The sequence below is a fragment of the Chryseomicrobium aureum genome (assembly GCF_043182735.1).
Classification (GTDB): domain Bacteria; phylum Bacillota; class Bacilli; order Bacillales_A; family Planococcaceae; genus Chryseomicrobium; species Chryseomicrobium aureum.
Genome location: NZ_CP171117.1, coordinates 2351162 through 2463276, shown reverse-complemented (window position 1 = coordinate 2463276; position 112115 = coordinate 2351162). Strand labels below are relative to the sequence as shown.

General features: G+C 42.8%; 129 protein-coding genes, 1 pseudogene and 2 riboswitches (2 of these 132 running past the window's edge). Of the genes and pseudogenes, 76 read left to right on the top strand and 54 right to left on the bottom strand.

Annotated elements, in window-relative coordinates; translation table 11 throughout:
* On the bottom strand, positions 1–493 hold the 5' portion of the coding sequence (locus tag ACF3OH_RS12925; protein WP_392455026.1) for a YkoF family thiamine/hydroxymethylpyrimidine-binding protein. Its footprint begins 101 nt before the window's first position; only the first 493 of its 594 coding nucleotides appear in the window; it begins with the start codon at positions 491–493; the stop codon falls past the left edge of the window.
* An 84-nt stretch (positions 494–577) separates the two neighbouring features.
* Positions 578–683: riboswitch (TPP riboswitch) on the bottom strand.
* Positions 684–910: 227 nt separating this feature from the next.
* On the opposite strand from ACF3OH_RS12925, the gene ACF3OH_RS12920 reads away from it, so the two are divergent.
* A complete protein-coding gene (locus ACF3OH_RS12920; protein ID WP_204589933.1) occupies positions 911–1957 on the top strand; it encodes a bifunctional glycosyltransferase family 2/GtrA family protein in 1047 nt (348 codons plus the stop codon).
* 38 nt (positions 1958–1995) lie between these two features.
* Here ACF3OH_RS12920 and ACF3OH_RS12915 read toward each other — a convergent pair whose 3' ends face one another.
* The gene (locus tag ACF3OH_RS12915) at positions 1996–2325 is read right to left on the bottom strand and encodes a hypothetical protein (RefSeq protein WP_204589934.1); all 330 of its coding nucleotides are present in this window, start codon (positions 2323–2325) and stop codon (positions 1996–1998) included.
* An 8-nt stretch (positions 2326–2333) separates the two neighbouring features.
* On the bottom strand, positions 2334–2603 hold the full coding sequence (gene rpsN, locus ACF3OH_RS12910; RefSeq protein WP_204589935.1) for a 30S ribosomal protein S14: 270 nt from the start codon (positions 2601–2603) through the stop codon (positions 2334–2336).
* A 137-nt stretch (positions 2604–2740) separates the two neighbouring features.
* Between rpsN and ACF3OH_RS12905 the strand changes: the two genes are divergently transcribed.
* Positions 2741–3667, top strand: coding sequence for a GTP-binding protein (locus ACF3OH_RS12905; RefSeq protein WP_204589936.1), 927 nt, complete (start codon positions 2741–2743; stop codon positions 3665–3667).
* Between the two features lie 18 nt (positions 3668–3685).
* On the opposite strand, the gene ACF3OH_RS12900 is transcribed toward ACF3OH_RS12905, so the two are convergent.
* Together ACF3OH_RS12900 and ACF3OH_RS12895 are read right to left on the bottom strand one after the other, a co-directional pair.
* Complete coding sequence (locus tag ACF3OH_RS12900) at positions 3686–4975, bottom strand: ABC transporter permease (protein ID WP_392455025.1); 1290 nt, start codon at positions 4973–4975, stop codon at positions 3686–3688.
* Positions 4965–5660 (bottom strand): ABC transporter ATP-binding protein, encoded by a 696-nt coding sequence (locus tag ACF3OH_RS12895; protein ID WP_392455024.1) that lies wholly within the window; start codon positions 5658–5660, stop codon positions 4965–4967. Before ACF3OH_RS12895 ends, ACF3OH_RS12900 begins: the two co-directional genes overlap by 11 nt.
* Before the next feature lie 258 nt (positions 5661–5918).
* Here ACF3OH_RS12895 and ACF3OH_RS12890 point away from each other — a divergent pair.
* From ACF3OH_RS12890 to arsC, 10 genes and pseudogenes are all read left to right on the top strand, one after another.
* Positions 5919–7214, top strand: a pseudogene (locus ACF3OH_RS12890) (DASH family cryptochrome).
* A gap of 135 nt (positions 7215–7349) precedes the next feature.
* The gene (locus tag ACF3OH_RS12885; protein WP_204589941.1) at positions 7350–8000 is read left to right on the top strand and encodes a class I SAM-dependent methyltransferase; all 651 of its coding nucleotides are present in this window, start codon (positions 7350–7352) and stop codon (positions 7998–8000) included.
* Positions 7997–8473, top strand: coding sequence for an S-ribosylhomocysteine lyase (locus ACF3OH_RS12880; protein ID WP_392455021.1), 477 nt, complete (start codon positions 7997–7999; stop codon positions 8471–8473). The genes ACF3OH_RS12885 and ACF3OH_RS12880 overlap by 4 nt, the downstream gene beginning before the upstream one ends.
* On the top strand, positions 8470–9408 hold the full coding sequence (locus ACF3OH_RS12875; RefSeq protein WP_392455020.1) for a PLP-dependent cysteine synthase family protein: 939 nt from the start codon (positions 8470–8472) through the stop codon (positions 9406–9408). The genes ACF3OH_RS12880 and ACF3OH_RS12875 overlap by 4 nt, the downstream gene beginning before the upstream one ends.
* Complete coding sequence (locus ACF3OH_RS12870; RefSeq protein ID WP_392455019.1) at positions 9401–10537, top strand: bifunctional cystathionine gamma-lyase/homocysteine desulfhydrase; 1137 nt, start codon at positions 9401–9403, stop codon at positions 10535–10537. The genes ACF3OH_RS12875 and ACF3OH_RS12870 overlap by 8 nt, the downstream gene beginning before the upstream one ends.
* Before the next feature lie 253 nt (positions 10538–10790).
* Positions 10791–11135 (top strand): zinc ribbon domain-containing protein YjdM, encoded by a 345-nt coding sequence (locus ACF3OH_RS12865; protein ID WP_392455017.1) that lies wholly within the window; start codon positions 10791–10793, stop codon positions 11133–11135.
* An 18-nt stretch (positions 11136–11153) separates the two neighbouring features.
* Positions 11154–12119 carry a Gfo/Idh/MocA family protein gene (locus ACF3OH_RS12860; RefSeq protein WP_392455016.1) on the top strand — a complete coding sequence of 322 codons (966 nt, stop codon included), beginning with the start codon at positions 11154–11156 and terminating at the stop codon, positions 12117–12119.
* A gap of 215 nt (positions 12120–12334) precedes the next feature.
* Positions 12335–12685, top strand: coding sequence for an ArsR/SmtB family transcription factor (locus tag ACF3OH_RS12855; RefSeq protein ID WP_392455014.1), 351 nt, complete (start codon positions 12335–12337; stop codon positions 12683–12685).
* A 14-nt stretch (positions 12686–12699) separates the two neighbouring features.
* Entirely contained in the window at positions 12700–13998 is a 1299-nt protein-coding gene (locus ACF3OH_RS12850) for an arsenic transporter (protein WP_392455012.1), read from the top strand.
* Positions 13999–14012: 14 nt separating this feature from the next.
* Positions 14013–14435 carry an arsenate reductase (thioredoxin) gene (arsC, locus tag ACF3OH_RS12845; RefSeq protein ID WP_392455011.1) on the top strand — a complete coding sequence of 141 codons (423 nt, stop codon included), beginning with the start codon at positions 14013–14015 and terminating at the stop codon, positions 14433–14435.
* A gap of 95 nt (positions 14436–14530) precedes the next feature.
* Here the strand turns inward: arsC and ACF3OH_RS12840 are convergent, their stop codons facing one another.
* Positions 14531–15073 (bottom strand): recombinase family protein, encoded by a 543-nt coding sequence (locus ACF3OH_RS12840; RefSeq protein ID WP_392455010.1) that lies wholly within the window; start codon positions 15071–15073, stop codon positions 14531–14533.
* A 107-nt stretch (positions 15074–15180) separates the two neighbouring features.
* On the opposite strand from ACF3OH_RS12840, the gene ACF3OH_RS12835 reads away from it, so the two are divergent.
* From ACF3OH_RS12835 to ACF3OH_RS12805, 7 genes are all read left to right on the top strand, one after another.
* Positions 15181–16644 (top strand): SulP family inorganic anion transporter, encoded by a 1464-nt coding sequence (locus ACF3OH_RS12835; RefSeq protein WP_392455009.1) that lies wholly within the window; start codon positions 15181–15183, stop codon positions 16642–16644.
* 18 nt (positions 16645–16662) lie between these two features.
* Positions 16663–17079, top strand: coding sequence for a universal stress protein (locus ACF3OH_RS12830; RefSeq protein ID WP_392455008.1), 417 nt, complete (start codon positions 16663–16665; stop codon positions 17077–17079).
* Between the two features lie 113 nt (positions 17080–17192).
* On the top strand, positions 17193–17516 hold the full coding sequence (locus ACF3OH_RS12825; RefSeq protein ID WP_392455006.1) for a PadR family transcriptional regulator: 324 nt from the start codon (positions 17193–17195) through the stop codon (positions 17514–17516).
* A 179-nt stretch (positions 17517–17695) separates the two neighbouring features.
* Positions 17696–18709 carry a S66 peptidase family protein gene (locus ACF3OH_RS12820; RefSeq protein WP_392455004.1) on the top strand — a complete coding sequence of 338 codons (1014 nt, stop codon included), beginning with the start codon at positions 17696–17698 and terminating at the stop codon, positions 18707–18709.
* Between the two features lie 170 nt (positions 18710–18879).
* The gene (locus ACF3OH_RS12815) at positions 18880–19917 is read left to right on the top strand and encodes a helix-turn-helix transcriptional regulator (RefSeq protein WP_204589956.1); all 1038 of its coding nucleotides are present in this window, start codon (positions 18880–18882) and stop codon (positions 19915–19917) included.
* A complete protein-coding gene (locus tag ACF3OH_RS12810) occupies positions 19914–21131 on the top strand; it encodes an MFS transporter (RefSeq protein ID WP_392455001.1) in 1218 nt (405 codons plus the stop codon). The genes ACF3OH_RS12815 and ACF3OH_RS12810 overlap by 4 nt, the downstream gene beginning before the upstream one ends.
* Positions 21132–21163: 32 nt before the next feature.
* Positions 21164–21298, top strand: a complete 135-nt coding sequence (locus ACF3OH_RS12805) for a hypothetical protein (protein ID WP_392454999.1) — start codon at positions 21164–21166, stop codon at positions 21296–21298.
* A gap of 270 nt (positions 21299–21568) precedes the next feature.
* Here ACF3OH_RS12805 and ACF3OH_RS12800 read toward each other — a convergent pair whose 3' ends face one another.
* The 3 genes from ACF3OH_RS12800 to ACF3OH_RS12790 are packed head-to-tail and all read right to left on the bottom strand — an operon-like array spanning position 21569 to position 22757.
* Positions 21569–22042, bottom strand: coding sequence for a DinB family protein (locus tag ACF3OH_RS12800; RefSeq protein WP_392454998.1), 474 nt, complete (start codon positions 22040–22042; stop codon positions 21569–21571).
* A complete protein-coding gene (locus ACF3OH_RS12795) occupies positions 22023–22256 on the bottom strand; it encodes a helix-turn-helix domain-containing protein (protein WP_392454997.1) in 234 nt (77 codons plus the stop codon). Before ACF3OH_RS12795 ends, ACF3OH_RS12800 begins: the two co-directional genes overlap by 20 nt.
* A gap of 9 nt (positions 22257–22265) precedes the next feature.
* Positions 22266–22757, bottom strand: coding sequence for a DUF2975 domain-containing protein (locus tag ACF3OH_RS12790; protein WP_392454995.1), 492 nt, complete (start codon positions 22755–22757; stop codon positions 22266–22268).
* A gap of 172 nt (positions 22758–22929) precedes the next feature.
* On the opposite strand from ACF3OH_RS12790, the gene ACF3OH_RS12785 reads away from it, so the two are divergent.
* Positions 22930–23877 carry a sensor domain-containing diguanylate cyclase gene (locus tag ACF3OH_RS12785; protein WP_392454994.1) on the top strand — a complete coding sequence of 316 codons (948 nt, stop codon included), beginning with the start codon at positions 22930–22932 and terminating at the stop codon, positions 23875–23877.
* A gap of 32 nt (positions 23878–23909) precedes the next feature.
* Here the strand turns inward: ACF3OH_RS12785 and ACF3OH_RS12780 are convergent, their stop codons facing one another.
* Entirely contained in the window at positions 23910–25478 is a 1569-nt protein-coding gene (locus ACF3OH_RS12780) for a diguanylate cyclase (protein ID WP_392454993.1), read from the bottom strand.
* 218 nt (positions 25479–25696) lie between these two features.
* On the opposite strand from ACF3OH_RS12780, the gene ACF3OH_RS12775 reads away from it, so the two are divergent.
* From ACF3OH_RS12775 to ACF3OH_RS12760, 4 genes are all read left to right on the top strand, one after another.
* Positions 25697–26005: a hypothetical protein gene (locus ACF3OH_RS12775; protein WP_392454991.1), complete on the top strand. Its 309-nt coding sequence runs from the start codon at positions 25697–25699 to the stop codon at positions 26003–26005.
* Between the two features lie 221 nt (positions 26006–26226).
* Positions 26227–26982: a GTP cyclohydrolase II gene (locus ACF3OH_RS12770; RefSeq protein WP_392454990.1), complete on the top strand. Its 756-nt coding sequence runs from the start codon at positions 26227–26229 to the stop codon at positions 26980–26982.
* A complete protein-coding gene (gene ribD, locus ACF3OH_RS12765) occupies positions 26975–28069 on the top strand; it encodes a bifunctional diaminohydroxyphosphoribosylaminopyrimidine deaminase/5-amino-6-(5-phosphoribosylamino)uracil reductase RibD (protein ID WP_392454989.1) in 1095 nt (364 codons plus the stop codon). Before ACF3OH_RS12770 ends, ribD begins: the two co-directional genes overlap by 8 nt.
* Before the next feature lie 12 nt (positions 28070–28081).
* Positions 28082–28657 carry an HAD family acid phosphatase gene (locus ACF3OH_RS12760; protein WP_392454987.1) on the top strand — a complete coding sequence of 192 codons (576 nt, stop codon included), beginning with the start codon at positions 28082–28084 and terminating at the stop codon, positions 28655–28657.
* A 54-nt stretch (positions 28658–28711) separates the two neighbouring features.
* Here ACF3OH_RS12760 and ACF3OH_RS12755 read toward each other — a convergent pair whose 3' ends face one another.
* Complete coding sequence (locus tag ACF3OH_RS12755) at positions 28712–29269, bottom strand: GNAT family N-acetyltransferase (protein WP_392454985.1); 558 nt, start codon at positions 29267–29269, stop codon at positions 28712–28714.
* A gap of 292 nt (positions 29270–29561) precedes the next feature.
* On the opposite strand from ACF3OH_RS12755, the gene ACF3OH_RS12750 reads away from it, so the two are divergent.
* Positions 29562–29774: a helix-turn-helix transcriptional regulator gene (locus ACF3OH_RS12750; protein WP_392454984.1), complete on the top strand. Its 213-nt coding sequence runs from the start codon at positions 29562–29564 to the stop codon at positions 29772–29774.
* A complete protein-coding gene (locus ACF3OH_RS12745) occupies positions 29771–30154 on the top strand; it encodes a hypothetical protein (RefSeq protein ID WP_392454982.1) in 384 nt (127 codons plus the stop codon). Before ACF3OH_RS12750 ends, ACF3OH_RS12745 begins: the two co-directional genes overlap by 4 nt.
* An 892-nt stretch (positions 30155–31046) precedes the next feature.
* On the opposite strand, the gene ACF3OH_RS12740 is transcribed toward ACF3OH_RS12745, so the two are convergent.
* The 3 genes from ACF3OH_RS12740 to ACF3OH_RS12730 are packed head-to-tail and all read right to left on the bottom strand — an operon-like array spanning position 31047 to position 32232.
* Positions 31047–31502, bottom strand: a complete 456-nt coding sequence (locus tag ACF3OH_RS12740; protein ID WP_392454981.1) for a cell division protein — start codon at positions 31500–31502, stop codon at positions 31047–31049.
* Between the two features lie 53 nt (positions 31503–31555).
* Complete coding sequence (locus ACF3OH_RS12735; protein ID WP_392454980.1) at positions 31556–31828, bottom strand: hypothetical protein; 273 nt, start codon at positions 31826–31828, stop codon at positions 31556–31558.
* A complete protein-coding gene (locus ACF3OH_RS12730) occupies positions 31825–32232 on the bottom strand; it encodes a hypothetical protein (RefSeq protein ID WP_392454979.1) in 408 nt (135 codons plus the stop codon). The genes ACF3OH_RS12735 and ACF3OH_RS12730 overlap by 4 nt, the downstream gene beginning before the upstream one ends.
* Positions 32233–32344: 112 nt before the next feature.
* Here ACF3OH_RS12730 and ACF3OH_RS12725 point away from each other — a divergent pair, with 112 nt between their 5' ends.
* The 3 genes from ACF3OH_RS12725 (at position 32345) to ACF3OH_RS12715 (ending at position 33297) form a co-directional block, all read left to right on the top strand.
* Positions 32345–32530 carry a hypothetical protein gene (locus ACF3OH_RS12725; protein WP_392454978.1) on the top strand — a complete coding sequence of 62 codons (186 nt, stop codon included), beginning with the start codon at positions 32345–32347 and terminating at the stop codon, positions 32528–32530.
* A 76-nt stretch (positions 32531–32606) separates the two neighbouring features.
* Positions 32607–33017, top strand: a complete 411-nt coding sequence (locus ACF3OH_RS12720; RefSeq protein ID WP_392454976.1) for a nucleoside 2-deoxyribosyltransferase — start codon at positions 32607–32609, stop codon at positions 33015–33017.
* A complete protein-coding gene (locus tag ACF3OH_RS12715) occupies positions 32992–33297 on the top strand; it encodes a hypothetical protein (protein ID WP_392454974.1) in 306 nt (101 codons plus the stop codon). Before ACF3OH_RS12720 ends, ACF3OH_RS12715 begins: the two co-directional genes overlap by 26 nt.
* Positions 33298–33349: 52 nt before the next feature.
* On the opposite strand, the gene ACF3OH_RS12710 is transcribed toward ACF3OH_RS12715, so the two are convergent.
* From ACF3OH_RS12710 to ACF3OH_RS12695, 4 genes are all read right to left on the bottom strand, one after another.
* Positions 33350–33535, bottom strand: a complete 186-nt coding sequence (locus tag ACF3OH_RS12710; protein WP_392454973.1) for a hypothetical protein — start codon at positions 33533–33535, stop codon at positions 33350–33352.
* Between the two features lie 716 nt (positions 33536–34251).
* A complete protein-coding gene (locus ACF3OH_RS12705; protein WP_392454972.1) occupies positions 34252–34626 on the bottom strand; it encodes a hypothetical protein in 375 nt (124 codons plus the stop codon).
* A gap of 22 nt (positions 34627–34648) precedes the next feature.
* Positions 34649–35182 (bottom strand): GrpB family protein, encoded by a 534-nt coding sequence (locus ACF3OH_RS12700; protein ID WP_392454971.1) that lies wholly within the window; start codon positions 35180–35182, stop codon positions 34649–34651.
* A 20-nt stretch (positions 35183–35202) separates the two neighbouring features.
* The gene (locus tag ACF3OH_RS12695) at positions 35203–35502 is read right to left on the bottom strand and encodes a hypothetical protein (protein WP_392454970.1); all 300 of its coding nucleotides are present in this window, start codon (positions 35500–35502) and stop codon (positions 35203–35205) included.
* Positions 35503–35698: 196 nt separating this feature from the next.
* Here ACF3OH_RS12695 and ACF3OH_RS12690 point away from each other — a divergent pair, with 196 nt between their 5' ends.
* On the top strand, positions 35699–36487 hold the full coding sequence (locus ACF3OH_RS12690) for a BglII/BstYI family type II restriction endonuclease (protein WP_392454969.1): 789 nt from the start codon (positions 35699–35701) through the stop codon (positions 36485–36487).
* Between the two features lie 16 nt (positions 36488–36503).
* Here the strand turns inward: ACF3OH_RS12690 and ACF3OH_RS12685 are convergent, their stop codons facing one another.
* The 3 genes from ACF3OH_RS12685 to dcm all read right to left on the bottom strand — a co-directional run bounded on the left by ACF3OH_RS12685 (position 36504) and on the right by dcm (position 39982).
* On the bottom strand, positions 36504–37874 hold the full coding sequence (locus ACF3OH_RS12685; protein WP_392454968.1) for a Sau3AI family type II restriction endonuclease: 1371 nt from the start codon (positions 37872–37874) through the stop codon (positions 36504–36506).
* A gap of 49 nt (positions 37875–37923) precedes the next feature.
* Positions 37924–38622: a BglII/BstYI family type II restriction endonuclease gene (locus tag ACF3OH_RS12680; protein WP_392454967.1), complete on the bottom strand. Its 699-nt coding sequence runs from the start codon at positions 38620–38622 to the stop codon at positions 37924–37926.
* Between the two features lie 73 nt (positions 38623–38695).
* The gene (dcm, locus tag ACF3OH_RS12675) at positions 38696–39982 is read right to left on the bottom strand and encodes a DNA (cytosine-5-)-methyltransferase (RefSeq protein WP_392454965.1); all 1287 of its coding nucleotides are present in this window, start codon (positions 39980–39982) and stop codon (positions 38696–38698) included.
* Between the two features lie 128 nt (positions 39983–40110).
* Between dcm and ACF3OH_RS12670 the strand changes: the two genes are divergently transcribed.
* From ACF3OH_RS12670 to ACF3OH_RS12650, 5 genes are all read left to right on the top strand, one after another.
* The gene (locus ACF3OH_RS12670) at positions 40111–40557 is read left to right on the top strand and encodes a very short patch repair endonuclease (protein WP_392454964.1); all 447 of its coding nucleotides are present in this window, start codon (positions 40111–40113) and stop codon (positions 40555–40557) included.
* 146 nt (positions 40558–40703) lie between these two features.
* On the top strand, positions 40704–43136 hold the full coding sequence (gene lexA / locus ACF3OH_RS12665; protein ID WP_392454962.1) for a transcriptional repressor LexA: 2433 nt from the start codon (positions 40704–40706) through the stop codon (positions 43134–43136).
* A gap of 59 nt (positions 43137–43195) precedes the next feature.
* Entirely contained in the window at positions 43196–43603 is a 408-nt protein-coding gene (locus ACF3OH_RS12660; RefSeq protein ID WP_392454961.1) for a DUF3139 domain-containing protein, read from the top strand.
* A gap of 70 nt (positions 43604–43673) precedes the next feature.
* Positions 43674–43913 carry a hypothetical protein gene (locus tag ACF3OH_RS12655; protein WP_392454960.1) on the top strand — a complete coding sequence of 80 codons (240 nt, stop codon included), beginning with the start codon at positions 43674–43676 and terminating at the stop codon, positions 43911–43913.
* On the top strand, positions 43913–44131 hold the full coding sequence (locus ACF3OH_RS12650) for a hypothetical protein (RefSeq protein ID WP_392454959.1): 219 nt from the start codon (positions 43913–43915) through the stop codon (positions 44129–44131). Before ACF3OH_RS12655 ends, ACF3OH_RS12650 begins: the two co-directional genes overlap by 1 nt.
* 35 nt (positions 44132–44166) lie before the next feature.
* On the opposite strand, the gene ACF3OH_RS12645 is transcribed toward ACF3OH_RS12650, so the two are convergent.
* Positions 44167–44358 (bottom strand): hypothetical protein, encoded by a 192-nt coding sequence (locus ACF3OH_RS12645; RefSeq protein ID WP_392454957.1) that lies wholly within the window; start codon positions 44356–44358, stop codon positions 44167–44169.
* A gap of 243 nt (positions 44359–44601) precedes the next feature.
* Here ACF3OH_RS12645 and ACF3OH_RS12640 point away from each other — a divergent pair, with 243 nt between their 5' ends.
* From ACF3OH_RS12640 to ACF3OH_RS12615, 6 genes are read left to right on the top strand one after another with little or no spacing between them, the layout of a single operon-like run.
* Positions 44602–45162, top strand: a complete 561-nt coding sequence (locus tag ACF3OH_RS12640) for a DNA-3-methyladenine glycosylase I (RefSeq protein WP_392454956.1) — start codon at positions 44602–44604, stop codon at positions 45160–45162.
* 10 nt (positions 45163–45172) lie between these two features.
* Positions 45173–45844 carry a hypothetical protein gene (locus ACF3OH_RS12635; RefSeq protein ID WP_392454955.1) on the top strand — a complete coding sequence of 224 codons (672 nt, stop codon included), beginning with the start codon at positions 45173–45175 and terminating at the stop codon, positions 45842–45844.
* Positions 45845–45887: 43 nt separating this feature from the next.
* The gene (locus ACF3OH_RS12630) at positions 45888–46232 is read left to right on the top strand and encodes a DUF3221 domain-containing protein (protein WP_392454954.1); all 345 of its coding nucleotides are present in this window, start codon (positions 45888–45890) and stop codon (positions 46230–46232) included.
* Positions 46233–46247: 15 nt separating this feature from the next.
* Complete coding sequence (locus ACF3OH_RS12625) at positions 46248–47051, top strand: SAM-dependent methyltransferase (protein ID WP_392454952.1); 804 nt, start codon at positions 46248–46250, stop codon at positions 47049–47051.
* Positions 47052–47076: 25 nt separating this feature from the next.
* The gene (locus ACF3OH_RS12620; protein ID WP_392454951.1) at positions 47077–47424 is read left to right on the top strand and encodes a DUF3221 domain-containing protein; all 348 of its coding nucleotides are present in this window, start codon (positions 47077–47079) and stop codon (positions 47422–47424) included.
* Between the two features lie 29 nt (positions 47425–47453).
* The gene (locus tag ACF3OH_RS12615; RefSeq protein ID WP_392454950.1) at positions 47454–47729 is read left to right on the top strand and encodes a hypothetical protein; all 276 of its coding nucleotides are present in this window, start codon (positions 47454–47456) and stop codon (positions 47727–47729) included.
* 9 nt (positions 47730–47738) lie between these two features.
* On the opposite strand, the gene ACF3OH_RS12610 is transcribed toward ACF3OH_RS12615, so the two are convergent.
* On the bottom strand, positions 47739–48527 hold the full coding sequence (locus tag ACF3OH_RS12610; protein WP_392454948.1) for a DUF817 domain-containing protein: 789 nt from the start codon (positions 48525–48527) through the stop codon (positions 47739–47741).
* A gap of 262 nt (positions 48528–48789) precedes the next feature.
* Here ACF3OH_RS12610 and ACF3OH_RS12605 point away from each other — a divergent pair, with 262 nt between their 5' ends.
* Positions 48790–49317 (top strand): hypothetical protein, encoded by a 528-nt coding sequence (locus ACF3OH_RS12605; protein WP_392454947.1) that lies wholly within the window; start codon positions 48790–48792, stop codon positions 49315–49317.
* Positions 49318–49347: 30 nt separating this feature from the next.
* The gene (locus tag ACF3OH_RS12600; RefSeq protein WP_392454946.1) at positions 49348–50562 is read left to right on the top strand and encodes an RtcB family protein; all 1215 of its coding nucleotides are present in this window, start codon (positions 49348–49350) and stop codon (positions 50560–50562) included.
* Positions 50563–50621: 59 nt separating this feature from the next.
* Here ACF3OH_RS12600 and ACF3OH_RS12595 read toward each other — a convergent pair whose 3' ends face one another.
* The gene (locus ACF3OH_RS12595) at positions 50622–51404 is read right to left on the bottom strand and encodes an SMI1/KNR4 family protein (protein WP_392454944.1); all 783 of its coding nucleotides are present in this window, start codon (positions 51402–51404) and stop codon (positions 50622–50624) included.
* 160 nt (positions 51405–51564) lie between these two features.
* On the opposite strand from ACF3OH_RS12595, the gene ACF3OH_RS12590 reads away from it, so the two are divergent.
* Entirely contained in the window at positions 51565–52047 is a 483-nt protein-coding gene (locus ACF3OH_RS12590; RefSeq protein WP_392454942.1) for a DUF4306 domain-containing protein, read from the top strand.
* 183 nt (positions 52048–52230) lie between these two features.
* Here the strand turns inward: ACF3OH_RS12590 and ACF3OH_RS12585 are convergent, their stop codons facing one another.
* On the bottom strand, positions 52231–52884 hold the full coding sequence (locus ACF3OH_RS12585; protein ID WP_392454940.1) for an alpha/beta hydrolase: 654 nt from the start codon (positions 52882–52884) through the stop codon (positions 52231–52233).
* A gap of 375 nt (positions 52885–53259) precedes the next feature.
* Between ACF3OH_RS12585 and ACF3OH_RS12580 the strand changes: the two genes are divergently transcribed.
* Positions 53260–53553, top strand: a complete 294-nt coding sequence (locus tag ACF3OH_RS12580) for a hypothetical protein (protein ID WP_392454938.1) — start codon at positions 53260–53262, stop codon at positions 53551–53553.
* Between the two features lie 73 nt (positions 53554–53626).
* Here ACF3OH_RS12580 and ACF3OH_RS12575 read toward each other — a convergent pair whose 3' ends face one another.
* The 5 genes from ACF3OH_RS12575 to ACF3OH_RS12555 form a co-directional block, all read right to left on the bottom strand.
* Positions 53627–53785, bottom strand: a complete 159-nt coding sequence (locus ACF3OH_RS12575; RefSeq protein WP_392454937.1) for a hypothetical protein — start codon at positions 53783–53785, stop codon at positions 53627–53629.
* Positions 53786–53823: 38 nt separating this feature from the next.
* Entirely contained in the window at positions 53824–54249 is a 426-nt protein-coding gene (locus ACF3OH_RS12570) for a hypothetical protein (protein WP_392454936.1), read from the bottom strand.
* 117 nt (positions 54250–54366) lie between these two features.
* Positions 54367–55194, bottom strand: coding sequence for a MetQ/NlpA family ABC transporter substrate-binding protein (locus ACF3OH_RS12565; protein WP_392454935.1), 828 nt, complete (start codon positions 55192–55194; stop codon positions 54367–54369).
* A 22-nt stretch (positions 55195–55216) separates the two neighbouring features.
* Positions 55217–55879 carry a methionine ABC transporter permease gene (locus ACF3OH_RS12560; RefSeq protein ID WP_342527715.1) on the bottom strand — a complete coding sequence of 221 codons (663 nt, stop codon included), beginning with the start codon at positions 55877–55879 and terminating at the stop codon, positions 55217–55219.
* A complete protein-coding gene (locus ACF3OH_RS12555) occupies positions 55872–56615 on the bottom strand; it encodes a methionine ABC transporter ATP-binding protein (protein WP_392454934.1) in 744 nt (247 codons plus the stop codon). The genes ACF3OH_RS12560 and ACF3OH_RS12555 overlap by 8 nt, the downstream gene beginning before the upstream one ends.
* A 284-nt stretch (positions 56616–56899) precedes the next feature.
* On the opposite strand from ACF3OH_RS12555, the gene ACF3OH_RS12550 reads away from it, so the two are divergent.
* The 3 genes from ACF3OH_RS12550 to ACF3OH_RS12540 all read left to right on the top strand — a co-directional run bounded on the left by ACF3OH_RS12550 (position 56900) and on the right by ACF3OH_RS12540 (position 61847).
* Positions 56900–58519: an FAD-dependent monooxygenase gene (locus tag ACF3OH_RS12550; protein WP_392454933.1), complete on the top strand. Its 1620-nt coding sequence runs from the start codon at positions 56900–56902 to the stop codon at positions 58517–58519.
* 169 nt (positions 58520–58688) lie between these two features.
* Positions 58689–60584 carry a SpoIIE family protein phosphatase gene (locus tag ACF3OH_RS12545; protein ID WP_392454932.1) on the top strand — a complete coding sequence of 632 codons (1896 nt, stop codon included), beginning with the start codon at positions 58689–58691 and terminating at the stop codon, positions 60582–60584.
* A 9-nt stretch (positions 60585–60593) separates the two neighbouring features.
* A complete protein-coding gene (locus ACF3OH_RS12540; protein ID WP_392454930.1) occupies positions 60594–61847 on the top strand; it encodes an ATP-binding protein in 1254 nt (417 codons plus the stop codon).
* Positions 61848–61895: 48 nt separating this feature from the next.
* Here the strand turns inward: ACF3OH_RS12540 and katG are convergent, their stop codons facing one another.
* Positions 61896–64124, bottom strand: a complete 2229-nt coding sequence (katG, locus tag ACF3OH_RS12535) for a catalase/peroxidase HPI (protein WP_392454929.1) — start codon at positions 64122–64124, stop codon at positions 61896–61898.
* Positions 64125–64337: 213 nt separating this feature from the next.
* Between katG and ACF3OH_RS12530 the strand changes: the two genes are divergently transcribed.
* Positions 64338–64829, top strand: coding sequence for a GNAT family N-acetyltransferase (locus ACF3OH_RS12530; RefSeq protein ID WP_392456780.1), 492 nt, complete (start codon positions 64338–64340; stop codon positions 64827–64829).
* 45 nt (positions 64830–64874) lie between these two features.
* Here the strand turns inward: ACF3OH_RS12530 and ACF3OH_RS12525 are convergent, their stop codons facing one another.
* The 4 genes from ACF3OH_RS12525 to ACF3OH_RS12510 form a co-directional block, all read right to left on the bottom strand.
* On the bottom strand, positions 64875–66986 hold the full coding sequence (locus ACF3OH_RS12525; RefSeq protein ID WP_392454927.1) for a heavy metal translocating P-type ATPase: 2112 nt from the start codon (positions 66984–66986) through the stop codon (positions 64875–64877).
* Between the two features lie 133 nt (positions 66987–67119).
* Entirely contained in the window at positions 67120–67485 is a 366-nt protein-coding gene (locus ACF3OH_RS12520) for a metalloregulator ArsR/SmtB family transcription factor (RefSeq protein WP_204589426.1), read from the bottom strand.
* Between the two features lie 340 nt (positions 67486–67825).
* Positions 67826–69160: a hemolysin family protein gene (locus ACF3OH_RS12515; protein ID WP_392454925.1), complete on the bottom strand. Its 1335-nt coding sequence runs from the start codon at positions 69158–69160 to the stop codon at positions 67826–67828.
* 42 nt (positions 69161–69202) lie between these two features.
* On the bottom strand, positions 69203–70531 hold the full coding sequence (locus tag ACF3OH_RS12510) for a hemolysin family protein (protein ID WP_392454924.1): 1329 nt from the start codon (positions 70529–70531) through the stop codon (positions 69203–69205).
* A 506-nt stretch (positions 70532–71037) separates the two neighbouring features.
* Between ACF3OH_RS12510 and ACF3OH_RS12505 the strand changes: the two genes are divergently transcribed.
* Positions 71038–71325, top strand: coding sequence for a hypothetical protein (locus ACF3OH_RS12505; protein WP_204589428.1), 288 nt, complete (start codon positions 71038–71040; stop codon positions 71323–71325).
* 113 nt (positions 71326–71438) lie between these two features.
* Complete coding sequence (gene mscL, locus ACF3OH_RS12500) at positions 71439–71825, top strand: large conductance mechanosensitive channel protein MscL (protein ID WP_392454922.1); 387 nt, start codon at positions 71439–71441, stop codon at positions 71823–71825.
* 91 nt (positions 71826–71916) lie between these two features.
* On the opposite strand, the gene ACF3OH_RS12495 is transcribed toward mscL, so the two are convergent.
* Positions 71917–72318, bottom strand: coding sequence for a hypothetical protein (locus tag ACF3OH_RS12495; protein WP_392454921.1), 402 nt, complete (start codon positions 72316–72318; stop codon positions 71917–71919).
* A 90-nt stretch (positions 72319–72408) separates the two neighbouring features.
* A complete protein-coding gene (locus tag ACF3OH_RS12490) occupies positions 72409–73866 on the bottom strand; it encodes an MFS transporter (protein WP_392454919.1) in 1458 nt (485 codons plus the stop codon).
* Positions 73867–74074: 208 nt separating this feature from the next.
* Here ACF3OH_RS12490 and ACF3OH_RS12485 point away from each other — a divergent pair, with 208 nt between their 5' ends.
* The 7 genes from ACF3OH_RS12485 to ACF3OH_RS12455 all read left to right on the top strand — a co-directional run bounded on the left by ACF3OH_RS12485 (position 74075) and on the right by ACF3OH_RS12455 (position 78487).
* Positions 74075–74686 carry a trimeric intracellular cation channel family protein gene (locus ACF3OH_RS12485; RefSeq protein ID WP_204589433.1) on the top strand — a complete coding sequence of 204 codons (612 nt, stop codon included), beginning with the start codon at positions 74075–74077 and terminating at the stop codon, positions 74684–74686.
* 72 nt (positions 74687–74758) lie between these two features.
* Positions 74759–75232, top strand: coding sequence for a hypothetical protein (locus ACF3OH_RS12480; protein WP_392454918.1), 474 nt, complete (start codon positions 74759–74761; stop codon positions 75230–75232).
* Between the two features lie 99 nt (positions 75233–75331).
* The gene (locus tag ACF3OH_RS12475; RefSeq protein ID WP_392454916.1) at positions 75332–75997 is read left to right on the top strand and encodes a potassium channel family protein; all 666 of its coding nucleotides are present in this window, start codon (positions 75332–75334) and stop codon (positions 75995–75997) included.
* Positions 75998–76019: 22 nt separating this feature from the next.
* Positions 76020–76541 carry a hypothetical protein gene (locus ACF3OH_RS12470; protein ID WP_392454915.1) on the top strand — a complete coding sequence of 174 codons (522 nt, stop codon included), beginning with the start codon at positions 76020–76022 and terminating at the stop codon, positions 76539–76541.
* 208 nt (positions 76542–76749) lie between these two features.
* Positions 76750–77088, top strand: a complete 339-nt coding sequence (locus ACF3OH_RS12465) for a PadR family transcriptional regulator (RefSeq protein ID WP_392454914.1) — start codon at positions 76750–76752, stop codon at positions 77086–77088.
* Entirely contained in the window at positions 77085–78074 is a 990-nt protein-coding gene (locus ACF3OH_RS12460) for an HAAS signaling domain-containing protein (protein ID WP_392454912.1), read from the top strand. The genes ACF3OH_RS12465 and ACF3OH_RS12460 overlap by 4 nt, the downstream gene beginning before the upstream one ends.
* A 62-nt stretch (positions 78075–78136) precedes the next feature.
* The gene (locus ACF3OH_RS12455; protein WP_392454911.1) at positions 78137–78487 is read left to right on the top strand and encodes a YolD-like family protein; all 351 of its coding nucleotides are present in this window, start codon (positions 78137–78139) and stop codon (positions 78485–78487) included.
* 47 nt (positions 78488–78534) lie between these two features.
* Here the strand turns inward: ACF3OH_RS12455 and ACF3OH_RS12450 are convergent, their stop codons facing one another.
* The 7 genes from ACF3OH_RS12450 to ACF3OH_RS12420 are packed head-to-tail and all read right to left on the bottom strand — an operon-like array spanning position 78535 to position 84278.
* On the bottom strand, positions 78535–78885 hold the full coding sequence (locus ACF3OH_RS12450; protein ID WP_392456777.1) for a Na+/H+ antiporter subunit G: 351 nt from the start codon (positions 78883–78885) through the stop codon (positions 78535–78537).
* On the bottom strand, positions 78878–79159 hold the full coding sequence (locus tag ACF3OH_RS12445; RefSeq protein WP_392454909.1) for a Na(+)/H(+) antiporter subunit F1: 282 nt from the start codon (positions 79157–79159) through the stop codon (positions 78878–78880). The genes ACF3OH_RS12450 and ACF3OH_RS12445 overlap by 8 nt, the downstream gene beginning before the upstream one ends.
* A complete protein-coding gene (locus ACF3OH_RS12440) occupies positions 79156–79641 on the bottom strand; it encodes a Na+/H+ antiporter subunit E (RefSeq protein WP_204589445.1) in 486 nt (161 codons plus the stop codon). The genes ACF3OH_RS12445 and ACF3OH_RS12440 overlap by 4 nt, the downstream gene beginning before the upstream one ends.
* 22 nt (positions 79642–79663) lie before the next feature.
* Complete coding sequence (locus ACF3OH_RS12435; RefSeq protein ID WP_392454908.1) at positions 79664–81142, bottom strand: Na+/H+ antiporter subunit D; 1479 nt, start codon at positions 81140–81142, stop codon at positions 79664–79666.
* Positions 81132–81473, bottom strand: coding sequence for a Na(+)/H(+) antiporter subunit C (locus tag ACF3OH_RS12430; RefSeq protein ID WP_392454907.1), 342 nt, complete (start codon positions 81471–81473; stop codon positions 81132–81134). Before ACF3OH_RS12430 ends, ACF3OH_RS12435 begins: the two co-directional genes overlap by 11 nt.
* A complete protein-coding gene (locus ACF3OH_RS12425; RefSeq protein WP_392454906.1) occupies positions 81461–81898 on the bottom strand; it encodes a Na(+)/H(+) antiporter subunit B in 438 nt (145 codons plus the stop codon). The genes ACF3OH_RS12430 and ACF3OH_RS12425 overlap by 13 nt, the downstream gene beginning before the upstream one ends.
* Positions 81885–84278, bottom strand: coding sequence for a Na+/H+ antiporter subunit A (locus ACF3OH_RS12420; protein ID WP_392454905.1), 2394 nt, complete (start codon positions 84276–84278; stop codon positions 81885–81887). The genes ACF3OH_RS12425 and ACF3OH_RS12420 overlap by 14 nt, the downstream gene beginning before the upstream one ends.
* Positions 84279–84440: 162 nt before the next feature.
* Between ACF3OH_RS12420 and ACF3OH_RS12415 the strand changes: the two genes are divergently transcribed.
* Positions 84441–85115 carry a universal stress protein gene (locus tag ACF3OH_RS12415; protein WP_204589450.1) on the top strand — a complete coding sequence of 225 codons (675 nt, stop codon included), beginning with the start codon at positions 84441–84443 and terminating at the stop codon, positions 85113–85115.
* Between the two features lie 44 nt (positions 85116–85159).
* On the opposite strand, the gene ACF3OH_RS12410 is transcribed toward ACF3OH_RS12415, so the two are convergent.
* Positions 85160–85714, bottom strand: coding sequence for a GNAT family N-acetyltransferase (locus ACF3OH_RS12410; protein ID WP_392454904.1), 555 nt, complete (start codon positions 85712–85714; stop codon positions 85160–85162).
* A gap of 265 nt (positions 85715–85979) precedes the next feature.
* Here ACF3OH_RS12410 and ACF3OH_RS12405 point away from each other — a divergent pair, with 265 nt between their 5' ends.
* Positions 85980–87179, top strand: a complete 1200-nt coding sequence (locus tag ACF3OH_RS12405) for an iron-containing alcohol dehydrogenase (RefSeq protein WP_392454903.1) — start codon at positions 85980–85982, stop codon at positions 87177–87179.
* 87 nt (positions 87180–87266) lie between these two features.
* Positions 87267–87776 (top strand): SRPBCC domain-containing protein, encoded by a 510-nt coding sequence (locus ACF3OH_RS12400; protein ID WP_392454901.1) that lies wholly within the window; start codon positions 87267–87269, stop codon positions 87774–87776.
* 22 nt (positions 87777–87798) lie between these two features.
* Here ACF3OH_RS12400 and ACF3OH_RS12395 read toward each other — a convergent pair whose 3' ends face one another.
* The gene (locus tag ACF3OH_RS12395) at positions 87799–87981 is read right to left on the bottom strand and encodes a hypothetical protein (RefSeq protein WP_392454900.1); all 183 of its coding nucleotides are present in this window, start codon (positions 87979–87981) and stop codon (positions 87799–87801) included.
* Positions 87982–88125: 144 nt separating this feature from the next.
* Here ACF3OH_RS12395 and ACF3OH_RS12390 point away from each other — a divergent pair, with 144 nt between their 5' ends.
* Positions 88126–89187: an LLM class flavin-dependent oxidoreductase gene (locus tag ACF3OH_RS12390; protein ID WP_204589455.1), complete on the top strand. Its 1062-nt coding sequence runs from the start codon at positions 88126–88128 to the stop codon at positions 89185–89187.
* Positions 89188–89238: 51 nt separating this feature from the next.
* Here ACF3OH_RS12390 and ACF3OH_RS12385 read toward each other — a convergent pair whose 3' ends face one another.
* The 3 genes from ACF3OH_RS12385 to ACF3OH_RS12375 form a co-directional block, all read right to left on the bottom strand.
* A complete protein-coding gene (locus ACF3OH_RS12385) occupies positions 89239–90435 on the bottom strand; it encodes an acyl-CoA dehydrogenase family protein (protein WP_392454899.1) in 1197 nt (398 codons plus the stop codon).
* Between the two features lie 14 nt (positions 90436–90449).
* Positions 90450–91571, bottom strand: coding sequence for a CaiB/BaiF CoA transferase family protein (locus tag ACF3OH_RS12380; protein ID WP_392454898.1), 1122 nt, complete (start codon positions 91569–91571; stop codon positions 90450–90452).
* A gap of 224 nt (positions 91572–91795) precedes the next feature.
* The gene (locus tag ACF3OH_RS12375; protein WP_392454896.1) at positions 91796–92116 is read right to left on the bottom strand and encodes a DUF3870 domain-containing protein; all 321 of its coding nucleotides are present in this window, start codon (positions 92114–92116) and stop codon (positions 91796–91798) included.
* A gap of 132 nt (positions 92117–92248) precedes the next feature.
* Between ACF3OH_RS12375 and ACF3OH_RS12370 the strand changes: the two genes are divergently transcribed.
* The 7 genes from ACF3OH_RS12370 to ACF3OH_RS12340 all read left to right on the top strand — a co-directional run bounded on the left by ACF3OH_RS12370 (position 92249) and on the right by ACF3OH_RS12340 (position 98448).
* Entirely contained in the window at positions 92249–92887 is a 639-nt protein-coding gene (locus tag ACF3OH_RS12370; protein WP_204589459.1) for an FMN-dependent NADH-azoreductase, read from the top strand.
* Positions 92888–93020: 133 nt separating this feature from the next.
* The gene (speD, locus tag ACF3OH_RS12365; protein WP_204589460.1) at positions 93021–93833 is read left to right on the top strand and encodes an adenosylmethionine decarboxylase; all 813 of its coding nucleotides are present in this window, start codon (positions 93021–93023) and stop codon (positions 93831–93833) included.
* Between the two features lie 109 nt (positions 93834–93942).
* Positions 93943–94899 carry a 2-hydroxyacid dehydrogenase gene (locus ACF3OH_RS12360; protein ID WP_392454894.1) on the top strand — a complete coding sequence of 319 codons (957 nt, stop codon included), beginning with the start codon at positions 93943–93945 and terminating at the stop codon, positions 94897–94899.
* A gap of 72 nt (positions 94900–94971) precedes the next feature.
* Positions 94972–96129: a M20 family metallopeptidase gene (locus ACF3OH_RS12355; protein WP_392454892.1), complete on the top strand. Its 1158-nt coding sequence runs from the start codon at positions 94972–94974 to the stop codon at positions 96127–96129.
* A gap of 157 nt (positions 96130–96286) precedes the next feature.
* On the top strand, positions 96287–97060 hold the full coding sequence (locus ACF3OH_RS12350) for a transporter substrate-binding domain-containing protein (RefSeq protein WP_392454891.1): 774 nt from the start codon (positions 96287–96289) through the stop codon (positions 97058–97060).
* Positions 97061–97076: 16 nt separating this feature from the next.
* A complete protein-coding gene (locus tag ACF3OH_RS12345) occupies positions 97077–97736 on the top strand; it encodes an amino acid ABC transporter permease (RefSeq protein ID WP_204589464.1) in 660 nt (219 codons plus the stop codon).
* Entirely contained in the window at positions 97729–98448 is a 720-nt protein-coding gene (locus tag ACF3OH_RS12340) for an amino acid ABC transporter ATP-binding protein (RefSeq protein WP_392454889.1), read from the top strand. Before ACF3OH_RS12345 ends, ACF3OH_RS12340 begins: the two co-directional genes overlap by 8 nt.
* 74 nt (positions 98449–98522) lie before the next feature.
* On the opposite strand, the gene ACF3OH_RS12335 is transcribed toward ACF3OH_RS12340, so the two are convergent.
* Positions 98523–99458: a carbohydrate kinase family protein gene (locus ACF3OH_RS12335; RefSeq protein WP_392454888.1), complete on the bottom strand. Its 936-nt coding sequence runs from the start codon at positions 99456–99458 to the stop codon at positions 98523–98525.
* 54 nt (positions 99459–99512) lie between these two features.
* Positions 99513–100310 (bottom strand): NRDE family protein, encoded by a 798-nt coding sequence (locus tag ACF3OH_RS12330; RefSeq protein WP_392454887.1) that lies wholly within the window; start codon positions 100308–100310, stop codon positions 99513–99515.
* Between the two features lie 118 nt (positions 100311–100428).
* Between ACF3OH_RS12330 and ACF3OH_RS12325 the strand changes: the two genes are divergently transcribed.
* From ACF3OH_RS12325 to ACF3OH_RS12315, 3 genes are read left to right on the top strand one after another with little or no spacing between them, the layout of a single operon-like run.
* A complete protein-coding gene (locus tag ACF3OH_RS12325; protein WP_392454886.1) occupies positions 100429–101154 on the top strand; it encodes an ATP-binding cassette domain-containing protein in 726 nt (241 codons plus the stop codon).
* Complete coding sequence (locus ACF3OH_RS12320; RefSeq protein WP_392454885.1) at positions 101151–101912, top strand: ABC transporter permease; 762 nt, start codon at positions 101151–101153, stop codon at positions 101910–101912. Before ACF3OH_RS12325 ends, ACF3OH_RS12320 begins: the two co-directional genes overlap by 4 nt.
* Entirely contained in the window at positions 101909–102775 is an 867-nt protein-coding gene (locus tag ACF3OH_RS12315) for a putative RNA methyltransferase (RefSeq protein ID WP_392454884.1), read from the top strand. The genes ACF3OH_RS12320 and ACF3OH_RS12315 overlap by 4 nt, the downstream gene beginning before the upstream one ends.
* Before the next feature lie 175 nt (positions 102776–102950).
* Here ACF3OH_RS12315 and ACF3OH_RS12310 read toward each other — a convergent pair whose 3' ends face one another.
* Both ACF3OH_RS12310 and ACF3OH_RS12305 read right to left on the bottom strand, forming a co-directional pair.
* The gene (locus ACF3OH_RS12310) at positions 102951–103637 is read right to left on the bottom strand and encodes a DUF1129 family protein (protein WP_392454883.1); all 687 of its coding nucleotides are present in this window, start codon (positions 103635–103637) and stop codon (positions 102951–102953) included.
* Positions 103634–103963, bottom strand: coding sequence for a PadR family transcriptional regulator (locus ACF3OH_RS12305; protein ID WP_204589473.1), 330 nt, complete (start codon positions 103961–103963; stop codon positions 103634–103636). The genes ACF3OH_RS12310 and ACF3OH_RS12305 overlap by 4 nt, the downstream gene beginning before the upstream one ends.
* A gap of 194 nt (positions 103964–104157) precedes the next feature.
* Positions 104158–104265: riboswitch (SAM riboswitch) on the top strand.
* Positions 104266–104345: 80 nt separating this feature from the next.
* Here ACF3OH_RS12305 and ACF3OH_RS12300 point away from each other — a divergent pair.
* From ACF3OH_RS12300 to metH, 3 genes are read left to right on the top strand one after another with little or no spacing between them, the layout of a single operon-like run.
* Complete coding sequence (locus ACF3OH_RS12300) at positions 104346–105458, top strand: methionine biosynthesis PLP-dependent protein (RefSeq protein WP_204589474.1); 1113 nt, start codon at positions 104346–104348, stop codon at positions 105456–105458.
* Complete coding sequence (locus ACF3OH_RS12295; RefSeq protein ID WP_392454882.1) at positions 105455–107299, top strand: bifunctional homocysteine S-methyltransferase/methylenetetrahydrofolate reductase; 1845 nt, start codon at positions 105455–105457, stop codon at positions 107297–107299. Before ACF3OH_RS12300 ends, ACF3OH_RS12295 begins: the two co-directional genes overlap by 4 nt.
* Positions 107280–110717, top strand: coding sequence for a methionine synthase (metH, locus tag ACF3OH_RS12290; RefSeq protein WP_392454881.1), 3438 nt, complete (start codon positions 107280–107282; stop codon positions 110715–110717). The genes ACF3OH_RS12295 and metH overlap by 20 nt, the downstream gene beginning before the upstream one ends.
* A gap of 240 nt (positions 110718–110957) precedes the next feature.
* Here metH and ACF3OH_RS12285 read toward each other — a convergent pair whose 3' ends face one another.
* Positions 110958–111338 carry a DUF2500 domain-containing protein gene (locus ACF3OH_RS12285; RefSeq protein ID WP_392454879.1) on the bottom strand — a complete coding sequence of 127 codons (381 nt, stop codon included), beginning with the start codon at positions 111336–111338 and terminating at the stop codon, positions 110958–110960.
* 139 nt (positions 111339–111477) lie between these two features.
* On the opposite strand from ACF3OH_RS12285, the gene ACF3OH_RS12280 reads away from it, so the two are divergent.
* On the top strand, positions 111478–112115 hold the start of the coding sequence (locus ACF3OH_RS12280; RefSeq protein WP_392454878.1) for a BCCT family transporter. 841 nt of this gene lie beyond the right edge of the window; the window shows 638 of its 1479 coding nt (coding positions 1–638); the start codon lies at positions 111478–111480; its stop codon lies off the right edge, out of view.

Sequence of the window (112115 nt, the reverse complement as noted above, 5' to 3'; positions counted from 1 at the left end):
TCTCTTCATAAAACGCAAAAACGTTTTTCAATGAACCGTGGATACCCGTCGCATAATGCATGGACTCGTTATAAACACCACGCTCTTTGGCACGTTCAATCTCTCTATAAATCGTCTCCATATAATCACTTTGGTTGAGCGGATAGAGCGAGAACTGGCTAGAAACGTAGGGGCCTTGAGGAATTTCATTCTTCACTGGATCTTCAATCCCCATATACGAATCCCCCGACGTATCTCCAGGGCAGCCAACAGAAAACGTTGCATTCATGGCTATGTGTTTGCCGTGCGAAGCCGCTTTCTCTGTTAGGGCAGCTAGCGCATTGAAGACATGCGGACCTTCTCCTCGAATGACCGTCGATACGTCATCTGTATGGCGCCATACCGTCGATAGATCGACTTCTGATAAAGCCTCTTTGATAATTGAAATAAACTCTGAATCCATCGGGTGTAGAGAAAAACGACATCCAATGATTTTACTTGTTCCACAGTGCATGGGAACGCCTCCTTAGATTTTATGAGAAAAAGAAAAAAGCTACATCCGCGAAAGATGTAGCCACTGCTTCCCATAAAAATTCAAGAAAGAGTCACTACACTTCCTCACGCAGGTATTATCCTGATCGAGTCATAAGGGATCGGAGCTCAAGCTCTCATCTCAGCCAATTTGGGCACCCCTAGTGCAGGTTGTCGGTATGTAGTTCTTTTTCGCCCTCATCATAGCAGACATAAAAATTCTGTGCAAGTGCAGTAGGAAAAAAAGAAGGATAGTAAAGGGTGAGAAGCGAAGTACTTAGTAATGAAATCGATTGTGGAGTGTATAGGGAAGCATTTACACAAAAATGAACCAATTGCAGTATTAGATTTCTCAAAGGAAGGGTAAAGAAGTGGAGTAGCAGTAGAAAAGAGGTGACCTATGGAACTTGCGATTGTGATTCCTTCGTATAAACCAGATGACAAGTGCCGTGCGGTCATCGATGAACTGATTGCTTCGCAGTTCTCTCGCATTATCGTGGTTGATGATGGGGGAGAAGAGGAGTATGCATCCTTCTTCACAAAATTGAAAACTTTTAAAGAAGTGACGGTCTTGCATCATGCGAAAAATCAAGGCAAAGGACGAGCTTTAAAGACGGCTTTTCATTACATATTGAATGAAGATATTCCAGTAGACGGTGTCATTACAATTGATGCGGACGGTCAACATCTACTATCAGATATGCAAAAAGTCGCTGAACAAATGCGCGAAACACCTGATGCAGTAATACTTGGTGCACGAGACTTCACTCAAAAGGATGTGCCGTTTCGAAGTCGGTTTGGCAATCGATTTACACGTTTGTTGTTTCGATTATCTACAGGGACAGTCTTAACGGATACACAAACGGGGCTTCGTGGGTTGCCGATTCAACATTTACCTTTGATGCTTGAAATCAAAGGAGAGCGATTCGAATACGAGATGAACGTCCTCGGATCTTTGAAGCGAAATGAGATCCCTATTGAGGAAGTGGAGATTGAAACAGTATATTTAGATGAAAATAAATCGTCTCATTTTCATCCATTGCGTGATTCATTTCATATTTATAAAATCTTCTTATTTTATGGGATGTCGGGTGGAGCTTCACTTGCGCTCGACCTCGGTCTTTATTCATTATTTATCTATTTGTGGAAAGAAGACTCGCCTCAGATGTTCATCATCTTTGCGACGATTGCTGCACGTGTTTTATCCAGCCTCTTTAATTATTTTGTAAATCGTCATAAAGTATTCGGTCAAGGATCAAGTAAGTCATTCGTTCGCTATTACTTGCTCGCAGCATTTATTATGGCTGCCTCAGCTGGGTCCGTGCACTTACTTTATACGGAGTGGCTAGGGCGAGGAGAAGTAGTGTTGAAGGTACTAGTAGACAGCGTGCTCTTCATCTTTGGATTTATCGTCCAACGTGCTTGGGTTTTCCGAAAAGAAAATTAAAAATCAGCATCGTCCCTGTCGGGAAGATGCTGATTTTTTTATAGTGTCAATAAGAAAGAATGCGTAGCTGTACCTTGTTCAAGCTTAAACCAGCCAACGCGTTTCATTCGTTCACTAACATTTGTTTGTATCTGACGCTCGCAATGATTCACAATCTCCACAATTTCGAGTCCAGTCATTTTAAAAAGTTGAGCTGCAGCCTCGTAAGGTTCCCGGCTCAGTAAGAGGACTTTAAATTCCTCTTCTGTGGCCGCCCGGTCTGCGAGAGACTCTTCATAATTCACTACATACTCATAAATTTCTCTATGCTTCTCAGGTAACTTTTGGATTTCGGCTTGCGCAGCAAAATGCAGTGCGATTTCATTCATATGATCACCTACCAGCTGGCTTTTTTGACACCTGGAAGTTGTCCTTTATGGGCAAGTTCGCGGAATGCGATACGAGAAAGTTTGAATTTCCGCATGACTCCACGAGGTCTTCCAGTTAATTCACAACGATTCTTTAGACGCGTAGGGGAAGAGTCGCGTGGCAATTTCGCAAGTGCGGCATAATCCCCTTTTTCCTTAAGCTCTTTGCGCTTCTCTGCATAACGCTCCACTAACTCACGTTGTTTTTTATCTCGTGCTACTTTTGATTTCTTAGCCATCTTTAGTATCCTCCTAATGCTTCTGTTTGTCATTCAAAATAAAATAGCCTATCATTAAAACGTAATCATTACGATTTAAGTATAGAATGACTTTATCATGGTTCCCATAAATGTGCAACAGCAAGAGGAGGAATTAGATGCACAAGAAAATACGATTAATTCTTTTGACGGGCTTCTTAGGAAGTGGAAAGTCAACTTGGTTAGCAAAACTTTTGAAAGAGGAGAAGCAAAAAGGAAGTAAAGCGGCAGTCCTAATGAATGAGTTAGGGGACTATTCTGTAGATACGACGCTTGTTGGTGATGACGTACCACTGCAAGAACTATTGAAAGGATGTATTTGCTGTACATTGAAAGATGAGGTGGAGATTCAACTAATCAACTTGGTCATGATGCATGAACCTGATGTGATTTTTATTGAATCAACTGGCGTTGCGCATCCGATGGAAATTATAGATGCCTGCATGTCGCCCTTAATTGTTCAAAAGCTTGATCTAGTTGGAGTGTATCATGCAGTGGATGCAGAGCGGTGGGCGAACCGAGAAAAGCTGCCAAGACCTATTCGTCATCTACTCGAAGATCAAGTCCGATATGCTGATGAGCTTCTCCTGAATAAGATTGACACTGTATCCAAGGAAGAGCGGGAGGCAATTTCACTAGAATTAAGAGCATTGAATCAGACAGCACGTTACTACGAATCCTCATTCGCTGAGATTCTTCATATGCCAGCACCCCGTCGTATGACAGTAGTGGAGGAGAGGATGGATACATTTCATGTTAAAAAAGAGTTGGGAATCAAGTCACTCGCTTATACATTTTCTTCTTCGATATCGCGAAAGGCCTTTGAAGAGTGGCTTAAGAATGTACCAGATTCTGTGTTACGCGTAAAAGGATTTGTTCAATATGAAGATCAAAACGGACCGACTCTTGTTCAAGTAGCTTATGGCGTCGCAAATTATGTAGAACAAGAGATTCGTTTTCCAACAACATTAATTGTTATTGGTCATCACCTCGAAAAACAAGAGATTATCGACAGTTTAGAAATGCTAGAAAGAGCCGCCAGCTAGAACGGCTCTTTTAGATCTTCAGGATTCTTTTAGTGCTTGAATAACATCAATCTGTGTGGCATTACGTGCTGGACGCCAGCCGGACAATACGGCAACACCAATACTGATGAGTGCAGCAACCACTACGAGCTGCCAAGGAATATAAGAAACCGTGATGGTCATGTCGGTTGGCGCTTCTTCTCCAACAGAACTAAATACAATCATCGGAACAATTATGTTCACTAGTAAACTCATCCCATATGAGACAGCGACTGCTATACATGTACCAATCAAACCAATTGCAGTGCTTTCCATAAGGAAGAGGCGCTGGATGAGCCTTGGTTGTGCACCGATAGCTTTCATGATCCCAATTTCACGTGTGCGTTCTGTAACGGCCATTGTCATGGTATTAAAGATTCCGATAGAGGCAATGAGTACAGCAACTGTGCCCACAATAACTAAACCAATCTGAATTACTGTAAACAGCATATTCATTTGACCTAGTTCTTCTGTAACAGAGTAGACGAGGAACCCTTCCCCTTTTAACGATTCTGTTAAGTCCGCTACATGTTGAAAGTCTGTAGCATGAACCGTGATTGATTTATCTGGGGATTCAATACCAAACGCAGTGAGTACTTCCGCGCTTTTTGAGGTATCTGCATAGATTTTGTCATCATACGCCCAATCTTTTCCTGGCTTTTTGGCAATACCAGTAATCGTATAGGTCTGGGTGGAAACGACTTCTTCCGTCTCATAATCTGTGATGTCGATTGAAATCGTCTTACCAATTAGTTCATCTCGAATCGGTTTCGCAAGCTCTTCATGTTTTTCAAGATAATTTTCAGCATTTCCAAGCTCTTCATGTTGTTCATCTGTTAAAAAGTTACCCGCAAAGTGATAGCCGACCACAACTTCTGTGGAGTCATTCGGCATCTCCCCATCAAACAAGGCTAGGTTGGCTGCTTGTTCAGCTTCTAAATCTGTATAAACAAGTTGTCCATAGCCCTCTTTCCCATCTAAATTGACAACAGGTGAACCCGGAACATTAATGCGCTCTACAACTGTTTTGACATTCTCCATCTTCTGAATCGCCGCAAGCTCTTCTGGAGTAACGGTGCCTCCATTTTCTTTGCCAAATAGTTCTACTTCTGTGACGATGCGACTCGACAACACTTCGTCTTGAATTGTTTTATGTAATCCGAAGCCGACAGACGCAATGATAATCAAAAATGCACAGCCCATTGCCGCTGCTAAAATCGTCATGAAGACGCGAAGTTTGTTTCGTTTCATATGTTGCGAGATAAACTCGCGTTGATCTTTAGCTAACATAGGTCAATTCCTCCTGGATTGCGCCGTCATGCATACGGTACTGACGATGTGCAGAACGAGCTACTTCTTCATCGTGTGTAATGATGACAAATGTGATGCCATAGTGGGCATTCAGCAATTGGATAAGCTGTAAAATTTCTTGTTCAGTTTCAGAATCCAAGCTCCCTGTCGGTTCATCGGCCAGTAAGATAGACGGACGACCAATTAGTGCACGGGCGATACTGACGCGTTGTTGCTGACCTCCAGAAAGTTCGTTCGGATAATGGTCACTGACTTCTGTCAATCCAACTTGCTGCAGCAGTTCTTTCACCCGTATTAATCGCTGTTGCTTTGCCACGCCCTGAAGTTTTAGAGGAAGTTCGATGTTTTCGAATGCCGTGAGTCCAGGCATCAATTGAAAGCTTTGAAAAATGAACCCATAATTTTGCAAGCGGAACTTCGCTTTTTCAGCTTCTGTTTTACCGACCAGTTCTTCACCGGTTACTTGAATAGAACCTGACTCTGGGTTCATAAAACCAGCAACCAGATTGAGTAAAGTAGACTTTCCAGAGCCACTCTTGCCTAGAATAGCTACAATCTCACCTTTTTTTATTTCTAAATTGACATCTCGAAGAACTGGAACGCTTTTTTCTTGGCCTTTTTTCCCGATTTTGAATGTATGATTCAAGTCTTGAATCGTAATCATGTAGACACGTCCTTTCTGATATAGTTTCAGTATACGAAGCATTTCTTAGGAAAAAGGTACTGACTTTCTGAAGAAATTCTTAAGATTGGAGGAACTTGGGAGAGTGCACGAAAAAGACCTGCAAAGGGAATAAATTTACTCTGCAGGTCTTTCTTCAACCCTATTTAAGATTTCAACTAATAAATGACATTCTGATATTTCTGTTGTATAATTACTGTATAAAGTTTGTAAAACGTTAACTGGAAGCGAGGGATTGACATGTCTACAACAGTTGTATGGTTTCGTACCGATCTGCGCACATCAGATCATGAACCTTTGATGAAAGCAGTGTCCACAAGACAACCAGTTCGTGCAGTATACTGTCATGAACCACGCTTACAACAAAAAAATGAGTATGGATTTCCAAAACAGCGCTCGTTTCGCGCGGAGTTTATTCGTGAAAGTCTAGATGATTTAAAGAGTCAATTGCAGGAAGCTGGAATTCCTTTGGACGAACTTCATGGTGAAAGTGGAGTAGAGTTGAAGAACTATGCAAAACTTCATCATGTCAATAAGTTGTATTTCCATGACAGCGTAGGTACAGAGGAACGAGAGTCCGAACAACAAGTTCGCGCAGCACTTCCTGACGTTGAAATCGAATCGTTCATTGGTGACCATTTAATCCATCCAGATGACTTACCGTTTGCACTGGAAGAGTTACCAAAAACCTTTAGTCCATTTCGAAAGATGGTCGAGAATCAGCTACAGGTGCATCCGGCATATCCACCGATTGCACATTTCACAAAGCCCGATCACCATTCTAAAGAAAATTGGGTACAGCCTCCTCCAGATGGCTTTAAGGGTGGAACCAAAGCAGGACTCGCTAGACTCCATGACTTTACGTTTGGAACACGTGCGATTGATACGTACAAAGAAACACGCAACGGGTTGATAGCATGGAACGACTCTACAAAGCTATCACCTTATTTAGCACTTGGATGCTTATCACCTCGAATGATCTACTGGCATATCAAGAGGTATGAACGAGAGTATAGCGCTAACCAAAGTACGTACTGGGTCGTGTTTGAATTGCTTTGGCGAGACTACTTCAAACTTGTCCACCGAAAGTTCAAGGAGAAAATCTTCAGTAGCCGAGGATTGAACGGACGTCGAATCTCTACGCGGCGTGATCCCCTTGACTTTGCGAAATGGGCAGAAGGAAGAACAGGAGCTCCATTAGTGGATGCTGCTATGCGCGAACTGAAGGCTACAGGTTTTATGTCGAACCGCTGTCGTCAGAACGCAGCGAGTTATTTGGTCCATGATCTAAATTTAGATTAGCGTTTAGGCGCTGCTTGGTTTGAATCTTGGCTCATTGATTACGATACTGCCAGTAATTATGGCAATTGGATGTATGTCGCAGGTGTTGGAAACGACCCGCGCGTCGGTCGGAAATTCAATGTGACGAAACAGGGGCTTGATTACGATGAAAAAGGGGACTATGCTCGTTTGTGGATTCCGGAGCTTGCGGACAAGGCTGGCGACGAGATTTACAATGGGGCATTTTACTCCTGATAGGAACTCACGAACTTCGCCGTTCGTGAGTTTTTTGTTTTCCATACGTTTCACTTTTAAATTTCAACAATATATGATATAAATATTCATAGTATTCAACTAGGAATAATTATATTTAGGATGGGGAGCACGAACGTGGGGAAAGAATTTTTACACATTTTTGATGAATGGGCTGACCAATACGATGCAAGTGTGAGTGGACAAGATCCACAGTATGCGGATGTATTTTTCCGATATGAAGAAATTTTAGAAGCTGTTGCACAGCGTGTACACGGCACTGTAATTGAATTTGGACCTGGGACAGGCAATTTAACAAAAAGGGTTTTAGAGAAGGGTGTCGAAGTACTACCAGTAGAACCTCATGATAAGATGCGCGCACTCTTTCAAAATCGTTTTCCACAACTTGAAGCGCAAGAGGGAGACCTTTTAGAATTTGTGACTCCCGAAGGCCAAGTAGACGGCTTCATCAGCAGTTACGTGTTTCATCACTTAACGGATGCTGAAAAAGGCGAAGCACTTAAACGCTATGCTGAACTGCTGCCAGTCGGTGGAAAAGTGGTCTTTGCAGACACGGTGTTTTCTTCGGAAGACGCAAAACAAGCGCAGATTTTAAAAGAGAAGGCACGAGGCTATGTAGCGGTTGCTGAAGACTTGGAGCGTGAGTATTACACAACGATTCCAGTGCTCACGAGCTTATTTGAACAAGCGGGCTTTGGCGTGACGTTCACGCAGATGAACGATTACGTTTGGCTCATGGATGCCACTAAAGGAGGAACTACACAATGAAACAAATGAATGTAGAAAGCTTTAATTTAGATCACACGAAAGTCGATGCGCCTTACGTGCGTCTTGCGGGGACAAAGTCAGGTCAAGCAGGCGATACAGTTCTGAAATACGATATTCGTTTCAAACAGCCGAATGAAGAATTCATGGAAATGAAGGGTCTTCACTCTTTAGAGCACTTGATGGCTGAAAATATCCGCAATCATACAGACAAAGTGGTCGACTTAAGTCCGATGGGATGTCAAACAGGATTTTACCTATCTGTAATTAACCATGATAACTATGATGAAGTATTGACGATTCTTGAGAACACACTGGAAGATGTGTTGAAAGCAACGGAAGTACCTGCATGCAACGTCGTTCAGTGCGGCTGGGCAGCGAATCATTCATTAGAAGGCGCGCAAGAGATTGCACGGGACATGTTAGCGAAAAAAGATGCATGGCACATCGTTTTTAAGGATGGCGAAGAGGCATGATTTACACACACGTGCACCAATTGATTGGGAATACACCGCTCTTTGAGATTTCTCAAATTGCCGTTCCCAACAACTGTCGCATCGTGGCAAAGCTGGAATATATGAATCCGGGAGGCAGTGTCAAGGACCGTCTTGGCATTGCCTTATTGCGTGATGCGGAACAACGTGGAAAGTTAACACCTGGTGGAACGGTTATCGAACCGACAGCAGGAAACACAGGGATTGGGTTGGCACTTGCGGCAATCGGAAGAGGATTTCGTGTCATCTGTGTCGTTCCTGAAAAATTCAGCATTGAAAAGCAAAAATTGATGAAGGCACTTGGGGCCGAACTTGTAAACACACCGACTTCAGAAGGAATGAAAGGCGCTATTGCCAAAGCACATGCGCTGGCGTCAGAAATTCCAGGGAGTTTTGTGCCAGGACAGTTCGAAAATCCAGCAAACCCAGCAGCATATATCGATACAATGGGGCCAGAAATTTATGAGGCACTTGATGGTAAAATCGACGCGTTTGTAGCTGGTGGTGGGTCAGGTGGAACCTTTATGGGCGTTGCCACTTACTTGAAGCAGCAAGATTCGGCGATTCGCACGGTGATTGTCGAGCCAGAGGGTTCCATATTGAACGGCGGAAAAAGTGGTCCCCATGACACAGAAGGTATTGGCATGGAATTTTTGCCACCTTTCATGAAAGAAGAGTATATGGAAGGCATTTATACCATCACGGACAAGGAAGCATTCTACTGGATGCGTGAACTGGCAAAGCAAGAAGGATTGCTTGTGGGATCTTCAGCAGGAGCTGCGTTTGCGGCAGCTTTAAAAGAAGCTGAAACACTTCCTGAAGGCAGTGTGATTGCGACCGTGTTTGCCGATTCGAGTGAGAGGTATTTAAGCAAGGATGTATACGAACTATGGAAAGAGGAGGATTCACATGCGTGAAAAAACGAAGTTGATCCATGCAGGAATCGTAGGAGACGCTACGACTGGAGCGGTTTCCACACCAATTTATCAAGTGAGCACGTATAAGCAAGAAGCAGTTGGCAAGTTCAATGGCTATGAGTATTCACGAACAGGCAACCCGACGCGCCATGCTTTAGAAGAGTTAATCAAAGATTTAGAGAGCGGACACGCAGGATTTGCATTTGGTTCAGGGATGGCAGCCATCACATCGGTGATGATGTTGTTCTCATCAGGTGATCATATCGTGGCAACAGATGATGTGTACGGTGGGACTTACCGCGTGTTGACGAAAGTGTTGAACCGCTTTGGTTTAGATGTAACCTTTGTGGATACATCTTCTTTGGAAGAAGTGGAAGCAGCCATCAAGCCGAATACAAAAGCTTTATTCATCGAGACACCGACGAATCCGTTATTGAAAGTTTCTGATGTGCGTGCGTTGACAGAACTTGCGAAATCAAAAGATTTAGTGACGATTGTCGACAATACATTTATGACACCTTACTTGCAGAAGCCGCTCGAACTTGGAGCAGACATTGTATTGCATAGCGCGACAAAGTATCTCGGCGGTCACAGTGATGTCGTCGCAGGATTAGTCGTTGTAAATACACCAGAGCTTGCACAAGATATGCATTTCGTACAAAACTCGGTTGGTGCTATTTTGGGGCCACAAGATTCTTGGTTATTGATTCGCGGAATCAAGACACTAGGTCTACGTATGGAAGAACACATCACGAGCGCTCAAAAAATCGCAGAGTACCTTGATGCGCACGAAAAAGTAGGCAAAGTCTATTATCCTGGCTTAGCAGCTCATCCGGGTCGCGAGACGATGGCCGGACAATCACGTGGTTTTGGCGGCATGATTTCGTTTGATGTCGGCTCTGCTGAAAAAGCAGATGAAGTGTTAGCAAAACTCCGCTATTTCACGTTAGCAGAGAGCCTTGGCGCAGTAGAGAGTTTGATTTCTGTTCCAGCTCGCATGACCCACGCGTCGATTCCAGCAGAACGTCGCGCGGAACTTGGAATTGTCGACGGACTGGTTCGTATCAGTGTCGGAATTGAAGACGTTGAGGACCTTTTAGAAGATTTAGAGCAAGCTTTACAAGCATAAAAGACGAATTGGGCCGCTTTTGCGGCTCTTTTTTTGTGGGTGGGGGGTTACGCAGACATTGAAATGGGTTATGCGGACATTGAAATGGGTTATGCGGACATTGAATCCATGTTAGCGGACATTGAGCCAGAGTGTCGGACATTGAATCCGTGTTAGCGGACATTGAAACTGTTTATGCGGACATTGACATCTCCCCGGCCGCGACTCGGTGTGCTACACTTAGTAAAACGAAATAAAAAGGAGTCTACACATCATGACAACGCATCTTCCTGCCTGTCCCCAGTGCCAATCACCCTATACATATGAAGATGGGGACTTACTTGTCTGCCCAGAATGTGCGCATGAGTGGTCAGCTACTCAAACGACTGAGGACACTGAAACATCCATCATCGCAAAAGACGCGAACGGAAATTTGTTAACAGATGGAGACGCTGTGACCGTCATCAAAGATCTGAAAGTAAAAGGAAGCTCGTCCACTTTAAAGCAAGGGACCAAGGTTAAATCCATTCGATTAGTGGAAGGGGATCACAACATCGACTGTAAAATTGATGGCTTTGGAGCAATGAAATTAAAATCTGAATTCGTGAAGAAACTTTAGGAAGGGGAACGATTCTCTATGACAAAGCAACTAAAGATTGGCGTCATCGGAACAGGGATGATGGCAGAGCGTATGATGAACAGTTTTATGAATCATCCTCGTTTACAAATAAACGGTATATGTGATGTAAATAAAGAACGCGTTCAATTTTTAGCAGAAAACTTCCAAACAACAGCCTATACTTCGCATCAAGAGCTGTTAGACACCGAAGAACTCGATATCGTGTATGTGGCAGTTCCTCCAAAGTGGCATCATGAAGTAGCAACTGCTGTACTTCAAAAAGGATTACATATTTTATGTGAAAAGCCGCTTGCCAATTCTGTAGAGGAAGCAGCGGACCTATTGAAACTCGCGCAACAAAAAGGCGTCGTGAATGCGATGAACTTCCCACTGAATTATGAAGAGGGGACACGTCAATTTGAAAAATTGATGCATGAAAACTACGTAGGGAAATTACGCCGCGTAGAGCTTCGCATGGAATTTCCGAATTGGCCGCGTCCTCGTCAGCAAAATAGTTGGATCAGCACACGTGAGCAAGGTGGATTTGTCTTTGAAGTTGCAGGTCACCTCGTTCAACAGATTTTGCGTACATTTGGACCTATCACAGAGGTTACGTCCGATTTAGAACTTCCCGAAGATCCCACTCTATCCGAAACAGGGATTGTCGCGACGATGCAACTGGTTTCTGGAGCAAAAATCTACTTTAACGGGATTGCGGGAACAGCCGGCGCATATAGCCAAGACATCGAGTTATCTGCGTACGGCACAGAAGGGACTGTAAAACTCTCGAACTATTCCAACCTCACAGTGGGTAAAATCGGTGAAGACATAACATCGTATCCACTTGAAGACAACGTTCGTGCAGATGAACTTCTAGATGCATTTGTAGCAGCGGTAGACGGCCAACCAGCCGAGCTCTACGATTTCCAAGTAGGATGCGATGTGCAAGTGGTATTAGAGAAATTACGTAAAGTAAAGAACTAAACAAAAGGTCGCTCACTACTCCACAGTGGGCGACTTTTTTATAGAATAGTGACGCATTTTGTCACATTTCCTTCTTATATATATAAAACGTAAATTTGGGACTTGATAATTTCATATAATAAGAGCATTATGATAGGGAATCAATCACTATTAAAATAAGTGTTGACTAATATAAGTATGCGATTATATAATTTCTTTAGATGGAGGTTTTACCTATGCAAACAATTCACCATCAGTTATCGATTGACCATATGTCCCAACTTCTAAAACTGATCAGCGATCCAACTCGCCTTACGATGTTAAAGGTTATGCAGACAGCACAATGTTGTGTGTGTGAGTTCGTGGAAATGTTCGACATCAGCCAACCGGCCATTAGTCAACATTTGAAAAAGTTAAAAGATGGAGGGCTCGTTCACGAGAAGCGAAACGGCCACTGGATTTTCTATTCTCTTAATCCAGACTATCCTCATGCAGAGATGCTTGAAACTGTATTAGACGCAGTATCTAGCCAATCCGCTCGCCTCGATGAACTAACGAAAAAAGGGTTACGCGTTAGCTGTAATTAGAGAGGAGCCTATCCGTGTTTTTAGCCATTGCTGCAGCGCTCATCTTCTTGGTGACGCTGCTTTTTGTTATTTGGCAACCAAAAGGGTTGTCCATCGGGTGGTCCGCAACTGTTGGAGCCATCCTTGCTTTACTTGTTGGAGTCGTTGATTTTGGCGATGTCCAAGATGTAACTTCTATTGTATGGAATGCAACACTTACCTTTGTTGCATTAATTTTGATTTCGCTCATTCTAGATGAAATCGGATTCTTTGAATGGGCAGCGTTACATATGGCCCGCATAGCAGGCGGAAATGGTCTGCGTATGTTCATTTATGTAATTCTTCTTGGTGCCGTTGTTGCAGCGTTATTTGCGAATGATGGGGCAGCGCTTATTTTGACTCCAATTGTTCTTGCGATGGTCCGAAATTTGAAATTTGAAGAAAAGATGATCTTTCCATTTATTATGGCAAGTGGATTTATTGCAGATACGACATCACTACCACTCGTCATCAGTAACTTGGTAAACATTGTATCAGCAGATTTCTTTGGCATTGGTTTTATTGAATACGCAAGCCGCATGATTGTTCCGAACTTTTTCTCATTGGGTGCGAGTATTCTCGTACTGTACTTGTTCTTCCGAAAAGATTTGCCAAAGAACTACAATATGTCAGATCTCAAACAACCAGTTGAGGCTATCAAAGATCACCGCATGTTTCGCATCTCATGGGTAGTGCTTGCCGTATTACTTGTTGGATACTTTGCTAGTGAGCCATTACACATTCCTGTTTCGTTTGTAGCAGGAACTATAGCTATAGTTTTCTTGATCCTGGCGCGCCGCAGTCCAGCAGTTCATACAAAAGCTGTTATTAAAGGTGCACCATGGGCTATCGTATTCTTCTCGATCGGAATGTATGTAGTTGTCTATGGTCTACGTAATGCAGGATTAACGGCTGTTTTGACGGATGTGATTCAGTGGACAGCTGACCAAGGACTATTTGCTGCGACAATCGGAATGGGCTTCATCGCTGCGATTTTATCGTCTGTTATGAACAACATGCCAACTGTAATGATTAATGCACTCGCGATCGCAGACACGAACACAACTGGAATTGTGCGCGAAGCATTGATCTACGCAAATGTGATTGGTTCGGATTTAGGACCAAAAATCACACCAATCGGTTCTCTTGCGACATTATTGTGGTTGCACGTGTTGAGCTTGAAAGGTGTCAAAATCTCTTGGGGTACTTACTTTAAAGTCGGAATCATTCTAACGATTCCAACGCTATTCATAACACTAGTTGGACTTTATATTTGGTTACTAATCATCTACTAAGAGGAGTGTTCAAGATGGAAAAGAAAATCATCTACTTTTTATGTACAGGAAATTCATGCCGCAGCCAGATGGCCGACGGTTGGGCAAAGAAGTATTTAGATAGCAGTGAATGGGAAGTATACAGCGCAGGAATAGAAGCACATGGTGTGAATCCTAAGGCAATCAAAGCAATGGAAGAGGTGGGCGTCGATATTTCGACACACACTTCTGATATCATTGACCCAGATTTGTTGAACCGTGCAACAATTGCTGTTACACTATGCGGGGACGCAGCAGATAAGTGCCCGATGACTCCACCATCTGTTCGCCGTGAGCACTGGGGATTCCCAGATCCTGCGAAAGCGACAGGGACGGACGAAGAAGTATGGGCCGTTTTCCAAGATGTGCGTGACGCGATTGGCGAGCGCATTGAAGAATTTGCGAAAACAGGAAACTAAACAGTAGCCGAGAGAGTTCTCTCGGCTTTCCATGTCAATATCGCTGAAACTGTTTTAGAAGGATAAGCAAAAGAGAGGCCGCGGCCTCTCTTTTTTTAATAGTCTTCATTCAAATAACGGTACAGTGTAGATTTACTGATATTGGTCATTTCTTTGATTTGCTTAAGTGTGTACTCACCACTTGTGTAAAGTTCAATTGCTCGGTTCACATTGGCGTCTTTTTTTCGTGGCCGACCCGTGGCAACTCCTCGCTCCTTTGCTTCTTCCATCGCAGCCTTTGTCATGAGGCTGGTAGATTCTGTTTGGAAGAGAGCAAGCAAGTGAACGATATCGCTGAATGAGTGGATAAGCGGTCGGTCGATTTGGATACTTTCCGTTACAAAGTGAAGAGACACTTTTTTCTTTGTAAACGTTTCAAGTAATGCACGCAATTGGTTTAGAGATTGTGCGAATGTTGTCAACGAGCTTGTATAGACCTGATCTCCTTCTTCTAAAAGGTCGATCATCTCTGCGAGTTGATCGTTTAGACGATACGATTCTTCTGTGAAGAGCTGGTCAATTTGGATAGTTGAAAGTAGAGCTACTTGTTGAGAAGTGTCTTTTTCACCGGGAAGTGAACGAATATAGCCGTATTTCATAGGAGTCATCCTTTCAGAGAGGAAATCAATTGGTTCAAAAGGGTTCCTTTTTGGAACTCGAAATGCTACACTAATTCAATCATTTGAAACATGAAGAGGTGTAGTACGTGATAGCGAAACTTAAACAAGAATGGTTCGGAAATGTCCGAGCCGATATATTAGCTGGAATCGTCGTGGCGTTGGCCCTCATTCCAGAAGCAATAGCGTTCTCAATTATTGCAGGCGTTGACCCGATGGTTGGGCTTTACGCATCTTTTAGTATAGCAGTGATTATCGCATTTGTCGGGGGCAGACCGGGAATGATTTCAGCTGCGACTGGTGCAATGGCGCTATTGATGGTACCACTAGTTCGCGACTATGGATTAGATTATTTATTAGCAGCGACGATTTTAACAGGTATCATACAGATTCTATTTGGTGTCTTTAAAGTGGCGAAGGTGATGCGTTTTGTCCCACGTGCGGTGATGATTGGATTTGTGAATGCATTAGCCATCTTAATATTTATGGCACAAGTGCCACACTTTTTAGGGATTAGCACAATGACATACGTATTTGTGGCTATTACTTTAGCAATCGTATACATCTTGCCGCGCTTCTTTACAGCGATTCCCGCACCGCTGATTGCTATTGTGGCTTTGACTGCACTGGTGATTTTCTCTGGTATCGAGCTTCGAACAGTTGGGGATCTTGGAAACATTTCTCAAACACTTCCGAGCTTCTTTATTCCAGACGTTCCATATACATTTGAGACACTTCAAATCATTTTTCCGTATGCACTCGCACTTTCAATAGTTGGATTGTTAGAGTCTCTATTAACTGCTCAAATTGTTGATGATATGACAGATACGGGAAGCGATAAAAATAAAGAGTCCCGTGGACAAGGAATTGCCAACTTCGTGACAGGTTTCTTTGGGGGTATGGCGGGCTGTGCTATGATCGGCCAATCCGTTATAAACGTAAAAAGTGGAGGGCGCGGCCGGCTTTCGACATTTGTTGCTGGAGCACTTTTGATGTTCTTGATTATCGTAGTAGGAGATCTTGTCGTGCAGATTCCTATGCCAGTGCTTGTTGGAATCATGATTATGGTATCGATTGGTACATTTGATTGGGGTTCCTTCAAATATCTGAAAAAAGCACCACGTACAGATGCGATTGTTATGGTTGCGACAGTAGGGATTGTCGTGATTACACATGATTTATCAAAAGGTGTTTTCGCAGGGGTACTCTTAAGTGCCATCTTTTTCGTGGCGAAGATCTCGAAGTTACAAGTTGAGAAAGCATTATCAGGAGAAGACATTCACAATTCAGTTCGAGGTCAGTTATTTTTTGCATCTGTTGAAGATTTTGTAGCAGGGATTGATTTGACGGAACGCGAAAGAACTATCTACATTGATTTCACGGAATCCCATGTATGGGATGATTCAGCAGTTGGTGCAATCGATAAAGTAGTGATGAAGCTTCGTCAGAATCAAAATGAAGTTGTGTTAAAAGGATTAAATGCTTCAAGTCGGAAGATAGTAGAGAAACTTGCGATTTATGACCAAGCGAGTGCTAAGTTGTCGACACATTAATCAAAGGAGATGTCGCATATGTATAAACATATTGTTTTAGCAGCTGATGGTTCGGAGAATTCTGTTCGTGCTGCGCAACATGCATTACTGATGGCTAGGCAAGGGGCAGAATTAATCGAAGTGGTAGTGGTAGCTGACTTTGCAAAAGCGAAGCAAGATGTTTTGCACGCAGAAAGTCGAGAGTCCCTTGATTATAAGAGACGCCAAAAGATGCGTGTGATTGAAGAATTATTGCAACGTGAAAAGATAGTGTATGAGGTGAAAGTCTTACATGGTGATCCTGGTCCAACACTTGTCGACTATGCAAATAGCCAAAATGTTGATTTGGTCATAATCGGTAGTAGAGGCCTAAACTCCCTACAAGAAATGGTATTAGGTAGTGTGAGTCATAAAGTTGTGAAACGTGTAAAGGCGCCAGTTTTGGTTGTGAAATAATGAGCAAGAGTCCACAAATAATTTGTGGGCTTTTTTATTTACAAAAAAAGGTTGCCTCACTATGTCGCGTCGTGATATAGTCGAGCTACGACATAGTGAAGGTAGGCAATAAAATGGATAAACGGGTGAAACGATACTTACCTATGACAGAGTCAGCATTTTATATCTTGCTTGCTTTGACAGAACCTCGGCATGGTTACGGGATCATCAAACAAGTAGAAGAGATGACTTCTGGGCGCCTCAAGCTCGGGTCCGGAACGATTTACGGGACGCTGACAAAGATGCAGGATGACGACATGATTACAGTGTATGCGGACGAAAAGCGCAAAACGATTTATGAAGTGACGGATATCGGCAAGCAGATTTTGCAATTGGAGTTCGACCGATTGGATGAACTCCATGCCAACAAAAAGCGGTATAAGGGGGATTTCGCATGAAAGACGATTTTGCTGTTTGGACTATCACCAGAGATTTTTACACTTCCAAGTGATGGAGATGGGTCGCTCACATTTTTACATGTGGTGCTGCAGATAGTAATTGCTTTTTGGGTACTGCTGCTCTTTAAATTTGTAAGAAGTTACTTTCATTATCGCAAGACATTGAAGGAGGAATTCGAGTGATCAAGTATCCAAATTTAGTCGATCACGCCACAATCGGTGTGACTTCGCCATCATCTGGAGTTGAAAAAGAGCTTCACCATCTGATCCATTCCGCAAAAGAACGTTTTGAGAGAGAAGGGCACGTGCTTGTAACGGGAGACACGGCTTGGACGCAAGACAAAGCAAAATCTGCACCTGCTAGAGAGCGTGCTGCGGAATTCACGTCGATGATGCAAAATCCTGAGATTGATATGATTTTACCGCCATGGGGAGGCGAGCTACTCATTGAGATTCTTGAGCACATTGATTTTGATGCCCTGCCTGCAAAATGGGTTCTTGGATATTCGGACACGAGTCTCTTGTTGTTTGCGATAACTTTGAAAACAGGTATTGCGACTGCACATGGAGTGAATCTTGTTGATTTACGAGGAGAGTATTCAGATGAAACGACAGCTATGTGGAAGAAAGTATTGATGACAAGGCAAGGAGAGACGGTGGAGCAACATTCGTCTGAGAACTATCAGTTGAAGTGGGATCATGCCAATCCAACGCCTTGTATTTATGACTTAACTGAGCCAACTAAGTGGAAGACGACTTCAGACGAAGCCGTTCATATTAAAGGGCGCTTATTGGGCGGCTGTATCGATATTATTCGCAATATCGTCGGAACTCCATTTGGAGACGTTGCTAATTTCCGAGATAAATTTTTGAATGATGAGCCAATCATTTGGTATTTTGAGAATTGCGATATGGAAACGACGGATCTTCGGCGTGCATTGGTACAAATGAAGCTTGCAGGTTGGTTTGATAATACATCGGGAGTTTTGTTTGGAAGAAGTCCTGCAAATGGACCTGTTGAGAACTATACTGTGGGAGATGTGTATCAGGAACTAGCTCAAGAATTGCAAGTACCAGTGGTCTACGATATCGATTGTGGGCATGTTCCTCCTCAGATGACATTGATCAACGGGGCGCATGCAGTAGTGCACGTGGCTGAGGGTAAAGGAACTGTGGTGCAGACGTTTAAGTAAATGATTCAGTTAGACCGAGTGAAAGAGTAGAGTGCCATGAGCGAAATCGCTCATGGTTTTTGTTTGTTAAAAGACAAGTTGTTAAAGTCATTCTATATTTATAGAATTATTAATTCTAAATAAATAGAATTTATGATAAAGTTACTATACAACATTCAAGGAGTGGTTTTGTGGAAATCCTTCATACAACAAGTCGTAAACGCCAAACGTATCAAGTCCAGCTTGAGCATTCTATGTTATGGGAGAATGCACTGGCTATTGCTGCAATTACAAATCCCCGATTACTAGAGACACTGGATGAATCCTCAATCTATTGGAATACGGAAATATTTTCGACCGAGTTACAAGCTCAATTGGATTATGTAGAAAAGCACAATACGTGGAAAGCAATCCTGCAACTGCTTCACAAAAAACCATTTGAGAACCATGAAGAATTTCAAACATACATAGAAGAATTATCAGAGATGGAAATTAGGTTTAGTTGTATACCTTTTATTGGAGGAGAGTTTCAGCAGATTCGCACTAATGCTGCTATAGGAGATATAGAAGCACAAAGAGATCTTCAAGAAGAGACTAAGGATAACCCATTCTTTCCGGATTACATTCACTACATTTGTACAGTTGAAATACAGGAGTTGAAAGAACATCTATGTGCAGTGATGGCTCTATGGAACGAAGAGGTTATACGGCATAATTATGCAAAAATCTCATCTGTTTTAAATCGCGATTATGAAGATAAGAAGAATATTTTAGCAAACCTTCACCCTGAGGAATTCGTTCGTTGGGTAACTGGAGGGATTGAGTATAGTCCTGAACCAAGTGTCCATCATGTCCTGCTGATTCCACAAATCAGTTATCGACCATGGAATATAGTGGCTGATTTAGAAGACACGAAAGTTTTTTATTATCCTGTCGCAAATGAGAGTATTACTCCAGAAGACCGTTTCACCCCAGATCAGTTTTTGGTCCTCCGCTACAAAGCACTGGGAGATGAAGTTCGACTCAAGTTGGTAAAAATGCTTGTAGAAAAGGAACAGACATTGCAGGAATTGACGGAACGATTAGATGTCGGGAAATCCACTATTCACCATCACTTGAAAATTCTTCGATCTGCACGGCTTGTGGAGGTGAATGCCTCAACGTATCGCATTAAACAAGATGCATTAAATGTCTTACAGTCAGAACTGATAAGGTTTCTTGAGAGATGACAACTAAATCCTCACTCTTCAAAAACCGCTCATTTCTCTCTGTCTGGTCCGGCAATGCTGCTTCTGAACTCGGCGGGGCATTCGGCACCTTTTGTAATTCAATTCTTGTCTTTCAATTGACTGGTTCGGGACTGGCACTAGGAAGTATGTGGATCTTGTATTATGTCCCGTCACTACTTTTACAATTTGTAATCGGTCCTTTCATCGATCGATGGAGTCGCAAGAGAATTATGATTTTTAGCCAACTTGTTCGTGGAACTGTATTTCTTGTACCACTCTTCTTATTGTATATAAATGAACTAGAAGTTTGGCACGTCTATGCAGTTCAGCTTGTAATTGGTTTGATTACGCCTCTTTATGTACCAGCAAATCAAGCGATTACTCCAACTTTGGTTAAAGAAGGGGAACTACATCAGGCAAATGCCTATTTAGATGGGACTGCCAGACTAATGTCTTTCCTAGCTCCAGTGCTTGCGGGCGTAGTGATCGAATTCACGAGTGTCCAAGTTACTTTATATTTCGTGAGTGGTTTACTTCTCTCTAGTGGTTTATTATTATTACTGGTAGAAGAGCGAAAACAAGTAGGCGCGATACGAGCTTCTTGGTGGTCGGAGATGAAAGTAGGGTACCGGATGTTCTTTCAAAATCCTGTCCTTCTCTGGCTAGGTGTTTTCTTAGGGTTTGTACAATTTGGGGTGGGTGTCACACTCATTACCACACTTCCATACATTACAACGGAGCTGAATGGTTCGTACGCAGACTATGGATACTTTATGGCTGGTTTCCCTGTTGGTTATATTTTGGGTGCTGTTTTAGTGCCGAAGATTAAAATGAAGGGGTTAGGTTTGATGATAGGCTCTCTTTTCATTGGGGGCCTTACCTTCATAGCACTCTATTTTATTGATTGGCTACCTCTTGCAATTCTGACAGAAGTAGTTGGAGGAGTGGCGATGGCTGTGTTTAGTATTCAAAATCTAACTTTATTCCAAAAATCTATTTCAAATTCTATGCTAGGAAAAGTGGCATCTGTTCGCTTGTTGCTTATACGAACCTTTATGCTTGCAGGTATCGTGGTTGGAGGTTTGCTAAGTGAACTCTGGGGCATTCGTCCGCTCTATCTTTTGATAGGTATAGTGATATGTATAGTTTCAGTTTGTGGAACTGTGTTACCGTACTTTAAGTTTTTACGCAATTTTAAAGCTGTTGACGTATAGAAACTTAATCGAATTCTAAAGAGTAGAGTGCCATGAGCGAAATCGCTCATGGTTTTTTGTTCGTTGGGCAGTTCATGGTACTTAATGGTCAACTTTTACTGTTTAGTGATGCACTTTTCCAAAATGGTGATGTACTTTCGGGATTTACTGCTGGGAGAGGTGCTTAGTCCTGAACTGCCGCCATAAAATAGCCACGAACAGCAGCTGAGTCTACTAGTTCTGGTTTTACCTCACACCATACATCAGTGTATACTTATATCAGATACTGAAGAGTGGGGGTTGACCTATGGATAAACAACCTGAAAATCGACCAAATCGCAGTGGACAGATACTGGGCGGCATCGTGCTCGCTGTACTATTCCTGATTATGAGCTTTGCGATGTATAATTCGTTATTCAACTAACCAAAAAAAGTGACATTCCAGACAAATCGGAATGTCACTTTTCTATATTTAAAAACTCCACGTCCCGTGGTAACAAGTCACAGTTAACGGGTGCGAGCCCAAGCTCACGAGACCAAACAGATAGCTGACCGATATGGTGTACTTCATGTGTTGCGATGTGCATCATCACCTTGATATGAGAAAACTGCCGTCCACGCAAATCCAGAACCGCATCATTTAAGACAGTCTCTTTTTCAAACCATTGGAGCGTCCGTTCACGTGTCATCGCCTCAAAAGCACGAATATCAGCTAGCGTTCGGATCTTCTCGATGGGTTGGATGTTCACATCTATACCAAGAAGCTGGCTGACCCAGATATGTTCGCAATACACGACATGATACAAATTATGAAGGATGGATTTCATACCACCAAAACGTGGTTTCACAAGTTCCTCATACGGTAACTCTTCACACCACTTCATCCAATCCGCACGCACTTGCCAATTGTAATCAAACAACGGTCGAATCATTTTCTTCCTCCTCTGGTACATACTCCAAAATATCACCCGGCTGACAATCCAGTGCCTTGCAAATGGCTTCTAGTGTCGAGAAGCGTACGGCTTTTGCTTTCCCGTTCTTCAAGACAGACAGATTTGCCATGGTGATGCCGACCTTTTCCGTGAGTTGTGTCACACTCATCTTACGTTTTGCTAACTGGACATCAATATGAATTTGAATGGGCATGTTCTCACCTCAGATCGTCAATTCGTTTTCAGTTTTATACGTAATCGCTTCTTGCAGCAGCGCTTCTAAAACAGCTGCAAATACTGAAACGACTAGTGAAGCTCCAACAATTACCATTCCGATTAGAACTAAACCAGGTGCGTCGTCCCACTGCGCAACAACAAAAATGAGAGGTAACGCAAGCGTATACAAGAAACTAATCCATAGACCGGAACGTTTAATCTTTTTTAAGGCTCCGACAGATGCGGCTGAAAAGGCGCCATTGGTTTCAATTAAACGTAATAATTTATAAGCTTGAAATAATGCGATGTAATAAGGAATAGCAGAAAGTAGAGCAGCTGTTACTAATCCTAACAGAATGAAAGGCAAAATGTTCTCCCCGTTCATATGAGTAAAGGCTTCCATAGCTAATAAGGGCAGAGCATACAGACATAGGCCGGCGACAGGTAACGCGATCACTACCAGCGCAAGTTTTAACAAAACAGTGGTACCTTTTTTCACAAAGCTTGCTCCTCTCCAACAATGATTTGAGTTAAGAATACTCTATAATTTATCGTTTATCAATAAATTTATATTTAAAATCGATTTTAAATCATCATTTCAGAGTTTGGAGAAAATAGGGTATACTAGACTGTAACTAGAGAAAAGAAAGAGTAGAAGAGGGGGGACACTCGTGACAACTACACAAGAATTCCAAATGTACCGGAATTTTGATGAGCTGGCAACAGATGTTTTAGATCTTGCGAAGGAGATCTTGCCTAACAAACTCATCTATTTGTCCTCTCTTACAGATGTTCAACAAGTCGTTTTAAAAGTTTCTGATGAACATTCAGAAATTCTCGTCTCTGAAGGTACTGTTGTGCCACTCCCGAAGTCTGTATGCAACCGAATCGACTTTTCTAAAAATGAACCTCTAATTTATGAAGATGTGGAGCGAGATGCGGATTCCGTGACTGTCAAACGACTCCTGAAAGGTGCGAATATTCACTCTTATATGGGGTTGCCCATCACGCATATGAACGGAGATAAGTTTGGGACGCTTTGTGTGGCAGACAGCAAGGCAAGTGCATACGACGAGCATAGTATCGAATTGCTCCAACGAATTGTGAAGATGTTTTCCTACTACCTTGAATTAGAGCGATGTGCCTATCGTGATCCGTTAACAGACCTTTACAATCGCCGTTATTTATCTAAGCGTTTTGAAGATACCGCGAAACAAGGTGGGAGTTTATTCTATCTAGATTTAGACGGCTTTAAAAAGGTGAACGATACGTTTGGCCATGACGCAGGGGACGAAGTGTTAAAAGAAGTTGCAAAACGCTTGATAGAAGCCACTCGTGGAAATAAAGAAAGTTGTGCAGTACGTCTAGGTGGGGACGAATTTATTGTTCACTTTGCGTATCCGAGTACGGAAGAAGAGGTATCTCACTGCGCAACACAATTAGTAAAAGCGATGGAGAAATGGGAAGAAGGCTACAGAATCTCTGCAAGTATTGGCGTTGTACTATTTGAAGCTGATGAAGAGATAGACTTTGATGCAGTTGTAAAAAAGGCAGATCATGCATTGTATACGGCTAAACTTTCTGGTAAAAATACATTTTTTATCTATAAAGACTTTTAAAACCTATGTCCGGTGTGGACATAGGTTTTTTGTTAGGAAAACTCTTTTGTGCCATTTATGAAGGAAACACATTCAATGCGATTTCGTCCGTTTGCTTTGGCTTTATAGAGTTGTGTATCTACATCACTAAAAAACGTTTCAAGGTCGCATTGCGTACAATCGAAATACCCGACACCAATAGATACGGTAATCGTTTGTGGAGCAGGAAAACTAGTGTGTTCGACCTCTTGTCTGAATCTCTCTGCAAATGCTACTACTTCGTCTTCAGTCGTGCTTTGTATGACAAATGCAAATTCTTCTCCGCCCAAACGTACAGGCAGACTGGCCGCTGGCATAGAGGATTTCATCAGCTCTCCGAGTTTGATTAGGACTTGGTCTCCAACTAAATGCCCGTACGAGTCATTGATGGATTTGAAATGGTCGATATCAAGGATGACTAAGCCAAACGGTTCTTGGTTTTCGTGAATAAGTTCAAGCATGTGTGCATATTGACGTCTGTTTAAAAGACCTGTCAGCGGGTCGGTAATCGCTAAAGATTCTAATTCTCCTAACAGCTGTTGTTGATTTTGTGCAAAGGAAAGGATCATCTGTTTGAGTGCGGCAGATTCTCGATAAGGTGAAGGGATAGTTTGCGTCTCTTGAATGACTTCATGAATCGGCTTAGAATAATCGACCTGTGACAAGCGATTTAAAGGTCTCGTGATGAACAGGATGAGCCCTAGTAAAACTAAGAAAGCCGCAAGAATAAACGGTAGACTAATCACGATTGCTCTTTTTGTAGAGAGTTCTGCAGGCGCTAAAGCAATTTCTTCAGGTGTCATAGAAATAATACCCCAATCACTTTCTTCTACTTTGTCATATCCCGCATAAAACACGGCACCTGTTCGATCTTCAATAATACTTTTTCCTGCATGATCTTGAGCTAAATCGCTGGTTGCTTGATTTTCAAAAACTTTCGAGCCTATCCATTCCTTCCGTGGGTGATAAATATAGTGTCCTTCGTTATCATAAACAGTTGCTAAAGTGGAATCATCTCCATAAGTTTGTTCCAGTAGACGAGTTAAGAAGTTCTGTTCTTCTAACCAAACGAGTCCGTTCAGCATTCCGTAATACTCTCCGTCTTGATAGAGCGCTGTAGAGATGATGAGCATGAGTTTGCTATTCGTACCTATGTAAGGGTTGGAAATGAAATCTTGCTTAACCTCAATCCCACGTTTCACGCCTTCTGTATTGATATAGATACCCACAAGCCCTATATCGGGATAGTTGGCGCGGCCGGTCCCATTGTCATTGATGATGGTAACGGAATTAAAGTTAAAGTTTGACTCTTGGATAGTTTTGAGAATAGACGTTAACTCTTCTGGGTCGTCCCAGTTCTCCAGAACATTTGCGTGGTTTGCTTGTAAACTCTCACGCATCAAGATAAAGGTATCATTTGTTAAAGTACTCAATTTTTGTGCATTGGAGTAGTTCAGTTCAAGGGTAGATTCAGTAAGAGTCTGTCTGTTTACATAGTATTCTGTAGCAAATACAACAGCTAGTGTGACAAATAAGCTGACTGTTGTGACGAGTATAATCAAAAATTTTAATGGGAGTTTCATAAGAGTTCACTCATTTCAGGATAGTTTCCTTAGTAGGTAAAGTATACCAACTATTGTAGGGGGAAACTATCTCAAATTAAGAGGAATTTCGTCCTAGAAAGTAGAGTTGTTTGCTATGGTTTATTTTGTAAATTAAAGCTAGTATTTTCTGAATCGTTTGATATAGTTAGAAATAAATGGCTATTTTCTATGTGGGATTCCTGTTTGAGGTGATGTTGATGAAACGATTAGGTGTTATAAGTGGCATTTTATTTATAGTGGCAGGGTGCAGTGGCAACTTTCCTTCAGAGATTGAAGGAGAAATCTTTAAAGTGGAAGAGGATTCCATCCATATTGCAATTTATGGGGATGATCCAGAAGCGGAGTATCCGGTCTATGAAGTAATCATCGATGACGCCACGATTATTGAAAAGGTAGGGGCCAACTCAGCATCTGCAGAATCGTTAGAAATTGGTGATAGGGTAGTTGCGGAGATTCGTGATCGGGAAAAACAGATAGCTTCGAAGATTGTAGTAGAGGAGGAGTGAGGCGACTTACATGATGGCTTTCGATATTCAATAAGAGTCTGCAAATCACTATTGGATTTGCAGTTTTTTCTATTTGTATAAAGTTTATGTAAAATCTATCGGCTGTCGAAGCCCGCCACTACTTGAAAGTTCCCGAGTTCTTTTACTCACGGATTTTTATCCTCCGTGATAGAATGATGAAAACTCATTCAAAATTCAGAACTTGAGCAGGAGTGGACATCATGATACAAGAAAAATTAGACTCAAAAGTGGTTGCAGCATTACAAGATAAAATTCAATTGATTCATAAAGAGGATGGGGCGATTTACTTAGTCGGCCCGATTCGTCTTCCTGTGAACCTTTACGGGGAAACTATTGTGTTCCAGTGGTATAGCTGGTTGAACTGTGACGAAGTGACAAGTGATGTGAATCGCATCATTGAGAAACTCTCTTCATCAAATTTAGCTGAACTGCAACAATCCAGTGTACTGGCCTATGGAGACTTCGCGAATGGAGAAGATGCCATCATTCGTATGCATTCGATTTGTCACACAGGAGATATCTTCGGGAGCAAACGATGCGACTGTGGCTATCAATTGAAAGAATCGATGAAAATGATTGTGGACCATGGAACGGGGGCTTTATTCTATTTAGCCAATCATGAAGGCCGTGGAATTGGTCTGTTCAGTAAAGCGATGGCGTATATCCTCCAAGAAAATGGCTACGATACGGTAGATGCCAATGAAAGCCTTGGTTTTGTGGACGATTCGCGTGACTATAGCGATGCCATTCATGTACTGAAGGCACTTCGCTCAAAACCGATCAAACTGATGACAAATAACCCGAAAAAATTACAGGCTCTGCAAGACGCAGGCTTAGAATTATCTGGCCGCCAACAGTTATGGGGCGATTTGTCCGAGTTCAATGAGGTCTACCTGCAGACAAAAGTAAAACGCTCAGGTCATATACAACAAGAAGGGACACCTGTTCATGACTGATCATATATTTTATATGGAACTGGCACTTAAAAATGCACAGGCCATGAAAGGACAGACCGATCCGAACCCGTTAGTGGGCGCTGTCATTGTCAATGACAACCGAATTGTGGGAGTAGGTGCTCATTTAAAAGCAGGGGAACCCCATGCTGAGATTCATGCACTTCGCATGGCTGGGGAACATGCAAAAGGTGGCACAATCTACGTTACCCTTGAGCCATGTTCGCATCATGGGAGAACCGGCCCTTGTGCGGAAGGTATCGTCGCCGCTGGACTCAAACGAGTGGTGATTGCCACGTTAGACCCAAATCCTATCGTGGCAGGAAATGGTGTGAAAATCTTAGAGCAAGCAGGGATTGAAGTCATCACCGGCGTCTGTGAAGAGCAGTCTCAGCAAATGAATGAAGTGTTCAATAAATTTATCACACACAAGACCCCGTTCATTACTATGAAATCAGGGATTACGCTAGACGGTAAAATTGCTACGCATACATCTGATAGCAAATGGATTACTTCAGAAGAATCCAGAAGAGATGCCCATCACTTGCGAAATGAACACCGGGCCATTATGGTCGGCGTGAATACTGTGTTAAAAGATGATCCCGAGCTAACCACTCGAATTCCGAATGGGCGAAATCCAATCCGAGTACTTATAGATTCCCACCTGAACGTTCCGTTAACGGCTAAAGTAGTTGTCGATCAACAAGCGGAAACGTGGGTATTCACAAGTCAGAATGCAGATTCTGAGAAAGAAGCACAACTGAGGTCTCGAGGCGTTCAAGTGTTTCGGACGGATAGCTCGGACCATGTCAATGTACAACAAGTCGTTGCTATTTTAGGCGAGCGCCTGGTCTCATCCGTGCTAATTGAAGGAGGAGGGACAATCAACGCGTCTTTCCTTGAGCATCAACTGATTGATAAAGTGGTTTTATACATGGCGCCGAAACTGATTGGTGGAAAAGATGCACCTACGTTTTTAGAAGGTACAGGCTTTGCCAAAATGAACCAAGCCATTGAATTGTCCGCCACTCAAATCGAAAAAACAGGCAAAGACTTTAAAATAAGCGGTTATCCCGTCTATCTTACGTAAAGGAGTTACATCATGAAATTTGGTTTCGATATTGACGATACATTGATTGATTTGCGCAAGCATGCGTTTGACATCTACAATCAAAAACTAGGAAAGAACGTGCCGCTCGACCAGTTCACGAAGCTAGAGCGCGTTGAAATCCATGAGTTGTTTGACATGACGGACGAACAAGGCGGCGAGATGTGGAAATCGTCTTTAGAAGACATTTACTACACGACTTGCCCCGTTTACCCAAATGCTTTAGAAACATTGGTAGAGCTTGAGCAACAAGGCCATGAGATTTATTACATTACAGCAAGACCAAAGGAACATGGGGAGCGAACAAAAGAGTGGATGAAAGAACAAGGATTCCCGGTTCAAGATGAGCGTTTCTTCTATGGTATGAAAGACGATGAAAAAGTACAAATCATTAAACGCTTAGGTCTGGATTATTATTTTGATGATAAACCGGATGTGGTAAATACGTTGGTGAAAGAAGAGAATCTCAAAGTCATCCTTAAAGATCAGTCCTATAACCGACATTTGACGTTCACGCGTCTTGTCGACTGGACAGAGATTCAGGAGATTTTAGAAGCGAAGCAGGCATAAATACAAATACTGCGTCGAGGCCCTTTGGATTCATTCCAGGGGGCTTTTTTAATGTTAAATGAGGACTCTATTTTTCAGAAGTCCCTCTTCCCATTCTTCCCTCAACAGTCCCATTCGAATGGAGTCGTAGTATTCGCCATTATAGAACCGGCACTTTCTAAGTCTTGCTTCCATCTGCATGCCAAGTTTTTCTCCTACTTTGACCATCCTATGATTTCCCGACCAGGTGGTAAAACCTACTCTTACCAGTGGCAAGGTTGTAAAGAGATGATGGATCCATAAAGTAAGCGCTCTCGTTCCAAACCCGCCACTCCAATAATTCGGGTCGTAAATACCTATCCCCATTTCAAGCCAGTTGGAAGGTTTGTGCTCCCAGTAGTAACCCACTGTTCCGATAATGATGCCGTCGACTTCAATCAGCCAGAAATCATCTTGATTAACAATGGTTTCTTTGTTTAGTATGTAGTCCTCAAACGATTTCGCCTTATGTTCATAGTAAGGCGCATCCCACTTTTTCCACTCGGGTGATTCTTCTTTAAAAGTTAATTCCCACAATCGTTTTAAGTCGTCTTCTTCAATTTTTCGTATCACTAGTTCATTATCTTTATACATTCAATTCCTCTTTTCCTTTAGTCAAACAAAACGCTTCACCCAGCGAATGATTGATATGATGACTATTACAATAACGAACATAAGAATGATTGGCAAAAAGCCGATTATAGTTTCCATCTCTCTATCTCTCCCTTACTCTCTAAAATTTCATGTACATTACTAGTACTATTCGCCAGTAACTGTAAAAGTCCTTTAATTTAACATGTAAACATATCTTTACTTTTAATGGGGAGTGTATTACACTTTACGTAAAGATATATTTACATTTTTGTTCGGAAGGTAGGGAAAAGACATGCCGGTTCGAAACAATATCCAGCAGATTCGCAAAGAAAGAGGCATTAAGCAAATCACGATGGCTGAAGATCTGCAGGTGACGCGGCAGACATTCACAGCCATTGAAAAAAACAAATACAATCCGAGTCTTGAGCTCGCACTCAAAATCTTGAAGTATTTTGATTTACCGATGGAAGACGTGTTCATTTTAGAAGAGGAGGAACGAAAATGAAAAAGTTTAAGAAGTGGTATCTAACACTCGCAACATTTGGTGGCTTTCTTGGAGTCGTGATTGGAACGTTCATCTTCAATGACGGGGATATCTCTGCAATTCTTGGAGCAGCAACAGGCTTGCTCATTATCTTCTTGATCAACCTGGTCTATGTGAAATCAAAAAAAGACAATACGCCAGAGATAGATGAACGTACGCGCAACAATATGCGGATATATTATGCGGTCGTCGGTAACGTCTTTATGGGCGTGTTGTTTTTAGCGCTGACAGCACTTAGTTACGCAGGAGAGTCAGCTGTATCCCTTAGTTATCTCTGGGTGTTTGTAATTGCCTATATGCTCATCAGTGGCATTGGAGCACTGGTTGTAAGCAAACGTTAATAGTACGCCTCTATAGCTCTAGAAGGGAAGAGCGCCGGAAAACAATGTAGAACCGGGTCGCAAGGTAAGGGTTTCAGAAGCACCGAAAAGCAAATTAGCTGAGATGGGTGAAAGTCCTGTCGGTGAAAGTCCGTAGGGAAGCGTGTTCCCCCTAGCCTATGCTTACGAAAGGAGTGCGGGTTCGAATCCCGCTGGAGGCATCTTTATTCTTTTCCGAAAAGGTACCTGTCCCGAAAACAATTCGGACAATCAAGACTATTCATTGGATATGCAAAAAGAACCCGCATTCCTGCGTTGGAAAGCGGATAAACATAAATAGTGTTGAAGTTGTGTGGGGTCCAGGTACCTTTTGGGAGTCGTTTCCATCTCTAGTTTCTGCACGTACCAGGCATCTTTAATCTTCTTACGCCAGAACGGAATCTTTTTCTAGATTGGATGCGTGCATTCGAACTTATTATGCGGAGGGGCAAGGTGGGCGATAGCCCACCGCAGCCCCGTTCCTCATTCCGGGGACAGACAGCGACACCATTCTGGATTTGGGGCAGACACCATTGGAGGCGAAGCCGAACAATTGTGACTGTATCAAAGCCGCAATAGAATTGTGGCGATGCCTGTCCCCACTAACAATGACTTTTAAAAATCCAAGCTACTGGAGGATTCACTATGAAAAATACCACGCTGAGAGCCATCTGGATTCTCCCAAATATCTTTCTATACCTACTGTTCATTGGAGTGACCACTTTTGTCGTCGTTAATGCGGATGGCTTACGAGAAATCAATCGCATGGGTATCTGGGTTGTGTATCTGATGCTATTACTAGCAGTAGCGACCTTCGGTAGTTTTCGAATTCGGTCGTGGATCAAGGAAGGGAAGATATAAAAGAACTATATATTCATATACTTTCTTCTGCAATCTTCTTTAACCCTTCAGCACGATTCACTATAAATTCACGCATATATCTTTCCAAAAGCAACTTATCAACTAGAATTCCTACTATCCCTAACGGTGATTTATAACTAAAGGTATCTTTCATAATGGTACCAGTGCCGCTTTCTACAAATTCATGTGTATGAGTAAATGAGTGAAATGCGCCTTTGACCATCACATCTACGAATTGATAAGGCCTCTCCATCTGAGTGATTTTAGCCGTCAACTTTTGTCGTACTCCGAGGTGAGTGGCTTCCCAAGTAACTGTCTGTCCTTTTTCAATGAGGCCGCTTGTAACTCCAGCTACTGCTCGTTCATTGGTTTTGCCAGTCGTTTGTATATGTACATCGATGTTTCGAGCAAGGTCAAAACAAACTGTAATTGGTGCATGAATAAAAATTTCGTGATGAATTATAGGCATTTTAACTCACTCTTTCTAGTCAATTCTTTTAATAGCCTAGGATTTCATAGGTCTCAAATCTCTTCTCCAAATAAATACGTTAAAAAAGCAAGAAATAGTCCGCCAAGGATCAATGGTGACAAAGCGACGTATTTCATGAATCCGGGCTCTTTCTTCATGAACGCATAGACAGCCAAACTCATCCCGATGAGATAGATGAAAAACCCAATTGGGATCCAAAGCATCGGATGTGGTCCTAAATAGTCGATGTTAAATGGCGGAAAAATCATATAGGCAATGAAGAGACCGAGGATGCTGATAATGAAAGATGAGATGCTTAGTTTCATTGATTTTCCTCCTCAGAAGATAGTGGATAAGATGCTAACTCCAAATGGCCAGTGATATCTCCAGAGCAGTCTTTCAACAGAAATGAAATACTCTCCTCAAAACCTTGTTGTTCAGCAGACAGACAAGTGAATTTTTCAATCGTTCGCCAGCCTACATATGTACCCACATCAATTTCAGATCCATTGAATCGCAATTTCGTGACGATTTCTTCGCCTTCTTCCCCATAACGTACATAGTCTACCTGATCAGAGATACCAGCTTCTATATTTTTAATGAATGCCCCAAAATACTCGTCATTTTCAAAGTTACCACCTTGGTGCTCGATTACATCCGGAATATTCTTAAACTGGCAGCCTGCTAAAAGTATCAACAGAAGCATTCCAAGCAAACTTAATTTTTTCATGCAGCACTTCCTTAAACTAGTTTGTGATAAAGTTATTCATAATGCTATATTCGTTAACAACTATGGGAAATCCTTCAATGTTATTCAGATGAATGAAAATGAGGTGAAGTGAGTGGGAGCAGAGATTTTCGGAACAATTATTCTATGGATTTTAGGACTTTTAGTTTTACATTTTGTGATTTATACAGCTGTGAGGGATGGTATAAATAAATCTGTTATAGGCCAGTACATTAATGAGAAGACTGGGAATAAAGTAGATGCAAAAACTTTTATAAATAAAGATCTGGACAATGACTAATAACTTTGAATACTGGACTTCATTTGAAACAAATTTTGTTAACTATATATTTAGAAAATAAAAAGGAGCAGATTCCATGAAATTTTACATAGCATCTAGTTTTAAGAACATAGAAGAAGTCAGGAATCTCTCGAATGAGTTAAAGCTGAGGGGTCACATACATTCCTATGATTGGACTCAGAATGAGCGTGCTAATTCTATAGAGAAGTTAGCCACTATCGGGGAACTTGAGAAAGCAGCAGTAATTGAATCAGATTTCGTTGTTATCCTGCTACCTGGCGGGAAAGGCACCCATATCGAATTAGGAATTGCAATTGGATTGGGCAAGAGGGTGTATCTTTATTCTCCGACGGATGAAATTTATGATTATGATAAAACGAGTACTTTTTATCACATTCAAGGGGTGGAGAAGTTCGTTGGAACGGACGATGCGTTTGTTCAGTATTTAGTGGAGGTATGCAATGAAGAAAGTATGGATCTTACTTAGTCTATTACTAGCTACACTTATATTATCTGCCTATATGTACAAAGAACACAAAGAAAATGAATTAATGATTTTTCATTATGCAGCGCTTGAAACGCTAAAAGTTCATGGTGAAACAGAACCACTAATGCACGGTGGAACTCTTTACAATTTTGGTCAGGCAAGGTATATCGTGCTTGTGTTAAGTAATCAGGGAAATGAATATACTTATGAAGTTCAAATCTCAAAAGATAGATCTTTAGTAGAGATTGTAGATGTTACAGAAAATTTCACATCAAAATAGAATAATTGCTATAAATGCCTTGAGTGACAACAAACCTTCTATCAAGGCATTTTTATTTATTCTTCGTTTTTGACTTGTTTTCTTGAAGAGCTAAAAAGTTCACTATACATGCAAATAAAGCATAGAGGGTAACGAATCCAGCAGATACTTTTAACGAGACAAGTTCACGTGTGAAAATCTGTGATGTCATAAAGAGTGTGAGAATTATTAGTATAGCTAAACGAACCTTCTCACCCATCTTGCTTCACTCCTTTAATGATTCAAATACTACTTCTAACACCCCTAAGTTTCGCTGGAAATCCTGAAGGCTATGATAAAGCAGGAATGCAACGAGTCCAACTGCAGCAACCAGTAGAACCATATGATAAGGCCGAATTGCTTTTGGTTTTCGCCACGCAAAAATACCGATTAAGCTCAGCAAAATAACTAAATAAAATATCGAAAAGGTACCTGTCCCAAAAACAATTCGGACAATCAAGACTATTCATCGGATATGCAAAAATAACCCGCATTCCTGCGTTGGAAAGCGGATAAACATAAATAATGTTGAAGTTGTGTGGGGTCCAGGTACCTTTTGGGAGTCGTTTCCATCTCTAGTTTCTGCACGTACCAGGCATCTTTAATCTGTCTTACACAAGAACAGGTTCTTTTTCTAGATTAGAGGAGTGCAGTCGTATTAATGATGCGGAGGGGCAAGGTGGACGACAGCCCGCCGCAGCCCCGTTCCTCATTCCGGGGACAGACAGCGACACCATTCTGGATTTGAGGCAGACACCATTGGAGGCAAAGCCGAACAATTGTGGCTGTATCAAAGCCGCGATAGAATTGTGGCGATGCCTGTCCCCTGCAAACGATTCACTTCAAAACACTTAAGTTCAAAATCACAACACATCCCTAAGAAAGTACAGCAGTAAACACGCAAAGTACCGCACAAGCACCACGCTATTGAAACTTTTATTCTGTAAGAGGGATGCGAGGACTTTCGTCTTGGTATCTGGACTCTGCTATTGAATCAATTTGCATTGTATCGCATGCCTCGTTGCTGCAGGAGAATACATACTTTTGTTCGTCAGCATGGACATTTATCGCAAAATAATAAGGGAACACGCCGCCTTTGTTTCTGTCCATAGTGGCTTCGATAGCTACTATAGGCTCTTCAATAGTTTTATAGTCTTCGCTTTCGACTGTTCTTTGGATCAGTTCACTTAAAATGATTTTTTCTTCTGAAGAAGGCGTAGCCCACTGGTCGACCAGTATCCATCTTCCGAAAACAAACAAATTTGTAGCTACACTTAAAACTACCAAAATCACAAGTAGCTTCCTCTTCAACTGCTTTTCCCCCTAACAGTAGTTAAACAAGATCCCGCTTTACAAAGATCTCTTTCACAAACGCCTCTTTAAACTCCGTATATTCTTGAATGCCAGAAGAAGATGACTCTAAATAATCTAGCTTTATAGCCAAATACTGCTGTCGAGCTTCTTCATTAGAATCTAAATAATCCCGGAAGAAAAGCAAATTTCGCCAGATTTCACCGTCGAAGTCGACAAGATGAATATAATGCGTCTTCACGGCATACGTGTCATCCGCAAACTTCGCGAGCACAATCTCATTCGGACGTTCCACACGCAAGCGCAGGAAACCTGCAGACTGCAGCGCCTTGAAAAACTCACGATCAACTGATTCAATAGAGTCGACCCCGACCACCATATCTAAAATAGGTTTAGCGGCCATTCCATTTATTGCTGTGCTTCCAACATGTTCAATCTGGTGGGGCAGAAGAGATGTGGCTTGCAGAAGTTGTTCTTTCACACGTGCGAATTCCTCTTGCCACTCTGTTGTATACTCTACCAATCGTACTTCATTATTCTCCAAGCCTAGTTTCATTCAGTTCACTCCTAAACGATTTACTCAATAGTTGTTTGGTTGTGCTTTATTTCTTTTACATAGTTGTGGACATCTCTAATCAACGCAACAACTAGAATTAGAACTACAACACTTACAATCACTAGCTGGACAGGAAAGTTCGTCTGCATATAGCTAAATTGTGTAGCTATAAAGTAACCGAGAACTCCAAGTAATCCAAGCGTAGTCAAAACAGAAATCAAATTTCGTTTTGACTTGAAGAAAAATGAACTAACCAGTTTTAGAAAAAGCACTGCGGCTATAGACCAGAGAAATGTAACGGCTGCATTTGCGAAATCCATAGTTATCATCCTTTGCGAATTTTTACCATCTTATTACTACTATACGTTATTTTGGGTGGTAGGTTTCAAGAAAATCGTATTCCATTAAAAGGAGTTGTGTGTGTTTTATCGAATATAGAAAGAGCTATGGCTATTTTAATATGTGGAAATCAATAATGTGATTACTTTCAAATTGGTGGAGAAGGATGGGGTAGTAATGAATGATATTCAATGGACAGAAGAATTAGCAGAAGAGTGGGGAAATAGAACAACAGGTAGATTATATATTAGAGATCAAGAGCACTTTAGACAAAGTGAATTTTTCTTAAATCAATACAGTGAATTGAAGACCGAAATAGAATCAATACTAAATGGTGAAATTACTGACCAAAAGTTTAGTATGACCTATGCACAAAGAAAGGAAGGTCTTAAGTATCTTCCTAGATTAAAGTCTACTCCATTGAATAAAGGGATTAGACAAAGGTTTCATCAATCTAACTTAGATTTTAAATATGAGGTCACTTACAAAGAGGGTATCTTTTATGATTCTAAAAAAAACCAAGGTTTTGATTTTGCTCTTTGGGATCAAGAATATAATTTTATGAATTTTAGAAATTTGTGTTTTGGTAGGAGAGCACTTTCTTATGGGAAGGATCACTGGAATAAAGAGATACGAAAAAATTCTGGATGGGAAGAGATGAATGAAAAATTAGGAGCAGATAAGCTTCAAAAAGGTGTAGACGTTGACCATAGAAAGAGACAGCCTACCATCTTGGGTGAAATTCAATTTGGGAACTGGGGCTTAGTGTATAGGGATATATTAAAAGTCGTCCAGGTTGAGAGAGATGAAGATGTGGACTTACTCATTTACATAACTGCTACAGGAAATCTAGATAAACGAATTAGCACAGCTACTGTAAACTTTAGTAAGACTAAAATGCTTTTTGAGGAATTTAAAAATGTTTTATCTATGCCTATTTGGTTGATTGGAATCGATATAGAATAAGACTTAGCTTCCACGGCTAAGCCTCATTAATAACCTTTACTACATATTGTTTATCAAACCAAAAACAATGCTTCGTCAACATCTCACCAGTAACAGGCAAACTGATTTTATCTTTTCCGTCACGTGCTTTCGTGCGAAGATGAAACTTGCCGTTGGTTCCTGCACCGGGGAGATTAGTAGATGTCCCACGTTTTTTCTCTGTAAGGATCACGCCTTCTTGTAAGATTCCTTTTACGTGATCATAAAACTCGCGTAAGTCTTGGATATCTTGATAAGGCATATTCCAAAGCTTTACTCCTTTAAAATAAAGTTCACGATTCGGATTTTCTTTGTCGGTCTCTTTATATTCAAATACAACAAACAACAGCTTTGTCTCTGAAAAATAGTCAAAGAGCTCCGATTCATCGAATGGTGTGTCTAGCCATTCGTGAAAATCTACATTCTTAAAAGACATATGCTCTTTAGGCAATCCGACTGGTTCCAGGCGAACTGTTTTGAACTGAATATTGGCCTTCGCAAATTCTTCGATATCGTTTAGTGACGTTCCTTTGATACCTAATAGGGAACTGATGAAGTCGGGTAAGAATGCTTTGGTGTTTGTGTTGACTCGTATATTCTTTTCTCTAGAGAGTTGTGATAATGATTTACCGACGAATGGAGCAAAGCGCTCAGTGATGACTTCTTCTAATGTCTTTTCTTTCAATTCTTGTTGTGAAGAAATACGGACTAAATCTTTTTCAGAAAGAAGTTTTCGAGTGAGTGCTGTCATGTAACTGTTTTTTAAACTGAATGCGCGCTGCATAGCAGGCACGTCTGAGAATGGCTGGGACCGAACAGAACTACTATTTGTTCCTTTTGAAGCAGCACCTAAATAGTTCGTATCACCTTCTGAAAGTTCATGGGCTTTACCCGCACGAATCTTGCTAATGATATATTCCCAGTCCTGCCTGATAACTTCTAAATCTTCGTCAGAATAGGAATGGAGGTGCGTCTTCAAGATGCTCCAATCTCGCTGCATCTTTTCTTTTTCCCATAAATAGAAGAAGAGGAGCAGCTTTTGGTTTTTGCTCCAGAAGCTTGAAGTCTCAAACTCTTTCTTAACTTCTTCGTTATAATTGATGATATTCAAAACGAGACGCTCTTTCGCCGAGAGTGTCTTATTTTTATTTCTCTTTACTCCGGTCACTTTAAGCTCGATGTTGAGCTCTTTGAAGTCTGCCTCTGGTCGTGAATTTACTGCATAGCCAAAGTAACTCTCTTCAATAATCTGTCCAAGGTTTCCCTTAGTTACTTTGTCTAGCCTGCCCATCAAGTCGATATCTGCAAACTTCTTTCCTTCCGCCTTGACCGCATAGTCTACTAATTCTTCTTCTGTAGTGAATTCCATGAATGACTCCTTGTAACATAGAATGTAAACCTTAATATATGTATATTACTTAAATTTTATCCAAATCCTCATCCTTTATTGTCATTTCTTCCACATCGTCCTCAAACAAGTCAGATGCAATAGCCTCTTCGCTAAATTGAACGATTCTACCCATTTGCTTTCGAACATCATTGTAATAACGCTCAATTTTAAAGTTAGAGGGAGATTTTAAACCTATTAATAATATAGGGGTTGTTAATTGGTTATTAAGTGGTATTAAATGATGTTTATATTTTTCAAACGTTCCGATTGCAGAATCAAAATTACCCGCAATTTGTAGTTCTTTAGTAGCGCAAATGATTACTCCTATTTTAGTTTGAATGTTCTTCTCTACATGATTCAACTCACTAGCTAGTACAGGTTTTAATAAGTTCCATGCAATTGTACCAGCGTGATTAAATGCTACCTCAATTGATATGTTATCTTTTGCGAAATCTAATCTCCAAACATTATCTGAGTATTCTCTATCTTGGAAGATCGAACTTTCACTAACCCATCCTTTTTCGACAAAGGCTTCTTTAAATAGATGATTGAGAGTTTTTGAGAGACTTTTTGTCGTACCTTCATGTTTTTCCTTGAAACACTCAACAATTTTTTCTTCACTAATTCCTTCAATCACATTTTTAATATCTGTCCAAGTTTCTTGAAATTCTGGTTCACCATCTAAAATGGATTCCGCATAACGATGTGAGAACAATTCGTATTCCATTTAATCACCCCTAAATATTTATTTACCATGCTCTTACAATTTACCATAAAAAAGAAGCTGACGTGGGTCAGCTTCAGATAGAAAGGTTCAATTGAACTTCTTTTTTTGCATTTGTTTTCTCGATTTCTTCAATACGCTCGCCCATTTTCTTAATGAGCCCTACCACTAACGCATTCCCCATGCAGAAGTAACGCATACGGTTAGGCATACCTTCTGTCCAGTGATCTTCGAATCCATTAAGGCGCTCACACTCAAGAGGTGTAAGGAATCGCTTTCGCCCATTCACTTCTACTACATGTGTGCTTCTGTTTGTTGTACCTTCGCTTGTCAGCATAGTACGACCTGGCTTGTTTAGTTCGTCAGTAGGGGACATGCCGCCTTCTGAAAACGTGTAGCTGTGACCATCTGCGGAAGTACGTTCAATCTTTTTAGGTCCTCGTAGATATGCAAACTTCTCAGCTTGAGTTTCAGACAAGTAGAATTCTTCAGGTACTGTTTCTTCATCTTGAAGAATCTCTCCAAGAGTCACTGGCTTCATCTCGATTGGTTGCGTATGAATCGTAGTGACTTCACCATCTTGCATAATTCCAGAAGTTTGGAAGTTGTATGAGAAAAGGTCTGAAATATCTACGACGTCTTCAGGTAATCTTGTAGAACTCACACGCTCTTTATAAGGTTCCTCTTTAACAGGGAAGGTCTTTGCAAAATAACCTTCTTTATAGATGAGGTCTTGTTGCGAGTGTTTACGCTGGCTGTCATCAAAAGCAATGTCATTTTTATAGGCAAAGATGAAAACACGTCTTCTACGTTGTGCAAAGCCATAATCTGCAGCATTAACGACACGCCATTCCACAGAATAATTTAAATCTCTAAATGTTGCCAACATGACGGCGAAGTCGCGTCCGCGTTGTTTAGATGGAGATTTTAATAAGCGGTCTACATTCTCAAGTAGCACATATTTAGGCTGTGTCTGGTCGAGGATACGTGCTATTTCCCAAAAAAGCACTCCTTTTTTACCTTGTAACCCAGCTTCACCACTTAGTGAACGAGCTACTGAATAGTCTTGGCAAGGGAAGCCCCCGACCAACAAATCGGGCTTTAAATCTATGAATGTTTCATTAGTAACTTTCGTAATGTCCTCGTTGGATGCAATTCCTTCTTGGAAACGAGCATTATAACAGTTAAAGGCATGCTGTTCTTTACGGGATGGTTCCCACTGATTGGCCCAAACAGTTTTAAACAAATCTTTATTTGCCTGTTCTAAGCCAAGTCGAAAACCTCCGACGCCCGCAAAGAGCTCAATAACGTTCAATTGATTCTTTTGCAAAATGGGAACACCCTTTCGTAGTTTTGACTTCATTATACATGAAGTTCGTAAAAAGATCAAGATCGAATCGTACTATTTTATCATATAAATCTGCCATGTTTCTATTTCTGTCACAAGGGAATTTTAGTAAGAATATGAAGTTCATTATGGAGGTGGAAGAGATGGCAAGGAATGTTCCAAAAGCTTCAAGTGAAGCAGCGCGCAAAACAATGCAAGGGAATAGTGGGAAAGACACATCGATTGAGTTGAAGGTGCGTAAACGCCTATGGGCAGATGGATACAGATTTCGTAAAAATAATCGCCAACTACTCGGAACGCCTGACATCTCTTTCCCGAAACTAAAGATAGTAGTATTCCTTGATTCATGCTACTGGCATGGTTGCCCGATACATTTTAAAAAACCTAAGACTAACTCAAAGTTCTGGAGTCAGAAAATCAAGAGGAACCGTGAGCGGGATGAAGAATATAGTCGCCACTACATTGAGGAAGGTTGGACCCTTTTGAGGTTTTGGGAGCATGAAGTTCGTGATGAGTTTGAAAGGGTTATTCAGACCATTGAATATTATGTGAAAAGTAGTGAGCAATCTAGGTTTGAGAAGTTCAATTAAACTAACTTAGTTTTAATTAATTCAAGTTTCGTGGAGCAATATTTGATTTAGGTGACACATTATACAGATAATTCCTATATTCCCTTGCCATTCCTCCCAAACATTCATAAAATTAAGGAAACTCAATGGATGAACGGAGAGAACTTATGAAATTAAATGTCGAACAACGGAGAATTGTCGAGCTCGAGCCAACGGGACAAATGTTAGTCAAGGGCGTTGCGGGGTCTGGAAAGACGACAGTGGCTATTCGCCGTATCAACTTTCTAAAGACAAACTATTGTCATGAAGCAGATGATCAGATTTTGTTGGTCACGTATAACAAAACACTACTAAACTATATCAAGTTCCAATATGAACGACTTGCAGATGCTGAAGAAGAGGACTTCCAACAGTTCTTCGCATCAAATGCGAACGTGGAAATTTCAACAATTGATGCGCTGATGTTTAAAGCTTTTGTAGATTACAATCGCCGAACGCGAAAGAGACTGCAAATTGCAGACAAGCAGATGGAGCGTCAACTGCTCATTGATGCTATTCATGAAGTGAAGAAATCGTATCCGAATGTAAAAGTGCTATCGCCTAAAAACAGTGCGTTTCTTCTGGATGAAGTGTTGTGGATGGAGTCGTGTCTCATTGAAGATATCGAAGCGTATCAAAATGTAGACCGAATTGGACGCGCTTCCGGTGATAGTTCCACACCGCAAAAACTACTTAAAAATTCAGAGTTGCGAGAAGCTATTTTTGAACTCTGGCGCGTGTTCACGGACAAAATGGAGAAGAAAGGATTTGTTACGTTCAAACGTATGAATGTACTTGCGCTTCGCCAAGTCCACGAAGTAAATTCTAAACGCTATACACATGTCATTATCGACGAAAGCCAAGATTTGACACGCGTACAACTTGAATTTTTAAAAGCGCTCTATAAAGAGAAACCTTATTCCTCGCTACTCTTTGTCGCAGATAACACCCAAAGTATTTATGCCCATTCATGGCTTGGAAAAGGTAGACCGTATACAACAATTGGCTACGATATGAGTGGAAGGGCACGAGCGTTAAGTAAGAATTACCGGACGACGACAGAAATTTCTACTGCTGCATTTGATTTGATTGAAGCGGACGAGACGATTCGTTCGAATGTGGATTTTGTGAAGCCAGCATTGATTGATCGCCATGGACATCCACCGATTTATCGATTTTTCACGACACCGCAAAAACAACTCGCATTCTTAGTAGAGGAAATTCAAATGTTACGAAATGATTATGACCTGCGCGAAATTTGTCTAGTTGCGCGGAGTAACCGTTTGTTAGAGAGTTTAGCAACTGGGCTAGAAGCAGCAGGTATACCAACAGAAGTTCTCCAAAACAGCGAGCCGAACTTTGAATCGGATAAGGTCAAACTTGTCACGATGCATTCCATCAAAGGGTTGGAGTTCAAAGTCATTTTCCTCGTCGACTTGAATCAAGGTGTCATTCCAAATGATCGGTATACAGATGTGGAAGATCAAAAAACGGTCGATTCCGACGAGCGAAAGCTTCTTTATGTTGGTATGACGCGAGCAAATGAGCTTTTATATATGTCATCTGTTAAGAAGCCATCGAAGTTTATTAAAGAAATTGAGCGGAAGCATTTACGTATGAAGAAAGACTGTGCACTGCGACCATTTGAATCTATTAGTATGAGTCATTATCAGTTTACAGATCAATTGAGTGATCTCCATTCACGAGAAGAAGTCGTGCGTCAGTGGATGTTACGCGAGCTTCATGAAACCTACGGATATCCGTATGAACTGTTGGAGCTGGAATATCCCGTTCAGAAGTTTTCACAACGTGGCTATTGTGATATCGCAGTGACGATATACTCCGGGGAAGAAGCAATGCCTTTGCTCTTTATCGAAGTGAAACAGTTCGGAGCTGGAATTGAAGAAGGTCTAAAGCAATTGAAAAGCTATTTAGAAGCAAATACTACTGTACGTTACGGATTGGTGACGGACGGATTAGAGATTAAAATCATCGATCGAAACGGAGAAGAGGTACAAGACATTCCAAGGTGTCGTCCGCAGTTCTTGCCTGAGACGAAGAATACTAAACGCTACTTGAACTTAAAGAATGGCCGTACGTATTCGTATGCAACTGCTCTTGATGATGAGGAGCAAATCGAGATACGAGAAGAACATTCGGAAGTTTATTTGCAAGTGCATGAAAAAGCGACTGTTCCGATGATTGGCAATGTGGCAGCGGGCATTCCCACACTCGCAATTGAAGAGTATGATGCACGCGTTGTTGTTCCGAAAGACTGGGTGTTTTCAGTGAAGGAATCATTTGCTTTGACCGTTACAGGCGATAGTATGATAGGTGCAGAAATTCATAAAGGTGATACCGTCATCGTCCATCAGCAGACATCTGCGCAGCCGAACGACATTATCATTGCAGTGATTGATGATGAGGCCACGATGAAAAAATATATGCCAATGGGCAACGATGTGTTACTGATGGCTGAAAACCCAAACTATGAGCCAATTCTCATGCGTAGTGAGGATGTCCGCATCAATGGAAAAGTGATTGGTGTGTTGAAGAAATAGAGAAACCTTCCTCTCTCTCCCAACGTTATTGTGAATATACAAAAAAGGGGATTGAGGAGATGAGTGGGAAGAAACTCACATTTAGATTCTTACTTGTACTAGGTGGATTCATCGCAATGGCTTTTGGATTGCTCTACTTACTGAATAACGGGAATCCTTATGAGAACTATTGGGTAGATCGAGAAGTTCCTGAACATTTTGAGCAGATGGGATTTGAAGAAGAGGATTTTGTCTATTCAACACGCGTCATTCCAAAACATCATGTAAACAATGAGTATTACCAACCACAATTTATCGTCCTGTTTAAAGATGAACCTACGATTGAATACCGGTACGGTGTGAAAAAGTGGGGAAAGGATGTCGTGCAGTTTTGTGAAAAAGGTGTATTGGAAGAGCCGAACGTATATGTAGACGAAACGACTGAAAAGACACTGCACAGTGAAGATCAGTGCGACACAATGAATTGAAAAGAGCCAGTTTATCTGAAACTTTTTGTGAAGAACATCGTAGAACTACATAACAAAGGAGTGACTGGCAATGAAATCAAAACTATCCCATATCCTCGCACCTGCCGTCGTTGCGATTGTCGTATCAATTGCGCTCTATAATCTAGGAAATGCACTCGAAATCTCATGGCTGCGTTTTTACTATGAACAGTCAGTTTCAACAGCTGGTGGCTTTGAACTAGAAACCGGTGGCTCGATGATTCCACTTTTGATCGGAATCGCATCTGGTTTTGTGGTAGAGCGACTACTTAAAAAGCGAGCGATGAATTGATGGCGAAATGTACGAATTGCGGACAGAAGTGGACGGCGCGCGAGATTTGGAAGCTTGGCTGGTCGAAAGAAGGGAAACGCTGTAGCAACTGTGGAGAGAAACAATACCTTTCTGAAGAGACACAGGGCCTATTGACGCTCGGGTATATCAGTTTGGCACTTTTGATTATCGTACCGTTTAAAATTAAACTCAGTAAGAAACCTTATTTAAAACTCTAAAACGCAAAGTGACCATGGAATCCCATGGTCCTTTTTTATAAATTAAACAAAGTAGAGACAGTGTCGGCGCTATCTGGTGTGAACATATAAAGTGAGATTCCAATTAAAATCGTGCCAGCCATCAAGACAGAAATTTTGCGGAACGGTGTTTTTTTAGAAGATTGCATGATTCCGTATAGTAATAAACCAATTCCGATGAGTAGGCCAAGCATGTACCAAAAGCCCATGGTCATCAACTCCTTCAATAGACAAAACGTTGTCTGTCAGAAGAAGGTTCCACCACTTAATCAAAAATGATACGAACGAGTTGTGCAATTGCACGAGGTAGTGCGAGAACGATGTCGACGAGATTGACCCAAAGAGATTTCGATTGATCTTTGCGAATCGGTAGTTGTGACATACTGACGCCTCCCATTTTCTTTCATTTTACCATATACTGTAGAAAAAACATCAAACAAGGAGATGACTGTATGCCAGCATGTACATGGCCCGGGACGAGCGAATTAATGCAAGAGTATCACGACGGGGAGTGGGGTAAGCCCTCTAAAGGCGACGACCGCTACTTGTTTGAAATGTTGTCACTTGAAGGTGCTCAGGCAGGACTATCTTGGATCACAATCTTGAAAAAGCGTGAAGCGTATAAAGAAGCTTTCCATGATTTTGATATTGCGGCTTGTGCGAATCTCTCAGATGACGATTTGGAAAGTATTCGAACAGGTTATGAAATCGTACGCAACAAACTGAAAATCAAATCCGTTCGCACAAATGCACAAGCCGTCCAACGGATACAAGACGAGTTTGGCTCGTTCTCTGAGTTTCTCTGGAGTTATGTCGACCACACACCAATCATCCACACACCTGAGAAAGACTCGGATGTTCTGACAGATGACGCGCTTTCGAAGCGACTCAGCAAAGACCTAAAGAAACGTGGCTTTACATTTGTAGGACCCGTAATTATCTATACATATATGCAAGCTGTCGGGATGATTGATGATCATTTAGTTGGGTGTCCGGCGAAGATGGTGGAGTGAGGAGGATGAAATGAAAAAGAGATACTGGATAGTTTTATTGCTTCTGGCAGCCGCAGCTACTGCCGTGACAATTGGTATATATCTTGTGACGAAAGAGGAACCGGCAGATCCGATTGAATATGATACAGCAAATGTTGCAACTATCGTAGATGAGGTCCTACTAGAAATGCCAAACAACTCTCTAGGGGAAGGTATAGAGGTAAACGAAGAAGGTACAGGACTGGTAATTGACGAAGAACTAGTAGAGAACAGTGAGGCTAAGAACTTACTAAGTGTCGAGAAAGCGAAGTTTCGACTGAAACTGGAAAATAAGCTGTTTAGCCATGAACTAGAAGAATCAGAAATCGAGCAAATGGCAGAGGGATCTGTGAGCAATTTAATTGAAGCGCTAGAAAAAGCTTCTTCTCTATACGGTGTGGAAGTCTACCAAGATGAAGTAACAGAGTATATCAATGAGAATGTAGCTTCCGTAGAAATTGAAGATAAACAGATTTATGCAGATGCTTTAGGAATATCCGTCGATGCGTTAGATTATTATTTCGACCGAGACTTTTATGTGATGGATGTTTTATGGGAGAAGTTGATTCCAGGATTGATGGAACAGAATCCGCAAGGGGCAGATGAAACAACCAATGAGTACATGCAGCGGATCAAAGACGAGTTTTATGACGCTAGTGAGTAAGCATTAAATCCAGTACTAACAACTTTAGTTAGGAGTAGATAGTATGAAAAAGAAGTACGTCCTCTATCTTGTATCTCTATTAGTAATCTTACTCACAGCCTGTCAACAAACCACAAATGAATCACAATTCTATACGGAAGTGGGAAGAATCGTTGCTATTGAAGATAGCAGATTTCTCTTAGTGAAAGATGCGACTGAACAAGACATAGAGACTCTCGAACCAGTAGAAATAATTGAAAAATATGAGGATGGCATTTGGGCTACGTATGAAAAACTAGATGAACTGAAGGTGAACGCAGTAGTCAGAGCGTCTTATGATGTCATGCAGGACACACTTCCGGCGTACGGCAATGCGGTTCAGGTTGAAGTGCTCGAAGACTCCGAATAAGAAAGCAGGAAAACCATGAAAGAACGTGTAGAAGAATTTTGCAAACAGTATCAGCTATTTGAAGAGGATGCTGTTCAGAAGGTTCAATTAGAACACCGCTTCAATCTAGCACAAGCATTTGAATTAAAAGAAGGCATGCGCGTGTTAGAAATCGGTTGCGGCCAAGGCGATATGACGGTGGTGCTCGCGGATCAAGTAGGAGCAAGCGGACATGTCACAGCGATTGATGTAGCGAGCGGTGAGTACGGTGCTCCACTGACGCTGAGCCAGGCACACGAAAAGATTCAACGGACGAAACTTGGTGAGCGCATCAGTTTTCATCTCGAGACAGACTTTCTTACATTTCCAGTAGAAGAACACTACGACTGCGTAGTGTTTGCACATTCCAGTTGGGATTTTCACTCGCCGGAGATTTTGAGCAGCTACTTTAAAAAGATTCGAACGATTAGTTCTAAACTCTTGTTTGCGGAGTGGGATGTTCACTATACACAAACATCGCAACGTGGCCATTTCTGCGCGGTGACAGTACTTGCGTTGCATTCAGCACTCACAGAAAATGACGGCAATATCCAGCATGTGTTTAGTCGACAAGAAATTAGAAGCTTACTTGAAGCAGCAGGATTTTCGGTTCAAAAAGAAGACGTGATTTCTTCTTCCTATTTACAAGATGGTCAGTGGGAAATTGACTATGCATCGGAAGTTTATCGTGATTTTTCTAGGGATTCGACACAGTTCCATACACTAGCCACATCGCTCTATCACATGATGAACGAGTCGGAAAAAGATTCCCTAGATACGTTTATTCTAGTAGCGACGTAAGTAATACGTGGGGGAGAGGATTCTTATGAAAATGCAATGGTTGTATATACTTGTCGTCATCTTTTTCCTAGCTGGATGCCAACAGTCTACGCAAGGCAATGACGAAATGGACTATTTAACTTATGAAGGAACCATTGCTGCTGTTGAAGATGGAAGATTTCTAGTAGTAAATGGCGCATCTGAAGACGATATAGAGACCCTTGAGCCTCTTGAAATTGTTCTAAAACACAATAAAGGAGTCTGGTTTACATATGAAGCACTTGATGAACTTAGTACGGGTATGACAGTACGAGTGATGCATGAAGGTAGCGAAGACTCGCTTCCGGGTTATGGCGAAGCGGTTGAGGTTGAAGTCTTACAAGATGTAGATTAAAACGAATTCATTCAAGAAAAGAGGTTTCAATGATCATGATCATACTCGCATTCTTTGCATGGCTTACTTTCTTCGCTACGACGCACTACCTAGTTGCGGAGAGAAGATACCAAAGCACTGACATCCGTTATATAGTGTTTTGTCTTTTAGCCGCAATTAGCATGGCACTATTCCAGTTCATTGGATTTGGGTTTTCAATTGAAATTAGAGAAGATTTGATTTCAACAAGTGTTATTGCAACCGCATTGTTTGTATTCCTCGTGCTGTATCCAACAGTCAGAAACATAATGAAAAGTGAAGGATAAATAAATGCCTTAGCTCTTTATTCTATCCTTCACTACTTTTAAATTCGCAACAATCAAAAAACTGACAATCACTAGTAACAACCAAGAGCTGATTTTTCCTATGTGGACCAATTCCCACCCGTTCGATTGATTCGGATAATGCCAAGCGCCGAGCAAAGTTGCGATGTTTTCACCTATCCATATCAACAGACCAATCAAGAAAAAGTACGCGATAATCGGAATCTGGATGAGAGATTGCCGTATACGAAAGGAAAGCTTGGCTCTGAAAAAAACGACTGCCACGGCACCAAACAGTATCCAGCGGAAATCCCAGATATAATGATGCATGAAAAAGTTTAAATAAATCATGGCAGCAAGCGGAACTGCAATTTTCAATGAAGGCCACTGGATCAGCCTAACATCGAAAATCCGCCAAAACTGACAGAGATAACTTGCTACACTTGCATACATAAAGCCACTAAACAAAGGCACATTGAACACTTTGAAAATCCCTTCCTCTGGATAACTCCAAGAGCCCATGTTCACTTTGAAAATTTCCATCACGAGACCAATGAAATGGAAGACCGTGATCACTTTTAACTCATCCACACTTTCTAGGTTCGTCTTGACCATAAAGAACTGCATTGCGACGCAAAACAGTAGGAGCCAATCGTACCGAGCAAGAATAGGTAAATCGATAATTAAAGTGATTCCAAGAATGAAAAAGATAAACAGCGGGAAAATAGCTGCGCGCACTTGCTGGACGACAAAAAACAGCAATGAATTAGTAGTTTTCGTTTGCGTGAGTGAAATATCCATACGAAACACCTCTAATTATTTATTGAATATCGATAAATATATATCAAATATAAATAATTAAATATTTTAAGTCAATAAATATGTAAAGGGATTTTATTTGGATGATTAAGAGTTTCTAAGAATAGATAACACGTTTTAGATTGTGAATTTGAAGGCGGAATTTGCTTCATGGAAAGCAAACAGGAGGAAACCATTTCTTTCTTTATATGGTCACAATAGATGGAACTCGTAATTATTGCATCTCACAAAGGGGCTGAAGTGTATGAAGGGGAAATTGGCTTACAGTGTGTTACTTATTGGCTTGATAGTCTTTTCGACGACAATGATTATCTCGAATTTAAATTTGAAAGAAAGTGAAAGAAATCTAGAAGTAATCATGGGGAATTCACTTTATCATGTATGGGAACCTTTGAATGAGGTCAGTGAAAGTGAAGGCCAAGAATTTTCAATTGATGCTTTTCGACTTATGAATGAAAAATTTGAAAGCTCTTTGATTTATTCAGACATAGTGGACAAATCTGTCGGAAGTGAGGTGCTCACTCCTGTAATGTTGAAGCTTTCGCAAATAGGTAATGAGATTGAAAATAGATATATACAAAATGGTAGATTTACTAAAAGTGATCATGTACTTTATGAAAGCTATTTAGAACAAATTCATAACACATTAGGAGCACTTTATGATGTATACTACTTGTCAGGTTCTGAGGGGCAAGCCAACATAAAGGCATCAAATTTTAATAAGTTGATAGAAATCGATGAGAATTTAGAGCAAATTCAACTAAATTCTTAATTCCAGGTATTGAAAAGAGGAGAGGAAACAATGACAAAGCAACTTAAAGGAAAATACGGAGAAGCCAAAGTCTTCACCTCAAACATAGATGACATGACAATTGCGCAAATTGAAGGCTTCTTGAATGAACAAGTCACAAAAAACGCCAATGTTCGGATCATGCCTGACTGTCATGCAGGCAAGGGCGCGGTTATCGGTACGACGATGAAAGTGACAGACCGTGTCATTCCGAACCTTGTCGGCGTTGATATAGGGTGCGGCATGCTTTGTGTAGAAGTAAAAAGTGACGCCGTCGATTTCAGTAAGCTCGACCAAGCTATTCGATCAACTGTGCCATCCGGAATAGATCTTCGCACAAATGCCCATGATTTTACGCAACATATTGCTTTTGACCAGGTACAAGCAGGATTCAGTTTAAATAAAGCGATGCTGTCTATGGGAACACTTGGTGGTGGCAACCATTTTATCGAACTCAACCAAGCAGAAGACGGTCGGCTGTTTTTAGTGGTACATTCCGGAAGTCGTCATTTAGGTGTTAAAGTAGCGAACTATCATCAGAAAAAAGCGATTGAAAACTTGAGCACAGACAAAGATCGCTTAGACGAACTTATCGCTACCTTAAAAGCGCAGGGTAGACAATCTGAAATCCAACAAGCCATCAAAACATTCAAGAGTGAAGAACCGGCGGTACCGGAAGACTTGTCCTACCTTACAGGTACAAGTATGGAGGATTACTTCCATGATTTGAAGATTGCGCAAGAATTTGCGAAATGGAACCGGGCGGCGATGATTGATGAAATCATGAAGGCGATGGGCTTTACAGAAATCGGACGAATCGATACCGTGCACAACTATATTGATCTGGACCAAATGATTCTCCGAAAAGGCGCAATCTCTGCGCGCAAAGACGAGCTTGTGTTGATTCCAATCAATATGCGAGACGGCTCTTTACTTGCGAAAGGAAAAGGAAATGAGGATTGGAACCAATCAGGCCCGCATGGCGCAGGTCGCATCCTCTCTCGTACAAAAGCAAAACAACAGCTCCAGTTAGAGGATTTCAAGTCGACGATGAAAGACGTGTATACGACGAGTGTAAACGCAGATACGATTGATGAGTCCCCGTTTGCGTACAAGCCGATGCACGAAATCATCGAGAACACGCAAGACACCATCGAAGTACAAGATATTTTGAAACCGCTGTATAACTTTAAGGCCGCAGAGTTTGTAGGATGGAAGAAGAAATAAGTTAACGGATTGATCCTCAGCGAAAGGGTCAATCCGTTTGTTTTATTAATAACTCATACTCAATAGCTGCTAAAATACATGTCGGCATAATACTCAATTTCTTCATCTTTTCGAATGATGGCCACCATGGTCTTTACAGCCTCAGTAGAGAGCGTTCCAGCTTCATTGAAATGATAAGCTAAATTCGCAGCGACTTGTCTCAAATCAAGCGAAGGACTTTGGAGGAGTTGAATAAGCTTTTGTTCAAGGAACTGTTCGTTTCCTTTAGTGTGCTGATGAATATACTCTAACCCAAGCTGGACTTCATATTCGTTGGTAGAAGCAATGGCCTCCTCAATTTCCTCAAGAGTCCATTCTTTCATTTCATCATCAAAATCAGTATCTTCAATCTCTCGATCTTCTACGTAAAGCCCATCGAGGAAGGCATCAAAGTCAGGTGCTAACTCTATGACTTTTTCAGCATCCGGGTCCACATAGATGATTGGCGGATTTTCTTCTGTGTTTCGGTAGTCAAACGCAACCCAAGCATGGCCATCTCCTGAAAATAAAACAATATCGTTCGGCAATCCCCACTCTTTAATCAAATACTCGCTTTGCAGGATTCCTTGCCCTTGATCGATGCCGAGCAGATGGTCGACTTGAACGTGATCCTCTGCCCAAGAGGTCGGTGCAGTAGTAGGATACGCATTAAAGAGGATATAGCCTCCATTTTGTTGTTTGAGAAGTTGGATATATGTCTCGGGCAACTTTACCTTTAGCTTTTTTTCTGCCTGCTTTACCATTTTGTCGGTTAAAGCTGGCAACTCCTCAAATTCATTATTTTCTTGCCATATATTTTTCATAGTGGAAACTCCTCTGGAATGTAGTACGTCTACTATACCATAGCAGTATTCTAAAAATTTACATAATTGGTTCTAGGTGTTGTAAACTAAGAAGAGGAATTAGTGTTGGAGAAAGAATGAGCTTGTATAGAGTAACAAATGAAGAATGGAGGGGTTCATTGTGAGTACAAAACGTTTTATAATTCTGGCTACAAGCCTCACAGCTCTAGTAGTTTCCACTTTCATTGCCTGGTACGAAGGGGCACAAATCTATGACAATCCGTGGGAATGGGGCAATACGGCTCTTGTCTCAAACTATTTAAATGGCTATCCAATCACTACAGAAGGTCAAATTGTAATGCTCGATCACTTTATTTATGCAGCTAAGTTCCAGCCGTTATTCCCGCTACTAATGGTTGTGTCATTCTTGGCTTTCATTTTAGTGAGCGTGTATCCATTAGTAAAAAGAAATCGAAATGCGCAACTAGCAACAACAGTTGTTTTAGCATCCATTTCATTCATTGTATTCTTTTTGCTGGGCAATTCCCCGACACCTGGATTCAAATTATTTACTGCACTATTTGGTTTTATTGGATTGCTGTCGATGGGTATTTTAGTTAGTGTGGTAATCAAAGTGAAGTGGAACTCCTTAGTAAGTGAGTAAGTTTTAAGTCTAAACGAAAAGGATTTAGAAAGTACCTGTCCCAAAAACAATTCAGACATTCATGACTATTCACTGAGTATGCAATCTGAACCCGCATTCTTACGTCAGAAAGTGGATGAAAATAAATTGTGTTGAAGTTGTTTGGGTACCAGGTACCTTTTGGGATATATTTCCACTCTGTGATTATTCAATAGTATTAGATAAATCATCTTTTAACCAGGTCGTGAAGTCATGATAAACTGGCTCGGAGACAAAATGACCATCTGGATAAGAGTGGAACGAAACATCTGCACCTTGTCCAACCAAGAAATCACGTGCTTGTTCTCCCCATTGATAAGGTAATACAGGATCTTGTTGACCATGGGAAATAAAATAACGTGGAGCAGATGATTCAAAATTTTTGGATTCTTCTTGCATAAACGCTGGAATATAACCACTTAAAGCGATTACCCCGCGTATACGTTCTGGAATCCGCAAGCTAAGTGAAATAGAAGAGATAGCACCTTGACTGAACCCCATAAAATAAACGGATTTAGTATCGACCGGATAAGTAGTAGTAGCATAATTTAAAAAGCTCTCTAATGCTGTCATAGCTTGTTCGAATATAGGGCGATGTGGTTTTCCAAAACCTTCAATTGTAAAAAATGCAAAACCAGGTGGCTGAGCGATCGGGCCACGCAAACTAAAGATGAAAAACTGGTCTGCTAATTTATCTACAAGTGGCAATAAGTCCTGTTCATTGCTTCCCATGCCATGCAATACAAAAAGAGCTGGGTAACTCTTCTCGGGCTCAAGGTACGAAGGTTTACGTAATTCATAATGAAGTGGAGCGTTCATTCAATCTTCCTCCTATTAGTTACATAAATATAGTAACTTACAATTAGTAATTAAAAGTATACGATTGATTTTGTTTGAATACAAGCTAAATAAATGGAAATGAAAAACGTGAAGAAACATTCAAAAAATGTGTCTTCACGCTTCAGTAACTTCAAAAGTACCTGTCCCAAAAACAATTCAGACATTCATGACTATTCACAGGATATGCAATCTGAACCCGCATTCTTACGTTAGAAAGTGGGTGAATATAAATTGTGTTGGAATTGTTTGGGTACCAGGTACTTATTGGGGGTTGCTTCCATTTCATGTGTCTAGCAAGTAGCTTGAGAATAAATAGCAGTATAGAGAACGAAAAAATCGCTTGGAGATGACTCAATGGATCAAAATCAAGGATATACTACTTTCAAACCTACTGGTATAAAAATTAAGTATACATATGTTGATTTAGTTAAGAAGCAAGTTACAGCAATAATTTCGTTAAATGGTGAAGTTCAAATGACAGTAGTGACAGATTTGGCTATACATCAGGTCAATAAAGAAGGGTCTCTTCGAAAGGTACTTGATGTATTACCCGATGTTGATGAAGAGTCCTATATTGAACAGATTAGTGCTTGGTCCAAAATCTTTATTGAGAAGAAAATCACAGATCCTGAGCAGTATTTTGAATAGAGCACTAAAAGGCTTAGTGGACAGATAAAAAAAGCACCCAATCCATCAAGCTGGATCTGGGTGTTTAGTAGTTTTATTTTATACGATTAAACTCTTCCTCAGTAACCTGCAACTGCTTCTTCAAAATCTCTTTCCAAAGATGGCCTTTTACTTCGCCTGTTCCTCGAGAAACTTTCGTTCGTTTTACTGTACCGTCTGGCATAACTTTGCGGAAATAGATGTGATGAGTCACCTTATATTCTTCCCATCCATCTTTTCTACAAAACCGTTCTATTTCACGCCAGCTTGGCACGTGATCAATTGACGCACATTCTCAGGATGATCTTGAGCCACTACGTTCAAAATATAAGGAAAGTGAGCTTTTCGATTCGGTGAATGAAAATAAAGCTTAAAGTTTTCCATGTATTCTTGAGAGTACTCGATTAATTCATATGTCAACGCCTCTAAAACTTCCTTCTCAGAAGAGCCATTCTCGACGAGATCAAATTGATCCAGTGTAGCTGTGATAGTGCCATCATCCTCTTGTACCAAATGCGCATGGAACGTAAAATTTGAAAAAGCTGCTTTCAATTGTTCTGTGCTCATAGCGACCCATTCATCACGATTGCGCTTCACAAACTGTGGCCCTTCCCGAACAATATCATCATTGAATTGACTCCAGTTTCTTCTCACATCTGTAGCACTTAAAACACTCATGATCATCCCTCCTTACCTCCTATTTTATCATTCTATGTACATAATGTACACTTTGTACGTTTCTTAAACATAAAAAAGCACCCAATCCATCAAAACTGGATTGGGTGCTTTGCTGTCTTATTCGAAAGCGGGAATCGCCGTTTCGTCATAGTTTTCTTCTAAAAATTCACGAACGGCATCGCTTGTCATGACTTCCGCAAGCTTTTGGATTGCTTCGTCTTCTTTGTTGTCTTCACGTGCAACCAATGTGATAGCAAAATCGTTATCTGTACCTTCTGTTAGAAGCGCATCAGATTTCGGTGTCAAGCCCAGTGGTGCTGCATAAGCTGGCGTCATCACAACAGCATCTGCATCATCATAAGTGCGCGCAAGCATCAAGAGATCGACTTCCTCGAACACTAAATTCTTTGGGTTTTCAGTGATATCCGCTTGTGTATAGTAGTTATCTTGTTTCTCACCAAGCGTGATGACACCGTGCTGGGCAAGTAGTGACAATGAACGGTCGATATTTGAGATATCATTGGCAATTGTTACAGTTGCACCTTCTGGTAATTCTTCAATAGAAGCAAACTCTTTTGAATAGACACCGTAGTTTGCGAAATAGATCGGTGTGATCGGTACAAGGTTTGCATCATTCGAACGGTTGAACTCTTCCATGTACGGCACGTGTTGGAAGAAGTTAGCGTCCACTTCCTCAGCTGCAAGCGCTGCATTTGGTTGTACGTTGTCACCAAGGACAACAACCTCTAACTCAATGCCTTCTTCAGCAAGTGTTGGTTTCACAAGTTCTAAGATTTCTGTCATTGGCGGGATAAGAGAAGCTACTTTTAAAGTAGTAGTCTCGTTCGTTTCTGTAGCGTCTTCTGCTGGAGCTGCTTCATCATTGTTTCCGCAAGCTGCTAGGAACAGGACAAGGATTGCTACTAAAGCGAGTAATTTCTTCATGTGTGTTTCCTCCTAAGGTGATTTAGCGTTTATCAAGCCATCTCGCAAGCGTCATACCACTGAACTGGATGAGCTGGACGAGGATAACCATGATGATGATCATATACGTCATGAGGTCTGTCTTGAATTGTTGGTAGCCGTAGCGGATTGCAAAGTCTCCGATACCGCCACCACCGACGACGCCCATGATGGTCGAATACGAGATAAAACTGATGATGGATGTCGTGAGCCCCATCACAAGGCTAGACCGTGCTTCCACATACAGGAATTTCGTGATGATTTCCCGAACAGATGCGCCCATTGAAACCGCCGCTTCTAATACGCCGCGTGGAACATCGAGCAACGATTGCTCTACTAACCGCGAGTAATGTGCGATCGCAATGATAGCGAGGGGGACCGTTGCCGCCGTTGTACCAATAGCTGTCCCGATGATGAGTCGCGTGAACGGAATCAAAAAGACGACGAGTAATAAGAACGGGAAGGAACGCGTAATATTCACGAGCAAGTTCAGCGTCGAGAACACCGCTTGGTTTTCAAGCAACTGGCCTTTGCGACATAAAAATAAGAACGTCCCGACTGGAAGTCCAATCAAAACAGCGAAAAGAATCGAAACACCGACCATATAGAACGTCTCGCCAATTGACTGAATAATTTCTCCTTGGTACTGCACAAGAACATCAGGCATCACGAGTAACTCCTTTCAACTGCTCTACAAAATATGCAGACGAGCTTTTAGGCGTCTTAATACCATGTGGTTCATGTGTAAACGATTCATAAATATGCCCGTTCTCAAGTACTGTCAAAGCTGTACAAATACTTTTGATGACGTCCATCTCATGGCTGACAATCACAATCGTGATACCCAGGCGCTCGTTGATATCCTTTAAGACGGCCAACACTTCTGCTGTCGTCTGAGGGTCAAGTGAAGAGGTCGGTTCGTCACAAAGTAGGACAGATGGGTTTGTTGCAAGAGCTCGTGCAATCGCCACACGCTGCTTTTGTCCACCACTCAGTTCAGCAGGGTACTTGTCTGCCATCTCCTGAAGACCTACAAATTGCAGGCATTCCTGAACACGAGCGAGTTGATCCCGTTTTGGATAACGCGCAAGTTCGAGCGCGACACGAACATTGTCTCGGACCGTCTTATTCGCCACAAGATGAAAGTGTTGAAAAATCATCCCAATGGATTTCCGTGCTTCCCGAAGACCTTTGCTAGAAAGTGCAGTGAGATTCTGACCTCCCACGTTCACACGACCACTATCAGGCTTCTCCAAAAGATTCATCATCCGTAATAGTGTCGACTTCCCAGCACCACTCGCTCCGATGATCCCGTAAATGGCTCCTTTTGGAATCGTGAGCGTCACGTCGTCTATCGCTATAAATGCGCCGTAACGCTTTGTGATGTGTTGTACATCAATCATGTTACATGCTCCTATCAAATGTATGTATACTTCTACACAACGCCTCTAATTATAGACCACGCCTTATTCCGTGTAAAATAGTAGGATTATTGTCAGAGTAGTGCGATAAATATGCAGAAAATACCTCTGTGACGGTAAGTTCGTCAAAGACTCGTCACAACTTCTCAGACGCCAATGCGTTAGTCCTTTCTCAGAATGGGTACACTATAGGAAACACGTAAGTCGCATTTGCAGCGGTATTGCGACTATACTAGAAGTGACTGGACGAGAGAGGAGCGGCGCACATGACAGATGTGATCAAAACAGACGTACTGATTATCGGAGCAGGGCCAGCAGGGCTGATGGCAGCGAATGAGTTCCAGAAACGAAACGTGGACTTTATCTGCTTAGAAAAACGCTCCGGTCCGACCCAATTATCCAAAGCACTCGGCATCCAAGCACGGTCTGTCGAGCTATTAGAATTTTTAGGGATCCACGAACTCTTTTTACGAAGAGGCTACCCGGGACCAGGAATGAAAATGCACTTGGCAGGGAGAGATCCCTCTTACGTCGAGCTAAACCATATTAAGAGTCGCTATCCGTATCTTTTTATTTTGCCGCAAAATGAAATTGAAGAACTGTTTGTGGCGAATCTTGCGGCGCAAGATGCAGAAATTTATATGGAGCATGAAGTCGTCGACATCAAACAGAACGATGACGGTGTCTTTGTGACCGCCATTCACCATGGTGTTGAAAAACGTTATTTTGCGAAATATGCGTTAGCTTGTGATGGCGTCCGAAGCCAAGTACGTCACTACTTGGATTTTCCCTTTATTGGAGCGGATGAAGGATACACATTCTTCACTTCTGACGTCGAGATTCCAGGGCTGAATGAAATTTTCATCAATATGCATTTGAATGATCGAGGTGCTGTGGCCTTATTCCCATACAAAGACGGTACGTATCGCGTTGTAGGGATGGACCGGGCTCGCCAAGGGAAGAATGCGCCAAAAGAAATGCCACTCGAAGCCTTGCAAGAAAGTCTCGATCGCATTCTCGATGTTCCCTATCGTGTCGAAGTCCCACAGTGGATCCGTACATTTGAGACAGCTCACCGTCAAGTACCCGATTACCGTGTTGGCAACGTGTTTTTCCTAGGCGATGCTGCGCATGTCAACAATCCACTTGGTGGTCAAGGGATGAATCTAGGGCTTGAAGACGCTTCAAATATTTGTTGGAAGATGGATCTCGTATTGAAGGGGTATGCAAAAGATTCCTTCTTAGCGAGTTACAATGAAGAACGTTATCCGATTGCAAAAGAAGTTATTCGGGATACAACACTTGAATTGAAAGCCATTGAACAGACTGGGGTCATCGGAAAGCTTCGGAACTGGGCAGGAAAAGCCGTACTCAGTCAAAATTGGGTACAGCCACTCGTGGCAAACTACTACTCGCATATTCATCATGAATACCATAAAGTGAAGCGTAACAAAGAGTTTAGAGATAAACGATTGTCACGCAAGGCCATACAAGCTGGACAGCGTGTGCCTGACCAAAAATTGTTCTTTGAAGGCAAATCAACGGCGCGATTGTATCCGTTCGTACAAAAACATGAATTTGTTTGCCTGATTTACATTGACTGCTATGAACGCGAGCTGATTGACTATGCGCAAACCTTCAAGAAACTGGTAGAGTCTGTGTATCCAGGAATGATGAAAGTGTTTGTCGTCGCGCGTGGCGGTACACTCCATTTAGAAGAAGAGGCTTTACCAATCATTTATGATGTCCACCGCCATCTGGATCTTGGTATTGGTATGGAAAAAGGAAGTACACTCATCTTACGCCCAGATGGACATGTCTTGTTCCATGACCTTTCAATGGATGCACAAGTGATGATTGATAAATTAGGTGCTTATTTTCAATAGTGAGACAACCCCAGGGGTTGTCTCACTTTTTAAGTTATCTTTGGTTTTGAGATAACCCAGGGATTGTCTCAAAACAAATTTTGTCAGTTCTTGTTGTACAATCTTTGTCAAATCTGTGATAATACATAGTATAAAGTTTTTTACGAAGGAGGAATGACCTATCCAACCATTGATCCATCACGCACGAGGGGCATTCCTTTTTGGTCTTTTGCTTGTAGCTGTAGTTATAGGTAAAACACTACTGGGCTTTCCAGATTCGAATACAGAGGCACCCATATATTTGGTTGTCTATATCATTTTGACAGTCACAAGCTCCTTTATAGCTTTAATGATAGCTGTACAGGCATGGTTGTATACGCGTATTGGTGATTCCTACAACAATATAATTTTAGCTGGAATTTTCTTGGCAATCGGCCTCTTCGATCTGTTTCATCTACTGACGTTCCCTGGAATGCCAGCATCCTTTTTTACAACTCCTGAGATGTCCAGAGATTTTTGGTTTATTGCTCGAGTCACCGAGCTAGGTATGCTGTTGCTCTTGATTCTGCAACGACGACAACCGATTCAACTGCAAAACTTTAAAGGAGCAAGTATTCTTGTCACGATTTTCTATATTGTGTCAGTTGTTAGTCTCATTTTCGTACTTCAAGCTGTCTTGCCTGAACAGGTGGAGACACGTTACTACATCCGCATTGGACTGTTTCTTTTAGCTGTCGGTCATATTGGTGTAGTACTATGGTTGAAGTTTGGACGAAAAGAACTCAAATTGACGACATTTGAGAATTCGTTCATCTTACCGATTGCCATCTACTATATGTTTTTCTATCTTGTACTCTTATCGGGAGCGCCCGGTCACATTACCTATATCGGGGCACATCTTATGAAAATGGGAGCGCTTGTCTATCTATTTATCTTGCTGTATATCCAGTTTGGTGAAAAACCGTACCGCGAGATTGAACAATTATCTGAGACTTACGAGCGCTTCTTGAATACCGTTGGTGAAGGGATTTTCGGAGTCGACTTGCAAGGGAGACTGACATTCATCAATGACGCAGCTTCGAAAATGCTTGGATTCCGAAGAGATGAATTGGTTGGTCGATTGATTCATCCTATTATCCATCACACCAAAAAGAATGGTAGACCTCATTATATGGAAGACAGTCCTATCTATCTCTCTCTAGAAACTGCCGAATACTCCTTTGTAGCGGAAGATCAGTTTTGGCGCAAAGATGGTAAATCGTTTCCCATTGAATACTTTGTTCAACCTGTCGTCGAACGCGGCGCAACGCAAGGGGTGCTCGTCACATTCAAAGACATTACAGAACCTCTGAAACTCCGAGCGCTTGAACGCGAACACCAAGCCGTTCAAGTTGAGATTGGTCTTGCCGCAAAAGTGCAACAAGATTTATTCGACGCCATGGAGCGCACTGCATTGCCACTCGACATGGGTGTTGTAAGTAAAGCATTTAAGGAATTGAACGGGGATTTTTACACAGTCATTCCGCACGGTGAAGAAATAGTGTTTGGGGTTGCAGATGTCTCAGGAAAAGGGATTCCAGCTGCCATTCAGATGACGATGATGCAATTTGCGATGGAACTACGTGAGTCACCAGCAGCTGTGTTGTCTAAAATTAATTCATTTTCGCATACGTACATGGAAGCAAGTCGGTTTATTACCATGTTCAAAGGTTCCTACAATCAACAGACCCGTGTTTTATGTTATGGATCTGCGGGTCACGAACCTGGGATTCTCTACAACTATAAAACAAAGACTTATCGAGAATTAATGCCTACCGGTCCACTACTCGGTATTTTAGAAGATGCTACCTTTCAAGAAAAGCGTTTGGAACTTGAAGAAGGCGATATCCTCGTGTTATTCACAGATGGACTAACGGAACGAAAGAAAAACAAATCAGATGATGGGGAACACTTGCGGCGAGCACTTGAAGAAGCAGACTTTTCACAGTCGGCAGCGGAACTTGCGAAAGCTATATTCAGTCGAGTCAATACACTCGAACCACTGCCCGTGGAAGATGACCAAACCCTCTTCATCTTGAAAGTATAGGAGGGTGTCATGGAAGTCCTTTTTGCAGATGTCTTATTAAACTTTTTATTGATTCTTACACCCCTGTACTTTTTCCAGTTCATTATCTCGAACTATAATTCCATTGGTGCGCGTGTATTTTTAGGTGTCCTTCTTGGACTCGCCGCTATTCTCTGTATGCAATTTCCGATGGTTTCAGGAGACGGGTTCTTATGGGACCTGAGGTGGGTGGCGCTCCTGATTTCGATTGTATACGGAGGAATTTTAAGTGGAGGCATCACAGCTACGCTGATCATTCTCTTCCGCTTCTCACTCGGAGGATTTCAAGGTGCATTGATTGTCGTAGGGGTAGCCGCAGCGTTAATCCTTGTATTTTTATTCGTACGTCGTGGATTTTTACGGCTCTCTTTCCAGCTCCGTATTTTGGCGAGTGGAGGACTAGGCATCATTGCTTGGGGGATGGCGATCGGTGGCATCGTCACACACTTTACACTGAACGGACAAGTTGCCGAGCTGCGAGAAATTGCGTTTCCGGTGTTTAGCAGCATGTTCATCCTTTATATTGTCTCGAGTGTATCGTTTATTTATTTCTCCGAAAATATGCGTCATTATACTACACTAAAAAATGAGGCGCTGACGACAGAGAAAGTGAACTACATTACTGAGGTGGGCGAGTTGCTTGGTAATCAATTAACGGGTCACATTGAGCAGGCGGAAAAACACTTGAGAGAGCTAAAAGGAAAATTCAGTTTCGCAGACAATGCGAAATTAGAAGCAATTGAAGTGGAGCTAGAACAATTGAATCAAGCACTGAATCACTACACCTCGGGACAAGATGCTTTGATGGGGACGGATAAAAAATCACTAAGCATACTTACTGAGGAAGTGGTAGACAGTCTGAGACCTTACGCGGAACAAAAAGGTGTGCGGATGACAGTGGATATCGATCTATTAGAAGAAGTAGAGGTTCAATATGTACAAGTGAAACAAGTACTGATCAATCTCGTCAAAAACGCACTAGATGCCACTCCTAAAGGAGGACAAGTGACGCTCTCAGCGATGATCAAGCGTAACTGGCTGTACATCTATGTGGATGACAGTGGAATTGGGATTGCTCAAGATCAGCTTGTCGGACTGATGGATCTTACTTATGGATCGGGCAGTTCAATTGCAGGGCAGGGGCTTCGTGTGACGCAACAACTTGTCCGAGAGCTAGAAGGGACGTTCTCCATAACTAGTGAAGTTCAAAAAGGAACGACCATTACATTAAAATTTCCATTATAAAAAGCACGTGACCTCCGAAATGGAAGTCACGTGCTTCTTTTCATTCATTTAGTTTTTTAAGTCGAAACGGTCAGCATCCATCACTTTTACCCAAGCTTTTGCAAAGTCGTTAACAAATTTCTGTTTGTTGTCGTCTTGTGCATACACTTCTGCAAGTGCGCGAAGGATTGAGTTTGAACCGAATACGAGGTCGAAGCGCGTAGCTGTGTGTTTTACTTCGCCAGACTTACGGTCACGTCCTTCGTATTGGTTGAAGCCTGCTGGTTTCCATTCGATGTTCATATCTAGTAAGTTTACGAAGAAGTCGTTCGTCAACTTGCCAGTTTGTTCACCGAATACGCCGTGTTTCGTATCTCCATGGTTTGCACCAAGAGCACGTAGTCCACCTACAAGAACTGTCATTTCAGGAGCTGTTAGACCAAGTAGATGCGCTTTGTCGACTAGCATTTCTTCAGGGCTTGTTGGGTACTCTGCTTTCTGATAGTTACGGAAACCATCAGAGATTGGCTCGAGTACTTCGAAGCTTTCTGCGTCTGTTTGTTCTTCCGTTGCATCACCGCGGCCTGGTGAGAATGGAACGACAATATCAAAGCCAGCATCACGTGCTGCTTTTTCAACTGCTGCTGTTCCACCAAGAACGATTAGGTCAGCCAAGCTCACATGTTTTTCAAGTCCAGCTTGTAGGTCTTCGTAGATCTTCAAAGCCTTCTCAAGAAGTTGTGGCTCGTTTGCTTCCCAGCTGCGTTGTGGAGCAAAACGGATACGCGCACCGTTCGCGCCTCCGCGCATATCTGTGTGGCGGAATGTGCTTGCAGAAGCCCAAGCTACTTTTACAAGTTCGCTTACTGTTAGGTCTGTAGCCAAGATTTTTTCTTTTAAATCCGCAATTTCTTCGTTAGACAATGTATAGTCTACTGTTGGAACTGGATCTTGCCAAATCAATTCCTCTTCTGGTACTTCAGGTCCCCAGTAACGATCTTTAGGTCCCATGTCGCGGTGAAGAAGTTTGAACCAAGCGCGTGCAAATGCATCTTCGAATGCTGCATGGTCTTCGTAGAAGCGGCGAGAGATTTTCTCGTAATCTGGATCGATTTTTAGAGCCATATCAGCAGTTGACATCATCGTCGGTACTTTTTTGCTAGAATCTTCTGCATCTGGAGCTTTGTCTTCGTCTTTTAAGTCTTTCGCAATCCACTGGTAGGCACCAGCTGGGCTCTTTGTTAATTCCCAATCGTATTCAAAGAGTTGTACCCAGAACCCGTTGTCCCATTGTGTAGGGTTTGCTGTCCAAGCGCCTTCAAGACCTGAAGAAATCGTGTCGCGTCCCTTACCAGACTTATGGCTACTCAACCAACCTAAACCTAGGTTTTCGATATCTGCTGCTTCAGGGTCATCTCCAACTTGAGATGGATCACCAGCACCGTGCGTTTTACCGAATGTGTGACCACCTGCAATAAGTGCAACTGTTTCTTCATCGTTCATTCCCATACGCGCGAATGTATCACGGATGTCTTTAGCAGATGCGAGTGGATCTGGTTTTCCGTTTGGTCCTTCTGGGTTTACGTAGATCAGACCCATTTGAACCGCAGCTAGTGGATTTTCAAGTTCACGGTCACCGGAGTAACGGTTGTCTGCCAACCACTCTTTTTCGTTCCCCCAGTACACATCTTCTTCTGGATGCCAAATATCTTCGCGTCCTGCTGCGAAACCGAATGTTTTGAAGCCCATAGACTCAAGTGCCACGTTTCCAGTAAGTACTAGAAGGTCAGCCCAAGAGATCTTGTTTCCGTACTTTTGTTTGATAGGCCAAAGTAGACGACGTGCTTTGTCTAAGTTGACGTTATCTGGCCAGCTGTTTAGTGGAGCGAAACGTTGGTTTCCTGTGTTTCCACCGCCACGGCCGTCGAAAGTGCGGTATGTACCCGCTGCGTGCCATGACATACGAATGAATAGACCGCCGTAATGACCATAATCTGCTGGCCACCAGTCTTGGCTATCTGTCATGAGTTTGCGAAGATCCTCTTTTAACGCATCATAATCGAGCTTAGAGAACTCCTCTTTATAATCGAAGTCAGTCCCGAACGGATTTGCTTTCGTATCGTGCTGGCGCAAAATGTTCAGGTTGAGCATATTTGGCCACCAGTCTTTGTTGTTTGTGCCACCAGGTTTCTTAGATGTCGTGATTGCGCTGTCTTTATGGCCTGCACCCATACCTGTAACCGGGCATTGTCCGTCACCAGCAGCTGTGTGTCCTGGGTTTTGATTGTTGTTTTCCATTCTCAATTCTCCTCCTTTAATTCAGATCGTGAAAAATGGTTTGCATTCGAATGACCCTAAGAGAATCATTCTCACTTTATAATTATACTAAATAAGACTTCAGAAATGAAGCGAGAAGGTCGGAAATCGAGATTTATTTTTCTTCTCAACTAGTTTTCTCGAAATGGTATAATTAAACAACAAAGGCACCGATGAGCAGGAAGGCAGATGGCGATGACACTTACAATCCGGCATATGAGAGAAGACGATGTGGAAAGTGTTCAAGATGTGGCGAGAACCTCTTGGAACAGCACATATGAAGAAATTATTCCCCTTGACGTTCAGGCAAACTTTTTGAAGATGGCGTATAACTCTGAGCAATTACAGCGTCGCCTAGAGCATTCGTTATTTTTAGTGGCGGAAGAAGGGGAGCGCATTGTCGGTTTTGCAAACTATTCGACCGTGAAAGAAGACGGGTCCGCCGAACTCGCAGCGATCTATCTACACCCTCAGTATCAAGGGAAAGGAATAGGCTCGGCTCTACTAAAACGTGGAATCGAAGAACTTTCGGGCGTGCGGTCCGTATGGATCAATGTAGAGAAAGAGAATTGGTCTGGACTTTCATTCTATGCAGCTAAAGGTTTTGAGGTAGTCCACGAATTTGAAGAGGATTTTGATGGTCATGTATTGAAGACTGTACGTATGGAATTGATCGTCGCTAAATAAGGAGCATAAAAAGGCCCGAACCACAACTGGTTCGGGTCTTTGTACTTATTCCTTCACGCGTAACAGACGCATGGAGTTCAGTACGACTAGTACAGTTGAACCCACGTCTGCCAACACGGCCATCCAGAGTGTTAACCAGCCTGGGATGATCAACAACAAGGCGAGCACTTTGATAGCAAAGGCAAATCCGATATTTTGTTTGATAACTGCAAGAGTTTTGCGACTGAGTCCCATCGTATAAGGGAGCTTCGTCAAATCATCTGCAAGTAGAGCGATGTCTGCGGTTTCAAGGGCTGTGTCTGTTCCAGCGCCCCCCATGGCAATTCCAACGGTCGCACTGGCAAGAGCGGGTGCATCATTCACGCCATCACCGACCATTGCGACAGAACCATGTTTCGCTTGAAGCTCGCGAATTTTTTCAAGCTTTTGCTCGGGTAGTAAGCTTGCTTCAACAGCATCAAGTCCTAGTTTTTGATTGATTGCATTAGCAGTGATCGCATTGTCTCCAGTCAACATGACAAGCTTTTCAATACCAATTTCTTTCAAGCGTTCAATGACTGATGGGCTGACACTCCGGAGTGGGTCGGCTACAGCTACTAGACCAAGTAGTTGTGAATCGTCTCCGAGAACCATCACCGTTTTTCCGTTTTGTTGCAAGTTTCCAATAGTCCATTCGAGTTCAGGTGTAAACTCTTTGTGGTCTATAAATAATTCTGGACTTCCGATTTGAACGAGTTGCCCTTCAATCATACCTTGGGCACCTTTTCCTGTTAGAGAACGAAATTCGGATACCTGAACTGCAGGAATTCCTTGAGATTCCCCGTACCGTACAATCGCAGAAGCTAGTGGATGCTGCGAAAACTGTTCGATTCCAGCCGCAAATGCAATGACTTGCTCAGATGTATACGAGTGAAAAGGAATAATGTCTGTCACGGCAGGGCGCCCTTCCGATAAAGTGCCTGTCTTATCAAATGCGATAGCACGAATACGCCCGAGCTCTTCTAAATAGACGCCACCTTTAATCAATACACCGTTCTTTGCAGCATTGCCAATAGCTGTGACGATTGCAACGGGAGTAGAAACGACAAGTGCACAAGGACATCCTACGACTAAAACTGTTAGCCCTCGATAAATCCATTCCGACCAATCTCCTGAAAATGCAAGAGGAGGGAGGACGGCAACAAAGAGCGCGATCAGTACTATTGCGGGTGTATAATATGCAGCGAAGCGATCGACAAACTGTTGGGAAGGTGCTTTTTCAGCTTGTGCTTCTTCTACGAGATGAATAATCTTAGCAATTGTTGTATCTTCGACGCGTTTTGTTACGGTTACTTCTAAGAATCCTTCTTCATTTAAAGAGCCTGCAAAGACTTCATCGCCAACTTGTTTGAACTTCGGCATAGATTCCCCAGTAATGGCCGCTTCATTGATAGCAGATTCACCAGACGCTACAATTCCGTCCATCGCAATTTTCTGACCAGGCTTCACAAGCAGAGTATCCCCAATTTGAATGTCGTTTACATCTAAAGTGAGCAGTTGATCCTTGCGTCGTATGATTGCTTCGCTTGGTGCAATGTCCATAAGACTGCGTATGGACTGACGAGCTCTATCCATCGAATATCCTTCCAGTGCTTCACTAAGAGCAAAAAGTAATACGACAACGGCACCTTCTTGCCATTCACCTATGAGGGCTGCCCCAATGATGGCAATCGTCATCAATGTCTTCATATCAAACTCAAAGCGTACGAGATTTGAAAAGCCTATACGGAACAAAGATAGCCCGCCAACCACAATTGCCGTGATGTAGAGTCCGATTGCTGTCCAGTCCGGTGCTGGCGTTCCGTGGTCTACAAAAAGAGCAGCTAGTAAAAAGAACAATGAAAAAACTGTGGCTCGGTTTTCAGATGAAGCCCAAAAAGAACGTTTCTCACGCTGTACAGGTCGTTTAGAGTCTTCATACACTCGGATTCCGTCAAAAGCACCAGCTTTTTCAAGCTGCTCAATCGTGACATCTCCAGTGATTGTGAGTTTGGAAGCACCAAAATTTAAGTGGAGGTCTTTAACAGTCTCGATTTCTTTGATATTTTTTTCGAATTTAGCCGCGCAGTTTGTACACGACAAGCCTTCTAATCGGTAGACATGAGGTTGTGTAGGCATGTCATTCACTTCCTTTACATTCAAATGAACGTTTGATTGACTTTAGTATATACTCGTTACTAGGATGTGTCAATGATATTCAAATGAACATTTGAATAAAAAGTCTCTAGTTCATTGCGAACTAGAGACGAGATTATTCATTATGATGTTCGATTGCGATTTTTACTAAATCGGTGATGTGGTGGTCTTTTACCGAATAATAGACAAGCTTACCTTGTTTACGGTTCTTTGCAATCCCCATTGTACGTAGTAAGCGCAGGTGATGAGAGGCTGTTGCGGTTGACGTACCAATAATGGCTGCTACATCACAAACACATAGTTCATCTTCTTGTGTCAAAGCATAGATGATCTTCATCCGTGTGGCATCTGACAAAGCTTTAAATATAGTTTCAACACCCTCTACTTGATGGATGAGGGGGGTGACACGTTCAACTACTTCAGGATGCGTACATTCCACTTCGCAGCTATCAGACGTTTGTTTCTTTACATGTTGCGTCATTTTAAATCGCTTCCTTTAAACTAGGTTGCTTTTAGTATAGCAAACCTATTTATTCCAAACATCTTCATAGCTTGGCGTTTTTTCATACAATTAGTGTAGCACGTTTACGATGCCTTATACAAAAAGAGGCAGGGACATAACTCAGTTAATTCCACAAATGAAGTTAAAGATAACAAAATGAAAAGTGTGTAGGGGTGACTCCAGCGGGATTATAAGCGGAAGCTGAGACCGAGGCTCAGCCCGCGCCCGCGGAACGCTTCCCCTACACCCAATAGAACATACAAAAAGGGAGTTTCTCATGACGAAAAACTCCCTTTGCTGGGTTTTGTCACAGCCTCTTTTATTCTTCTTCAGATAAAGAGTTAGATGTCTCCGGCAAATCCGGGAGCGTTAATAAAACGCGCTCTACATGATTTTGCTCGAATTCAATAACGCGTAATTGGAAGTTGTGTTCTGAAAACGAATCGCCTTGTTGGACATCGAGTGAACGTGCATGGATCCAACCGGCAATCGTCTCGATATCTTCAGATTCTTCGAAGTGAATAGAGAAACGTTCCGTCAAGTCGGACAATAGAACACGCCCGTCGACTTCATATTGACGTGGGCCGATCTCATGGATATCATCGACTTCATCCGTATCAAACTCATCACGAATTTCTCCGACAATCTCTTCAAGGACGTCTTCAAGTGTCAACATCCCGGCAGTACCACCGTATTCATCGACAACCAATACCATGTGCGCATGGTTGGCTTTCATTGTTGCAAAGGTTTTATCAAGCTGTGTCGTTTCAGAGACAACAGGAAGAGGCTTCACATAAGACGCAAAATCTTGAAGGGTTTCTGCAGCGATCTCAAGTAAGATTTCTTTCGCATTGATGTACCCAATAATTTTGTCTTTGTCGTAGTCTTCTGTAATCGCATATCGTGTAAATTGATGCTCTTCAAATTCTTGAAGCATTTCTTCATGGGTTGTTGCGATATCGATGGTTTCCATTTTTGTGCGGGGCACCATCAAATCACGTGCGACATGCTCATCAAATGCAAAGATATTATGCATAAAAGCAATCTCGGTTTGGTTCAATTCTCCACTTTTAAAACTCTGTGCCATGAGAATCTTTAACTCTTCTTCAGAGTGTGCTGTATCATGTCCTGCTGGCTTTACACCAAACAGACTCAATAAAAGACGACCAGATCCATTCAAGAACCAGATAAAGGGGAACATGATTTTTCCGAACCAATAGAGCGGGCGCGATAGCAATAAAGTCATGCGTTCTGCAAATTGGATAGCCAACGTTTTCGGTGCTAGTTCACCTACTACAACGTGTAAAAATGTCACAAGTGAGAACGCTAGCAGAAATGATAGTACCGAGATCACAGAAGCTGGCAAATCATACTGTTGAAACACTGGGTAAAGAAGTAATTCTACAGTCGGTTTTCCTAAAAATCCAAGGCCAAGAGCGGTAACTGTTATACCTAACTGGCAGGCAGATAGATAGTAATCTAAGTCAGACGTCACTTTTTTTGCAAGTACAGCACTTTGATTTCCTTCTGCAATCAACTGGTCGAGTCGAGATGAACGTACTTTAACTACAGCGAATTCAGAGCCTACAAAAAAGGCGGTTGCTGCAATTAAAAACACAATCATAAATAAATTAAATGCTATTTCTATGTCCAAATGGTCCCCTAAAAGGGTGACACCTCCATTAAATTGAGTAAATTAAAGTTCTTCTGATAGCTCAGGTAATTTTGGAATGATTTGCAATCGAGCAGACTCCATATGGTGTTGCTCTACTTCAACAGCTTCTACTGAAAATGTTTCAGTCGCTACAGTATCACCTGTCTCGAGTTCAAGTTTTTGTGTCTGCATCCACCCAGAGAGGGTATCGATGTTTTCAGAGTCCTCGAACTGAAGATTGAATTTTTCTTGCAACTCATCTAACAACACGCGGCCCTGCACGATATAAGTGTTGTCGCCAATTTCCTGAATATCATCTACTTCATCTTCATCAAATTCATCTCGTATCTCTCCCACGATTTCTTCAAGTAAATCTTCAAGTGTCACGATACCGGCAGTACCACCGAATTCATCGACAACTAGGGCGATATGAGATTGTCTTGTCTTCATCAATTCAAAGATTTCAACTAATGGTGTCGTTTCCACGATGACAGGGATTTCTTTAATAAAATGTTGAAGCCCATGCTCTTTTTTTGTTGCAAGAGCTGTGAGCATTTCTTTTACATTGATATACCCAATGATATGGTCTTTGTCGAGATTTTCTGTTACAGGGTAACGAGTAAATTGGTGTTCACTGAAAAAATCGATTAATTCTTGGCGTGTGGATTCAAGTGAGACCGTTTCAATCTTTGTACGTGGAATCATTAAATCTTTTGCAACGCGTGAATCGAACGAAAACACATTTTGCATGAACGCAAGCTCCGTTTGATTGATCTCCCCACTTTGATAACTGTGGGTCATAATAATCTTTAACTCTTCTTGAGAGTGGGCCAGTTCTTGTGCAGAAGGTTTTACGCCGAATAGACGAAGTAAAAGACGAGCTGATCCGTTTAACGTCCAAATGAACGGGAACATGATTTTTCCGAACCAATACAGCGGTTTTGCAAGAAGTAAGGTCATCGGTTCTGCGAATTGAATAGCGAGTGTCTTCGGTGCTAGTTCTCCTATAACAACGTATAAAAATGTTACTGAGCTAAAAGCGATACCGAATGAAAGTACAGAAACGAATGGATCGCCGATACCGAGACTTTCAAATGTAGGGTGCAACAATTTTTCAACAGTTGGTTCCCCGAGCCATCCTAAACCGAGTGCCGTGACGGTGATACCCAGCCGACATGCAGACAAATAATAATCCAAGTTTGTTGTAATCCGCTTTGCGAGTGCAGCTGTTTGATTGCCTTCTGAAATTAATTGATCCAATCGTGACATACGCACTTTAACGACTGCGAACTCAGATCCTACGAAAAAAGCTGTGAGTGCAATCAATAAAGCTACCAATCCTAAGTTAAGCCATAATATACTACTGTCCAATAGGTCCCCTAAAAGGGTGACACCTCCGTAAATGTATGTTGTAATGTGGCTCTTTCAACTATGTAATCCAGCGCCTAGCGTTGCGTGCGTAAACAGCAGGTGTCTGTTGAAAGGGGGCCGTGTGTTTGTGAGTGGTAAAGAGACAAATTCGTTAATTTCGCCATTTTACCAGAACGGAAAATATCCTTCCCAAGTAGAGCACCTCCCATTTTTTCAAATTAAGACTACTTTACCATATTCAAAATTGTCCGTACAGTAGAACGTAGCTTATATATAAGAAGGAAAAGAAAGTATGAAACCTTTTCAATTGGACATACGTCCAAAGTATTATAAGAAAAGCAGAAACAAATAGCGTTCTACACATCTAGAATGAAATCGAGTTGCACCTCCTAGAAATCCCGCAAGAAGCCATCGCGGTCTATGAAGTAAAGAGCGCTTCACAGCCCACGCTGTCATCTCGCACAATTTCTGAACAGTCGGCTCTACATCTAAAAGGAGTGAAAACAATGGTGACCTTAGTCCATGTGGCTAGTTTGGTTTCGATCGTGGCAGTTTCATTGTTAAAAGATACTTCGGACCGAGAAGTTCGAAGAAATATAAATGCTCTGCGCAACAAAATTTGGTTTCAAATGTATTGGAATGATGAACAGTCGCGAGAGTTAATTGAATCCGACGAACAACTGAAAAAGTTGATTGGCTGTATGAATCGTGAGAAGTTGAGTAAGCAGCGTTACGAAGCATGGCAAAGAAAGAAGTTTGTTACGATGATTGAAAAGAAAATGGCAGAAGCGTAAGGATAGTAGAGCAGTCTCTCCAGGGGCTGCTTTTTTATTCGAAAAAGTTGCTATCAATTTGTTTTCTGCTTTCGTATAATCAAAAGAAATGGCTGTGAAAGGTAGGGATAGGGATGTGGAATGATTTTAAAGCGTTTGCGTTTAAAGGCAACGTGTTAGAACTTGCGATTGCAGTTGTAATTGGAGCGGCATTTGGGAAAATCGTGTCTTCACTTGTTGAGAACATCATTACCCCAATCATCGGATTGATTATGGGCGGTGTAGACTTCTCAGGTCTTGCAATCTCTGTGGGTGACGCAAATGTTACATATGGTGTGTTTATTCAATCGATTATCGATTTCGTAATCGTTGCATTTGCCATCTTTATGTTTGTTCGTCTGCTTGGTCGCTTTAAGCGAAAAGAAGAAGTGAAGCCGGAAGAAGGCCCGACGATTGATTCAAAAGAAGAGTTACTCATTGAGATTAGGGATTTACTTAAACAACAAAATACACCACGTTAAAGAGACTCCGCCTGGGAATTGTTAATTTCCTGGCGGTTTTTTACCGGTATGGCATTTTCATCGTGCTATCGTTGGAAGTATGCTGAAACAGCTACTCCCGAATGATGATATGCAACCCTTCTATTTGAAGTTGGGGGCGATCCACTAAAAATAAGCGGTTGTAATAGGCAAGACGTGAGTTGATATGGCGCTGTTCATGCTCTGACCAATAGGCAAGAGATTGCCCAGACTCTAAACAAAATGGCGTGTCTTCTACGTAGAGACGGCCAACAGACCCACGTACGACCTCTCCTGCGTAGAGGACAGGATCTGTTCCTTGGCGAATCAATAAAGCAAGTTCTTTTGTTTTTTCACTGACTGTCCGTTGGAAAGTGGAGGATGAGAAATGGGATTCTTCATAGGCATAACTTTCAAATAGGTTGGCGAGTTGGCGAAGCTCTTGAGCAATGGGTTTCAATGCAGGGTTGTGTACACGCTCGGTTGAGTACAACAAAGTCATCACTCCTCTATAAGAACATTTGTTCTATTTTAGCATGTGAAATGTAAAACAACAAGCTTTTTTCAAATACAAAAAAGAGCGCTCCTACTCGGAACGCTCTTTTGTAGTGGTTGAAAGTAAGCCACTGAACACGGCTCCTGCTGTAAGAACAACAGCCGTTACAGTAAATAGCGTCGACAGGTTCGAACTGATAAATGCGAGTCCAGACGAACCCAATACGACACCTAATGAGAAAAAGGCATAAAAATAACCATACGCCCGACCACGATTTCCTTCACTTGTACCTTTATATAGGAATACATTAATAGAAGGAAATGTAAAAGCAAATCCAATCCCGTAAACGAAAAGAATTCCATAGAAGACCGCAAGAGATTCCGCCATGCCAAGAGCAAACTGTGCGGCACCGATTAACACCAATCCAATTCGGAAATTTGTAAGTGCGGGCCATTGATCGAATAGGCGACGCGCAGGTGAAATAAAAATCAAAACAGCGGTCAATCCGAATACACTTAATAATGTTCCGCTAACACTGGAGCTGAATCCAAGTTCTTCTACACGAAGTGGAAGTAGATAGGCAAGTGCGCCTTGCGAAAACATCATCAAAAATGCACCACCGAACGCTCCAACTAGAGCAGGATGAAAGGGAAGTCTGGCGGGTCGAGTGGTACTTCGATTAAACAATTGCCCTCGCAAAACCACAAAAGCGGCAAGTAAGAGAAACCCACCAAATAAACCGACCGTTCGCAACACAAAAGGAGCGGACGTCTGAGTCGCCATGATCCCGCTAAACGCCGGGCCGATAATAGCTGCAGCTCCTACAAACGCACCGGTAATAGCATTCTCACTGCCGGCCCGCCCCTCTTTACTTTGATTTGCTACAAATGTGAATGCTGCTGGAACGATGAACCCTCCGATAAATCCGTGGAAGAAACGGACAATCAACAAGGCTTCTGGCGTGTCAACAAATGAATATGTACCAAGTAGTATCGATGTACCTGTAAGACCAATCACAAGAAGTCTATAAGGTCCAAAGCGATCTGTTAAAAGACCTGCCAGTAAATTGCCACCCGTATTAGAAAATGAGTACATCCCTACAGCGATTCCAGCAACGAAGGTAGAGGCGCCTAAGCTTGTGGCAAACGTGCTCATAATAGGGAGTTGAGCAAACAAATCCATGAATGAAAAGAAGATGATGGCATACACGAGCCAAAGTACCGGGAACGCGCGTGTCTTAAATGCAGCTTCTCGCTTTTTCACAGCCCGGTCAAGTACAAAATTAGCAAATGGAATAAAAGCTGCTCCGATACCCAGCAAGCTCCAGTAGATCTTCCATCCGACAGTCACTTGTACAATGACGATGCTCATAACATATGCAATGAAAATGGCACCATGAATCGAGCCCACATAGGTCACTGCGAGCGGCAGGTCGGCAAGATATTTTAATGGCACCGCAATGCCCAATAGGATAAGTAAGGATACTCCATCAGCCAATCCGAAAAAACGGAATAGACGAATCGGGAGATACTGTTTATTTTGGAACACCTAAAACCCTTCTTTCTTTATCTGCTTTCAGTATTTCATAGAAGAATTTCCTAAGCAAGTTACGAAATTCAAACGATTTTCCTATGATATGTCTTTATGACATTTGAAACCCTGCAATTCTTTTATTAAAAAAATTATGCTATGATAACACGAGTGAATTCAAAGGTCTGACCTATTCGCAAATGGATATATAGAGGAGTAATGCCCAGTGGTTTGGGATGTATTAAATGTTATTGGCACTTTAGCCTTTTGTATAAGTGGAGCACTTGTCGCAATGGAAGTAAAATATGACATCATGGGCATCTACATTTTAGGGTTGATTACAGCGTTTGGCGGGGGAGCTGTGCGCAATCTGATGATTGGACTTCCAGTAGCAGATGTATGGCAACAGACGCCCCTCTTCATTATCGCACTCGTGGCAATGACCCTGTTCATTTTATTGCCGAAGAGTTTCATCTTCCACATGAAAGAATGGTCGATATTTGACGCAATAGGCTTGTCGGCTTTTGCTGTACAAGGTGCTATGGCTGCTCAATCAATGGATATGCCCTTGCTTGCTGTGATGTTTGCCGCATCCATTACTGGTGCTGGTGGAGGAATTATTCGGGACGTCCTTGCGCAGAAGCGGCCTAGCGTGTTTACGAAAGAAGTCTATTTACTATGGGCGATTGTGGCAGGCTTTATTATCGGAATGGACTGGATTACTTCAGACATAGGGCTCTATTTAGTGTTTGCCGGCATATTAGCTCTACGTTTACTCTCCCAACGTTGTAACTGGAATTTGCCAGTGCGCGAATTGGGTGGCCCTGAGAGTAATTAATGGTTGACACCTCCTTTTTATGGTAAAATAAAATCGTAACTTGTCGAAAGTCGCTGTAGAAGGAGTGATTCGATGCAAGCCCGTTTAGTAAAGCGTGAACGTAGCTACATGGTGGGAATTTCCGTATCGATTCCTCGCTCGACTAATCAGACTATTAAACTTAATAAAACTGTCATGAAGCGACTCGTTTCTTTGCAAAGATATTTGACGATACAAGGGACTGAGGAAATTATTGCATTGTGTCCTGTGTCACCCCTGACTTCTCTAAATCAAGAGTGGATTATTGGGTACCATGTGCCTCACCGTTTTCCTGTAAACAAGGAGTTCAGCCTTCACGAAATGCCAGGTGGAACTTATTTTGTAGGGACTCGGGGAACAAAACTTGAAACCATCTATGATACAATGCAAAATCATTGGATCATGACGGAGATGTACGACCAGCTTCCGACCTTATTTGAACGCTATACAATTGCTGGGGACAACAAACGAATCGAAGTATATAGTCGCGTTCGACCAAAAATCTCAGAACAACAACATTACGCATAAATTAGACATTTCTCGCATTTGTGAGGAATGTTTTTTTGATTGACAAAGAATACTTGGAGGAGTACGTTATTCCTATTCAAAGAGCGAGGGTGAATTGGTATGAAGGATAGAGATTTAACATTTGCTGTATTTGGACTTGGCCGTTTTGGTGGCAGTCTCGTGAAAGAACTTGCAGAAATGAAGCAAGAGATACTCGCTGTCGATTTAAATCCGGAGAGAGTCGATTACTACTCGCAATACGCTACGCAAGCTGTGGTGGCTAGTGGGTACGATGAAAAAACATTGCGGGCATTTGGTGTACGAAATATTGATCATGCATTTGTGTCGTTCGGGGAAGATATCCAAGCGAGCGTGCTCACGACGATGGTATTAAAAGAACTTGGCGTACCCAAAGTATGGGCAAAGGCACATGATGAAAATCATGGCAAAATTCTTGAGAAAATCGGTGCAGATCGTGTCATTCACCCAGAGCGTGATATGGCCAAACGAATTACGCATAACTTGCATTCGTCAAAAATTATCGATTTTATCGAACTTTCCAATTCGTTTAGTATTGCCGAAATTAAAGTAACCGAGCGTTCTATCGGCAAAAAGTTATCGGAGCTTGACTTGCAAAAACGATTTAATGTAAATTTGGTGGCCATCCAACGCGGACAACAAACAATTCTTAGTTTTACAGAAGACGAGGAAGTGCAACGAGGCGATTTAATTGTGGTCATCGGGAACAACGATGATATTGAGAACTTTGATGAGGGCGGTTCATAACCTATAGAAGAAGGCGAATCTCATGAAAAAATGGCACTATATCAACCCTGAAAATTATTCACCTGCGGCTATTATAGCGTTGAGTTTTTTAGTTACTATTTTTACAGGCACTGCTTTGTTAAATTTGCCGATTGCACATATAGGGGAGTTAAGCGTTATAGACGCATTTTTCTTTGCTACGTCTGCCACGACAGTAACAGGGCTCGGCGTAGCAGATACTGCTACAACATTCACCACGTTTGGTGAGGTCGTGTTAATGTTTTTGATGCAATTTGGTGGAATAGGGTTTATTGTCGTGTTAGAAGTTGTTCAGAAGAAACGATTCCGGGAGTGGAGTCTCCATACAAAACTAATGATCAGTGGGACATTAGTTGTCAATGCTCTTGCGATGGCTTCTTGCGGGATTTCTAGGAGGTGCAACTCGATTCCATTTAGATGTGGAGCCGACTGTTCAGAAACTCCGGCACTTACAAAAGAGATTTCTCTTTTGTGGGTGCCGGTTTTTTTAGTTGTACGCGGGGAGCGGTCGTTATGGAACAAGTGATTCGATTTATAGACCAAGAAACTCACTTTCTACGACAAGTAAATCTATTTGTAGAGCTGAAGTCGTTTTATGGAAACTAATCAAACATGCTAACTTCTTTATTACTCAAGATCTTGCTAGTAAGTTTTTAGATGATTCCTAGATTGACAAATGATGTACATCGAACTATAGTGTATGATATACAGTATAAACAAAAGGAGGGAATTCGATGACAGACAGAGTCAGCCCACTTCTCACCGAATTGCGCCGGGGAACACTGACATTAGCCGTTCTCAGCCAGCTCAAAGTCCCGCAATACGGTTATTCACTCGTGCAAGCACTCGAGCAATCGTCCGTCTCCATTGATCAAAGTACACTTTATCCGCTCCTACGCCGACTTGAAAAACAACAACTTGTCACTAGCACATGGGATACAACAGAAAGCCGACCGCGCAAATATTATGTCCTCACCGCATTAGGAGAAGAAATACTTGAACAGCTTTATCAAGAATGGAAGCAGATGTCGGAGAACCTACAGAACTTACTCGAAGGAGGAGAAGAGGTATGATATACCGAGACGCCTATATTGCAGAAGTCACAAAAAGGCTGCCACAGACCATGCGTGAAGATGTTGCCCTTGAACTAGAATCAACGATTGCTGATATGACCTCGGATAACCCGTCCCAAGAAGAACTGTTCGATGCCTTGCGTCAACTCGGAGATCCGGTTATTTTAGCCTCACGTTATTTAGAGCGTCCGCTTCACTTGATTGGACCAGCGCTCTATCCAACATTTTTGTCCATATTGAAAATTGTTTTTCCGATTGCACTACTAGTCAGCGGAATCACAGCACTCCTTGGAGTACTAGTGAGTTTCTCGGAAGAATTTTCTTGGGGACAAGCCGTCATTCAGGGAATTCTACAAGTAGTCGGTTCCATGCTGGCAGCTGGCATTCAATCCGTATTTTGGGTAGGGTTAGTCTTCGCCTTGATTGAACGCTACAGTTCATCTCGAGATTCTCTTCCGCTATCTAAGTGGGATCCGACGCAACTTAAGCCGCTCACCACGCCAAAGCGTCAAATTTCTCGTGCTTCAGTCGTTGGAGGGTTTGTTTGGACAGCCATCTGGGTCGGTATCTATTTGAATGCCTCCAATTTATTGAGACTCTATTGGGAAGATCAGTCCATGCCGTTATTGAACGAGGAAGCATTACGGTTTTTCCTACCCGCTGTCATTGCGCTCGCTGCCATTGAAGTCGGTTTTGGGATTTATAAATGGGTGAAGAGTTATTGGACGGTTCCGATGGCGCTTTGGAACCTCGTCTTTAATTTGTTTTGGGTGATTGGAACGATTTTGTTCTTAACCCATCCAGACCTGTTTTCTCAAGAAGCGCTTTTGCAGTTTGGGCAGGTACTGGATCAGACAGAAGCAGAGACAGAGTCCATGAAAAATTGGGCAGTGTGGACATTGCTGATCACCTTCATTGTTATTGCTACACTGGATACGGTAGAAGGGTTCTTGAAAACTCGAACAAGCCCGCGCAAGAAAAAATAACCATTGCATAAAATAGAACGTTTGTTCTATACTGATTGTGAATGCTGGAGGAGGTGACGAGGATGGAAAGACCCGACCCTTCCCGAATTCGCGATCGGGGAAAGATCAAATGGACGGCGATGATGTTACCAGAGCATGTGGCGATGATTCGTGAGTACATCGCAAACGATGGCAAGGTGGAAAGGCCTGTACTCGATGAATGGGACCTGCGCCAACTAGAAGAGTCGATAGGCCTTGCCCTTGCACAAAATGCAGACATCAAACTCAAGTATTGGCGGGATGGGGAATTTCACATTCGAGGCGGAAAGATCAAGCGTGTCGATGCGACGCGACGTCTTTTGTATGTGGAAGATCCATTCGATACAACCGCTTATTCGCTTGAAGATATCATCGATGTCACTTTGCTGGACTGACTATGTCGTCAAAAAACCACTTCCTGTACATGAGGAAGTGGTTTTGTTTAGTCTTCTTTTGAAGTCTTTTCAAGAAATGGTTTGAGTGCATCTTCTGCAGATGCATCCGCTAACTTCACCTTCGAACGGTAAGCTGCACGCGTGATAATATGACCGGCTACAGGTGCCGTGATGAAGACAAAGATAATACCAAGAAGTAAACGTATACTAATAAACCCTTCATCTACCCAAAAAAAGATAAATGCACCGAGTAGAGACAAAAGAACTGCGAGAGTTGAGCTTTTTGTAGCGGCATGTGAGCGCGTATAGACATCGGGTAACCGAAGAATTCCGAAGGCGCTGATTACAGCCATAATGCTCCCAATAAAAATTAAAATGACACTAATCCACTCAATCATCGTGCTCATGCTCAACAATCTCTCCTCTCTCTACAAATCGTGCAAGACCTACCGTACTGATGAAGGCTAGAATTCCTACAATCAGAATAACTTCAAGGTACGCATGCGTGTGAAGCACGATGGAAAATACCGCGACTAGTGACACGAGGTTAACACCAATCATATCAAGAGCTACAACACGGTCCGGCATAGATGGCCCGACGATAATGCGATAGAGTGCAATGAAGATGGCGCACGTGAAAAGAATGAGTGAAATGCTCAACAGAATCATCATGCGCGCGTCACCTCCATAATCGCCTTTTCAAAAGTTTGAATGGATTTTAGGACAGCGTCTCGTGAGACTTCCATATCCATTGCATGAATGAAAAACGTTTTCCCATCTGGTGAAACTTCCATCACAACAGAGCCGGGAGTTAGCGTTAACAATAGGGCTAACGCTGTCAGTTCATAATCTCCTTGCATATTGTGGTCGTAAGTGAAAATTCCAGGCTTGATCTTTAGTGTTGGACTCAAAATTTGTTTCAATACAATGATGCTGGATTGGAACAATTCAGAAATGAAGATGAAAATAAGTTTGATAAGTGCATACACTCGCAACAAATAGAACTTACTTCCAAAGAAACGGTGCATAAAGAATACAATGATAGCCCCGAATATATAGCCAGTCAAAAAGGTTGGGAAGTAGAACGCATCTTCATCCATTAAAAAGGTCCACAAGACGGCAATTAGTAAGTTTGATATAAATTGAGCGGGCAACTGACGTCACACCTTTCTAAAATCATTCGTTTCCTCCTAATACAGCCTCTATATAGATAGAAGGGTCTAGCAGGGTAGCGGCCGTTTGCACATAAGGTGCAAGGACTTCAACACCGAGACCAAGGGCCAGTGTAATACCAGCTAACACAAGGATAGGCAGTAAACGCATAGCCGGTAGTGGGCGTTGTTCATCAGAACCGATGATGGTTTCTCCCCAGAAACATTGTGTGAAAATGCGTAACAGAGAATACAAAACAGCTAAACTTGAAGCAACAGCTAAGAATAGAAGAATGTAGGACCCATTCTCGAGAGCCCCTTCCATCACGAGAATTTTCCCCATAAATCCACTGAAAGGGGGAATTCCAGCAAGTGATAAAATAACAATGAAAAATGACCAGCCAAGGACAGGGTAGTTTTTCAATAATCCACTCATCTCGTGGATATGTACTTTATTGGTCAAGAAGATCATCGTTCCAATGAGCAAGAACAACAGAGCTTTCGCAAACATATCATGAATGATGTAATAAATGGTTCCTTCAATAGCGAGTGTGTTACCGATAGCAAGTCCAGCAAGCATAAATCCGACAGCGATGACCACGTTGTACGCAGCAATCTTTCGAATATCTGTATAAGCGACTGCTCCAAGGCTTCCTCCAATTAATGTGAGCCCTGCCATGACAGCAATAAACGTTGGCACGACATCCCCTTCGTGGAAGATGAGAGTAAAGACGCGAAACAATGCATAGACGCCTACTTTTGTTAAAAGTGCACCGAATAGAGCAGAAGTTACAGTCGGTGTAGAACTATACGAGCCTGGTAGCCAAACGTACAGAAGTAAACCGGCTTTTAAGCTGAATACTGTTAAAAAGACAATGCTGATCACTGTTAACAGCGGATCGCCTCCTGTCTCGGCAACACGCTCTGCGATTTGTGCAAAGTTCAAGGTCCCGACAGAACCATATAAAAACGCAATTCCAACTAGGAAGAACCACGAAGACACAATGTTGATTGTGACATACTTCATGGCTTCTCTTAATTGAATGCGATTTCCTCCAAGTGTGATTAGTACGTAAGAAGAGAGAAGCATGACTTCAAAGCAAACAAATAAATTGAAAATGTCACCTGTCATGTATGAGCCAATGATTCCTGCATTCAAAAATAAGACGAGTGGGTAGAAGTAATAATTAATCATTCGGTCACGCGGAGATAGCGCTACATAAAGTAGACAAATAATTGTTACCAAAAGAGTTGTCAAACTAAGTAACAGTGAGAAAGTGTCCGCGACAAATAGAATTCCAAAAGGGGGTTCCCAGCCACCAAAATCAAGACGAAGAATTCCAATGTTCGTGACGTAGTGCAAAATGTATATACCTAAACCAAACAATCCAGTCAATACACCGATACTAAACCAACTTTGTAGTTTTGGGCTTTCACGGAAGAAAATCAAGATGATTCCGACGATGATAGGAATCACCATAAAGAGCACTAAGCTATTGCTCATCATTGGACCCCCTTAACTCATCCATTCGATCTGTCCCGTATTCTTGGTAAACCCGGTAAGCGAGCACTAGGACAAATGCTGTAACAGCAAAACTAATAACAATAGCCGTCAAAATTAGTGCTTGTGGCAACGCATCGATATAGCGTTCAGCATTTTCTCCGAGAAGTGGAACGGTACCTGATTTAAGACCGCCCATTGTAAGAATCAATAAGTGGACAGCGTGAGAAAGGATGGCCGTTCCTAGGATGATACGAATAAGACTTTTACTTAGTACTAGATAAATAGCGACAGAGGTCAAAATGCCGACAAGTACAATAATTATGCTTTCCATTTATTCGACCCCTCACTAATACTTAAGATAATGTTTACAACTACACCAACAACAGTTAGTGCAATTCCAGCCTCAAAGATTGTAACAGTGGCAAGCTCTGTCACGCCGAAGATGGGTAGATCGAAATAGCCAAAACTTTGGCTCAAGAAAGGCTGCCCGATAAAAATAGGGAATGTAGCACTACTGACGGAAATTAAAACGCCGACAGCGGACATTTTTTTAAAGGAAATTGGAATCCCTTCACTGACTGTCTCGACGTCATACGTCAAAAACAGAAGAACGAATGCAGAGGCCATGACGAGTCCGCCGATGAAGCCACCACCAGGCGTGTGGTGACCAGAAAGGAACAAGTAGATACTGAGCGTCAAGATGATCAATACGACGCCTTTGACGACCGTTTTCAAAATCACATCATTGATTTTCACGTGGTTCCGCTCCTTTCTTTTGGCGCATACGAATCAGTGTAAATACACCGATTCCTGCAATGAAGAGAACGAGCCCTTCCAGCATCGTATCGAATGCTCGGAAATCGCCAAGAATCGCATTGACGATATTGCGTCCTCCAGCAAGTTCATACGAATCTTCATAATAGCTGGAGATGCTTTCAAATTTTGAATAATTGTTTACGGCTAAACCAACAATGGTCACCGTGAGGCCTCCCAAAATTGCAATGAGACCGTTGCGCACTTTTTTCGTGACCGAAAGCTTTTCCACTTTCCACTCAGGCAAGTAATTGAAACAGACGAGAAACAACACAGTCGTGACGGCTTCAATGACCAGCTGAGTAAGCGCTAAGTCTGGCGCCCGGAAGAACACGAAGAAAATAGCAATTGAAAACCCAAGAACGCCATTGAGCAAGATGGCAGTTAATCGAGATTGTGCAAAGAGAATTGCTACAGCGGCAGCAGCCATGATCACAGCAAGTAACCCTTCATATATAGTGATGGAGGATGGGCTATCGAATGTGACGGCAATTGGACCGACCACAAACCAAGTAACTCCTACAGCGACAATAAAAAAGCTAAAGATATAAAGAAAATATGAGGGTAAGTTCCCATTCATATAACGAGTAGTTACACGCTCTCCAAGACGTTCATAACCTGACAGTGTGTTTCGGAATAGTGTGTTAAATGACCACTCAGAAGGGATGTATTGATAGTAAGGGCGCCATTTCTTTAGTAAGAAGTAAGCAAGACTCCCAAAACCAACAATAGCTAGTGTTAAGAATAGTTCAGTATTAAACCCGTGCCAAGCGTAAATGTCAGGTGCGAGGGCAGAGCCACCGTCGACTAACACATCAATGGCAGGCTTTAGCAAGTAATCACTTAGAACAGACGGGAAAAAGAATAGACCAATCACCAATGTCGCTAGAATACTTGGCGGAATCAACATGCCGATAGATGCTTCTCGCGGAATTTTATAGTCTTCGTCAATAATTGGACGACCTGTAAACGTGCGGAACACCAAAATCATACTATAAACAAATGTAAACAGGCTGGCGGCCCAAGCTACTAAGACGATGAACCAGCCAATCTGTGCACCACCTGGAATTGGCAGTTCACTGACAGATAACACAGCCGTTAAGAACATCTCTTTGCTCAAGAACCCGTTGAACATAGGCAAGCCTGCCATCGCAAAACTTCCAATGATCGCAAGTCCAAATGTGATAGGTAAGAAGCGCATCAAGCCACCGAGGCGACGTAAGTCTCGAGTGCCGACCTGGTGATCGACAATTCCGACGACCATGAACAGTGCCCCTTTAAATGTCGAGTGATTCACTAAATGGAAAAGAGCAGTGAAAAGTGCGAATGTATAAAGTGCTTTTGCTTCACCTGCACCATTTGCGGCAGCGGAACCTATTCCCAATAAAGTCATGATGAGACCAAGCTGGCTGATGGTCGAGAAGGCGAGTAATGCTTTTAAATCATTTTGACGAACGGCATTGAATGAACCCCAGAAGAGCGTGACAAGTCCGACTGCAGTGATCACCCAAAACCAATAGACGTCCCCACCAAATCCTGGAGTAAAGCGGGCAATCAAATAGATTCCTGCTTTGACCATTGTTGCAGAGTGCAAATATGCACTAACAGGAGTCGGTGCTTCCATCGCATCCGGAAGCCAAATGTGGAAGGGGAATTGCGCAGATTTCGTAAAGGCTCCAAGTAAAACGAGTGCCATTGCCGGGTAGAACAGAGCGTGTTCTGTCAGTTGTGGGAGCTCAGTGAGGATTGTTCGAACACTAAATGACCCCGTCATCACATGCAACATCAAGAAACCGGCAAGCATAGCAAATCCGCCAGTCATTGTAATTAATAAAGATTTGATTGCCCCGTTTCGTGAATTTTTGCGGTGGAACCAGAAAGCGATCAATAAGAAGGAGGAAATACTTGTGAGTTCCCAAAATACATACAGAACGATGATGCTGTCAGACAATACGACACCAAGCATTGCGGTCATGAAGAGCAACAAGTATGTATAGAAATGAGTGAACGAATCTGTAGGAGACAGATAAAAGATGGAATATAAAATGACGAGGGCGCCAACACCTGTGATGAGTAGTACAAAGATGAGACTTAAACCGTCTAAGATAAACGTGAGGTCGATGCCGTAAGTAGGAATCCAAGAAAATGTCGTCTGAATTGATTCCGATGAAGCAATCGATGGAATATGACGCGCAAATAGAGCGAATAAAATCACCGGGACACTAAATGCGACCCAGCCGATCAAGTCCCTCCTGATTTTTGATGAAATGAGTGTAATCCCAACTGCCACAAAGAGAGGGAGCACTATGTAAAAAAAGAGCATGGGCAAAAATCCTCCTAAAAAAAACACGGAATTCTTCATATATAATACTACCCGCTAGCAGATAGCTTGTAAAATGATAAGGAATGTTGCACAGTAGAGGAAAGTGTTATATACTTTTGAGGTTTAAATTGGAAGTACAAGAATTATTGGAGGTTTGCAGAAATGGGAGCAATCCGAGGGAAAATGGATGAACGTATTTTGGTATGTGTGTTTTATGGTCCGAACGGGGAGCGTTTAATTCGTCGCGGTCATCAACTGTCAAGTATGTTGGGATGTCCCTTATATATTTTGACTGTAGATCCTCTGCCTTTTGATGAGTTTGATGCCGACAAAACGGCTTATATAGATAGATGGAAAGAGCTGACAAAAGAAGTCGGTGCTGAAGAGTTTGTAATTCGTGATGATGAGAAGCGTCCTGCAGCGAAAGTGATTGCCGAAGTGGCGAATCATTTTGATGTGACGCAAATCATTATCGGCCAAACCGCAAAAAGTCGTTGGGAAGAAATTACAAAAGGGTCTTTCATCAATTCTTTATTGCGCGAACTACCTTTTGTAGATTTGCATGTCGTGTCTGTTGCACGAACAATCCGTGCTTCTGAAGATGAATTGTTTGAGCGAGGTGTTCGTTGCTACTTGATCAAAGAAGGCGACTCGTATGTGCTGAGTTTCACACAACGCAAAGAGTGTCAGCTTGAAGGAATCTTCTTTAAAGAAGTAGGTACGGATTTTAACAATGGTATTTTCAAGTTCATGGATGGCAATGAATTGCATCAGGTGTCTGTCCATGATGGCAAAATCGATCATCCCGAAAAAATTAAATCATGTATTGAAGCGTAAAACACTGCCCACTCGCACATGTCGAGTGGGCTTTTTGTATGAATTTAAAGCACATTCTTCCCCATATATGCAAACTCAGCATGAGAAATTGTGCGAATCGACAGTTCTTTAAACCCGAGACGTTCATACAGCTTGCGAGCACGAACATTCGTCAAATCTACATTGAGCGTCACAGCCTCAACCTCTCTTCGCTTGGCTTCGTCAAACGCCACTTGTAAGAGGTTTGTACCGATTCCTTGTCCGCCATAATCAGAACGAACCGAAACTGTGTCGATATACAGCACGTTTCCTTCTGTCTCTATATCAAATGAATCCGATTTTCTTTGTTGGCGCAGTGCTTGTTGTAAGGGGTGGTCCAGTTCTTCAGCCTGCTCGCCCACATAGAGTAAAATCAAGCCGATGGGTAAACTGTCACGTTCTTCGACCCAAATGTTTTGATAGCTTAGTCGATTTGCAGGTTGGGCGATCCAATAGTCAAGAAGCGGAAGGGCCTCTGCAGTTGAAGATGCACCCGTTAGAGTATAGGCGATTTCATGAATGGCATCGTATAAAAGAGGAGCTAGATGGGGTGCGTATTGAGGAGTTGCTTTTCGAATCATAGATATCGTTCCTTTCAAGTTGTATAGAAAAAACCCCTTTCCATGAAAGGAAAGGGGTGGGACTAGCCTATGCTAGTCTCTCATCTGAGGCGGGCCAGACCACGCTCCACAACGTGTTCCCGAAGGAGTGTCTGTCCGACTTACACAGAGCAGCTCATCGCATGACTTATCATACGCTATGTAGCGGGGAAAGTCAAAAGCAGGAACTTGCCGATTACATGGCGAAATAGGCACGGAGAGAATGTGAAAGATGGGAGGAACTACTATGAATAAATTGTATGCCCGCACCTACCAAGCTGCGTACCGAGGCGTTTCAAAACTAGTGCCATGGCGCACGCCTTTACTTGTTGCAGGAGAAGGAAGTGTTGTGACAGGTGTGGACGAGTTAAAGCACCGCAACATCACGCGCTTCCTATTAGTGACAGATCAAGCGATGTCGAATTTGGGTTTGTATATGCCATTTATAGAAAAAGCGGCAGAGCTTCACATAGAAGCCATCCTATATGATCAAACTGTTCCCAACCCAACTATCACCAATATCGAGCAAGCCTTTGCTCTCTTCCAAGACCAAAACTGTCAAGCAATCGTGGCATTTGGTGGTGGATCTGTGATTGACTGTGCAAAAGGTGTAGCGGCACGTGTTGCTCAGCCAAATAAATTGATTCCAGATATGAGGGGACAGTTGAAAGTGCGTAAGAAGACTCCATTTTTAATGGCCATCCCTACAACTGCTGGTACAGGAAGTGAAGGGACAGTCGCTGCAGTTATTTCCAATCCTGAATCAAAAGAGAAATATGCGGTAAATGATACGGTATTGATTCCGGACGTCGCCGTACTAGATCCAGAGCTGACTGTGGGATTACCAGCTGCTTTGACTGCAACGACTGGCATGGATGCGTTGACCCACGCAGTAGAAGCATATATAGGCCAAAGCAATACACCGGAAACAGAAGCCTATAGCAAGGAAGCGGTGGAATTGATTTTCAAGTGGTTGCCGATCGCGTATACAGACGGTCATAATATGGAAGCTCGTCGTGCTATGCAAAAGGCTTCCTATCTCGCGGGTCTTGCTTTTACGCGAGCATATGTTGGAAATGTTCATGCAGTGGCGCATACGCTAGGTGGTTATTATAACGTTCCGCATGGTTTGGCGAACGCGGTGTTATTGCCGATTCTGTTGAAGTTTTATGGTGAGGCAGCTGAAGAGCGACTAGCTGATTTGGCGGACTTTGCAGGAGTAGCGCAGCCGGGGCAGTCTGTTCATGAGAAGGCTGTAATGTTTATCAATGCAATTGAAAAGATGAATGAGCAGATGGATATCCCACAAAAAATTGACGGGATTGAGGAAAAGGATATAAAAGCGATGGCAAAAAAAGCGTACAAAGAGGCAAATCCTCTCTATCCAGTTCCCGTTATTATGAGTCGGAAAGACTTCGAATCCATTTATCATACGGTTCAAAAGTAAAACTATAGATTCCCTCATATTCCCTATTGTGGAAATGGTCGTTTCTGGTATATACTAGGAAATAACCAATTATGAGGAGGTGGAGTCATGACACGTGTGATTCATCATCAACTTTCTGTTCCAGCACCGCTTGAGCGTGTTTGGGAGCTCTGGACGGTTGCGTCAGAAGTAGAAAAGTGGTTCGCACCGATTGCACGTATCGAACCCAAAATAGGTGGGCAATATGAATTATTCTTTGTGCCTAGTAACCTCCAAAATAAGAACACGGAAGGGTGTCATATTGTTCACATGACACCTCAAAAAGATCTTACCTTTACTTGGAAGGGGCCAAGTCAATTTGCAGAGCTGATGAATGCTCCGGTCCCCCAAACAACAGTGAATCTGCGCTTTAAGCAAAATTTAGATGGTACGACGTGTGTGAAATTGTTCCACAGAGGCTTCGGAGACGATGAGTCCTGGGATTACGCGTATGATTGGCATCAACTAGTTTGGGCGGGTGTACTGAACCAACTGTACACAAAAACGAAGAAGTCTGATTTGTTGCTTGGGTTCTCCCCAGAAGAGAGTCAAATAAAAACCGTTTCCTGTGTAGGGTAATTCCTACAAGGAAACGGTTTTTTTAATTGCCTGCTGCGCGTTTGAATAGGCTTTGGATTCCGTAAATCAAAAAGATAAGGGCAGGTATCCCAATCACAAAATAGAGAACTGACCAGACAGGGCCCTCTCGCGGCATGACTTGTGCATAAATGTATAGAAATAATGTTCCAGCTAGAAACATTGCAAGGTATTGAAAAATTTTCAAAGTAGACGCCCCTTTCCTGTTTTAGTGTAGCAGAATTTCCGTCATAAGTCTGAAAATCTCGAATTCGAAGTGTTTGTGCTTTCTGACGACTCGTGAACTGCGTATACTGAGAAGCAGGAAACCCGAAGAGAGGAAGAAGAGTTTATGGAACAGTATCGAATTCAACGAGACAACGGCCTTGAGTTTGGCCTTTATACACTAGGTGACCACATGCCAAATCCGCACACAGGAGACCGAATCTCCGCAAAACAGCGCATCGACGAAATCATCCGATTGGCGCAATTGGCCGAACAAGCGGGAATGGATTTTTTCAGTGTCGGGGAAAGTCATCAGGAATACTTTGCAACACAAGCACATGCAGTTGTGCTCGCAGCAATCGCTCAAGCGACAAACACGATGAAGATTGGTAGCTCGTCAACGATTGTCAGCACGTCTGATCCCGTCCGCGTCTATGAAAATTTTGCAACGATTGATTTGATTTCAGGAGGACGCGCCGAAATCGTGGCAGGTCGTGCCTCACGTATTGGCTTATTTGAGTTGCTCGGGTATGATATTCGCTATTACGAAGAATTGTATGAAGAGAAGTTTGATCTGCTTTTGCAAATCAATGACAAAGAGCGGATCACGTGGGACGGCGATTTTCGTGCGCCACTCCGTGATGCGGAAGTGTTACCACGACCTGTTGATGGTAAGTTACCAATCTGGCGTGCTGTCGGAGGACCTCCTGCCAGTGCAGTGAAAGCAGGCGCTGCTGGAGTACCGATGATGCTTGCGATGCTAGGGGGACAAGCTGTAAACTTCCAATATTCTGTTGAAGCGTACAGACAGTCTGCTCGCCAAGCTGGCCACAATCCAGACGAATTACCAATTGCAACAGCAGGCATGTTCTTTACTGCTCCTACGTCTCAAGAAGCGATAGATACGTATCATACGTATGTAGATAAAGGTATGATGAAGAGCAATGGACGCGGGTATCCGAAATTTGCATTTGAACAGAGTGCACAGGACCCAAAAGACGTGTTAAATGTCGGAAGCCCGCAACAGGTGATAGAGAAGATTTTGTATCAGCACGAGTTGTTTGGACACCAGCGCTATATTGCACAGATGGACTTCGGGGGTGTGCCGTTTGAAGATCTCGAGCGCAACATCGAGTTGATTGGAAGCGAGATTTTGCCGGCTGTGAAGAAGTACACGAAGAAAGCCTGAAAAACTATAAAACCCGCGACTAAGCATCGCGGGTTTTTGTGTACTCTTCGATTATTCTTGACCTTCCCAAGCAGGTAACAGCTGTGAAAGTGTCTTATCTTCCCGATAGCCGAGTACATAGTCTGCTTGCATCAACGTGTGGATTTCGCGTGTACCTTCATAAATTACAGGTGCCTTTGAATTCCGCAAGAAGCGCTCTACTGGGTATTCATCCGAGTAGCCGTTTGCACCGAAAATTTGTACAGCATCATCTGCTGCTTTATTCGCAAAATCACAGGCTTGCCACTTTGCAAGAGATGTTTCACGTGTATTGCGCTTACCTTCGTTTTTCAATTGACCCGCACGGTATACAAGTAAACGACTCATTTGATAACCTGCTTCCATGTTCGCAAGCATCTGCTGGACGAGCTGGTGACGACCGATTGGTTTACCGAACGTCTCACGTGTGTGGCAATAGTCAACACTGGCTTCTAAGCAGGCTTGGATCAGTCCGACTGCTCCAGCAGCCACTGTAAAGCGGCCGTTGTCGAGTGCAGCCATTGCGATTTTAAACCCTTCGCCTTCTTTGCCGAGCAAGTTCTCTTTCGGTACTTTCACATCTTCAAAGAACAACTCTCCAGTATTTCCTGCGCGAATGCCAAGCTTTCCTTTCACCGCTTGCGACGAGAAACCTTCCCACGTGCGTTCTACGATAAATGCTGAAATGGCTTTATGTTTGTCTTCTTTATTTCCTGTGTAAGCGAAAATGAGGAAATTGTCTGCGATATCGCAGAGCGAGATCCACGCTTTTTGTCCATTTAAAATATAATGATCCCCGTCAAGTTTTGCTGTTGTTTCAAGTGCCGCTACGTCAGAACCTGCAGCAGGCTCTGTCAAACCGAATGCTCCAATTTTTTCACCTTTTGCTTGTGGTACAAGATATTTTTGCTTTTGCTCTTCCGTTCCCCATTGAAGAATTGTCATACTGTTGAGGCCAGTGTGCACAGAGACAGCCGTACGGAACGCTGTGTCGCCGCGCTCCAACTCCTCACACACGATTGCAAGTGAGTTGTAATCCATTCCACTTCCGCCGTATTGTTCAGGAATACAAACCCCCATCAAGCCCAGGTCAGAAAGGCGCTGAATGATGGCAGGATCGAATTTCCCTTGGCGGTCCCAATCACGAATATGGGGAATGATTTCTTTATCTACAAAATCCCGTACAGTTTTGCGAAGCATTTTTTGTTCTTCTGAAAAATGAAAGTTCATCCGTTTTCTCTCCTTTAAATCCATTTAGTTTGGTGGTCGCCTGGTTCGGGTGGAGCAAGACGGTAGGTGACAGGGGTGCGCGACAATTTGAGTGGACTACCAATTTGCTGGATTGTTCCAGCTCGTTTGTGCTGTTGAGTGATCCACATGTCCCGTGCGTGAAGTTGTGGATCGTTCGTCAGTTGTTCGAATGTCTGAACTGGGCCGCAGGGAATGCCTACTTCTCGCAGTGCATCGACCCATGCAGCCGTCGTTCGCTCTTTCATGTACAAAGAAAGAACAGCAGTGAGAGTATCTCGATTTTCTACCCGTCCGGCATTTGTTTCAAATTCTTCAGGGGGCGACCAGTTTACAAGTGAACAAAGAGCTATGAATTGTGCGTTTGTGCCCACTGCAACGATGACTGAGCCGTCCTTTGTGTCGAACGTTTGATAAGGCGCAATTTGGGCATGCGTATTGCCTCGTCGTTTTGGCTCAACTCCTGTCATCAAATAACTGCTACCGATATTGACGAGACTACTGACAGCACAATCATAGAGTGACAGATCAAGCCGTTGCCCACGGCCGGAAGTCGAGCGTTCGAGGAGTGCTGCTTGAATCCCGATGCACGCATACAGTCCTGTGAGTATATCGACAATCGCGACACCCATCTTTTGCGGTCCAGATTCTTCCGTACCGGTGATCTGCATCAAGCCGCTCATCCCTTGCAAGATAAAATCATAGCCAGGTAGGTCTTTTAGAGGCCCTGTCTCACCAAATCCAGTGATACTGCAGTATACAAGTCTTGGGTTGAGCGTCGTCAGTGTATCGTAGTCGAGGCCGAACTTTTCCATCGTACCCGTTTTAAAGTTATGCACGACGACGTCACTTGTTGCGACAAGTTTTTTGAACTGTTCCTGGTCTTCGGTCGTTCGAAGGTCGAGTGTGATACTTTCCTTGTTACGATTGGCACTCAAGTAATAGGCACTGACCCCGTTCTGAAACGGAGGACCCCAGTGCCGCGTCTCATCAGATCCACCTGGTGCTTCCACTTTGATGACTTCCGCACCTAGATCGCCGAAAATCATGGTGCAGTATGGACCCGCGAGAACACGACTTAAATCAAGGATGCGAAGATTTGATAAAGCTCCTTGCATAGACACTCCTTTCTTGCCATAAAAAAAGCCAGTCCAAAAAACCTCGTACAGGTTCTCTAGACTGGCGGATGATCTGAGGAAACATTCGGGAATGAATGGTGTCAGATTCGGCAGATTGTAATTGGTTTGTGTTCCGTAGAGCGTGAATGGTCACTGGCGAGTGACTCGGCGCTCATTACTTTCACTTTACCGGACGCGTGCCGGATTGTAAATGAAAAAACGAACTACTCTGACAATTTCGTTTGAAACTGTTCATAATGCTTGTAAAGATCTTTCAAAGCAGACTGCAGGGCGCTTCCAGCTTTCCCGAGATACAGCGTCTGGATAGCGCGAAGAGGCTCGTCAATACCGTCTCGCAAACTGTGACCCCGTAGCAAATGATGAACGAAATCTTGCCCGTGTTGCGTGGCGAGAGTACAGGAAGCTGCTACGATTACGCTATATTTCGAATCGATTTCTGCAGTAATCGTTAATGTTTCGTATAGGTTTTGCGCAGCCATCCCAGCAGGTAGTCGCGCGTGACCGGCAATAAATAGAGTCTTCATCCAAGCACTCCTTCAAGAGTTTTCTTCAGTATAGCAAATCCTCGTTTCCGGTGAGCGAATATCTTGAACTCGAACTACACGCATGGTAGGATGGCTTTTGTGATTATTTTTTGTAACCTAGGAGGAACTTGTATGACAAACGTATTACTTGTAAAAGCTAACAATCGCCCAGACGGGATTTCAACTAAAATGTATAACACGTTCATGGAGTCGATTAAAGATACTAACGAGATGAACGTCCGTGTATTCGATGTATTTGAAGAGGATATGCCGTACTTCGGTCAGGACCTGTTCAACGCATTTGGAAAGATGCAAAATGAAGAAGAGCTGTCAGATGTTGAGCGTCGTATTTTAGCTGCAAAGCAAAAAGCAATGGATGCTGTGTCAGAAGCAGACGTATTAGTATTTGCTTTCCCACTATGGAACTTAACGATTCCAGCAGCACTTCAAACATTTATTGATTATGTCTACTCTGCAGGATTTACATTCAAATATGATGCAACCGGCAATCTTGTTCAATTGATGCCAGAGAAGAAAGTCATTCTATTGAACGCACGCGGTGGTCTATATTCTGCACCTGAGATGGCACCGATGGAAATGTCGTATAACTATATGCAAAACGTCTTTAACGGCGTCTTCGGTATGGAAATCATCGAGAACGTGATCATCGAAGGACACAATGCCAACCCGCAACAAGCAGAAGCAATTATTGCAGAAGGTCTAACACGCGTACAAGCAGTCGCACAACGTTTGATTGCACAACACGCTTAATTAGGAGGGAGGACTGGTTCCTCTCTTTTTTTGCGCCAAAAGCCCTGTGAATCCTTCGTTTGCTTGTCAAATAACAGGGGTAAAGGTATAGTTGTAACCGAAGTTTATTTTTTACACGAAGGGATGAGGAAACGTGTCGTTAACTCCCGAGCAGCGCATTGAGCTGCATGAATTTAACAACTTAACAAAGTCACTCAGTTTTAATATGTACGATATCTGTTATACGGGCACAAAAGAAGAACGTGAACGCTACATCCAGTATATCGATGAACAATACAACGCAGACCGTTTAACAGCGATCTTGACAAAAGTTACAGAAATCATTGGAGCGCACGTGTTGAACGTCGCAAAACAAGATTACATTCCGCAAGGTGCTAGTGTGACGATGCTCGTTTCAGAAGGACCGGTTGAATCGGCGCCTAAAGAGCAGTTCGAAGAGTCGCCAGGACCGATTCCAGAAACAGTAGTTATGCACTTGGATAAGTCTCACGTGACTGTGCATACGTATCCGGAATACCACCCGAATGAAGGGATTAGTACGTTCCGCGCAGACATTGATGTGTCGACATGTGGGGAAATTTCGCCATTAAAAGCGCTGAACTATATGATTCATTCATTTGATACAGATATTATGACGATCGACTACCGTGTCCGTGGATTTACGCGTGACAAAACGGGGCACAAATTGTTCATCGATCACGAAATCAATTCAATTCAGAATTATATCCCGGAAGATATTCAGGAGCAGTTCAACATGATTGATGTGAACATCTTCCAAGAAAACATCTTCCATACAAAAGCGAAACTAAAAGACTTTGACTTGAACAATTACTTGTTCGGGAAGAAGAAAGAAGATCTGACTGCAGAAGAGCAACAGAAAATCGAAGCCCAGCTGAAAATGGAGATGGATGAAATCTTCTATGGTAAGAATATCGTAAAGAAATAAGAAGGACCGGATTTCTCTTAGGAGAAGTCCGTTTTTTTTGTTTGATTGTCTCTATTTCGAGAAGTTTGGTATGCTAAATAGTAGCATTTAGCAGAAAGGGTGAGGAGAGATGAAGGTATTTGCAACAAGAAAGCTTCCTGAAGAGATAGTGAAGAAGTTGGAACAACACGTGGAGTACAAAGAGTGGCATTCAGCAGAACAGCCGATGACGAAAGAGCAAATAGTCGATGCTGTAAAGGATGTAGATGGCATCATCAGTGTATTGTCCGATCCATTAGATAAAGAGGTGCTTGAATCGGCACCAAACGTAAAGGTGATCAGCCAGCTTGCAGTCGGCTTTAACAATATCGATGTGGAGGAAGCGACAAAGCGCAGTATCCGTGTCACGAACACACCTGACGTATTAACAAACGCGACGGCGGATTTGACGTTTGCGTTATTACTTGCAGCTGCACGAAAGTTAAGTGCAGCGAGTAAAGAGGTCCGTGAAGGCGAGTGGAAGTCTTGGTCGCTTTTACAGCTTGCAGGAAAAGAGCTCAGCGGTTCGACGATCGGTATTTTAGGATTCGGACGAATTGGACAAGCCGTGGCACGTCGAGCAAAAGGGTTTGACATGGACGTCATTTACTGGAACCGGTCTAAGAAACCAGAAGCGGAACAAGCCATTGGGGCAACCTATCATGAACTGAAAGACGTACTGAAGCAAGCCGACTTTCTGGTCATCATGCTGCCATTTGCACCGGAATTAAAGTATTTAATTGGTGCAGAAGAACTTGCTTTGATGAAAGAAGATGCCATTGTTGTGAATACGGCACGTGGGGGCTTAGTGGATGAAGCTGCATTATATGAAGCCTTGAAGAACGGAAAGCTTGGTGCAGCAGCGCTTGATGTATTTGAGCAAGAGCCTGTGCCAACCGATCATCCTCTTCTCACACTTCCAAATGTAGAAGTGGCTCCGCATATAGGGAGCTCTACGATTGCAACCCGTATGGAAATGGCCGACTTAACTGTACGGAATTTGTTGGCAGTCTTACAAAATAAAGAGCCTGAGACCCCAGTGAATTAATTGGGCATTGCGATTTATTTCGAATTCCGTTATAGTAGCGGCAGGAAATGATAGAAAAAGGAGTATCAGACAATGAAAGAACAATTGCAACGCCATCTAGAAGAAATCCAACAAGATCTATGGAGCATGAGCGACCACTTGTACCACAACCCAGAACTTGGTGATCAAGAATTTGAATCAATGACACTACTAACTGATTTTTTAGCGCGCCATGATTTCCAAGTTGAAAAAGGAATCGTCAACCGTTCGACCGCCTTTAAAGCGACCTACGACAGTGGCCTTCCAGGACCGACGATTGCATTTTTGGCAGAGTACGACGCTCTTCCGGGAATCGGTCACGGGTGCGGGCACAATATGATTGGAACAATGGGTGTCGGCGCTGGAGTTTTGCTCTCCAAAGTAGTAGCTGATACGGGTGGGAAGATCTATGTTCTCGGGACTCCAGCAGAAGAAACAAACGGTGCTAAAGTCGATATGGCGGAGCAAGGGGTCTTTGAAGATATCGATGCAGCAATGATGCTTCACCCTGCTGATGAATCTTATGAAAGTGGCGACTCTCTTGCAATGGATGCGATTCAGTTCGATTATACAGGCCGTCCAAGTCACGCTGCAGCGTCCCCGGAAAAAGGGATTAACGCATTAGACGCAGTCCTTCAATTGTTTAATGGAATCAATGCACTCCGTCAACATGTACAATCAGATGTACGCATTCATGGGATTATCACAGAAGGTGGAAAAGCGGCAAACGTTGTCCCGGAATTTGCATCTGCTCAGTTTTATGTTCGCGCATCTGAACGGGCTTATTTAAATGAAGTCGTAGAAAAGGTAAAAGCAATTGCATACGGTGCTGCACAAATGACAGGTGCGACACTCGAGATGCATAATTATGAATTGAGCTATGATGATATGCAAACAAATCATACTTTATCGAAACGATTTACACAGAATTTACTAGCAGTGGGAACTGAAACAGTTCATCCGGCGAAAGATTCATACGGCTCACTCGATATGGGGAATGTCAGTCATGTCTGCCCGTCTATTCATCCGTATATCGGTCTTGATTCTCCTGGACTTGTATTCCACACACAGGAACTAGCTGACTTAACAATCACCGATAACTCTCATCACGTCTTGAGTCGCGGAGCACTATCCATGGCGTTGACAGGGTTTGACTTATTGTCAGATGCTGAATTGATGCGCCAAGTGAAAGCGGAGTTCGCACAAAAATAAAAGTCTCTACTGTCTGATACATTGCGTATCAGGCTTTTTTTTTGTGATGAATAGTCTGAATAATAAAACTTCAATAGGACTGTATACAAATACAAAATACCGTGTTATTATACATTTTATCGAATAACTATACATTTTAAAGTAGGAGATGAAGATTATGAAAAAGATACTTACAGGTATAGCACTTCTTTTGGTCCTGTTTTTAGCAGCATGCGGTTCAACAGAAGAGGGGGCTACAAGTTCAGAAGGCTCTTCAGAAGAAACAACAAAATTAGTAATGGGAACATCAGCAGACTTTCCACCATTTGAATCCGTAGATGCTTCAGGTGAAATCATTGGATTTGATATTGATCTAGCAAATGCAATCGCAGAAGAACTTGGTGTTGAACTTGAAGTACGCGATATGAAGTTTGACGGATTAATCGGTGCTCTTCAATCAGACCGTATCGACTTTGTTATGTCAGGGATGTCCGCTACAGACGAGCGTAAAGAAAACGTTGATTTCTCAACAGAATATCATCGCTCAGGTGAAATGTTCTTATCTTTGAAAGACGCTGGGATTGAAAGCATCGAAGATTTAGAAGGAAAAACATTAGGTGTTCAACTTGGAACGATCCAAGAACAAGGTGCTCGTAAAATCCAAGAAGAGTACGGATTTGAAATCAAGCCAATTGATAGCTCATCCATCATGATTCAAGAACTTCTTTCAAACCGTGTGGATGCGATCTATATCGACAAAGCAGTAGGGGTTGGCTATCAGAAAGAGCAGGACCTTGCTGGATTTGATGATCCAACATCTGCATCACCAGGAATGGCAGCAGCTTTCCCAAAAGGAAGCGAGCTTGTTGAAGATGTAAATGCAGCACTTGCTACTCTTGAAGAGAACGGCACATTACAAGAATTAAAAGACAAGTGGTTGTCAGAAGAATAGAAAGGCGGGGTAAGGCATGAATTTGGACTTTAGCCAAATCGTGCCTTATATTCCTTTTATGCTACAAGGAATATGGGTCACGTTGCAACTCGTTATCGTTGCACTTATTTTTGGATTTATTTTAGGGACGTTGATTGCCCTCGTAAAAATTATGAACAATCGCTTCTTGCGTTTTTTGGCAGATGCGTATACATCGGTGTTCCGTGGAACGCCTTTAATCCTTCAATTGATGATTATTTATTTCGCTGTCCCGCAGTTGACGGGCTATGATATTCCGACATTTCTGGCGGCAGTTCTTGCATTCGGTTTAAACTCAGCTGCCTACATTTCTGAAATCATTCGTGCAGGTATTCAAGCCGTCGATAAAGGACAGATGGAAGCAGCAATGGCTTTAGGAATTCCGTACAAGCCAGCGATGAAAGACTTGATTCTTCCGCAAGCGATGAAAAATATTCTCCCAGCTCTTATGAATGAATTCATCACGTTAACGAAGGAGTCAGCGCTTGTTTCGACAATCAGTTATATGGACTTGATGCGTCGTGCACAAGTTGTTGGGTCGGATATTTACCGTAACTTTGAGCCCTTATTATTCGTTGGACTCATTTACTACATGCTCGTAATGGGCCTTACACTAATCGGCAAGAAGCTAGAAAAGAGGTTGAGACAAGGTGATTAATATACAATCCGTTTCGAAAAAATTTGGGTCGAATCAAGTATTGACCAACATCTCGACAACGATTCAGCCCGGAGAAGTAGTGGCAGTAATTGGACCTTCAGGATCAGGGAAGTCGACGCTTCTTCGTTGTATCAACTTGTTAGAAAAGCCTTCGGAAGGAGATATCACATACAAAGGAGAATCTCTTGCCAAGACGAAGAATCTTTCCGCTGTTCGTGCGAAAATCGGTATGGTATTTCAGCACTTTCATTTGTTCCCGCATATGACAGTACTAGAGAATCTGACGTATGCACCGATGCAAGTGAAGAAGCTTTCAAAAGCCGCGGCGGAAGAAAAGGGCCGCGCATTACTGAAGCAAGTCGGTCTTAGTGAAAAAGAAAAGGCCTATCCTTCTCAGTTATCAGGTGGTCAGAAGCAACGTGTAGCGATTGCACGTGCCTTGGCTATGGAACCAGAGGTCATGCTGTTTGATGAACCTACCTCTGCACTAGATCCAGAGATGGTAAAAGAGGTATTGATGGTAATGAAGGATCTTGCACATACGGGAATGACGATGGTCATCGTGACGCATGAGATGGGATTCGCTCGAGAAGTAGCGGATCGCATCGTATTCCTAGATCATGGGCAACTAGTAGAAGAAGCAACACCAGCAGAATTCTTCTCGGCACCAAAATCTGCCCGTGCCCGTGATTTCTTAGAGAAAGTACTATAACATGTTTTTGACCCCTGGGGTTGTCTCGCCAACCAAGTAAACTTGGCATTGAGACAACCCCAGGGGTCAAATTCTTACAAGTCTTCGATTTCCTCGAGTCGAGGCATAGCGGTCAAAGCACCTTGCTTCGTTGCACATAAAGCCCCAAGTTTATTTCCAAACATTGCGCACTCTAACACATCTGCATGCGTTTCCGGAAATCCGTAATGATACACATGATACAGGACTCCTGCAATGAAGGCATCTCCAGCACCAGTGGTATCAACAGGAACTACTGGTGTTACGGGTGCATGGATCTGTTGCCCATCCACTAAACAAATCGTTCCATTCTCACCATCTGTTAAAAATACGAGTGGAATCGAATACTTTTGAAGACGCTCGATCCCTTCTTCAAAGTCCTCTGTCTCCATCAAGAAGTACATCTCTTCACGTGTCATCTTCACCATATGAGAACGATTCATAAACTCAATGATCGTCTCACGGCAACGCTCTTCAGACTCCCAGCGAAGTGGACGTACATTGACGTCAAAGGACAATAAAACGCCTTTATCACGTGCCAGTTCAACCGCACGGCGAGTCGTTTCCAGAGCTACAGGATGAAACATTGTGCCTGAACAAAAGTGGAATGTGACGGCCTGTTCAAACGCTTCTTCCTGCAAATGCTCGGGCTTTACTTGTATATCTGGAGTTGGATCAATATAGTTTGCGAAAATCCGATCCGACTCTTCTGTTAAATGAACATAGACCGAAGTGGCACGTTTCTCAGGAGCAAATACTGCATGTTGAAGGTCAACACCTTCTTCATCCATCTGAGCACGTACAAAATCCGACACCTCGTCGTCTCCTGTAATCGTAATAAAACGTGAAGGAAGTCCGAGGCGACTAGCACCTGCTGCAACATTCACTGTTGCTCCTCCAAGGTACAAATCGAATTCTTTATTTTCATGGCTTCTGGCGATGTAGTCGACAAATGCATCTCCGTAGCTTAGAACATAGCGAGTCTGTGACAAACCTAAACGCTCCTTGTAAAATCATTTTCCGTCTAGTATAGCAGAAAATAGCTGTTATTTAAGAGATTTGGTTTCTTCAGACTGTTCCGAAACCACTGAAAATTTTTCTACAATAGTTTCTGTCAAGTTCCCATCCGTATATGTGCGCTCTTCAAAATGAACACTTCCATCATGCGTGACAAGAACGACTGTGGTACAACGCGTTCCGTAATTTGGCATCTGAATGAAGGCAGGTGACAATTTTCTTTCTAAGTCCAGACCAACGCCAGTATCCGGGAGCTTATGGTCAGGTGCCTGTTCAGAAGTCCGCATCAAGTCGAAGAGCTTCTCCGTTTCAATTGTTTCAGATAAAGATACATAATCGTTCAGCTCTGTACGTGCTTTATCAACTTTTGGCCATGGCGTGTTTAAAAACTTATTGCTAAGAGCATGTGTGCCTTCTTCAATAGGGTGTCCTGAAGGAAGCATATTGCTATAGTAGTGCAGTTCGTCTATGGTTCCTGCGAGCAAGTTGAAACCATTGTAACACGTTTTTTGTGCCTCTAGTTTATCAATAAACGTTGAAGCGTGTTCCGTAGACGTTAAAAAATCTTTCACTATCTCACCACGTGAAATTAAATCCTGTTGCACACTTAATGGGTCTCTATAATTTGTCAGTGCTGCAAGTCGTCCTGTTTTTGTAATGCCAAGCCAGGTCCCTCCGGCATGGAGATCTTTTCCGGCTAGAAGTTCAGGATGCTCTTCCCAAAAGTGAGCTGGCTGAGTTGGACGGTCATAAAATTCATCTCGGTTTGCAGCTAAAATCAGTGAATAGGTTGGATGTTGCTGAAGATGGAAGGCGATCAGGCACATCCGATGTTCCCCCTGTCGAAGTGAGTTTTTCTTACTATACCATGAAGGTTTCCGGAGTGGCATTAATTCGCCTGACCCTCTAGACTAATAGAAACGACTTAGGAAAGAAGGGAAATTTATGGAGCGAGAAGCAGCCATTGAATTTACAGATGTATCCATGAAACGAGGAGAACAAGAAGTTTTAAAAGGCATTACCGGCTATTTCCCAAAAGGAAAAATCACAACACTTGTAGGTCCGTCCGGTGCTGGAAAATCAACTTTATTGAAGTTGTGCAATGGTTTACTTAGTCCGAATACTGGCGAAATTCTTGTTCTTGGAAAGAACGTCGAAGAATGGGAACCAGTCGAATTGCGCACGCGTGCCAGCATGGCTCTTCAAAGTGCACCGATGATCAGTGGCACTGTCGAGGAGAATTTGACACTTCCTTATGCATTGCAAGGAGCAGAAGTTGATGTTGAAAAGATGCGTAAAGTGATTCAAGAAGTGGGTCTTGATTCAGATTATTTGCAGCGCGATAGCCGCGACCTTTCCGGTGGTCAGCGTCAGAAAGTTTCCATTGCACGGACACTTCTGATGGAACCGGAAATCTTGTTGTTAGATGAAATAACATCAGCTCTCGACCGCGTATCGCGTCAGGAAGTGGAAGAGTTGATCGCGCATATTCATAAAACGTTTGGTACGACGATTATTTGGATTACGCACAACTTAGAGCAAGCGGAACGAATCGGTCACTATACATGGGTAATGATTGACGGTCAGCTCATCGAACAAGGCGAGAGTTCATTGTTAAACGAATCCACAGATGCAGCTGTCCAGCAATTTGTAAGGGGCACTAATTCATGACATATGGAACGCTCGCGCTCACTTTAATTTTTGTTTTGATCCCGTTACTATTATCCAAAACCTTACGTTTGGATTTAGAGCGAGACACAATCGTTGCTACTGTGCGTTCCATTGTTCAACTAATTGCGATTGGGTATATTTTAAAGTTCGTATTCGACTCCGAAAGCTTTATTTATATACTCCTTATGGTTGCGCTCATGATTGTGGCAGCGACGCTAAATGTTCGGAAAAAAGGAAAGTCGATTCCGGGCATCACGTGGAAAGTAGCAGTGACGCTTGTTTTCGTAGAGGTACTAACGCAGGGAATCTTAATCGGCTTTTCCATCACACCAGCCACTCCTCAGTACGTCATTCCTATCAGTGGAATGGTCATCGGAAACTCGATGGTGCTGGCTATTCTGTTTTTGAACCGATTCACTTCAGAGATTGAAAGTCACGAAGATCAAATCGAACTCATCTTATCTTTAGGAGGAACACCGAAACAAGCGATACACACACGTTTGATTCAAGCAATCAAGACAAGTATGATACCGACGATTGAAAGTCAAAAAACGATGGGTCTCGTGCAACTTCCTGGAATGATGAGTGGGCAGATCATTGCAGGGGCAGACCCGATTCAAGCTGTGCAATTCCAGTTGTTAATCGTGTTCTTAATTTTAACGACTGCTGCAGTGACCAGCATTGCACTAGGTTTCCTTTCCTATCCAACACTCTTTAATGAACGTTACCAATTACTTCAGGAAGGAAGATATAGATGATTTCAAAAAAACAACGAGCGTTAACGCAACTACAGAGTTTAGACTTTGTGCTTCGATGCCCGCATTGTCAGAAGGCAGCTCAGGCTACCGATACCGGTATGACATGTGAGAATCATCATACGTTTGATGTGGCCAAACAAGGCTACCTTCACTTGGCGGGGACTGTGGCGAAGAGTCGTTACACAAAAGAATTGTTTAGAGCTAGACAGGCACTACTTTCAGAAACGAGATTTTTCAATCCGGTGATTTCTGAGATTGCAACGTGGATAGAAGGTGAGTCCTCTTTGTCATCACCTCTACTCGTAGACATGGGCTGCGGGGAAGGGACACATCTGGCAGGTATTCTAGAACAAGTAAAAAGTGGTCGGGGTATTGGAATAGATCTTGCGAAAGAAGGAATTCAATTAGCAACGAATCACGACGTCGATGCACTCTGGCTCGTTGCGGATTTGGCTAAATCTCCTGTTCAAGAGCACTCCGTGGATGTCGTATTAAATATTCTTTCTCCAGCAAACCATCAAGAGTTTAGACGTATACTGAAGCCTGGTGGGTACGTGGTGAAGGTGATTCCAAATGCACAGTATTTAGAGGAACTCCGGAAGTTCTTTTATGCGGGGACTGACAAAGAAACGTATGAAAACGAAGGCGCAAAAGAGCAGTTTGAGAAGACGTTGGAGACTGTTCATATCAGTCGACAGAACTATAGTGTCGAGTTGACCGATGAGCAGTGGCGCGACCTCATTGCGATGACGCCTCTTACTTGGAATGCACCACCTGAGCAAGTGAACGAGTTTATCGAACTGGCGTTACCATCAGTTACTGTGGATTTGACGGTTTTGGTCGGGAAGTTGAAGAAAAGCTAATTGGACAGGGTCCGCTCCGAGGAGCGAACCCTGTTTTTTTGCTGTAAAGTGCGTGATTAGTTTCCATAATACGACTTCGGTAGAATAAATTGCGGTTTGGGTAGAACAAATCGTGATTTGGGTAGAATAAATCTTAGTTACGTCCGATGAACGCCCGCTCACCCACCAAAACTCTCTACGAACCCCACTCCGTTCGCTTCAATATCCACGATGTTAACAAGAAAATCGCCCCGACACCGATAGAAGACGCTGGTGGAAAGGGTGCATACGGTCCAAAATAGGGTAAGAAATAATTCGAGAGACCAATTGCTGCCATGGCAAGAGCGCCTAGAACACCTGCGCCGACATATTCTTTCCAACGAGATTTCAAGCTTGCCTCTTCAAATGCGGTTTTGTGCAATTGACGGAACACTAAGCGGATCAAGAGCCAAACAATGAACACCATCAACCCAACTTGAATCAATGATGGAATCAAGTATATACGATCATCTGGCATTTCATCGAAATAGGCAATCGCAGCCATAATAACCCCGCGCGCGATAAAGTAGTATGCGAGCAACTGGAACGCCATGCGTCCCCAAAACTTCACCATGTCGCGTTTCTCTTCTTGTGGAATTTGTTCGATGACGTCATCAGCGTAAGCCTTTGGATCCTCTCCAAATACATCTTTTGCAGATTTTCCGTCTTCTTGTGCTTCAAGCAAGTGATCAAGCATATCCATCAAGATTTCTTCACTCTTTTGCTCGGACAATAGAAGCTTCGTTCGGATATAAACCATCAATTGTTCGTAATACACTTTATTAGGAACATGTAATAACTCGCGTTTTTCATTGTTCAGTTTGATTAACTCATGTGCTTTCATTCGCTTTCCTCCTTTAATAATGCATGTAGTGGGACAGACAGCAATTGCCACTCGTTGCGAATGGTTGCCAATGTGGCTTGTCCACTTTGTGTGATGGAATAGTATTTGCGATTCGGTCCAGACTCAGATGGACGCATTTCACTGACGATCAAGCCCTGTTTTTGCAACCGTAACAAGACCGGATAAATGGTGCCTTCTGGGACATCGGGAAGACCGGAATCCTGTAACTTCCTGGACAATTCATATCCATACACAGTCTGTTTATCGATAACTGCAAGAACACATCCGTCAAGAAAACCTTTCAGTAGTTGACTGCGAACTGTCATAGCGCTCCTCCTTGCTAGTTTGTAATGCAAGATAGCGGGGTGAAAAAATAGCTACTTGGTAATGCAAAGTAGTTAATTACAGTCTACTGTGTGAGAAATGGTAAGTCAACTAAAAGCTTAAAATTCTATTGACACATCTTCCTTCAATGCGTTAAAGTGGTAAAAAGCTTTGAAGACCGAACTAAATACGCAATTTCTTATCGCGAGAGGTAGAGGGACTGGCCCTACGACACCTCAGCAACCAGCTGCAAAGCAGTATGGTGCTAATTCCAGCAGAACCATTGTGTTCTGATAGATAAGAGGGATAGAATTGATTACACGCCTTCTTATTTTTAATAAGAGGGCGTTTTTCTATGCCCTCCACTACTTAGGAGGAGTAAATATGACACATCAACTAGAAACCAAACTCGCACAAGCCGGGAACCGAAGTGACTCAGCAACCGGAGCAGTGAGCCTTCCTATTCATCTCTCAACAGCCTACATCCACCCAGGAATCGGGCAATCAACGGGGTATGATTACTCGCGAACTGCTAATCCTACGCGAACTGCCCTCGAGCTAACACTGGCGGACCTTGAAAGAGGTGATCATGGTTTTGCCTTCAGTTCAGGAATGGCGGCTGTTCACGCCGTACTTCAGTTATTTAAGTTGGGTGATGAGCTAGTCGTATCCGAAGACTTATACGGAGGGAGCTATCGGTTGTTCCATCAGTTAGAAGAACGGACGGGTTTACACTTCCGTTACGTAGACACTTCAAAGCTTCAGTCAATCGAGGCTGCCATCACTGAGCGCACAAAAGCAGTGTTCATCGAATCTCCAACGAATCCATTGATGAAAGAAACAGATATTCAAGCTGTTGCCGAACTGGCAAAAGGACACGAAATCCTGCTGATCGTCGATAACACTTTCTATACACCAATTCTGCAGCAACCGATCACGCTAGGAGCAGACATTGTCATTCATAGTGCGACGAAGTATTTGGGTGGTCACAATGATGTGTTAGCAGGTGCTGTTATTACAAAAGGACAGGCACTTGGTGAGCAACTCACAATCATTCAAAATTCAATCGGGGCCGTACCTAGTCCGTTAGACTGTTGGCTATTAGTGAGAAGTCTTAAAACGTTGGGTCTCCGAGTCGAGCGCCAACAACAAAACGCACAGAAACTTGCAGAGTTCTTAACACAACACGTAGCAATTGATTCCGTCTTGTATCCAGGGAAAGGCGGAATGTTATCGTTTCGGTTACAGAAAGAAGAGTGGGTACCACAATTCCTCGAGCGTCTTACACTCATTGCATTTGCAGAAAGTCTTGGTGGAGTTGAAAGCTTCATCACCTACCCGACAACACAAACCCATGCCGATATTCCGGTAGCGGAGCGTGAACGAGTCGGAATCTGCGGAAGACTTCTTCGTTTTTCTGTAGGCATTGAACATGTGGACGATTTGAAAGCAGAACTGCAACATATTTTAGATGGGTTAGTAGGTGAAGCCGAATGAAACGACCGTTTTTGGAACAACTGCAAGACCGTGTTTTAGTGGCGGACGGGGCAATGGGCACACTGCTTTACTCGTACGGCGTCGATCACTGCAATGAAGAACTAAACCTTTCTCACCCGGAAGACGTCCTGCGTGTACATGAACAGTATATTGCAGCAGGAGCGGAAGTGATTCAGACAAACACCTACGCAGCGAATTACGTGAAACTCGCACGTTATGGTTTGCAAGAACAAGTGAAAGCCATCAATACAGCGGCAGTAAAACTTGCCAAACAAGCTGCGGGGGACGAGGTATACGTCCTTGGAACATTTGGAGGATTGCGTGGAATCAAACAAGACATTCCACTCGATGAAATCAAACGCAGTTTTAGAGAACAGCTCTATATTTTCTTAATGGAAGGCGTCGACGCACTGTTACTCGAAACGTACTACGATTTTGAAGAACTAAAAGCCGTTGTGCAAATCGCAAAGGCAGAGTGTGAGTTACCGGTTATCGCAGAAGTGTCGATGCATGAAGTGGGTGTATTGCAAAACGGCTATTCACTTGCACAAGCATTTGAAGAGTTGGAAGTTGCAGGAGCCGATGTTGTTGGTGTCAATTGTCGAATGGGTCCATTCCATATGCTGAGTGCTCTCAAGCAAGTTCCGATTCCCAAAAAGGCATTGCTCTCCGTCTATCCGAATGCGAGTCTTCCTCAAGTGGAAGAAGGTCGCTATTCGTACGCAGAAGAGTTTCACTATTTTGCAGAAATTGCGGAGGAGCTGAGACAACAAGGTGTCCACTTGATCGGAGGCTGTTGTGGAACAACGCCTGGCCATATTCAAGCAATCGCAGAAACTCTAGGCGACCGCACGCCGATTTCGACTAAACAAATCACGGCAAAAAAATCTGACCCACAAATCGAGCAAGTTTCAGCCGAGTCCCCACTACTTCAAAAAGTGCGGAAGGAAACGACAATTCTCGTGGAACTTGACCCACCAAAGCATTTAAATACCGACCGATTCTACGAAGGAATTCAAGCTCTCCATGAAGCTGGTGCCGATGCACTAACACTCGCTGACAATCCTCTAGCTTCTCCGAGAGTCGGGAATGATGCAGTGGCAGCCATCATCAAAGAACGATACGATGCCACGCCACTTGTTCATTTAACATGCCGTGATCGAAATTTGATTGGTCTCCAATCGCACTTAATGGGTCTCCATGAGCTTGGTGTACAAGACCTGCTCGCCATCACAGGAGATCCTGCCAAAATTGGGGACTTTCCGGGAGCAGCATCTGTCTACGACTTATCAAGTTTAGAACTAATCGAGCTTATCAAGCAGAACAATCGTGGATTATCATTTTCGGGGAAATCACTGGAGAGACCGACACGGTTTTCGGTGGGGGCAGCATTTAATCCGAATTACCGCCATATGGATGCCTCGATCAAGCGGCTTGAAAAGAAAGTCGCAGCAGGAGCGGATTATTTTATTACGCAACCGGTTTTTGGAATCGATCAGCTACATGCACTTGCAGAAGCAGCAAAACAAGTCGATAAACCGTTTTTCGTCGGCATCATGCCTTTATTATCGTCGCGCAACGCAGAGTTTCTGCATCACGAAGTTCCAGGGATTCGTCTTCCAGAAGTGACAAGACAGCGTATGCGAGAAGCGGGAGAAGACCCTGCAACAGCACTTGAAGTCGGCATGACGATTACAAAAGAACTGCTAGAAGAAGCGGTCAAGTTATTTAACGGAATCTATCTGATTACACCATTTCTCCGTTATGAGCTCTCACTTGAATTGATTGACTTTATCAAGACACGCAACAAGGAGGAATCGTATGACCAGCTCCACATTTGAACAGCAACTCCAGAAGAAAATTCTCGTCTTAGACGGGGCGATGGGAACCATGATCCAACAAGCAGACCTATCGGCTGAAGACTTTGGTGGGGAAGAATACGAAGGGTGTAACGAGTACTTAGTTCGTACACGACCCGATGTCGTCGAATCAATTCATGCTGCTTACTTTGAAGCTGGGGCTGACATTGTAGAGACCAACACATTTGGAGCTACACCAGTCGTGTTGGACGAGTATGACCTTGGCCACTTAGCGTATGAATTGAACAAAGAAGCAGCAGAAATTGCAAAGCGTGTCGCCTCGGAATTCGCAACAGATGAAAGACCTCGTTTTGTAGCAGGGGCAATGGGACCGACCACAAAAACGTTATCGGTTACAGGGGGAATCTCGTTTGATGCACTCGTTCAGGATTATCAAGTACAGGCAGAAGGATTACTAGATGGTGACGTAGACGTACTGCTTGTTGAAACAAGCCAAGATGCGCTAAATGTGAAAGCGGCGAACTTAGGTATTCAAAACGCATTCAAAAGCCGCGGTCGTGAACTGCCGATTCTCGTTTCCGGAACAATTGAACCAATGGGAACCACACTTGCTGGTCAGTCTATCGAGGCGTTTTACATTTCGCTAGAGCATATGAATCCGCTTGTTGTGGGCCTGAACTGCGCGACGGGTCCTGAATTTATGCGCGACCATTTGCGTTCTCTATCGACGTTAGCGTCTAGCTACGTCAGTTGTTATCCGAACGCTGGGCTTCCAGACGAAGAAGGAAATTACAACGAGACACCCGAGTCCCTCGCTACCAAAATGGAGGGATTCTTAGAAAAAGGATGGCTGAACTTACTAGGAGGTTGTTGCGGGACGACACCAGACCATATTCGTGCCCTTGCAGCAGTTGCTGAAAAGTATCAACCGCGCACGGCGACAACACATGATGAGCACAAAGTTTCCGGTATCGAGCCGTTCGTTTACGACGACCCGTCTACTCGTCCGATCTTAGTCGGGGAACGCACGAACGTCATTGGGTCTCGAAAATTTAAGCGTCTCATTCAAGAGGGCAAATTAGAAGAGGCATCTGAAATTGCGCGTGCACAAGTTAAAAATGGGGCGCAAATCATCGATATTTGCCTCGCTGACCCGGACCGTGAAGAAGTAGAAGATATGGATCAATTCATCCAACAAGTTGTGAAAAAAGTGAAGGTCCCATTAATGATTGATTCAACAGATGAAAAGGTATTAGAAGTGGCCCTGCGTTATTCACAAGGAAAAGTCATCATTAACTCCATCAATTTAGAAGACGGGGAGGAACGTTTTGAAGCCATAGCGCCGCTTGTGCACCAGTTCGGAGCAGCCGTAGTTGTCGGAACCATCGACGAAAAGGGAATGGGTGTCTCTGCAGAACGAAAAATCGCCATTGCAGAACGCTCCTATCACTTGTTGACTGAAAAATACGGCATAGCGCCATCAGACATTATTTTTGATGCACTGGTCTTTCCTGTCGGCACGGGAGATGAACAGTATATCGGTTCGGCGAAAGCCACTGTTGAGGGGATTCGCGCTATCAAAGAACGCTTCCCGCACTGTCCGCAGATCCTTGGTGTGAGTAATGTCTCATTTGGACTTCCGCCTGTTGGTCGCGAAGTGCTAAATGCTGTGTTCTTGTATCACTGCGTGCAAGCAGGTCTTGATTACGCCATCGTCAACACGGAAAAACTTGAGCGTTTTGCTTCGATTCCGGAAGAGGGGGTAAAACTCGCCGAAGAACTATTGTTTGATACGACAGATGAGACCCTCGCGAAGTTCACGGAATTCTACAGAGGAATGAAAAAAGAAGAGAAAGTGATCGCACTACCGGAAACGGTAGAAGAACGCTTGGCCTACTATATTGTCGAAGGGACGAAAGAAGGGTTACTGCCAGATTTAGACGCTGCTCTTGCAAGCTATGACGCACCGCTAGATGTGATCAATGGACCCCTGATGGCAGGTATGGCAGAAGTGGGCCGCCTGTTCAATGACAATCAATTGATTGTTGCAGAGGTTTTGCAAAGTGCAGAGGTCATGAAAGCAGCGGTCGCTTACTTAGAGCCGCATATGGAGCAATCAGATGTGTCATCGACAAAAGGGAAGGTCATTTTGGCTACGGTAAAAGGGGACGTACATGATATCGGGAAAAACTTAGTGGATATTATCCTGAGTAACAACGGCTATGACGTGACAGATCTTGGAATTAAAGTAACGCCTCAAGAACTCATTGAACAAGTACGGACGCATAAACCAGATATCATCGGTTTATCAGGACTGCTTGTGAAATCCGCTCAGCAGATGGTCGTAACCGCACAAGATTTGAAAGCAGCAGGCATTGAAACGCCAGTTGTCGTTGGTGGAGCCGCCTTGACGCGAAAATTTACGACAAATAAAATCGCAAAAGAATACGATGGTTTAGTGCTATACGCGAAAGATGCAATGGACGGACTTCAAATCTTTAATGACTTGCAAAATCCTGAAAATCGTTTAGAGATTCAGACCTTGTATGACGAGGATCAGAAAAAGCGCTTAGAGGCACCCGAAAAAGAGATTCCTCGAAAGCCGGCAACAGTGGGAACTTCTACAGTAAGTCGAGATGTTAAGGTCTATACTCCTGCCGATTTGGATGTGCATATTTTGCGAGACTTCTCTCTACGTCAAGTCTATCCCTATATCAATCAGCAGATGTTGCTTGGCCATCATTTGGGCATTAAAGGGAAAATCTCTCGCTTGCTAGCTGAACAAGACGAGCGAACGATAAAATTAAAAGAAATAACGGATCAGTTGTTCGAACAGGCAGTAAACGAAGGAATTCTACAAGCATCGGCCATTTATCAGTTCTTCCCGGCGCAATCGGACGGTGACGATGTGATTATCTATGACCCGAAAAATCACACGCGAGAAATTGAGCGTTTCCATTTTCCACGTCAGATAAAACCGGATCATCTTTGTCTAGCCGATTATTTAAAACCAGTCGGTGGGGAGATGGATTATGTAGGATTCTTTACGGTAACAGCAGGAAAAGGTATCCGAACATGGGCGCAGCAACTGAAAGAACAAGGGAAGTTTTTAGAAAGTCATGCGCTGCAGGCTTTGGCGCTTGAGACAGCAGAAGGCTTAGCAGAACGCATGCATGAAATGATGCGCTCGAGATGGGGCTTCCCAGATCCAGTCGAACTATCCATCCAAGATTTGTTCCGAACGAAATACCAAGGCCAACGCTTCTCATTCGGGTACCCAGCGTGCCCGGAGCTCGAGGATCAGAAGAAGCTATGGAAATTGCTTCAGCCTGAACGGATTGGGGTGGAGTTGACGGACGGTTGCATGATGGAGCCTGAGGCATCGGTTTCTGCGATGGTGTTTGCGCATCCGGAGGCTCGGTATTTTAATGTGTATTGATGTTTAGATGTGGAGAACGCCGCTCTTAAATAAAGAGTGGCGTTTTTATATGAGCGTTCGGCAATTGTGTCGAAAGATTCGATGGATAAATGGAGAGATTCACTGGCTAAGTCGAAAGATTCGACGGTTATTTATTGAGTTTCACCACTTCCTCATGTTATGGAAACTAAACACCCGGCTATACCCAAAAAAATCAGCACCTTCTCTTGAGCTGACTCCAGAGAAGGTGCTGATTCTATTTTATACTTGTGGTTCAATCTTACGTTCAAAATTAATATAGCGTGTACCTTGGAACGTTAGTAAACCTAAATCACCTTCCGCAAGCTGCCCGAACTCATGCCCACGAACTGGTAGCTCCATACGGTCACCACTTTGTACTTCAAATGTTACATAATACCAAGTGTTAGCTGCGCTCTCTCCACTGCCACCTGACGTTTCTGTGCGTTTAGTTTTCACAGAAGCGGGTACATTGAGTTGAGGTGAATTGTTATTTTTTGACCACGTTTTAATGGAGCCCCCAATTCCAATAATAATAACAGAAATAATTACAACAAACACCACAGCTATGAACACTGTTCCGAACGAATCCATAAAGCCGAATGTAGGATCTGAATAACCCAATCAAACTCCCCCTTTTTATTTCTTTTACGAGATAGAGGTGGAGAAGTTTCATGTGGACGAAAAAGTACATCACTTGACCCTTACATAAAATTAAGGTAGGGTAGGGAATTGTGTAAACTACTAGAAAGAAGGGGAGAATGTGAAGAAAGTTACAAATGTATTTTGGATTACGCTTGCGCTCGTTATTGTGACTGTCCTTTTTGGAGCAATTGTGCCGGAAGGTTTTGAATCTGTTACCGCGAATATGCAAGCATTTATAACATCTACTTTTGGTTGGTATTACTTGATTATTGTGGGCCTAATGGTTGTTTTTACGCTATTTTTAATTTTTAGCCCGTACGGAAAGATTCGATTAGGAAAAGATACAGATCGTCCTGCATACTCACGTCCAACATGGTTTGCAATGTTGTTTTCAGCAGGTATGGGGATTGGACTTGTATTCTGGGGAGCGGCTGAACCGCTGTCACACTTTGCGGTGTCATCACCAACAGGCGAGACAGGCACAGACCAGGCCTTCCGCGATTCGATGCGTTATACATTTTTCCACTGGGGACTACATGCTTGGGCCATTTATGCGATTGTAGCTTTAGCGCTCGCTTACTTCCAGTTCCGCAAAGGCGAACCTGGATTAATTTCTGCAACACTTAAGCCAATCTTTGGAGACAAAATGTCTGGACCATGGGGTGTTGTCGTCGACGTATTTGCTGTTTTCGCAACGGTTGTCGGTGTCGCAACTACTCTTGGCTTCGGTGCTGTTCAAATTAGTGGAGGACTAGC

Coding starts and splice junctions, on each gene's coding strand:
- ACF3OH_RS12920 (WP_204589933.1), top strand. CDS start 911: ATGGAACTTGCGATTGTGATTCCTTCGTATAAACCAGATGACAAGTGC.
- ACF3OH_RS12915 (WP_204589934.1), bottom strand. CDS start 2,325: ATGAATGAAATCGCACTGCATTTTGCTGCGCAAGCCGAAATCCAAAAG.
- rpsN (WP_204589935.1), bottom strand. CDS start 2,603: ATGGCTAAGAAATCAAAAGTAGCACGAGATAAAAAACAACGTGAGTTA.
- ACF3OH_RS12905 (WP_204589936.1), top strand. CDS start 2,741: ATGCACAAGAAAATACGATTAATTCTTTTGACGGGCTTCTTAGGAAGT.
- ACF3OH_RS12900 (WP_392455025.1), bottom strand. CDS start 4,975: ATGTTAGCTAAAGATCAACGCGAGTTTATCTCGCAACATATGAAACGA.
- ACF3OH_RS12895 (WP_392455024.1), bottom strand. CDS start 5,660: ATGATTACGATTCAAGACTTGAATCATACATTCAAAATCGGGAAAAAA.
- ACF3OH_RS12880 (WP_392455021.1), top strand. CDS start 7,997: ATGAAACAAATGAATGTAGAAAGCTTTAATTTAGATCACACGAAAGTC.
- ACF3OH_RS12875 (WP_392455020.1), top strand. CDS start 8,470: ATGATTTACACACACGTGCACCAATTGATTGGGAATACACCGCTCTTT.
- ACF3OH_RS12870 (WP_392455019.1), top strand. CDS start 9,401: ATGCGTGAAAAAACGAAGTTGATCCATGCAGGAATCGTAGGAGACGCT.
- ACF3OH_RS12865 (WP_392455017.1), top strand. CDS start 10,791: ATGACAACGCATCTTCCTGCCTGTCCCCAGTGCCAATCACCCTATACA.
- ACF3OH_RS12860 (WP_392455016.1), top strand. CDS start 11,154: ATGACAAAGCAACTAAAGATTGGCGTCATCGGAACAGGGATGATGGCA.
- ACF3OH_RS12855 (WP_392455014.1), top strand. CDS start 12,335: ATGCAAACAATTCACCATCAGTTATCGATTGACCATATGTCCCAACTT.
- arsC (WP_392455011.1), top strand. CDS start 14,013: ATGGAAAAGAAAATCATCTACTTTTTATGTACAGGAAATTCATGCCGC.
- ACF3OH_RS12840 (WP_392455010.1), bottom strand. CDS start 15,073: ATGAAATACGGCTATATTCGTTCACTTCCCGGTGAAAAAGACACTTCT.
- ACF3OH_RS12830 (WP_392455008.1), top strand. CDS start 16,663: ATGTATAAACATATTGTTTTAGCAGCTGATGGTTCGGAGAATTCTGTT.
- ACF3OH_RS12825 (WP_392455006.1), top strand. CDS start 17,193: ATGGATAAACGGGTGAAACGATACTTACCTATGACAGAGTCAGCATTT.
- ACF3OH_RS12810 (WP_392455001.1), top strand. CDS start 19,914: ATGACAACTAAATCCTCACTCTTCAAAAACCGCTCATTTCTCTCTGTC.
- ACF3OH_RS12805 (WP_392454999.1), top strand. CDS start 21,164: ATGAGCGAAATCGCTCATGGTTTTTTGTTCGTTGGGCAGTTCATGGTA.
- ACF3OH_RS12800 (WP_392454998.1), bottom strand. CDS start 22,042: ATGATTCGACCGTTGTTTGATTACAATTGGCAAGTGCGTGCGGATTGG.
- ACF3OH_RS12795 (WP_392454997.1), bottom strand. CDS start 22,256: ATGCCCATTCAAATTCATATTGATGTCCAGTTAGCAAAACGTAAGATG.
- ACF3OH_RS12780 (WP_392454993.1), bottom strand. CDS start 25,478: ATGAAACTCCCATTAAAATTTTTGATTATACTCGTCACAACAGTCAGC.
- ACF3OH_RS12775 (WP_392454991.1), top strand. CDS start 25,697: ATGAAACGATTAGGTGTTATAAGTGGCATTTTATTTATAGTGGCAGGG.
- ACF3OH_RS12770 (WP_392454990.1), top strand. CDS start 26,227: ATGATACAAGAAAAATTAGACTCAAAAGTGGTTGCAGCATTACAAGAT.
- ribD (WP_392454989.1), top strand. CDS start 26,975: ATGACTGATCATATATTTTATATGGAACTGGCACTTAAAAATGCACAG.
- ACF3OH_RS12760 (WP_392454987.1), top strand. CDS start 28,082: ATGAAATTTGGTTTCGATATTGACGATACATTGATTGATTTGCGCAAG.
- ACF3OH_RS12755 (WP_392454985.1), bottom strand. CDS start 29,269: ATGTATAAAGATAATGAACTAGTGATACGAAAAATTGAAGAAGACGAC.
- ACF3OH_RS12750 (WP_392454984.1), top strand. CDS start 29,562: ATGCCGGTTCGAAACAATATCCAGCAGATTCGCAAAGAAAGAGGCATT.
- ACF3OH_RS12745 (WP_392454982.1), top strand. CDS start 29,771: ATGAAAAAGTTTAAGAAGTGGTATCTAACACTCGCAACATTTGGTGGC.
- ACF3OH_RS12740 (WP_392454981.1), bottom strand. CDS start 31,502: ATGCCTATAATTCATCACGAAATTTTTATTCATGCACCAATTACAGTT.
- ACF3OH_RS12735 (WP_392454980.1), bottom strand. CDS start 31,828: ATGAAACTAAGCATCTCATCTTTCATTATCAGCATCCTCGGTCTCTTC.
- ACF3OH_RS12730 (WP_392454979.1), bottom strand. CDS start 32,232: ATGAAAAAATTAAGTTTGCTTGGAATGCTTCTGTTGATACTTTTAGCA.
- ACF3OH_RS12720 (WP_392454976.1), top strand. CDS start 32,607: ATGAAATTTTACATAGCATCTAGTTTTAAGAACATAGAAGAAGTCAGG.
- ACF3OH_RS12715 (WP_392454974.1), top strand. CDS start 32,992: ATGAAGAAAGTATGGATCTTACTTAGTCTATTACTAGCTACACTTATA.
- ACF3OH_RS12710 (WP_392454973.1), bottom strand. CDS start 33,535: ATGGGTGAGAAGGTTCGTTTAGCTATACTAATAATTCTCACACTCTTT.
- ACF3OH_RS12700 (WP_392454971.1), bottom strand. CDS start 35,182: ATGAAACTAGGCTTGGAGAATAATGAAGTACGATTGGTAGAGTATACA.
- ACF3OH_RS12695 (WP_392454970.1), bottom strand. CDS start 35,502: ATGGATTTCGCAAATGCAGCCGTTACATTTCTCTGGTCTATAGCCGCA.
- ACF3OH_RS12690 (WP_392454969.1), top strand. CDS start 35,699: ATGAATGATATTCAATGGACAGAAGAATTAGCAGAAGAGTGGGGAAAT.
- ACF3OH_RS12685 (WP_392454968.1), bottom strand. CDS start 37,874: ATGGAATTCACTACAGAAGAAGAATTAGTAGACTATGCGGTCAAGGCG.
- ACF3OH_RS12680 (WP_392454967.1), bottom strand. CDS start 38,622: ATGGAATACGAATTGTTCTCACATCGTTATGCGGAATCCATTTTAGAT.
- dcm (WP_392454965.1), bottom strand. CDS start 39,982: ATGAAGTCAAAACTACGAAAGGGTGTTCCCATTTTGCAAAAGAATCAA.
- ACF3OH_RS12670 (WP_392454964.1), top strand. CDS start 40,111: ATGGCAAGGAATGTTCCAAAAGCTTCAAGTGAAGCAGCGCGCAAAACA.
- lexA (WP_392454962.1), top strand. CDS start 40,704: ATGAAATTAAATGTCGAACAACGGAGAATTGTCGAGCTCGAGCCAACG.
- ACF3OH_RS12660 (WP_392454961.1), top strand. CDS start 43,196: ATGAGTGGGAAGAAACTCACATTTAGATTCTTACTTGTACTAGGTGGA.
- ACF3OH_RS12655 (WP_392454960.1), top strand. CDS start 43,674: ATGAAATCAAAACTATCCCATATCCTCGCACCTGCCGTCGTTGCGATT.
- ACF3OH_RS12650 (WP_392454959.1), top strand. CDS start 43,913: ATGGCGAAATGTACGAATTGCGGACAGAAGTGGACGGCGCGCGAGATT.
- ACF3OH_RS12645 (WP_392454957.1), bottom strand. CDS start 44,358: ATGGGCTTTTGGTACATGCTTGGCCTACTCATCGGAATTGGTTTATTA.
- ACF3OH_RS12640 (WP_392454956.1), top strand. CDS start 44,602: ATGCCAGCATGTACATGGCCCGGGACGAGCGAATTAATGCAAGAGTAT.
- ACF3OH_RS12635 (WP_392454955.1), top strand. CDS start 45,173: ATGAAAAAGAGATACTGGATAGTTTTATTGCTTCTGGCAGCCGCAGCT.
- ACF3OH_RS12630 (WP_392454954.1), top strand. CDS start 45,888: ATGAAAAAGAAGTACGTCCTCTATCTTGTATCTCTATTAGTAATCTTA.
- ACF3OH_RS12625 (WP_392454952.1), top strand. CDS start 46,248: ATGAAAGAACGTGTAGAAGAATTTTGCAAACAGTATCAGCTATTTGAA.
- ACF3OH_RS12620 (WP_392454951.1), top strand. CDS start 47,077: ATGAAAATGCAATGGTTGTATATACTTGTCGTCATCTTTTTCCTAGCT.
- ACF3OH_RS12615 (WP_392454950.1), top strand. CDS start 47,454: ATGATCATGATCATACTCGCATTCTTTGCATGGCTTACTTTCTTCGCT.
- ACF3OH_RS12610 (WP_392454948.1), bottom strand. CDS start 48,527: ATGGATATTTCACTCACGCAAACGAAAACTACTAATTCATTGCTGTTT.
- ACF3OH_RS12605 (WP_392454947.1), top strand. CDS start 48,790: ATGAAGGGGAAATTGGCTTACAGTGTGTTACTTATTGGCTTGATAGTC.
- ACF3OH_RS12600 (WP_392454946.1), top strand. CDS start 49,348: ATGACAAAGCAACTTAAAGGAAAATACGGAGAAGCCAAAGTCTTCACC.
- ACF3OH_RS12595 (WP_392454944.1), bottom strand. CDS start 51,404: ATGAAAAATATATGGCAAGAAAATAATGAATTTGAGGAGTTGCCAGCT.
- ACF3OH_RS12585 (WP_392454940.1), bottom strand. CDS start 52,884: ATGAACGCTCCACTTCATTATGAATTACGTAAACCTTCGTACCTTGAG.
- ACF3OH_RS12580 (WP_392454938.1), top strand. CDS start 53,260: ATGGATCAAAATCAAGGATATACTACTTTCAAACCTACTGGTATAAAA.
- ACF3OH_RS12570 (WP_392454936.1), bottom strand. CDS start 54,249: ATGAGTGTTTTAAGTGCTACAGATGTGAGAAGAAACTGGAGTCAATTC.
- ACF3OH_RS12565 (WP_392454935.1), bottom strand. CDS start 55,194: ATGAAGAAATTACTCGCTTTAGTAGCAATCCTTGTCCTGTTCCTAGCA.
- ACF3OH_RS12560 (WP_342527715.1), bottom strand. CDS start 55,879: ATGCCTGATGTTCTTGTGCAGTACCAAGGAGAAATTATTCAGTCAATT.
- ACF3OH_RS12555 (WP_392454934.1), bottom strand. CDS start 56,615: ATGATTGATGTACAACACATCACAAAGCGTTACGGCGCATTTATAGCG.
- ACF3OH_RS12550 (WP_392454933.1), top strand. CDS start 56,900: ATGACAGATGTGATCAAAACAGACGTACTGATTATCGGAGCAGGGCCA.
- ACF3OH_RS12540 (WP_392454930.1), top strand. CDS start 60,594: ATGGAAGTCCTTTTTGCAGATGTCTTATTAAACTTTTTATTGATTCTT.
- katG (WP_392454929.1), bottom strand. CDS start 64,124: ATGGAAAACAACAATCAAAACCCAGGACACACAGCTGCTGGTGACGGA.
- ACF3OH_RS12530 (WP_392456780.1), top strand. CDS start 64,338: ATGACACTTACAATCCGGCATATGAGAGAAGACGATGTGGAAAGTGTT.
- ACF3OH_RS12525 (WP_392454927.1), bottom strand. CDS start 66,986: ATGCCTACACAACCTCATGTCTACCGATTAGAAGGCTTGTCGTGTACA.
- ACF3OH_RS12520 (WP_204589426.1), bottom strand. CDS start 67,485: ATGACGCAACATGTAAAGAAACAAACGTCTGATAGCTGCGAAGTGGAA.
- ACF3OH_RS12505 (WP_204589428.1), top strand. CDS start 71,038: ATGGTGACCTTAGTCCATGTGGCTAGTTTGGTTTCGATCGTGGCAGTT.
- mscL (WP_392454922.1), top strand. CDS start 71,439: ATGTGGAATGATTTTAAAGCGTTTGCGTTTAAAGGCAACGTGTTAGAA.
- ACF3OH_RS12480 (WP_392454918.1), top strand. CDS start 74,759: ATGCAAGCCCGTTTAGTAAAGCGTGAACGTAGCTACATGGTGGGAATT.
- ACF3OH_RS12475 (WP_392454916.1), top strand. CDS start 75,332: ATGAAGGATAGAGATTTAACATTTGCTGTATTTGGACTTGGCCGTTTT.
- ACF3OH_RS12470 (WP_392454915.1), top strand. CDS start 76,020: ATGAAAAAATGGCACTATATCAACCCTGAAAATTATTCACCTGCGGCT.
- ACF3OH_RS12465 (WP_392454914.1), top strand. CDS start 76,750: ATGACAGACAGAGTCAGCCCACTTCTCACCGAATTGCGCCGGGGAACA.
- ACF3OH_RS12460 (WP_392454912.1), top strand. CDS start 77,085: ATGATATACCGAGACGCCTATATTGCAGAAGTCACAAAAAGGCTGCCA.
- ACF3OH_RS12455 (WP_392454911.1), top strand. CDS start 78,137: ATGGAAAGACCCGACCCTTCCCGAATTCGCGATCGGGGAAAGATCAAA.
- ACF3OH_RS12450 (WP_392456777.1), bottom strand. CDS start 78,885: ATGATTGAGTGGATTAGTGTCATTTTAATTTTTATTGGGAGCATTATG.
- ACF3OH_RS12445 (WP_392454909.1), bottom strand. CDS start 79,159: ATGATGATTCTGTTGAGCATTTCACTCATTCTTTTCACGTGCGCCATC.
- ACF3OH_RS12435 (WP_392454908.1), bottom strand. CDS start 81,142: ATGAGCAATAGCTTAGTGCTCTTTATGGTGATTCCTATCATCGTCGGA.
- ACF3OH_RS12430 (WP_392454907.1), bottom strand. CDS start 81,473: ATGGAAAGCATAATTATTGTACTTGTCGGCATTTTGACCTCTGTCGCT.
- ACF3OH_RS12420 (WP_392454905.1), bottom strand. CDS start 84,278: ATGCTCTTTTTTTACATAGTGCTCCCTCTCTTTGTGGCAGTTGGGATT.
- ACF3OH_RS12415 (WP_204589450.1), top strand. CDS start 84,441: ATGGGAGCAATCCGAGGGAAAATGGATGAACGTATTTTGGTATGTGTG.
- ACF3OH_RS12410 (WP_392454904.1), bottom strand. CDS start 85,714: ATGATTCGAAAAGCAACTCCTCAATACGCACCCCATCTAGCTCCTCTT.
- ACF3OH_RS12405 (WP_392454903.1), top strand. CDS start 85,980: ATGAATAAATTGTATGCCCGCACCTACCAAGCTGCGTACCGAGGCGTT.
- ACF3OH_RS12400 (WP_392454901.1), top strand. CDS start 87,267: ATGACACGTGTGATTCATCATCAACTTTCTGTTCCAGCACCGCTTGAG.
- ACF3OH_RS12390 (WP_204589455.1), top strand. CDS start 88,126: ATGGAACAGTATCGAATTCAACGAGACAACGGCCTTGAGTTTGGCCTT.
- ACF3OH_RS12385 (WP_392454899.1), bottom strand. CDS start 90,435: ATGAACTTTCATTTTTCAGAAGAACAAAAAATGCTTCGCAAAACTGTA.
- ACF3OH_RS12380 (WP_392454898.1), bottom strand. CDS start 91,571: ATGCAAGGAGCTTTATCAAATCTTCGCATCCTTGATTTAAGTCGTGTT.
- ACF3OH_RS12375 (WP_392454896.1), bottom strand. CDS start 92,116: ATGAAGACTCTATTTATTGCCGGTCACGCGCGACTACCTGCTGGGATG.
- ACF3OH_RS12370 (WP_204589459.1), top strand. CDS start 92,249: ATGACAAACGTATTACTTGTAAAAGCTAACAATCGCCCAGACGGGATT.
- ACF3OH_RS12360 (WP_392454894.1), top strand. CDS start 93,943: ATGAAGGTATTTGCAACAAGAAAGCTTCCTGAAGAGATAGTGAAGAAG.
- ACF3OH_RS12355 (WP_392454892.1), top strand. CDS start 94,972: ATGAAAGAACAATTGCAACGCCATCTAGAAGAAATCCAACAAGATCTA.
- ACF3OH_RS12350 (WP_392454891.1), top strand. CDS start 96,287: ATGAAAAAGATACTTACAGGTATAGCACTTCTTTTGGTCCTGTTTTTA.
- ACF3OH_RS12345 (WP_204589464.1), top strand. CDS start 97,077: ATGAATTTGGACTTTAGCCAAATCGTGCCTTATATTCCTTTTATGCTA.
- ACF3OH_RS12330 (WP_392454887.1), bottom strand. CDS start 100,310: ATGTGCCTGATCGCCTTCCATCTTCAGCAACATCCAACCTATTCACTG.
- ACF3OH_RS12325 (WP_392454886.1), top strand. CDS start 100,429: ATGGAGCGAGAAGCAGCCATTGAATTTACAGATGTATCCATGAAACGA.
- ACF3OH_RS12320 (WP_392454885.1), top strand. CDS start 101,151: ATGACATATGGAACGCTCGCGCTCACTTTAATTTTTGTTTTGATCCCG.
- ACF3OH_RS12315 (WP_392454884.1), top strand. CDS start 101,909: ATGATTTCAAAAAAACAACGAGCGTTAACGCAACTACAGAGTTTAGAC.
- ACF3OH_RS12310 (WP_392454883.1), bottom strand. CDS start 103,637: ATGAAAGCACATGAGTTAATCAAACTGAACAATGAAAAACGCGAGTTA.
- ACF3OH_RS12305 (WP_204589473.1), bottom strand. CDS start 103,963: ATGACAGTTCGCAGTCAACTACTGAAAGGTTTTCTTGACGGATGTGTT.
- ACF3OH_RS12300 (WP_204589474.1), top strand. CDS start 104,346: ATGACACATCAACTAGAAACCAAACTCGCACAAGCCGGGAACCGAAGT.
- ACF3OH_RS12295 (WP_392454882.1), top strand. CDS start 105,455: ATGAAACGACCGTTTTTGGAACAACTGCAAGACCGTGTTTTAGTGGCG.
- metH (WP_392454881.1), top strand. CDS start 107,280: ATGACCAGCTCCACATTTGAACAGCAACTCCAGAAGAAAATTCTCGTC.